104 protein-coding genes and 1 pseudogene (2 of these 105 running past the window's edge) are annotated in these 115,343 nt (G+C 55.8%); 30 read left to right on the forward strand and 75 right to left on the reverse strand.

The window, feature by feature from the left end:
* From KJZ99_05910 to KJZ99_05980, 15 genes are all read right to left on the reverse strand, one after another.
* Positions 1-94, reverse strand: the beginning of a protein-coding gene (locus tag KJZ99_05910; GenBank protein ID MCL4305428.1) for a class I SAM-dependent methyltransferase. The gene continues 731 nt to the left of window position 1, outside the view; 94 of the gene's 825 nt are visible here — the first part of the coding sequence; the start codon lies at positions 92-94; its stop codon lies beyond the left edge, outside the window.
* Positions 95-142: 48 nt separating this feature from the next.
* On the reverse strand, positions 143-1,291 hold the full coding sequence (locus KJZ99_05915) for a glycosyltransferase (protein ID MCL4305429.1): 1,149 nt from the start codon (positions 1,289-1,291) through the stop codon (positions 143-145).
* Positions 1,288-2,043, reverse strand: coding sequence for a hypothetical protein (locus tag KJZ99_05920; protein MCL4305430.1), 756 nt, complete (start codon positions 2,041-2,043; stop codon positions 1,288-1,290). Before KJZ99_05920 ends, KJZ99_05915 begins: the two co-directional genes overlap by 4 nt.
* Positions 2,044-2,045: 2 nt before the next feature.
* Positions 2,046-3,017 (reverse strand): electron transfer flavoprotein subunit alpha/FixB family protein, encoded by a 972-nt coding sequence (locus KJZ99_05925; protein MCL4305431.1) that lies wholly within the window; start codon positions 3,015-3,017, stop codon positions 2,046-2,048.
* A gap of 58 nt (positions 3,018-3,075) precedes the next feature.
* Positions 3,076-4,044 (reverse strand): GDP-mannose 4,6-dehydratase, encoded by a 969-nt coding sequence (locus tag KJZ99_05930; GenBank protein ID MCL4305432.1) that lies wholly within the window; start codon positions 4,042-4,044, stop codon positions 3,076-3,078.
* A gap of 13 nt (positions 4,045-4,057) precedes the next feature.
* On the reverse strand, positions 4,058-6,394 hold the full coding sequence (locus KJZ99_05935) for a PP2C family protein-serine/threonine phosphatase (GenBank protein MCL4305433.1): 2,337 nt from the start codon (positions 6,392-6,394) through the stop codon (positions 4,058-4,060).
* 11 nt (positions 6,395-6,405) lie between these two features.
* Positions 6,406-7,116 (reverse strand): right-handed parallel beta-helix repeat-containing protein, encoded by a 711-nt coding sequence (locus tag KJZ99_05940; protein ID MCL4305434.1) that lies wholly within the window; start codon positions 7,114-7,116, stop codon positions 6,406-6,408.
* 42 nt (positions 7,117-7,158) lie between these two features.
* Positions 7,159-7,749: a carbonic anhydrase gene (locus KJZ99_05945; GenBank protein ID MCL4305435.1), complete on the reverse strand. Its 591-nt coding sequence runs from the start codon at positions 7,747-7,749 to the stop codon at positions 7,159-7,161.
* Between the two features lie 17 nt (positions 7,750-7,766).
* On the reverse strand, positions 7,767-8,516 hold the full coding sequence (locus KJZ99_05950) for an electron transfer flavoprotein subunit beta/FixA family protein (GenBank protein ID MCL4305436.1): 750 nt from the start codon (positions 8,514-8,516) through the stop codon (positions 7,767-7,769).
* An 80-nt stretch (positions 8,517-8,596) separates the two neighbouring features.
* Positions 8,597-10,216 carry a hypothetical protein gene (locus KJZ99_05955; GenBank protein MCL4305437.1) on the reverse strand — a complete coding sequence of 540 codons (1,620 nt, stop codon included), beginning with the start codon at positions 10,214-10,216 and terminating at the stop codon, positions 8,597-8,599.
* A 58-nt stretch (positions 10,217-10,274) separates the two neighbouring features.
* Positions 10,275-10,484, reverse strand: coding sequence for a TOBE domain-containing protein (locus tag KJZ99_05960; GenBank protein MCL4305438.1), 210 nt, complete (start codon positions 10,482-10,484; stop codon positions 10,275-10,277).
* 42 nt (positions 10,485-10,526) lie between these two features.
* Positions 10,527-11,141, reverse strand: coding sequence for a threonylcarbamoyl-AMP synthase (locus tag KJZ99_05965; GenBank protein MCL4305439.1), 615 nt, complete (start codon positions 11,139-11,141; stop codon positions 10,527-10,529).
* A gap of 69 nt (positions 11,142-11,210) precedes the next feature.
* The gene (locus tag KJZ99_05970) at positions 11,211-12,008 is read right to left on the reverse strand and encodes an MvaI/BcnI restriction endonuclease family protein (GenBank protein MCL4305440.1); all 798 of its coding nucleotides are present in this window, start codon (positions 12,006-12,008) and stop codon (positions 11,211-11,213) included.
* A 4-nt stretch (positions 12,009-12,012) separates the two neighbouring features.
* A complete protein-coding gene (locus KJZ99_05975; protein MCL4305441.1) occupies positions 12,013-12,768 on the reverse strand; it encodes a site-specific DNA-methyltransferase in 756 nt (251 codons plus the stop codon).
* Positions 12,769-12,963: 195 nt separating this feature from the next.
* Positions 12,964-13,806 carry a M23 family metallopeptidase gene (locus KJZ99_05980; protein MCL4305442.1) on the reverse strand — a complete coding sequence of 281 codons (843 nt, stop codon included), beginning with the start codon at positions 13,804-13,806 and terminating at the stop codon, positions 12,964-12,966.
* Positions 13,807-14,232: 426 nt separating this feature from the next.
* Between KJZ99_05980 and KJZ99_05985 the strand changes: the two genes are divergently transcribed.
* Positions 14,233-14,502 carry an AbrB/MazE/SpoVT family DNA-binding domain-containing protein gene (locus KJZ99_05985; GenBank protein MCL4305443.1) on the forward strand — a complete coding sequence of 90 codons (270 nt, stop codon included), beginning with the start codon at positions 14,233-14,235 and terminating at the stop codon, positions 14,500-14,502.
* Here KJZ99_05985 and KJZ99_05990 read toward each other — a convergent pair.
* A complete protein-coding gene (locus tag KJZ99_05990) occupies positions 14,499-14,732 on the reverse strand; it encodes a zinc ribbon domain-containing protein (protein MCL4305444.1) in 234 nt (77 codons plus the stop codon). The genes KJZ99_05985 and KJZ99_05990 overlap by 4 nt on opposite strands.
* A gap of 33 nt (positions 14,733-14,765) precedes the next feature.
* Between KJZ99_05990 and KJZ99_05995 the strand changes: the two genes are divergently transcribed.
* The 4 genes from KJZ99_05995 (at position 14,766) to KJZ99_06010 (ending at position 16,391) form a co-directional block, all read left to right on the forward strand.
* Positions 14,766-15,038 (forward strand): HU family DNA-binding protein, encoded by a 273-nt coding sequence (locus tag KJZ99_05995; GenBank protein ID MCL4305445.1) that lies wholly within the window; start codon positions 14,766-14,768, stop codon positions 15,036-15,038.
* Positions 15,039-15,056: 18 nt separating this feature from the next.
* Positions 15,057-15,644: a YceI family protein gene (locus tag KJZ99_06000; protein ID MCL4305446.1), complete on the forward strand. Its 588-nt coding sequence runs from the start codon at positions 15,057-15,059 to the stop codon at positions 15,642-15,644.
* 14 nt (positions 15,645-15,658) lie between these two features.
* Entirely contained in the window at positions 15,659-15,991 is a 333-nt protein-coding gene (gene cutA / locus KJZ99_06005; protein MCL4305447.1) for a divalent cation tolerance protein CutA, read from the forward strand.
* Positions 15,992-16,067: 76 nt separating this feature from the next.
* Positions 16,068-16,391 (forward strand): hypothetical protein, encoded by a 324-nt coding sequence (locus tag KJZ99_06010; GenBank protein MCL4305448.1) that lies wholly within the window; start codon positions 16,068-16,070, stop codon positions 16,389-16,391.
* A 98-nt stretch (positions 16,392-16,489) separates the two neighbouring features.
* Here the strand turns inward: KJZ99_06010 and KJZ99_06015 are convergent, their stop codons facing one another.
* The 4 genes from KJZ99_06015 to KJZ99_06030 all read right to left on the reverse strand — a co-directional run bounded on the left by KJZ99_06015 (position 16,490) and on the right by KJZ99_06030 (position 21,779).
* Positions 16,490-18,100, reverse strand: coding sequence for a T9SS type A sorting domain-containing protein (locus KJZ99_06015; GenBank protein ID MCL4305449.1), 1,611 nt, complete (start codon positions 18,098-18,100; stop codon positions 16,490-16,492).
* Between the two features lie 787 nt (positions 18,101-18,887).
* Positions 18,888-20,570, reverse strand: coding sequence for a T9SS type A sorting domain-containing protein (locus KJZ99_06020; GenBank protein MCL4305450.1), 1,683 nt, complete (start codon positions 20,568-20,570; stop codon positions 18,888-18,890).
* 4 nt (positions 20,571-20,574) lie between these two features.
* Positions 20,575-21,057, reverse strand: coding sequence for a hypothetical protein (locus KJZ99_06025; protein MCL4305451.1), 483 nt, complete (start codon positions 21,055-21,057; stop codon positions 20,575-20,577).
* Between the two features lie 197 nt (positions 21,058-21,254).
* On the reverse strand, positions 21,255-21,779 hold the full coding sequence (locus KJZ99_06030) for an FKBP-type peptidyl-prolyl cis-trans isomerase (protein ID MCL4305452.1): 525 nt from the start codon (positions 21,777-21,779) through the stop codon (positions 21,255-21,257).
* A 129-nt stretch (positions 21,780-21,908) separates the two neighbouring features.
* Here KJZ99_06030 and KJZ99_06035 point away from each other — a divergent pair, with 129 nt between their 5' ends.
* Both KJZ99_06035 and rfaD read left to right on the forward strand, forming a co-directional pair.
* Positions 21,909-23,465 carry an alpha-amylase gene (locus tag KJZ99_06035; protein MCL4305453.1) on the forward strand — a complete coding sequence of 519 codons (1,557 nt, stop codon included), beginning with the start codon at positions 21,909-21,911 and terminating at the stop codon, positions 23,463-23,465.
* Between the two features lie 28 nt (positions 23,466-23,493).
* On the forward strand, positions 23,494-24,474 hold the full coding sequence (gene rfaD, locus KJZ99_06040; protein ID MCL4305454.1) for an ADP-glyceromanno-heptose 6-epimerase: 981 nt from the start codon (positions 23,494-23,496) through the stop codon (positions 24,472-24,474).
* A 136-nt stretch (positions 24,475-24,610) separates the two neighbouring features.
* Here rfaD and KJZ99_06045 read toward each other — a convergent pair whose 3' ends face one another.
* The 10 genes from KJZ99_06045 to KJZ99_06090 all read right to left on the reverse strand — a co-directional run bounded on the left by KJZ99_06045 (position 24,611) and on the right by KJZ99_06090 (position 39,874).
* Positions 24,611-29,422 carry a hypothetical protein gene (locus KJZ99_06045; GenBank protein ID MCL4305455.1) on the reverse strand — a complete coding sequence of 1,604 codons (4,812 nt, stop codon included), beginning with the start codon at positions 29,420-29,422 and terminating at the stop codon, positions 24,611-24,613.
* 68 nt (positions 29,423-29,490) lie between these two features.
* A complete protein-coding gene (locus KJZ99_06050; GenBank protein ID MCL4305456.1) occupies positions 29,491-30,564 on the reverse strand; it encodes a hypothetical protein in 1,074 nt (357 codons plus the stop codon).
* Positions 30,564-30,947, reverse strand: coding sequence for a hypothetical protein (locus KJZ99_06055; protein ID MCL4305457.1), 384 nt, complete (start codon positions 30,945-30,947; stop codon positions 30,564-30,566). The genes KJZ99_06050 and KJZ99_06055 overlap by 1 nt, the downstream gene beginning before the upstream one ends.
* Positions 30,944-32,317: a hypothetical protein gene (locus KJZ99_06060; GenBank protein ID MCL4305458.1), complete on the reverse strand. Its 1,374-nt coding sequence runs from the start codon at positions 32,315-32,317 to the stop codon at positions 30,944-30,946. Before KJZ99_06060 ends, KJZ99_06055 begins: the two co-directional genes overlap by 4 nt.
* Before the next feature lie 216 nt (positions 32,318-32,533).
* Positions 32,534-33,454: a hypothetical protein gene (locus KJZ99_06065; GenBank protein ID MCL4305459.1), complete on the reverse strand. Its 921-nt coding sequence runs from the start codon at positions 33,452-33,454 to the stop codon at positions 32,534-32,536.
* An 8-nt stretch (positions 33,455-33,462) separates the two neighbouring features.
* The gene (locus tag KJZ99_06070) at positions 33,463-34,302 is read right to left on the reverse strand and encodes a site-specific DNA-methyltransferase (protein MCL4305460.1); all 840 of its coding nucleotides are present in this window, start codon (positions 34,300-34,302) and stop codon (positions 33,463-33,465) included.
* Positions 34,303-34,761: 459 nt separating this feature from the next.
* Positions 34,762-36,507, reverse strand: coding sequence for a hypothetical protein (locus KJZ99_06075; GenBank protein MCL4305461.1), 1,746 nt, complete (start codon positions 36,505-36,507; stop codon positions 34,762-34,764).
* A 94-nt stretch (positions 36,508-36,601) separates the two neighbouring features.
* Positions 36,602-37,648 (reverse strand): PD40 domain-containing protein, encoded by a 1,047-nt coding sequence (locus KJZ99_06080; GenBank protein MCL4305462.1) that lies wholly within the window; start codon positions 37,646-37,648, stop codon positions 36,602-36,604.
* A 17-nt stretch (positions 37,649-37,665) separates the two neighbouring features.
* The gene (locus KJZ99_06085; GenBank protein ID MCL4305463.1) at positions 37,666-38,064 is read right to left on the reverse strand and encodes a hypothetical protein; all 399 of its coding nucleotides are present in this window, start codon (positions 38,062-38,064) and stop codon (positions 37,666-37,668) included.
* 34 nt (positions 38,065-38,098) lie between these two features.
* Entirely contained in the window at positions 38,099-39,874 is a 1,776-nt protein-coding gene (locus tag KJZ99_06090) for a M20/M25/M40 family metallo-hydrolase (protein MCL4305464.1), read from the reverse strand.
* A gap of 72 nt (positions 39,875-39,946) precedes the next feature.
* Here KJZ99_06090 and KJZ99_06095 point away from each other — a divergent pair, with 72 nt between their 5' ends.
* Both KJZ99_06095 and KJZ99_06100 read left to right on the forward strand, forming a co-directional pair.
* On the forward strand, positions 39,947-40,630 hold the full coding sequence (locus tag KJZ99_06095; GenBank protein ID MCL4305465.1) for a hypothetical protein: 684 nt from the start codon (positions 39,947-39,949) through the stop codon (positions 40,628-40,630).
* Positions 40,627-41,010, forward strand: coding sequence for a hypothetical protein (locus KJZ99_06100; protein ID MCL4305466.1), 384 nt, complete (start codon positions 40,627-40,629; stop codon positions 41,008-41,010). Before KJZ99_06095 ends, KJZ99_06100 begins: the two co-directional genes overlap by 4 nt.
* Positions 41,011-41,017: 7 nt before the next feature.
* On the opposite strand, the gene KJZ99_06105 is transcribed toward KJZ99_06100, so the two are convergent.
* From KJZ99_06105 to KJZ99_06130, 6 genes are all read right to left on the reverse strand, one after another.
* Positions 41,018-42,049: a glycosyltransferase family 9 protein gene (locus KJZ99_06105; protein ID MCL4305467.1), complete on the reverse strand. Its 1,032-nt coding sequence runs from the start codon at positions 42,047-42,049 to the stop codon at positions 41,018-41,020.
* Positions 42,046-44,088: a metallophosphoesterase gene (locus KJZ99_06110; GenBank protein ID MCL4305468.1), complete on the reverse strand. Its 2,043-nt coding sequence runs from the start codon at positions 44,086-44,088 to the stop codon at positions 42,046-42,048. Before KJZ99_06110 ends, KJZ99_06105 begins: the two co-directional genes overlap by 4 nt.
* Positions 44,085-45,164 (reverse strand): glycosyltransferase, encoded by a 1,080-nt coding sequence (locus tag KJZ99_06115; GenBank protein ID MCL4305469.1) that lies wholly within the window; start codon positions 45,162-45,164, stop codon positions 44,085-44,087. The genes KJZ99_06110 and KJZ99_06115 overlap by 4 nt, the downstream gene beginning before the upstream one ends.
* Entirely contained in the window at positions 45,161-46,999 is a 1,839-nt protein-coding gene (locus KJZ99_06120; GenBank protein ID MCL4305470.1) for an ABC transporter ATP-binding protein/permease, read from the reverse strand. Before KJZ99_06120 ends, KJZ99_06115 begins: the two co-directional genes overlap by 4 nt.
* Positions 47,000-47,030: 31 nt before the next feature.
* The gene (locus KJZ99_06125) at positions 47,031-49,277 is read right to left on the reverse strand and encodes a hypothetical protein (GenBank protein MCL4305471.1); all 2,247 of its coding nucleotides are present in this window, start codon (positions 49,275-49,277) and stop codon (positions 47,031-47,033) included.
* A 157-nt stretch (positions 49,278-49,434) separates the two neighbouring features.
* Positions 49,435-50,508, reverse strand: coding sequence for a glycosyltransferase (locus KJZ99_06130; GenBank protein ID MCL4305472.1), 1,074 nt, complete (start codon positions 50,506-50,508; stop codon positions 49,435-49,437).
* A gap of 265 nt (positions 50,509-50,773) precedes the next feature.
* On the opposite strand from KJZ99_06130, the gene KJZ99_06135 reads away from it, so the two are divergent.
* From KJZ99_06135 to KJZ99_06145, 3 genes are read left to right on the forward strand one after another with little or no spacing between them, the layout of a single operon-like run.
* Positions 50,774-50,992, forward strand: coding sequence for a ferrous iron transport protein A (locus tag KJZ99_06135; protein MCL4305473.1), 219 nt, complete (start codon positions 50,774-50,776; stop codon positions 50,990-50,992).
* Positions 50,989-53,223, forward strand: a complete 2,235-nt coding sequence (feoB, locus tag KJZ99_06140) for a ferrous iron transport protein B (protein ID MCL4305474.1) — start codon at positions 50,989-50,991, stop codon at positions 53,221-53,223. Before KJZ99_06135 ends, feoB begins: the two co-directional genes overlap by 4 nt.
* A 44-nt stretch (positions 53,224-53,267) precedes the next feature.
* Positions 53,268-53,465, forward strand: coding sequence for a hypothetical protein (locus tag KJZ99_06145; GenBank protein ID MCL4305475.1), 198 nt, complete (start codon positions 53,268-53,270; stop codon positions 53,463-53,465).
* A gap of 65 nt (positions 53,466-53,530) precedes the next feature.
* On the opposite strand, the gene KJZ99_06150 is transcribed toward KJZ99_06145, so the two are convergent.
* Positions 53,531-54,664, reverse strand: a complete 1,134-nt coding sequence (locus KJZ99_06150) for a glycosyltransferase family 4 protein (protein ID MCL4305476.1) — start codon at positions 54,662-54,664, stop codon at positions 53,531-53,533.
* Positions 54,661-56,349: a hypothetical protein gene (locus tag KJZ99_06155; protein ID MCL4305477.1), complete on the reverse strand. Its 1,689-nt coding sequence runs from the start codon at positions 56,347-56,349 to the stop codon at positions 54,661-54,663. Before KJZ99_06155 ends, KJZ99_06150 begins: the two co-directional genes overlap by 4 nt.
* A 26-nt stretch (positions 56,350-56,375) precedes the next feature.
* On the opposite strand from KJZ99_06155, the gene KJZ99_06160 reads away from it, so the two are divergent.
* On the forward strand, positions 56,376-57,899 hold the full coding sequence (locus KJZ99_06160; GenBank protein ID MCL4305478.1) for an oligosaccharide flippase family protein: 1,524 nt from the start codon (positions 56,376-56,378) through the stop codon (positions 57,897-57,899).
* On the opposite strand, the gene KJZ99_06165 is transcribed toward KJZ99_06160, so the two are convergent.
* A complete protein-coding gene (locus KJZ99_06165) occupies positions 57,896-58,702 on the reverse strand; it encodes a methyltransferase domain-containing protein (GenBank protein ID MCL4305479.1) in 807 nt (268 codons plus the stop codon). The two genes, KJZ99_06160 and KJZ99_06165, sit on opposite strands and share 4 nt — an antisense overlap.
* Positions 58,703-58,948: 246 nt before the next feature.
* Between KJZ99_06165 and KJZ99_06170 the strand changes: the two genes are divergently transcribed.
* Positions 58,949-60,628: a T9SS type A sorting domain-containing protein gene (locus tag KJZ99_06170; GenBank protein MCL4305480.1), complete on the forward strand. Its 1,680-nt coding sequence runs from the start codon at positions 58,949-58,951 to the stop codon at positions 60,626-60,628.
* Positions 60,629-60,675: 47 nt separating this feature from the next.
* The gene (locus KJZ99_06175) at positions 60,676-61,839 is read left to right on the forward strand and encodes a ChaN family lipoprotein (GenBank protein MCL4305481.1); all 1,164 of its coding nucleotides are present in this window, start codon (positions 60,676-60,678) and stop codon (positions 61,837-61,839) included.
* Between the two features lie 117 nt (positions 61,840-61,956).
* Here the strand turns inward: KJZ99_06175 and KJZ99_06180 are convergent, their stop codons facing one another.
* From KJZ99_06180 to KJZ99_06195, 4 genes are all read right to left on the reverse strand, one after another.
* Positions 61,957-62,535, reverse strand: a complete 579-nt coding sequence (locus KJZ99_06180) for an outer membrane beta-barrel protein (GenBank protein ID MCL4305482.1) — start codon at positions 62,533-62,535, stop codon at positions 61,957-61,959.
* 152 nt (positions 62,536-62,687) lie between these two features.
* Positions 62,688-63,797, reverse strand: coding sequence for a hypothetical protein (locus KJZ99_06185; protein MCL4305483.1), 1,110 nt, complete (start codon positions 63,795-63,797; stop codon positions 62,688-62,690).
* Between the two features lie 133 nt (positions 63,798-63,930).
* A complete protein-coding gene (locus tag KJZ99_06190) occupies positions 63,931-64,629 on the reverse strand; it encodes a pirin family protein (protein ID MCL4305484.1) in 699 nt (232 codons plus the stop codon).
* A 133-nt stretch (positions 64,630-64,762) separates the two neighbouring features.
* Positions 64,763-65,599: an RNA polymerase sigma factor RpoD/SigA gene (locus KJZ99_06195; GenBank protein MCL4305485.1), complete on the reverse strand. Its 837-nt coding sequence runs from the start codon at positions 65,597-65,599 to the stop codon at positions 64,763-64,765.
* A 228-nt stretch (positions 65,600-65,827) separates the two neighbouring features.
* Here KJZ99_06195 and KJZ99_06200 point away from each other — a divergent pair, with 228 nt between their 5' ends.
* Together KJZ99_06200 and KJZ99_06205 are read left to right on the forward strand one after the other, a co-directional pair.
* A complete protein-coding gene (locus KJZ99_06200; protein ID MCL4305486.1) occupies positions 65,828-67,057 on the forward strand; it encodes a hypothetical protein in 1,230 nt (409 codons plus the stop codon).
* A 109-nt stretch (positions 67,058-67,166) separates the two neighbouring features.
* Positions 67,167-69,386: a TonB-dependent receptor gene (locus KJZ99_06205; GenBank protein ID MCL4305487.1), complete on the forward strand. Its 2,220-nt coding sequence runs from the start codon at positions 67,167-67,169 to the stop codon at positions 69,384-69,386.
* Positions 69,387-69,451: 65 nt separating this feature from the next.
* Here the strand turns inward: KJZ99_06205 and KJZ99_06210 are convergent, their stop codons facing one another.
* The 8 genes from KJZ99_06210 to aceE form a co-directional block, all read right to left on the reverse strand.
* On the reverse strand, positions 69,452-70,765 hold the full coding sequence (locus tag KJZ99_06210) for a hypothetical protein (protein ID MCL4305488.1): 1,314 nt from the start codon (positions 70,763-70,765) through the stop codon (positions 69,452-69,454).
* The gene (gene tsaB / locus KJZ99_06215) at positions 70,740-71,369 is read right to left on the reverse strand and encodes a tRNA (adenosine(37)-N6)-threonylcarbamoyltransferase complex dimerization subunit type 1 TsaB (protein MCL4305489.1); all 630 of its coding nucleotides are present in this window, start codon (positions 71,367-71,369) and stop codon (positions 70,740-70,742) included. The genes KJZ99_06210 and tsaB overlap by 26 nt, the downstream gene beginning before the upstream one ends.
* Positions 71,366-71,782 (reverse strand): tRNA (adenosine(37)-N6)-threonylcarbamoyltransferase complex ATPase subunit type 1 TsaE, encoded by a 417-nt coding sequence (tsaE, locus tag KJZ99_06220; GenBank protein MCL4305490.1) that lies wholly within the window; start codon positions 71,780-71,782, stop codon positions 71,366-71,368. The genes tsaB and tsaE overlap by 4 nt, the downstream gene beginning before the upstream one ends.
* Positions 71,779-72,243 (reverse strand): DinB family protein, encoded by a 465-nt coding sequence (locus KJZ99_06225; protein MCL4305491.1) that lies wholly within the window; start codon positions 72,241-72,243, stop codon positions 71,779-71,781. The genes tsaE and KJZ99_06225 overlap by 4 nt, the downstream gene beginning before the upstream one ends.
* Positions 72,244-72,507: 264 nt before the next feature.
* Complete coding sequence (locus tag KJZ99_06230) at positions 72,508-72,843, reverse strand: hypothetical protein (protein ID MCL4305492.1); 336 nt, start codon at positions 72,841-72,843, stop codon at positions 72,508-72,510.
* A 58-nt stretch (positions 72,844-72,901) separates the two neighbouring features.
* Positions 72,902-74,212, reverse strand: a complete 1,311-nt coding sequence (locus tag KJZ99_06235) for a 2-oxo acid dehydrogenase subunit E2 (GenBank protein MCL4305493.1) — start codon at positions 74,210-74,212, stop codon at positions 72,902-72,904.
* A gap of 112 nt (positions 74,213-74,324) precedes the next feature.
* Positions 74,325-76,568, reverse strand: coding sequence for a type I restriction enzyme HsdR N-terminal domain-containing protein (locus KJZ99_06240; protein ID MCL4305494.1), 2,244 nt, complete (start codon positions 76,566-76,568; stop codon positions 74,325-74,327).
* Positions 76,569-76,584: 16 nt separating this feature from the next.
* The gene (aceE, locus tag KJZ99_06245; protein ID MCL4305495.1) at positions 76,585-79,290 is read right to left on the reverse strand and encodes a pyruvate dehydrogenase (acetyl-transferring), homodimeric type; all 2,706 of its coding nucleotides are present in this window, start codon (positions 79,288-79,290) and stop codon (positions 76,585-76,587) included.
* A gap of 923 nt (positions 79,291-80,213) precedes the next feature.
* Between aceE and KJZ99_06250 the strand changes: the two genes are divergently transcribed.
* Positions 80,214-80,729: an SWIB/MDM2 domain-containing protein gene (locus KJZ99_06250; GenBank protein ID MCL4305496.1), complete on the forward strand. Its 516-nt coding sequence runs from the start codon at positions 80,214-80,216 to the stop codon at positions 80,727-80,729.
* Between the two features lie 80 nt (positions 80,730-80,809).
* Here the strand turns inward: KJZ99_06250 and KJZ99_06255 are convergent, their stop codons facing one another.
* The gene (locus KJZ99_06255; protein MCL4305497.1) at positions 80,810-82,996 is read right to left on the reverse strand and encodes a M1 family metallopeptidase; all 2,187 of its coding nucleotides are present in this window, start codon (positions 82,994-82,996) and stop codon (positions 80,810-80,812) included.
* A gap of 143 nt (positions 82,997-83,139) precedes the next feature.
* On the opposite strand from KJZ99_06255, the gene KJZ99_06260 reads away from it, so the two are divergent.
* From KJZ99_06260 to KJZ99_06280, 5 genes are all read left to right on the forward strand, one after another.
* A complete protein-coding gene (locus KJZ99_06260; protein ID MCL4305498.1) occupies positions 83,140-83,529 on the forward strand; it encodes a VOC family protein in 390 nt (129 codons plus the stop codon).
* A 77-nt stretch (positions 83,530-83,606) separates the two neighbouring features.
* On the forward strand, positions 83,607-83,933 hold the full coding sequence (locus KJZ99_06265) for a winged helix-turn-helix domain-containing protein (GenBank protein MCL4305499.1): 327 nt from the start codon (positions 83,607-83,609) through the stop codon (positions 83,931-83,933).
* 97 nt (positions 83,934-84,030) lie between these two features.
* Positions 84,031-84,849 carry an arsenite methyltransferase gene (gene arsM, locus KJZ99_06270; protein ID MCL4305500.1) on the forward strand — a complete coding sequence of 273 codons (819 nt, stop codon included), beginning with the start codon at positions 84,031-84,033 and terminating at the stop codon, positions 84,847-84,849.
* A gap of 176 nt (positions 84,850-85,025) precedes the next feature.
* Positions 85,026-85,616: a superoxide dismutase gene (locus KJZ99_06275; GenBank protein MCL4305501.1), complete on the forward strand. Its 591-nt coding sequence runs from the start codon at positions 85,026-85,028 to the stop codon at positions 85,614-85,616.
* Between the two features lie 142 nt (positions 85,617-85,758).
* The gene (locus tag KJZ99_06280; GenBank protein MCL4305502.1) at positions 85,759-86,169 is read left to right on the forward strand and encodes a DUF302 domain-containing protein; all 411 of its coding nucleotides are present in this window, start codon (positions 85,759-85,761) and stop codon (positions 86,167-86,169) included.
* Positions 86,170-86,245: 76 nt separating this feature from the next.
* On the opposite strand, the gene KJZ99_06285 is transcribed toward KJZ99_06280, so the two are convergent.
* From KJZ99_06285 to KJZ99_06370, 18 genes are all read right to left on the reverse strand, one after another.
* Positions 86,246-86,617: a T9SS type A sorting domain-containing protein gene (locus tag KJZ99_06285; protein MCL4305503.1), complete on the reverse strand. Its 372-nt coding sequence runs from the start codon at positions 86,615-86,617 to the stop codon at positions 86,246-86,248.
* A gap of 12 nt (positions 86,618-86,629) precedes the next feature.
* Positions 86,630-87,859, reverse strand: a complete 1,230-nt coding sequence (locus tag KJZ99_06290) for a hypothetical protein (GenBank protein ID MCL4305504.1) — start codon at positions 87,857-87,859, stop codon at positions 86,630-86,632.
* Between the two features lie 668 nt (positions 87,860-88,527).
* Positions 88,528-88,932, reverse strand: coding sequence for a hypothetical protein (locus KJZ99_06295; GenBank protein ID MCL4305505.1), 405 nt, complete (start codon positions 88,930-88,932; stop codon positions 88,528-88,530).
* Complete coding sequence (locus KJZ99_06300; protein MCL4305506.1) at positions 88,929-90,794, reverse strand: T9SS type A sorting domain-containing protein; 1,866 nt, start codon at positions 90,792-90,794, stop codon at positions 88,929-88,931. The genes KJZ99_06295 and KJZ99_06300 overlap by 4 nt, the downstream gene beginning before the upstream one ends.
* Positions 90,795-90,916: 122 nt before the next feature.
* On the reverse strand, positions 90,917-91,708 hold the full coding sequence (locus KJZ99_06305; protein ID MCL4305507.1) for a proprotein convertase P-domain-containing protein: 792 nt from the start codon (positions 91,706-91,708) through the stop codon (positions 90,917-90,919).
* An 80-nt stretch (positions 91,709-91,788) separates the two neighbouring features.
* Positions 91,789-92,820 (reverse strand): T9SS type A sorting domain-containing protein, encoded by a 1,032-nt coding sequence (locus KJZ99_06310; protein MCL4305508.1) that lies wholly within the window; start codon positions 92,818-92,820, stop codon positions 91,789-91,791.
* Positions 92,821-92,847: 27 nt separating this feature from the next.
* A complete protein-coding gene (locus KJZ99_06315; protein MCL4305509.1) occupies positions 92,848-93,972 on the reverse strand; it encodes a hypothetical protein in 1,125 nt (374 codons plus the stop codon).
* Positions 93,973-94,025: 53 nt separating this feature from the next.
* Complete coding sequence (locus KJZ99_06320; protein MCL4305510.1) at positions 94,026-94,811, reverse strand: dienelactone hydrolase family protein; 786 nt, start codon at positions 94,809-94,811, stop codon at positions 94,026-94,028.
* The gene (locus tag KJZ99_06325; protein ID MCL4305511.1) at positions 94,808-95,392 is read right to left on the reverse strand and encodes an inorganic diphosphatase; all 585 of its coding nucleotides are present in this window, start codon (positions 95,390-95,392) and stop codon (positions 94,808-94,810) included. Before KJZ99_06325 ends, KJZ99_06320 begins: the two co-directional genes overlap by 4 nt.
* Before the next feature lie 14 nt (positions 95,393-95,406).
* A complete protein-coding gene (locus KJZ99_06330) occupies positions 95,407-96,276 on the reverse strand; it encodes an SDR family oxidoreductase (GenBank protein ID MCL4305512.1) in 870 nt (289 codons plus the stop codon).
* A gap of 1 nt (position 96,277) precedes the next feature.
* Positions 96,278-97,207, reverse strand: a complete 930-nt coding sequence (locus KJZ99_06335; GenBank protein ID MCL4305513.1) for a TerC family protein — start codon at positions 97,205-97,207, stop codon at positions 96,278-96,280.
* Positions 97,208-97,237: 30 nt separating this feature from the next.
* A complete protein-coding gene (locus tag KJZ99_06340) occupies positions 97,238-98,539 on the reverse strand; it encodes a hypothetical protein (GenBank protein MCL4305514.1) in 1,302 nt (433 codons plus the stop codon).
* 25 nt (positions 98,540-98,564) lie between these two features.
* Positions 98,565-99,341 carry a methyltransferase domain-containing protein gene (locus KJZ99_06345; GenBank protein ID MCL4305515.1) on the reverse strand — a complete coding sequence of 259 codons (777 nt, stop codon included), beginning with the start codon at positions 99,339-99,341 and terminating at the stop codon, positions 98,565-98,567.
* The gene (locus tag KJZ99_06350) at positions 99,341-100,171 is read right to left on the reverse strand and encodes an META domain-containing protein (GenBank protein ID MCL4305516.1); all 831 of its coding nucleotides are present in this window, start codon (positions 100,169-100,171) and stop codon (positions 99,341-99,343) included. Before KJZ99_06350 ends, KJZ99_06345 begins: the two co-directional genes overlap by 1 nt.
* A gap of 61 nt (positions 100,172-100,232) precedes the next feature.
* A complete protein-coding gene (locus KJZ99_06355) occupies positions 100,233-101,294 on the reverse strand; it encodes an HNH endonuclease (GenBank protein MCL4305517.1) in 1,062 nt (353 codons plus the stop codon).
* A gap of 10 nt (positions 101,295-101,304) precedes the next feature.
* Positions 101,305-103,170, reverse strand: coding sequence for a glutamate mutase L (locus KJZ99_06360; protein MCL4305518.1), 1,866 nt, complete (start codon positions 103,168-103,170; stop codon positions 101,305-101,307).
* A gap of 47 nt (positions 103,171-103,217) precedes the next feature.
* Positions 103,218-103,445, reverse strand: coding sequence for a ferredoxin (locus tag KJZ99_06365; GenBank protein MCL4305519.1), 228 nt, complete (start codon positions 103,443-103,445; stop codon positions 103,218-103,220).
* Between the two features lie 30 nt (positions 103,446-103,475).
* On the reverse strand, positions 103,476-104,723 hold the full coding sequence (locus tag KJZ99_06370; protein MCL4305520.1) for a cytochrome P450: 1,248 nt from the start codon (positions 104,721-104,723) through the stop codon (positions 103,476-103,478).
* A gap of 966 nt (positions 104,724-105,689) precedes the next feature.
* On the opposite strand from KJZ99_06370, the gene KJZ99_06375 reads away from it, so the two are divergent.
* Positions 105,690-106,478, forward strand: coding sequence for a hypothetical protein (locus KJZ99_06375; GenBank protein ID MCL4305521.1), 789 nt, complete (start codon positions 105,690-105,692; stop codon positions 106,476-106,478).
* A gap of 349 nt (positions 106,479-106,827) precedes the next feature.
* Here KJZ99_06375 and KJZ99_06380 read toward each other — a convergent pair.
* The 3 genes and pseudogenes from KJZ99_06380 to KJZ99_06390 form a co-directional block, all read right to left on the reverse strand.
* A pseudogene (locus tag KJZ99_06380) lies at positions 106,828-106,968 on the reverse strand (phosphoribosylanthranilate isomerase).
* A 4-nt stretch (positions 106,969-106,972) separates the two neighbouring features.
* Entirely contained in the window at positions 106,973-107,788 is an 816-nt protein-coding gene (locus KJZ99_06385) for a hypothetical protein (protein ID MCL4305522.1), read from the reverse strand.
* Positions 107,779-108,006 carry a hypothetical protein gene (locus KJZ99_06390; GenBank protein ID MCL4305523.1) on the reverse strand — a complete coding sequence of 76 codons (228 nt, stop codon included), beginning with the start codon at positions 108,004-108,006 and terminating at the stop codon, positions 107,779-107,781. Before KJZ99_06390 ends, KJZ99_06385 begins: the two co-directional genes overlap by 10 nt.
* A 586-nt stretch (positions 108,007-108,592) precedes the next feature.
* Between KJZ99_06390 and KJZ99_06395 the strand changes: the two genes are divergently transcribed.
* Positions 108,593-108,979, forward strand: a complete 387-nt coding sequence (locus KJZ99_06395) for a hypothetical protein (protein MCL4305524.1) — start codon at positions 108,593-108,595, stop codon at positions 108,977-108,979.
* On the opposite strand, the gene KJZ99_06400 is transcribed toward KJZ99_06395, so the two are convergent.
* Positions 108,976-109,599, reverse strand: coding sequence for a hypothetical protein (locus tag KJZ99_06400; protein ID MCL4305525.1), 624 nt, complete (start codon positions 109,597-109,599; stop codon positions 108,976-108,978). The genes KJZ99_06395 and KJZ99_06400 overlap by 4 nt on opposite strands.
* A gap of 16 nt (positions 109,600-109,615) precedes the next feature.
* On the opposite strand from KJZ99_06400, the gene KJZ99_06405 reads away from it, so the two are divergent.
* The 5 genes from KJZ99_06405 (at position 109,616) to KJZ99_06425 (ending at position 113,628) form a co-directional block, all read left to right on the forward strand.
* Positions 109,616-110,686 (forward strand): hypothetical protein, encoded by a 1,071-nt coding sequence (locus tag KJZ99_06405; protein MCL4305526.1) that lies wholly within the window; start codon positions 109,616-109,618, stop codon positions 110,684-110,686.
* Between the two features lie 170 nt (positions 110,687-110,856).
* Positions 110,857-111,222, forward strand: coding sequence for a hypothetical protein (locus KJZ99_06410; protein ID MCL4305527.1), 366 nt, complete (start codon positions 110,857-110,859; stop codon positions 111,220-111,222).
* A 9-nt stretch (positions 111,223-111,231) separates the two neighbouring features.
* A complete protein-coding gene (locus tag KJZ99_06415; protein ID MCL4305528.1) occupies positions 111,232-112,053 on the forward strand; it encodes a hypothetical protein in 822 nt (273 codons plus the stop codon).
* Between the two features lies 1 nt (position 112,054).
* Positions 112,055-112,261: a hypothetical protein gene (locus KJZ99_06420; protein MCL4305529.1), complete on the forward strand. Its 207-nt coding sequence runs from the start codon at positions 112,055-112,057 to the stop codon at positions 112,259-112,261.
* A complete protein-coding gene (locus KJZ99_06425; protein ID MCL4305530.1) occupies positions 112,258-113,628 on the forward strand; it encodes a hypothetical protein in 1,371 nt (456 codons plus the stop codon). Before KJZ99_06420 ends, KJZ99_06425 begins: the two co-directional genes overlap by 4 nt.
* Before the next feature lie 56 nt (positions 113,629-113,684).
* Here KJZ99_06425 and KJZ99_06430 read toward each other — a convergent pair whose 3' ends face one another.
* A protein-coding gene (locus KJZ99_06430; protein MCL4305531.1) for a hypothetical protein crosses the window boundary here: on the reverse strand, positions 113,685-115,343 show its 3' portion. 927 nt of this gene lie beyond the right edge of the window; only the last 1,659 of its 2,586 coding nucleotides appear in the window; its start codon lies off the right edge, out of view — the gene reads right to left on this strand; the stop codon is at positions 113,685-113,687.

Here is a 115,343-nt window from a genome sequence, read left to right on the forward strand (position 1 = left end):
TCGTGTAGAACAGGCGGCGCAGCAGCGGCTGCCGCGACACAACGCGCCCCAGCGAGGCTTTAACGGGATCGTATTCTATGGCGTGTTCAGGCAATTCGAAAACAGAGTAGAGGTGAAATGTGAGTCAAGAAATCTTCTCGCGCTATGCACGGAGAGAGTTTTGCGCGAACGCTTCGAGCAGTTCACAAGGCCTGTGCCACGAAAACTCTTCGGATTTGGTGCGGACGTGCGGCTCGAAAGCGGCGCGTCCTCCGGCGGCATAGAAGTGCGCGACTTTCTCGGCAATCGCGTGAGGATTCTCGCCCTCAACCACAAATCCGCTCTTGCCGTTATCCACAACTTCAGCCAGTCCGCCGACCCGCGTCACGAGCACCGGGCAACCGTGCGCATAAGCCGTGACAAGAATACCGGACTGCGTGGCGTGGCGATAGGGCAGAATATTCAAATCCGCGGCGGCAAGATACAGTCCGATTTCATGCGCGGGAACAAACTTGGGCCTGACGATGACGTGGGCGCGGATGCCGAGTTCGTCAATCAGCTTCTCGTATTTTTCCTGTCCGTCGTAGAATTCCCCCGCAATCACAAGCTTGATGTCGGGATCATTGCGCACGATCTCAGGCATCGCCCGCAGCAGTACATCCACGCCTTTGTATTCGCGAATCAGCCCGATGAAGAGCAGGAGCTTCTTCGCTTCGATGCCAAGCTTCGCCCGCGCGGCCTGCGGCCCTGCGGTGAATTGGTCGTAGCACTCATAGACCGGCAGCGGTGTCGGGCGAATGTTTTCCTTCGGCCAATCGGGGAAAAGTTTGCGCGCGGTGTCGGCTTCCGCCGAGCTAAGGGTCAGGATAAACGAACCGCTGCCAAGTGCCATCTTGGTGAACGGCAAATCGCCGACGCGCTTCTCGTGCGGCAGCACGTTATGGCAGACGAACGCGGTCTTTCTGCGATACGATTTTCCAAGCAACTTGGAGACTCCCCAGAACGCGGGACCGAAAAACGGAATCCACCACTTGAAAATCACCAGGTCCGGCTTGTGGTTCCGGATAGCCCGCGCGGTGCGCGGCCACGTCAAGGGATTCCACGCGACCAGCAGTCGCTCCGAAGGAATATTCTCCACTTTCGAATCATCCAGCTGCGTCTGCCCGGGAAAGAGCAGTTTTGGGAACTGCTTCTTGAAGCCGACAACGTGTGCGTCATGCCCGCGCTCGAGAAAAGTTCTGTATAGCGCGTTCGTGGTTTCCGCAATCCCGCCGCGAAACGGCCAGGCTGGTCCGACGAGGACGATTCTCAAGGCTTGCTGTGTTTCTTCACCGGCGCGTAGAGCGCGTCGTAGTAATTTGCCAGATAGACGCCGAGCGAAAGATAGCCCAGCAGATTGCGCGTCCGGTAGGCCGAGCGGTAATCGTTGTAGCGTTCTTCAATCAACGGGTTGCCGTATTCGTTGACGGCAAGGTAGTCGTCCTTGCGCGCGTCGGTCTCAATCACATAGGCCACGAACGCGGCGAGCGTCACGGCCTGCAGCACTGCGAATACTGCACCTTTGGCTTTCTGTTGTTTGTAAGCCTGCCCCCAGCCGGGCAGCACGGCTGAACGCCACGACGCGGCGAGTTTGGCATTTGCTTCAGGCAATCGATAGGCTTCGGGCTGCGAAAGCACCCTGTCCGCGTATTCCCGTTTTGCCGCTCGAAACACTTCAAGAATCTTCGGCGACGTCAACACAGGATCCATTTCGAACGCGGGGTTAATCGCAACGATTCTCCGGAATTCACTGAGCGCAAACTCCTGCTGCTCGCGTGCGACATAGATGGTCGCGAGCACGACGTGAAAGGGGATTTCCGCCAAATCGTCCACGCTCTCCGCTTCGCGCAGGCCGCGCAAGGCCGAAAGTTCCGCCTCTTCGTAGCGTCCTTCTTCCACCGCAGTCTGAGCGGCCCGCCGCAATGAATCGAGCGGTTGTGCGGACGCGTCACCCCATGCGAACAGCAAACACACGAGCACAACGCTCGCGTATCGCGACCAGCACGGGATGAGCGACAACCTCAATTCTACTCCGCCTTGACCTTCTTTACTTCTTCCGTAATTTTCGGAATGATTTCGAGCGCGTCGCCGACGATACCGTACGTGGCGACTTTGAAGATGGGCGCGTCGGCGTCCTTGTTGATAGCGACAATCGTGCGGCTGGTGGTCATGCCCGCCAGATGCTGAATCGCACCGCTGATACCGACTGCGACATAAAGACTCGGAGAAACCACTTTGCCGGTCTGACCGACCTGCTCATGATGCGGTCGCCAACCGGCATCCACGACTGCACGTGACGCGCCGACACTGCCGCCCAATGCTCCTGCAAGCTCTTCCAGAATGTGCCAATTCTCCGGCCCCTTCAATCCGCGTCCGCCGCTGACGACAATGTCCGCTTCCGTCACATCGAGCATCCCGCCTTCCTGCATTTTCTCGGCGACAACTTTCGCGCGAATCTTCGAGCCGTCGAGCGTAACGGCCTGCGCAACCACTTCGGCGCCGCCACCGGTTTCAACGGGCAGAAAGGCTTTGGGACGCAGCGTGACGATACCGAGCGGCGCGGTGATCTTCGCCCATAACAGAACTTTTCCGGCGTAGATGGGACGCAACGCGCAGACGGAGTTCCCTTCGACTTTCACATCGGTGCAGTCGGCAAGCAGCGGCGCATTAATGCGCGCGGCCAGACGCGGAGCGACTTCCTTGCCCAACGCGCTGGCACTCAGGACAACTGCGACAGGTTTTTCACTTTTGCAGAGTTCCGCCGCGGCCATTGCGCAGCCTTCGGCGGAAAACGAAGCAAGTTCGGAATTCGTCAACTGAATGACTTTCTTTGCTCCGACATTGCCGAGCGACGCAGCATCGGCGCACTCGCCGAACGTCACGGCGGTAACGGCGGCGTTCAATCCCTGCGCAAGCTTCTTCGCGCCCGTCACCGCTTCGCGCGCGGTGGGCTTCAGCTTGCCGTTCTTGGAATCACAGAAAACGAGAATAGTAGACATGAGAGAAATAGGAAAGTAAGAAAATTGAAGTTAGAAATAGTCAAAAAAAGATGTCGCCTCAACCCGACTGATCCAAGGAAGCTTGCATCTCCGCACGCACCATCAGCTTCACCATGTCGGGAAACGGCATGCGTGCCTCCCAGTCGAGCAGCCGTTTGGCTTTCGCGGGATTGCCGACCAACTGATGTTCTTCTCGCGGTCGGATGAACTCGGGGTTCACTTTCACGAACTGGCGGTAATCCAAATCCAGTTCACCGAACGCCAGTTCGCAGAAGTCGCGCACCGAGTGGGTCTGTCCTGTGGCAATCACGAAATCTTCAGGCGACTTCGTCTGTAGCATCCGCCACATCGCGTCAACATATTCCGGCGCGTAACCCCAGTCACGCCGCGCTTCAAGGTCGCCGAGTTCCAGCGAGTCGGTAAGACCGAGGCTGATGTCCACAGCACCGCAAACGATTTTACGCGTGACGAACTGCAGACTGCGGCGCGGAGATTCATGATTAAAGAGAATACCCGACACGGCGAACAATCCGTATTGCTCGCGGGCCTGCACGGTCAACGCATGACCGAGAGCTTTGGCTTCTCCGTAAGGATTGCGCGGATGCAGAGGCGTTGTTTCCGACTGAGGAGACTCCGTCGCGCTGCCGAAAATTTCCGCGGATGCTGCGTGAAAGAGCTTGATTGCAGGATTCACTCCACGAATCGCGTCAATCAAATTCGTGACCGAGCGTTCAGCAAATTCCAGCACACCTTGCGGGTCCTGAAACGACTTAGGCACGAAGGTCGGGGCCGCCAAGTGATAAATCTCATCAGGCGCCGTCTCGCGCACGACTTGCTCCACGGCCTCCGTGTCGAGCAAATCTGTATCAAGAAGCGTAAGCCGCGAGCGTATCTGCTCGATATTCGCATGGTGCGCGGAGCTTTCGCGCACCATGCCCCATACGTGATAGTCCTTCGCAAGCAGCAGTTCAGCTAAATAGCTTCCGTCCTGTCCGGAAATTCCGGTGATCAGCGCGCGCTTCAACAGCCCTTGCTCAAAATCAGACCACCGCAGTGCCTTTTTCGCGCTGTTCGGATTTCGACCCCGAACCTAACGCCACTCTGACCAGCACGATAGCCATGTCGTCACCGACGGGCATCGTGTCGGACGTGACGCGCTGAAACAGCAATTGCGCAATATCCGGCAGCGGGCGGTCGCGGTTTTCGGAAAGGAAATACTGCAGACGGTCGTAGCCGAACATGTCTTCGAAACCGATTTCCGCTTCGGGAATGCCGTCCGTGTAAAACGCGAGCAGGTCGCCGGGTTCAAGACTGTACTCCATCTGAATGAAGGGGAACATCTCCATGACGCCGAGCATGATGCCGCCCGCATCGAGTTCGATGACGGTGCCGTGCTTGCGAATCAGATAGCCCGGATTGTGTCCCGCGTTGCAGATGGTGAGCATGGAACGGTCGGCGGAGATTTCGGCCATCATCAGCGTCACGAATCTATCCGGCGACGTGCGGCGCACCATTTCGTTGTTCAGGAGCGCGACGATTTCATTGATGGGTCTGCGGTGGCTGGCAATCGCGTGCAGCGTGGCCTGTAGATTCGACATCAGCAGAGCGGCTGGCAAGCCGTGACCGGCGACGTCAGCGACGCAGATCAGCACGCGGCCGTCTTCAAGCGGGAAGAAGTCGTAGTAATCGCCGCCGACGGATTGCATACTCTGATGCAAGCCGAGCACCTGCAGTCCGCGAACTTCCATCGGACCTTTGGGCAGTAGTTTCTGCTGGACCTGCCGCGCGCTTTCCAGCTCCTGCGCGTATTCTTCGGCCTGCTTGCGGCGGCGCTTATCGCGCTGTCTCAATTCCCAGATCGCGAAGCCGCCCAGGATAGCGCTGATGAGTGCGATGCCGATCGCCCAACGTGCGGCCTTCGGCCACTTCTTGAAGGAACTCAGAGCGGTGCGTTCTATCGGTCGCGCAATGCGATAGGCAAGATAGACGGTTTCCTGCGACGGATTGTAGAAGTAGAGTCCAAGCAGGCGATGGCTTGCGTCCCGCACGGGTCTGCCTTGAAAAGTCGCCTGCGGTGGACGCAGCGTCTGTGCAGGCGGGAGCGGAATCGTGTTTGGATAATTTCGGCTGGTCGGCGTGAAGGTGCGCACGCTCTTGGAGAGCGGCAAATCGGTCCTTGCCCAGAAGCGGTCGTTGGGCGCCTGCGGGAAGACGTACACGGCTTCATCGTACTGCCAGGCATACAATGTTCCTTCGACATTCTTTCCCGATGCGCTTTCGACAAACCACGAGATGGCTTTGGTCGGAGCCTTTGCTTCGGGTAGTCCGGCAAGCGGTGTGGTCGTCGTCACATGCATCTTCGGCGCGGAGAATGCCAGCGAAAGCTCAAGGAACGATGTATCATACTGCGCGGCATTGGCCAAGTTGCTGCGGCGCCAGAGATAGAGCGAATCGCGTTGTTCATACACTTGCCGCAGAATTGCCACGATAGACGTGTCCACACCGCTGACGCGCAACGCCTGCGCGGCATACTTGGCTTTCGGCGGCAGAACCTCTTGCGAGAGTTCTTGAGAACGCGCAACGGAATAGGGCGGCACGGCGACACATTGCCACGGTGAGTGTTCAATCTGCGTGGAGATGCGCGCTTCGCGCGGCAGCCACGCGGGCGGCGCGCTGCCCGGAGCGCGATGAAAGACGATTTCTCCTGCTTCTGGAATATCACACTCAAGTCTCAGCGTGAAGCTGCCGCCGCGTTTAGCCATATCGCGCAGCGAAATCGTGCCGGCGTCACCAAGCCAGCGCTTGACAGTGACCTGTCCGGGAAGTGAATCACCCGCCGGAGTGGTCGCCCAAAAGCGCACGAGGTCTGTCGGCAGTTCGAGATCAACGATAGTCTGAAAGCGCGTGGTGTCGGGCAGCTTGAATTCATAATCCACAACGAAGCGATCACCCGCCGCAAGCGGTACCACGTTGCGCTCGACGGACTTCACGGGAAACGGTGTGCGCCCGCTCTTGCCGAACTTCGGCCACGCGGCCAACAGCACAGGTCGTGAGCGCTGTCCGGTCTTGCGCACGGTGATGCGATATTGCGCGTCGCTCTCGATCTTCAGATTTTCCTGCAGGTCGGTGCGCTCGGCTTCGATGGTGCGCGACCAGACCTCGCCCGCCAAATTGGAGCTGATGCTCACGCGCGTTTCCCCGTCGCCCTGTTGACCTGATTCAGCCAGCAGCGACCATTGCAGAACGTCGCCTTTAAGCAGCGACATCTCGATGCTGACCGAATCGTCCGGCATCAGCAATTGGCTGTGCATTCCGGAAAGCGGCGTCTGTGCAAACGCTGATATACAGCAGCAGAGAAACAGCAGGAGGGGCATCATGTGACTTCGGATTAGGCTTCGCTCTCGTCTGTGAGTTTACGTGTATACCACGAACGTTCTTCACCCTCGAACTTCACGGGTTTATAGTTATCGAGAATCTGCGCGTGCGATACATCGGTGAACTCGGTGTCCACCACTTCGAACGGTCCTTCGCCCGTGCACTCGATGGCGTGCGGCGTCGTATCGCTGATGGTGCTGTGCAGCACGCGCACTTCGTCACAGCCTTCGGCGATGACCCCGCTGCCTCCGCAGCGCTCAATCAGCGAATTGTCCACGAGCACGTTGATGCCGTGCTTTGCCAGCAGTCCCCCGCGTTCGGCTTCGCCGAGCGAACTGTTCGCAACAGTCACTCTCGTGCCGGAGTCGGCCGCGATGGAATACTTCCCGCCTTCGATGGAACAGAACCGGACATCCATACTGCCGGACTTCACGTGAATCACCGGCTGCGTGCGGACTTTCCCGACCAGCGTCATGTTCTTGATGACCAGCGTCTGCGCGGTCGAAACGACGACCGAATCGCGCTCGGTCGTGAGCTTGACGTCGTCATGCGCTCCAAAGCCGACCAGTTCGAGGTCTTTGTCTATCAGAAGCGACTCGCTGTATATGCCCGGGTGAACTTGAATCAAATCACCGGGTGCGGCGGCGGCTATGGCGGATGAAATGGTGCCGTGCGAGCCGGCACCGGCGGAACCTACATAGTGCACAGTGCGAGTGTCGGACATTGGCGAATCCTAAGTTAGAAAATTGGTAGCAGAAAGAGTGGATTATTCATCCCAGTTCACGAGGCCTGTGGCAATGTCATAGTACGCACGGACGATAGACAGTGAGCCGTGTTCGAGCGCTTCGTGTATCGCCGGAGACTGCTGCGGAAGTTGGGTGACGAGGTTGCGGGTGTTTTGTTTGGAGACTTCCGCCGCGAGTTCCGCGCCGGCGTAACCCTGTTTGCGCTTCTCGATGACCAGCGTGCCGAGTCGCGCAATCACAGCCGAGACGGCGCCGCGCAAGGGCAAATCGGAGACTGCCGCTTCGATGGCTCCGCAGTGCGAATGCGCCATGACGACCACAAGTTTGACCCCGAGCGCTTCGACGGCGAATTCGACGGAACCGACCACTTCGGGAGTGAGAATCGTTCCCGCGACCCGCACGACAAACAAATCACCCTGCGTTTGGTCAAACAATATCTCCGGCGAAACGCGCGAGTCCGAGCAGGTGATGATACAGGCGAACGGTGCCTGCTGTTGGGCGAGCTTCGCACGCAAACTCGCATCGGCCCGCCACGGTGCGGGAGTGCCGTTGACATAGCGGAGATTGCCGTCACGCAACGCCGCGAGAGCCGCAGAAGGAGAACTCAACATCGCTCGGGCGAGTTTTGTTACAGCACCTTGGCTTCTTCGCGAAGCTTCTGAATCAGAACGGGAACAGCTTCAACGCCGGTGCCGAGCATCTGACCGGGCTGACGTTCCGGCTTGGGCAGCACTTCCATGGCTTCCACCTGCACAGGACCGCTGTCGGCAGCGACTTCGTCAATCGGTTTCTTCTTGGCGGCCATAATGCCTTTGAGCGATGCGTAGCGCGGCTCGTTCAAGCCCTTCTGTGTTCCGATGACGCAGGGCATGGGTGTTTCAACGATGAGCAGCCCGCCTTCGATTTCGCGCTCGCAGACGAGCTTGCCGTCTTTCTGTTCGAGCTTGACGACCACACTGACAGACGGCAGGTCGAGCAATTCGGCGACCATCATTCCGACCGCGTGGTTGTCGTGGTCAATGGCGGATTTTCCGCAGAGGATTAAGTCATACGACAGCCCTTTGACAGCGGCAGCTAACGCTCGCGCGGTCGCCAGCGCGTCGAATCCGGTCTGGCCTTTGACATGCACACCGCGATCAACACCCATCGCGAGCGCGTTGCGCAGCACCTTGGGTACTTCGTCACCACCCACGCTGACGGCCACAACTTCGCCTGAGCCTGCGGCATCGCGCAGTTTCAGAGCTTCTTCCACAGCAAATTCATCAAACGGATTGAGCACCCACGTCACGCCGTCGAGGTTGACATTTTTCCCGTCGGTGGTGGGGCGGATGGTGGCCTCGCTGTCCGCGACGGCCTTAAGCAAGAGGACAATATTCACAGTCGGTCAACAAATACAGTAAAATGAAAGGTTTTGAATTCTTCTACAACTTAATATGTTAGCGATTTTTGCTCAGAGTTTCAAGCATTTTCAACACTTCGCATCCAAATCCAGTCCGCCCGCGTGGCCACGATGGCCAACGTGCCGACAATCACGAGGATCACAAACAGTCCGGCTGAGATTCCAAATCCGGTCCAGATCAGGGCCAACCCCAGATAGCCGCCCAGCACGAGTGCGTGAAACAGCAGAACTCCAAGTATTCCCACCCGCAGCATCAGCCACCCCGCCATCAGCGACCAGACCACCCACTGCGCGGCGCCCAGCGAGAGCCAATTGTGTGTGTCGAAGCCGACAAAGTAGGAAGCCGTGACGGCCATCAACACCAGAGCGGTGAAGGTGCCGCGCACCCAGAAAATCAGCAGGGGAAAGAGCCACAATCTGAAAATCAGCTCTTCCCAGAGCACCAGCTTCGCGACGAGCACCGGCGCGGCGGCAATCGGTGCAGGAGTTCCGAGAATCTCGGCCATCAGCGGCAACGCCTGTCCCGCAATACCGCCCGGTTCTTCGAGATTGCCGAGCGTTGCCTCGGCAGCGAGAAAGAGCGCGGCGGCGGGCAAGGCCCAGCGTGCGGATTGAATCCATGCTCCGGTCCAGCCGCGATGTGAAGGGGCGATGCGCGTAAGGGTGGTGATGTTCGGCAGGAGGTCGCGCGAAATGGATTCGCCGGATGCAACAATCAAGGTGATGAGAATGCCGCTTTGCAGCGCATCCACTGCGGCGGCGAGCACCACGCGTTTAACGAAATCCTCGGCACCGCTTCCTCCGGGCACCAGCAGCGCGGCCTGCGAAATGGTTAGCGCGCGCGCCGCCAGCACAATCAGCATGGCGATGACTCCCCACCACATGCCGCGTCGCCACGAAATCGGATGTCGGTGATGCAGAATAATCTGAAACACGCCGAAGACTATCAGCGCAAAGCCCAACAGTCTCAGACGTGCGCCGGGCGGACGTGCATCGAGCGGCACCACTTCCGGTGACGGTCGGGCCTCAAACTCTGTAATAGTGCGTCCTGCGAGCTTGACGCGCAGCAGGTTGCCGTGCGGTGAACCGTCCAACAATCGAAACGTGTAGTGCCAATCATGACGGAGCGGCAACTTCGCAAGCGAGTCTTTGAGCAGCTCCACGCGATCTGAACCGATACCCAATCCGGTGGCCAACTGTTCGTAGACAAGCAGCAGTGCGTCGCTCTTGGTCAGCTCGAAACCCGGATCAAGATCGTCGAGGTCGTGCTTGACCTTGTAGATGTTTCCCGCGGGCGAAACGTGAATCGTCCAGCTGTCGTCGCGGGTGCTCAGAAAGTAGCGGTTGACATAACCGATTGCCGGACTGAAGCTGAAGCCGGCGGGGTCGCGCTCGGCATTCCAGATACCGTCGTGACGGTATTCGGTCGCCTGAATGAGCGTGTATTCGTCAAGCTCCACACCTTGCTTGAAGAGAAACTCCTCGGCAATCGAAATCGCTTCGTCGGGTCTGAGCCATTCCCACCTCCACGGTTTGCAGGTCACGCCGACCGCCAGCACGGCGAGCACATAGAGCAACGTGCGCGTGGCCATCGAACGCACGAGCACGGGAAACCATTGGCGCGCGCGTTTCTTAAGCTCACGCCGCGTGAACTGCGTGATTTCCGAAGGAGTAGTCAAGAAGGTTGTTTCGCTTTGCGGGATTGAAGCTCGCTGCTCCCGTTCCGCGGGCGGAGTGCTATTCTCTTACCAGTAGAACGTGAATCGCTTTGACGATGACTTTCACGTGGTCACCCGGCTGGATGCCGAGGTCGTGCAGCGAATCGGTGGTCAGGACCGAACTCATCAGCACGCGGTCGTTGACTTCGAGATTCACCTGCGACATCACGTCGCCTTTTTTGATATCGGTGACGCGCGCGGGGATTTTGTTCTTGGCTCCGTATTTCATTTCTGCATCCTTCAAGCACTGCGGTTTGGAGTTATTTAGCGGTCAATAATAAATGAGCGACGCGTCTCCTTTGCCTTCGCGCAGGATGACGGGCTCGTTGGGGTCAGTGCAGTCCACAACCGTGGAAGCCACGTTGTCAATGACACCGCTGTCGAGAATCACGGCTATGGCGTCACCCCAATGTTCTTCAATTTCCTGCGGGTCGTTCATGGATTCGCCGTCGCGGTCGGTGACGGACGTTGACAGAATCGGACGGCCGAAGGCCTTCAGAAGTTCGCGGCAGACCGGATGGTCCGGCACTCGCAAGCCGACTGTTTTCTGTTTGGTCAGCAGGAGCTTCGGCACTTCTCGCGTTGCGGGGAGAATGAACGTATACGGACCGGGCAGGCAGCGCTTGAGCATTTTGTAGACGGGAGTCTCGACACGTGCGAAGGTGCTGATATCGGAGAGGTCGGCGCAGAGAAACGACAGGGCGTGATATTTGGAGTAGCCTTTCAGCGCGAGTGCGCGCTCCATCGCGTCTTTGCGGTGAATGTCGCAGCCCAGCCCGTAGACTGTATCGGTGGCATAGGCAATCAACTCGCCCTGTTCGAGCGCGTGAATCGCTTTTTGAATCGCGCGTGGATTCGGATTATCGGGGTGCGTCTCGTAAATCATTCCAACTTAAACCGACATGAACGAATGTGGTTACCTTGCAATCATCTTGACTTCTCTCAACAAACCGTATCAAAGTATTTCGGTTACATTGTCGTACAGCATTGGGAGACAATCCTGTCTCAATCGAAACTTCGTTCCGTGGTTATGCCCCGTTCGCGCGTCGAAATCTATAAGTAGTTTCCCTTCCTCAAGTGCACGCAGAAAACCTTCAAAATTCATCCGCTCCAACATCATCACCTTTTTATAGTGGTAGTACTCCTGCTTCCGTTCAATCTTTACTTCTGCTTGAACATAGAAAGTGTTCAGGAGCTTTGTGCCCGCCTTGTGACTGAGATCATCAAAACCCCAATATGGCTGCGGATCCAATTCCGCGAGACCAATTCGGTGCCTTACTTGTTCCAGCCACGCCTCATGGCGGGAGTCAACACTTCGCGAATCGAATGAGATCAATATTTTTCTCTGCCCGCGGTCGATCAGAACTCCAAAACCTCTGTCACTTCTAGACATGCCATGAATAGTTTGTCGGAAACTCATTTCATTGTCGTCATATTTTTTGCCTGCTTCTTGATGTCGCCATCCGTACTTCGGAAGCAGAACTTTCGGCACAAAACGCACCGCTCGAGGTGACGGCTCAATATGAAACAGTGTCGTGAGTGAAGAGGTTCCGAGTCGCTGTGTCTTTAGTTCCCATTCCGCAGCATTTGGGATTGGCAAGTTATTCTCTTCTATTCCAAGTAACTCTTCAAGTGTGTTGCCAATTCCGCCGTGATTCCCTTTGCGAGCATTGGGGACAAATCCTGCTGCAGAGATATCTTTAAGGCGTGCAATCAGGTCTGACTTTGTGAATACTACTTGATCCTTTTTCATTATGTCACCAGAGTTTTGCCTGTTGCATGTGCGCCTTCACCCGTCGTCTCGCCATTTCACAGTATTCAGGTGAAACATCTATTCCAATGTAATGTCTATTCAAGTTCAATGCAGATATTGCAGTTGTTCCTGAGCCCATGAAGGGGTCTAACACTATCTTTGCAGCCGTACTTGATATTATCCTGTCTATTAGAATAACAGGGAATGCTGCAGGATGCTCATTCTTCATTTCTTGAGTAAATTCCCAGACATCGCCGTAAGCGTTTGCTTTATCAACTAATCGGAACTTCTTCTTTGCAATAACGTAAATGACTTCATACGTTGGTAAGAAATAGCCGGGGTTGAAGTTTAGGCCGCCTTTACGTTTCCAGATGATAATCTGGCGCACCGGAAATCCAGAAATAATGTCTTGCCTGTCCTGCAATAAACCTGCTTGAACACGCCATTTGTGGTTGTAGAAGATCGCTCCGTCCTCTGGTATGATCCGCAGCATCTCTTCAAGGCACCGCCGCTGCCACTGGACATACTCTTCGTGGGGCATACAATCATTGTGGTGCGAATAACCATTTTGTAGCGCAGCATTGGCCCATTTGCCTCCTCGTCCATCTTTCATCCCATTCCCTGTTGAGTTCTTTAGGTTGTATGGAGGAGAGGTAACAATGAGCTCCACTGATCCATCTGGAATCTGCCTCATAACATCAACTGCGTTTCCGCAGATAATCTTATCAACGAAATCTTTTGGATAAGCAAGGTTTTTCATCTCAGAACACCAACTACAGAATCCTTGGTTTGATAGTAAACTGCTAGGCAAAGCCATTGAGGTCAGGAAAGACTTGCAGGTTAGGAAACGGACAGTTCTAAATGTAACCTTCAAATTCCGAGTTTGCAAGCCCATAAGGACGAAAAAGCCCGAAGCGCGGGGCTTCGGGCAAAGAAACTCAAGATGTTGCGGAGCTTAGTGGTCGTCGCTGTGCACTGTTGTGCTGGCAAAGCCCGGGAAGGACTCGGTCTCCTCAAAGACATAGTCCATCGGATTGACGGCCACACCATTGACGCGCACTTCGTAGTGCAGATGCGGTGCGGTCGAGCGGCCCGTCGAACCGACCTGCCCGATCACCATACCCTTTGTGACCTTCTGACCCTTGCGCACGAGAATCTTGTGCAGGTGGCCATACGCAGTCTGAATGCCTCCGCCGTGATCCACCACGATAAACTGACCGTAGTTATAATAGCGGCCGGCATAGATGACCGTTCCGGCTGCCGAAGACTTAACGGGCGTGCCGCGCGGCGCGGAAATATCAAGACCGTCGTGATGCGTGGTCTTCTTCGTGAACGGATCCAGCCTCACGCCAAAACCGGACGAGAAATACCCTGTGTCACAGGGACGCAGGGTCGGCAGATGCTCCAGCAGAGCCTGATTCTGCTCAAGCTTGCTGTGGATTTCGCGGAAGCTGGTGCGCTGCAAATCCAGCTCGCGGTCCAGCTTGTTCAGAATCTCGTTGATTTCCTGCGCTTCGGGAACCAGCGGCCCCGGGGGTAGAATCTCAACCGTTCCGCCCACCCCGACATTCCGCACGTCCTGCGGCAGGAGCGGCAGATCGGCCATCAGGCGCAGCATATTGTCCGTCTCGGCGAGCGTCGAAAGTCGCTGCTCAACCGACTTTATCTTGGTGTCAAACTTCGCAAGTTGTTCCCGCAGGGCACGATTCTCGGCTTCCAGCTGCTCACGGCCGGTCTCCTTGGCAATCCGGCTGGCGAGAAATCCAGTCACTCCATTGAAGAGGAGGAAACTCGCCACGAGGCCTGCGAGGAGAGCTTTCGCGCGAGCCCGAGTAAAAGTGAATTCGACTTTCTTACTCAGGTCGTGGGATAGTAATATTAATGAAAACTTGCGATTCGCCATCAAACTCCGAACTTATTCACCGCAATATCTGGGGCTGCATGGGGATGCAGAACTCAACAACTTGCGGTAGAATCAGAATAATCTATAGAATTCGTTGCCGCAGTTGCGACTGTTAGTTATTTGTTTTGATTCAGCTTAGGAATCGTTTTCGCAGTTCGCGAAAGATGCCTGAAAGTAACAAAAAAATAGCTACTTGTCAAGCCGATTTCTTGCAAAAGTGAGACCAAATTTGCCCACTTTTCGCTGACCCGGCTTTGCTTGCTTGGGTCAGTTCAAAAGCGTATCTTCGAAATGTCGGAAATTCTGAAAACTCAAGGTGTCATGGCGAGACGGCTGTCAGCTCAGATCCGAGCGAAAAATCAGATCACCCTTCCCAAGCGACTGGTTGACCATGTTGACCTGAAAGAGGGTGATTTTCTTGACTTTGAGCTTGTGACAACCGCGCGCTCCGTTCCGGCGGGCGTTATTATTCTGCACAAGAAGCGCTTGGCGGATGATCCGCTGCCGAACGAACCTCTGCCAGCAGAACGGGAAGAAAACGAGTTTCCGGGTGTGAAAACCGCGATAGCCGAGCTGAAGAAGCGGCTTTAGTTCAGCGAACAGCCGCAACCGCCACCGTGGCAGGTGCCACGAGGTTCGCCGCACATGCCAAGTCCATCAGAATCTTTGCTTTGCGGCGCAGCGGTTAGTGAGAAGAGTTTGGTGAATTTGCGTTCGCCTTCGCAATTGGGACAATAGCCTTCGGCGCGATTCTTGACCGTAGCCTCCAGAATCTCGACTACGTTTCCGCAGGTTTCGCACTTATACTCGTAGAGTGGCATAATCTACCTTTTTGTTTATATTGATTTTGTGAAATGACAAACAAAGAACTTGTGGCAGCCATTGCGGCCCGGACAGCCCTTTCTCAACAAACTTCTCTTGAAGTCCTGCAGGTGGTCATCGAAACGATTAAAGACACCGTTTGGGACGGAGACCGCGTGAATTTATCGGATTTCGGGTCGTTCTATCTTGCAGAACGCAAAGCCCGCACCGGTCGTAACCCACGCACCGGAGAGGAAATGCTCATCCCCGCATCGAAGTTCCCGAAGTTCGTGCCGGCCAAGAAGTTCAAGGACCTCGTTCGCTAAACCCGGAAGTCAGAGCATATGAAACTCGCACAACTCCTTGTCCCCCTGTTGCTGTATTCCGGTGCGGTCCGTGCTGAAGGTACGGAATTTTCCGTAAAGACAACAAATCCGAAGAACCTCGTGCAGTTCGTCTCCAACGCCCCATTGGAGAAGATAGTGGGCCGAACGCGCGATGTCAGTGGCAAAGTCACATTAGATTTGGGTAACCTGAAATCCGGCGCGAAAGGCACGATTCGAGTGTCGCTGAAGGAACTGGACACGGGGTTGTCGCTGCGGAACGAGCATATGCGGGTGAATCACCTCGACACGAAGAGTTATCCCGACGCCGTGTTTACGGTGAAAGACATTTTTTCGGCTGACCCGACGAACATTTCGGGCGGCGGCTCGGCGGCGATCTTAGTGCAGGGGGACTTGGACCTGCATGGCGTAAAAAAGGAGTACGAGATTCTGGGGTCACTGACCTACACACCGGCAACTTCCACGCTGAGCGTTCGCTGTCAGTGGCCGATTAGTTTGATGGATCATCAGATTCCGCGACCGGAGTTCCTGTTCATGCGTCTGTCCGACACACAGGAAATCACGGTAGAGATAGAATTATCACAATAGTATACGAGGCACACATGGAAAAAGGACACGGCGAAGTGCTGATTGTCACCACAATAGATCATGATCACAAAGCAGAGGCTTTTTCGAGAGGATTAGTGGAGAAGCGATTAGCGGCATGTGTGACAAGGTTACCCGGCGCATCCTCGATGTATCGCTGGGAGTTTACGGAAGTGACGGATAATCCGGAAATTGTTTTGTTGATCAAGACACATCACACACGGTTGGCCGAAGTCAAGCGTTATTTTGACGAAGCACACCCGTATACGGAGCCGGAGATCCTGGTGTTTCAGGTGGATGAAATCGGCGAAGCGTATCGCAACTGGCTGATGAAAGAGATCGGATTATAGTCGTCTCGGGGAACCTTTCATCGCTGAAACGCGTGCAAACTATAGGCAAGGCACAAAACCGTCAAGGAGGATAAATATGTCTACGACACCGCCGCAAGGCAAGTCATTATGGGTAGATGTCCGCGAGACGGTCGTTGCTGGGTTGCGGGATTGGCGGGACAAGGGCGAGGAGTTGGCGCGGCAGGGCAGAATCCGTATGGATGAGGTGCAGACGGAGCGTCGTCTGCGATCGGCACAAGAGGCCTTGGGCGCGAAGTGCAGCGAACTCCTATCACAGGGAGAGAGCATCTCCTCCGAGCATCCGGTGGTCAATCTACTGCTGCAGCGCGTGCGCTATTACGAAGACGATTTGACGCGGCTGCGCAGCGAACACGCACAACACGCGGAAACGATCGTCTGACACGAACATCATGCCGAAATTGACGAGGCGAGCCAAATGGCTCGCCTCGTGTGTGTATTTGCAGTGTGATCTTGTGCTGGGGGGGCACAAATGACATCTCACTTTAGGAACACTATCTTGCGTGTTTCAACTGCAGATCGATCTGAGGCCCGCAAGAAGTAGATTCCACCTGCGAGCGTTCGTGGTGCCTCAAACATTAGCTCCCCGCCGGATAGATTTCCTGTATGCACAACAGCTTGCTCTCTGCCCAGAATGTCAAACAGAGTTAGTTTGAAATCCTGACGAGTGAACCCGGCCAATTCAATCTTCAAAGTCGAGTTAAACGGATTGGGAAAAACGGACAAGAGCCTCCATGTCGAATTGACTCCTGGACTCAGGCGTCGGAAATCGCTTGACATCGACGTGTCAGGCGGCTCCATCAGCCACGGTTCAAACTCAACGATACTCAAAAGTAGAGTATCACCTTGTCCATCTGGATTCCTCGTCGGATGGAAGGGTCCGCTTTCGTGGCCCCACCAGTTGTTGCGAGCATCAATCGTCGGGGGATTCGGAATCCACGCTTCGCGATAGAAAACGGTGCCGACATTATCCTCAAAGACATTTGAATCAAGTCTTCCCGGCATAGGGCCTTGGTTGTCAAAGGAGAAAACAGAACCGCCGCTATTCCCATCCTGTTGATTGCCAGTGAAGATGTTGTGATGAAAGAACACACTTCCAGAGGGAACAATACATGCCCCGCGAGCGCCATACCCATCTCGAACAATGTTGTGTGAGAACTCACCTTGACAATCCCACAGGTAGACAGCGCCGACCCGGTCAAGCATGGTATGTGATTCTATTACATTACCTGAGAAGAATGGGACACCAAACCGTCGAAAATCAAAGATAACAACAGCCGCATCATTTGATGTGTTGCCACGAAATATGCAATTTCGAGTCTCCACATTACCCAGAGTCAGCAAGTGGCATGCACCAAAGAACTGAAATGACCACGGATTTCCGTTTGTCTCAAACAAACAGCCTTGCACAAGTGAATTGTCGCTTTCCAAGACAGCAGCACCCATTATACCCCCGCACTGGCGTAATGTACAAGCTACCATCATCGCGTATCCACCCAAGTGGGCACCACCCGCAGACTCCCGAGAGGTACACGCTTCCATCGTACAGAACTGCAAGATCGCGGCAGATTGAAAAGTGAAGAGGCCGCCGCCAAACCGATCTGCATTGCAATTCTGTAGAGAACTATATTGTATATCCAGAAGGCCTTCTGCAGAGTCGGGAGTATTAGACATAACCGCAATGCCTCCGCCTCGTTGCGCACTACAATTCATGATACGGGAGTTTCTGATCACGACACGACTGGCATTCGTATGAAGTCCGCCTCCGGCAATCCAATCATCGGACGGACCATGCCAGACCGTACCTCGTCCCTCCCAGAGAGTAAGACCAATCATCGTCAGACTATCAGTCATGGGGAGCGAAACAATGAAGCAACTCGCGCTGTCAGGATCGGCAAGCTCCGCCTCAACGATTGTGGCAATTATGTGACTGGAATCTCCCTCGAGAAGATACGCGCTGGCGATTACGATCGAGTGATCAAGCACACGTACAGACTCTCGGTACACGCCGTCGCGAAGTAGTATCGTATCACCTGCACTCGCCTCTCTAATTGTCGCGGAGATTGAATAGCTGGAGTCGATCTCAATCACCGCGCATAAACCCTCACCAACAATGCTTAGTGGCAAGATCAAAAAACAGTGCGCGATGCAATTAGCACACATCATCACTCCACTCACTGGCTAGGCTGTTGCGGACATAATGCTTGCTGATAGTACTGACTATTGTTGTCATATCCTATACAGGTAGCTTCTCCTCCTGATGCGATCGTAGCGCTCGCATCGTAAGACACTGCTCCTCCTCCAATCTGGACCCAGCCGGAAGAACACTTAGATCTGGGACCTGTTGACTGCACTGCCGCCACACAGCGAACTTGACCGTTTTGCACAATTTGCGAGATCGCAGTGGAACCAAGCGTCGCTGTTGCAAATACATAGTGCACACCAGAATATGACGGCCAAAGAACCACGCTTTCGTTATCGTGCTGCGTGAAGGTGAATTTCTGATCTCATGCATCTACTCTAAATGTGGCGGCGAGTAGAAGCAGAACCCCGGCGAAGATTGCTGGAAGTTGTGTGCTCTTCACTTCGTCTAAGTACTTCATATTTCCTCTCCCATGTCTGGTTACCTCTCGCAGGATTGCGTCGAGGGCACCAACAATATACTACCCCCCCCCCCCGTATTTGTCAAGACCACATTCAGCATTTCCAGAGATTTCTTTCTTTTCTTAAAAACAAGAGTTATCAATGAGATCGGGGCACCAGCGAAAAGTGTGGATAGTTTAGGATACTTCAAGAGAGAGGCGAGCTGAAAGGCTCGCCTCGTGTGTTACAGAAGAGTCGGCAACCGCAGTCAATCGAGGTCACGCGTTACTCATGCTCACTTTATGAACAGCAGTTTTGCCGTCGAGGGAATCCCTTCATCCGTAGACAGTCGGGCGAAGTAGAGGCCGCTGGCGGATGTTTCCGGCCGCCAGTCGCGAACATGAACGCCTGCGCGAATCTTCTCGTCAAGAAGAGTCGCAACGCGCCGGCCAGTGAGATCAAATATGTCGAGTGAAATCTTCTGGTCCTTCAGCAGCACGAACTCGATGGTCACGCTGCTGTTGAAGGGGTTTGGATAGGCATTTCCAATGAAACTCTGCGGCACTGAAACCGGAACACGCGGCTCGGGAACACTCGCAAGGAAGCTCGTGTCCTCTTCCCACGGCTGATAGTTGATTCTCCATTCCACCGTGTCTCCCAATCCGCCCGGATTTCCGACAGAATCGTACGGCCCGGATTCATGTCCCCAATAGTTCCGCCGGGCGAAGGATGTTCCATTGAGGTTTCCCTGAAAGACAGCGTATCCGATGTTTCCCTGCATGACGTTGTAGTTAAAATCCGTATCGCCGTTTCGGTAGAGCAAGACCTGACCGGAAGGCGGCCACGAGATAGACTCGTTTGAACACTCCAGAATGTAGTTGTTGGAGACAACGCGAGGCGACTCATTGATCTCGAACAAGTTTCCCAACGATGTATGACCAAGACTGAAGCCGCGCACAAGATTATGCATGATCATAACGGTCGTGCGCGTTCGGGACAACGCGAAGAGTCCATGCATGCCGTAGGGCCACACTCTTGTGAAATCTTCAAACACGTTTCCACGACAAAAGAAAGTGGTCAAACTGTCCGGACCGCCCTGACTGTAGATCGCGCCGCTGAGTCGCTCATTCGTGAACCGACAAGAGTCAATTCGCAGAAAGTCGAGATACTGACCGCCCCTGTGAATGAAATTCGCCCAATGATTGTCGTGAAAATACGTGTTTGAAATTTCCACGGTATCAGGTGGCTTTGACGCATACACGAAGTAGCAACCGTCAGGGTTGGGCCCCCTTCCACAGTTCCTGACTTCCGAGTTGATCAACGTCAGATGCGTGAGCCGTATTCCGATTTGTTCCGGTCGCTCATCCTCGTCATCATATGATGTGCTTTCTTCGATGAGACATGAGTCCATCACCACCTGAGATTCGACACTCCGGACTGCTGCGCCGAACCTGTTTGCACCACAGAATGTGAACGAACAATTAGAGATAGAAGTCACGGATTGTCGTACTCCTACTCCCCCGCCATAGCCGGCCTTGCAGGAATCGAATTTGCAATGCTCAATGCTGACAACTTGACCAAAGACCCGAATCGCGCCGCCTGATTCGTCGTGACGCGCTGAACTGGTCGCGAATCGAAGTCCGACGACTCTGCAGGACGGAAGGGGTCCGCCGTCATCTTCGATTGAGATTGCTCTGATGGTGTCGTCTCCGCTCGTGTAGCCACGAATCACGCAGGAATCGATATCGCCGAGCACTCCTGTTTCAAGAAACCTGCCTGCGATCGTCAGGCCCATGGACGGAATGCTGACCGCCTCAAGATAGGTTCCACTCGAGATCAGAACTGTGTCGCCTTGCTGTGATGCCGTAACGGCAGACTGAATACTGCCGTATACTTGAGGGACTCTTCTGACAGCGGCAAGTGAAACTTCCCCGCTCAAGACGACCATAGTTACGGCTATTAAAGCAATCAACCGCACGGCTCTACTCAGGATTGCAGTTTGGCGCACAAACCGCTGCTGTAGCGGTGGAGAAGTACACTGTGCCGGATCCGGACTCGCAACTTCCCTCGCACTCCTTGCACTTCACCTTAAACCTTAAGATATGATTCTGTCCGATTGCGTGATTCTCGACCGTCGTTTCGTTTCCGCATCCGCAAAGATCATCAAGTATCCAGAACCTAAACCATTCCGCTCCACCCACGATATCCCAGCATTCGAGCACTACTTTGTTGTCTTCGTCGCCATCATAGTGTATGTAGGTCTTTGTGACTTGTTCTCCGGAGGGAATCGTGAATTCCACCGTCGACCAATCGTTGTCGCAGCAAACGTCAGTCACGTAGACGCACATACTTGCTTCGGTTTGCGCAAGCATTGACGCGCACAATCCGAACAGCATACCCATCATCACCAGCGACTTCATAACTGTGACACCATTTGATTGTTCAGTCGTGAGAAGATGTCTCAAGAGCTTGTATAAAGTAATACCCTCCCTTCGGCAATGTCAAGCCCGCTGTCCCATGATTGCAAAATTCCCCCGGACCCGCCCTGTTGACAAGTTACGAGAGACTCAATGTGACTTAAAAATTTGTATTACTTGGAATAATAAAATGAAAGAGACGCGCTGCGGCACGTCTCGTCAATCACAAGTCGGGAATTCTCTGCTTATTGCGCGGTGCCGATGTCCAGCAATTCGACGTCAAAAATCAGCGTCGCTTTGGGTGGAATTCCGGCGGGATGTCCGCGGTCGCCATAGGCCAAGTCGCTCGGTATGATAAACTGACGCTTTTCGCCCTTCTTCATCAACGCAACGCCTTCGTCCCATCCGGCGATCACCTGCCTGCGTCCGAGCGTAAAGCTGTACGGCTCGCCGCGGTCCACTGAACTGTCAAACTTGCTTCCATCCAAAAGCCAACCGGAGTAATGCACGCTCACGCGGTCGCCCGTTTTGGGCGTGTCGCCCGTGCCTTCTTTGACCATCAGGTACTGCAGACCTGAAGCGGTCGTCACTGTATCGCCTTCAACTTTCCACATGGTTGGTCCGTTGTTCTCCGTCTTGGTCTCAGTTTGAGTGGTCTGCTTCTGTTCGTCGGCGGCACTTCCGGCCTCGACTTTCTTGCTCGCCCCGCCGCAGCCTAATGCAATGCACATAGCTGCAATAAGTCCCAATCGCATTCTTGTCCTCATCATGCTCCTTTCTTCATACAAAGAGGCTGTTTTCGGCCTTGTTTTTCAGGTCTTAAAGCCGTAATATAAGAGAAATGACTTTAGGTGCAAGCTATTGATACTATTAATTGTGAAAGGTAGGGGGCCATGAGTGTGTGCAGGACATTCCTGGAGATTAATACACGCCTTTGGCTGCGGGAGCTTGGGAACGGGCCTCCTCTGTCGCTGGCTGACGTGCCCGACGAGCACTTCGACCGCTGGAAGGAACGAGCTGTGGACGCGGTCTGGCTGATGGGCGTCTGGAAACCCAGCGCGGCGTCACGGGATATTGCGCGAGTCCATGAGGGGCTAATGAAGGACTATTCTGAGGTCTTGCCCGATTGGACTGCGGAGGATGTGACGGCCTCTCCCTATGCTCTGGTCGGATATGAGGTGAATCCGGAGTTAGGGGGCGACGCGGGTTTGGCGGAGTTTCGCAGAAAACTGAACGAGCGGGGGATGAAACTCATCCTCGATTTCGTCCCCAGTCATACGGCCCGTGATCATCCGTGGACGCGGACACATCCCGAGCGCTACGTGCAGGGCAGCGACGCCGATCTGCAGCGTGACCCTGCTTCGTGGTTTCTCTGTGAAACGGAGCATGGCCCGAAGATCATCGCGCACGGCCGCGACCCCTACTTCCCCGCGTGGTCGGATACGGCGCAGCCGGATTTCCGCAAGCTGGAAACGCAGCTTGCGATAGCCAATGAACTGCTTTCCGTGGCGGGACGCTGTGACGGCGTGCGCTGCGACATGGCGATGCTGATCCTCTCGCACGTTTTCACCAAGACGTGGGGCGGGGAGATGCGGGAATTCTGGCCGTTGGCGCTTCAGCGCGTGCGCGAGAAACATCCCGAGTTTATCTTCATTGCGGAAGTCTATTGGGGACTGGACCTTGAGCTCTGTGAAATGGGATTCAATCTCACGTATGACAAGAATCCGCTCGATTGGGCGGTCGGACCGACGGGGTTGTCGCGCGTGCAGTTTGATTATGACGAGTCGAAGCACAGGTGCCGGATTCGCTTTCTTGAGAATCATGACGAGCAGCGTATCGCATCCCGGCTGGCATTCGCACCGCACCGTGCCGCGGCAACGTGGATATTCTGTCTGCCGTCTGCGAATCTGCTCTATCAGGGGCAGCTCAAGGGCGCCAAGCTGAAGGCTCCGGTGCAGCTGCTGCGGATGCCGCCGGAGGAGCCGGACGCTGCAATCTCTGAGTTCTACGCGCAGTTGATGACGGTATTGGCACACGATGCGATGCGCAACGGTCAGTGGTCGTTCTGTCATCCGCGGCAAGCCTGGCAAGGCAACGAGTCTTTCTGGCAGGTATTGGCGCAGCGTTGGGATTCCGAGACAAATCATCTGCGGATTTTCGTGAACTGGGCGGACTATCGGAGTCAGTGCTGGGTGGATTTGGGTTTTGGCAATCTGCAGGGCAAGGAAGTAGTGTTGCGCGACTTGCTTTCGAGCAAAGTTTATATCCGCGACGGCGTGGAACTGATGATGCGCGGGCTATACCTCGATTTGGAGCCGTGGGAGGTGCACGCTTTTGAGTGCGAGGTGCGCGACGCCGCGGCGGTGACGGATGAAAGTTCGGAAACCGGCGGAGCGCTGCCGTTCGGCGATACGCTCGGCTGGACAGCACGCAAACAGGACGAAACAAATCGCTAATCACACACGGCCGGAATTACAGCAATATATGATTCTTATCACCGGAGCGGCGGGATTCATCGGCAGCGCGTGCGCGTGGGCACTGAATCAGCGCGGCGTGTCTGACCTGATTTTGGTGGATAGTTTCGGCTCACGCGAGAAGTGGAAAAACGTGCGTGGATTACGTTTCCGCGAGTTCGTGGACCGCGAGGATTTGTTTGACGCGCTTGCCAGCGCACCGTGGGCGGGTGACGTCAAGACTGTGATTCACATGGGTGCGTGCGCGGACACCACGCAAGCCGACGTGGATTATCTGATGGCGTGGAACTATGAGTATTCACGGCTGCTTTGTGAGTGGTCGCTGGAGCATCACGCGCGCTTCATTTACGCGTCGAGTGCGGCGGTGTATGGCGACGGTTCGCTGGGATTTTCCGACGACGATTCCCTGACTCCGAAGCTGCGCCCTTTGAACGCCTACGGATTTTCGAAATGGTTGTTTGACATGTGGCTGCTCGAACACAAGCTGCAGGACAAGGTCGCGGGCTTACGCTTCTTCAACGTGTTTGGCCCGAACGAATATCACAAGGGTCGCATGGCGAGTGTTGTGCTGCACGCCTATCCGCAGGCGCGCGACACGGGTAAAGTGCGACTGTTCGAGTCACACCGCAGCGACTTCCAGCACGGCGAGCAACGGCGCGACTTCATCCACATCGCGGAAGTGCTGACCGGCATCAAGTTTCTCCTCGACAAACCGAGTGTCAACGGTATTTTCAATCTCGGCACGGGCACTCCGCACACCTATAATCAGCTCGCGGAGAACGTCTTTAAGGCACTGGGCAAGCCGGTGAATATCGAATACTTTCCGATGCCCGAGGATCTGCGCGGCCGCTATCAGTATGAAACCTGCGCGGACATGAGCAAGTTTTACGCTGCGGGTCTGCCCAAGTTCGCGGACCGCTTCGGTGAGTTTGTCCAGAGCTACGTGCGGGATTACATGCATCGGGACTCAAGGTATCTTGCGGACGCGTGAGTTTCGAGTATAAGCTTAGTAACACAGCGGGCGGCCATAATGGCCGCCCGCTGTGCTTTGATGAGGAGAGATGAAACAAGTTGCTCGGCGGGTGGCGAACTCACGCGGTTCACTTTGCACCCGCCTCGCGCAAGGCTTAACGCATTAAGATAGCTTTCTGCAGGCTTGTGCGATTCAACGCGTCGAGGCGGATGAAGTACACACCGGTCGGCAGCGCGCCGCTGGAGTTTTCGGCGTTCCAGAGCATCGTGTGTTCACCGGCTTCCATGCGGCCATGCAGAATCGTTGCCACTTCCTGACCGATGACGTTGAACGCGCGTAGAGTGACATCGGCGGCTTCCGGCAGTACGAACGTGAGGTTCGTGCTCGGGTTGAAGGGATTCGGATACGCTGGTTTCAATCCGAACTCAACGGGCAGCACGGCTTGATTAACCGATTGCGTAACTCCGAAACCGGTCAGCGTGTTTTCGCTGTCCCGCAGTTCATAGCGCACGCGCACATACGGCGTTTCGCCGGCGGGCAGCATCAGTTCGACGGTCGCGAGCGTTCCGCTTCCCGAAATTCCGGGCGCGGTGCGGCTCAGACGTCCGATGTTGATGTCCGCGAGATTGCCGTCGTGATGCGCGAGGAAAACGGTCTGTGCACCGCGCCGCAGGAAATCGCCTTCGCTCACGTCCGTTACGATGGCTCGCGAGTTTAACACTTCAACCACGAGATGCGCACTGGTCAAACGAACCGCCTCGGGAACAGCAATCGTCAACGTCGTCGTTTCGCCATCCGGCTGATAGGACACACGGATGCTGCCGTCGTCGTCAAGTTGATCGCCGCTCCAGTCACGCGCGGCAATCGAAGAACCGCTCTGAGTGTTGAACCATGCATACATGGTCGCAAGCGACAACAAGTCGTAAGCGTCGAGCTGTCCGTCGGGATTGGCCACGAGATTCGGCACGGTGGAACCCAGATACGGCCCGATATCCGAAATCGGATCAAAAGTCAGTCCGTTGCCGTTCCAGCCTTGCGTGAACACGTTCACGTCGGCGAAATTTATCTGTCCGTCTGGTTCGGGCACCATGCGCGGCGCATTGCCCGGAGTTCCTCCGGTTCTGGCGATGTCCGCAAGGTAACCCGCACGCAGCGACATTCCGGAACGCACGCCGTTGGTCACGGGCACATTGCTGACGTCGCGCAGGTCGGTCGCCGCCGCAAAGCTGATGGCGCCGGTGGAGGGAATCGTGAGTGTCGTCAACGCTTGTACGGTAATGGTTGCAACGGTGCGTGTGCCGACGATGGAGAGCCCGTCATTGTCGCCGACCATCGCGGCATTGATGTCCAAAGTTCCCGCCGTGTTGTTTACATTGGTCAGAAACACCGTGTTCGTGTAGCGTTCGCCGCTCCACAGATTGCCTTCGCTGATATTCAGCACGGAAATCATCGTGGCAGGGAACGTGCAGGACGCGCGCACCGATACCAATGAGTCGGGGTTATTGAGCACGAGCCGCAGCGTGCGCACGGCGCCGCGCTGTAATAACAGGTATCCGTCACCGTCCAGCGCATCTATGAACGCAAGCTCGGGGATGACGTTTGTGCTGTCTGTTCCGTCCGTGCTGTCCGAACCGAGTTCCGTCAGCCAGTCGCGGCGCACGATTTTGACAACCTTGTCACGGTCGGCGTCCGCCGCCAGAATCACCAGCCCGCTGTCTTCGGCCATGACACCCAAGCCCATCGGATTTGCGAAGCGGTTTAAGCTATTCCCCGCCGAGCCGGCCTGCGACACAAATGCAGGCGCGGTATTGCCGCCGGAACCGGTGGCTTCACTGTCGCGATAGATGACGACACGGTCATTGCCGTTGTCGCTGACGACCAGATAAACCTGACCGCTCATCTTGACCGTTTCGATGTCTTGCGGCGCGTTCAGGAAATCCGAGCCGCTGCTTGCCGTGGACCATGCCACCTTGGGGCTTGTCCACGAATTCGGGTTGACGTTCGAATTCGGATTATACGAGAATTTCTGCAGACGATTGTTGCCGGTATCACAGACGTAGACGTCATACAGGCCGAGGTTGTCATTGTAGGCTGCGGCAATTCCGCGCGGGTAAGCCAATTGACCGCTCGCGCTGCCCAGTCGGCCGAATTCAGCTTCGTCCACGGACTCTTCATAGCGAACGCGAATGAACACGCCCGCAGAGGGAATCATACCGTGCGCGCCGTCACCGAAGCGCAGCTCGCGTGTGTAGCGGTCGACTTCGCAGTAACGATCCGCAGGTCCCGCAATCAGCAGGTCTTCGACAATCGTCCACGGAGTGTTGTCATTGCTTGCCCAGACGGTGAAGCTGTTTTCGCCGCCGACTGTCGCCAGTTTGAAAGTTTGACCCGGTGAACCGTTTGATTGACCCGGCACATCCCATCGCACGTCGCCCGCAAAGCAGTTGTCAATGTTTTCGTAGGCGCGGATGACCTTGATCCGATGATTGTCCGTGTCGGAGATAAACAGTAGATCGTTCTTGACGGCAGGCGAGCCGTCCAGTTCGTAATAGTCTCCCAGATTGAAATTCGTTCCGTCCACGTCATCCGTTGACGATGCGAAGTCCGTTGTATTGGTGATTGTGAACGACAAACCCGGAATTCCGGAGATGTCCGCGACGCCGTGCGTCCAGACGCGCCACTTTTGGATTTCAGCGAGATTTGTCTGATCAGTAATCGTGATGATACCGTCAATGACTTTGAACAGCGCACGCGGCGATCCGCCGCCCAGCGATGTGTAGGCCTTTGCGCACGCCATAAAGGGAGCAGTCTGTCCCGCGATGGACGGGCAGATCAATCGAGGCTCGATCGCAAAGACCGTTGCCGCCGCTCCTTCTTCAAGAATCTCGCGCCCCGGATTTCCGGTCGCGGGAGACCATGTGCCGCTGTTGATGTCGAAAGTCTTGTAGCGCAGGCCTTCGCGATTCACGGTTGAACCGTAAGGATACAGAATGTGCAGCATGTTGTTGGGATCAACCGACACACTAAACGCCAGCGGTGCGACGTCATCTCCTGTCGTCGCGGCAGTGCCTGCTCCGGACGTGAAGTTTCCGTCGAGTGAACCGATCATATTGTAGCGAAGTTGAGCCTGATCCACACCGTAAGTTTCGGTGCCCGTTCCGGCCCAGAAGACATAGAGACTCGAATTGACAAGCGCGATTTGCGGCTGCGGGAAGGATTCACCGCGACCGCCGCCGTCGGAAGCAAAGCCCGCCGCCGTCGTCACGGGATCAGGCGTACCGGCAGTAAATCCGCCGGTCTGATAGCTTCCCCACGCCGCGCCGTTAAACAGCATGTAGCTGATGTCCGCAGGCGGTGTCGCGTCGGACACGTAGGCCATGTAGATGCGGCCGATGTTATCCACCACACAATGCGGCGCGGAAAAACCCGTGCCCGCACCCGAAGCGATGAGCGTCGGTGCGCCCCACGAACCATTATAGACTCGATAGTAGACGTCGTCGTCGCCCGCCCAGATTAAATGCACGTTGCCGGATGGATCGACCAGCAGATTACAGTAACGATTTTCAGTGACCGTCGCGGGCGTAAGGGATGTCGTCAATTCGATACCCGCCGACCAGCTTGAGCCGTCGGAAGAAACCGAGTGATACAAATGGCGTTCGCCGCCGCCGTTTTCGGCTTCATAGACGATGTGCAGGTTGCCGTTGCTCTCTTTGGCGATGCGCGGACGGTCATGCACTCCTGTCAGCGTCGGAGGTGAAATCGTTACCGGCGTAGACCATGTCTGGCCGAAGTCGTCGCTGTAGCTGTATGCCGTGCCGGGCACCGCGTTGTCCGACGTCATGACCATATGCAGCCGGCCGCGCGGCTGATCCCACATCAGATCTACTTCCGTCACGTCTGGAGTCGCGTTGGCGTTCATACCCGTCGTTGTGTCGAAACTGAACGTGATGCGATAGTCGTTGCCGAGGAATGTGTTCTGATTGGTGATGCTCTCGACAAGCGTCGAGTTGGCTACGCCGGACGGCGTGCCTTCCGCGATCATTCCGTCCACGTTTGTGCCGCGATCGACGACTTCCACGTCATACGGACGACCGATGAGTCCGGGATAGGTGTCCACGTGCGTGAATGCACCACCCGGGCCGATGTTGGTGAGATCATAGCTTGCGAGCGAACCGCTCCCGCCCGTCACGCCGTTGACCAAATACAAGTCAACCACCGCACCCAGCCGCACCGACGCGTTAATCGCCAATGATGTCAAATCTGTCATCGCGGGATCGGTAGAGGAAGTCGCCTCATTCAATTGCAGGGGAATGTCGGTCGGCATGGACTGATAAAGCATGTAATCCAAATCTCCCACGCCGGGCGTTCCCGGCGGAGTGGCATAAGCATACTCCACGCGCACGCTGTCTGTCGGCTGCAAGTCCCAACCGAGCGGCAGAGTCGCCACGCCGCCCGTGTTCGGCACACCGGAGTAGACCATCGTATACACGGAGTCCGCCGCACCGTAGCCCGTGAGCGAACCGACACGCTTGAAGAATTTGCCGTTTACCCAGATGCGCTCGCTGCCCGGAACCGTCTCGCCGAGCGAGAATCGGATCGAACGTCCGCCGTAGTTGCCCTGCACCGGCGTGACGCTGTAGAATAGCGCTTCGACATTCCACTTGACCGGAGTGCCGAAGACCTGCACGCGGCGATGGTCGTGATCCACGACAAACGTGCGCATCGCGTCCACCGAACCGAACAGTTCGACGGCGGTCGGCGAGGAAAACGGCGTGCTGTAAAGCGGCAGCGGAGTATTGACCAGATAGTCAAGATAGCCGCTCGAGTCCGCAGTCAGGCCGTGCCGCACATTATAGTATGGCCCGTTCCATTCAATGAATGAACGGTAGGTCGGCGCGCCGATTACCGTTGTGACACTCACAAACAACGTGAGCGTAGAAAGCAACATGATTTGCCAATTTCGCATGGTCATGCTCCCGATCTTCCGGCCGCTGAAGCCGGATATGGTGAAATGTAAAAGTTTGTGTGAATGTGTCACGGGATCACCGTCAGTGTTCCGGCGCGCAGCGAGCACGAACGCATCTGCGCAAACATATCCAGTCCGAACGTCGAATCCGCATCAAACACAGCCCCCGCCGAGCCCGGTGCAAGTCCTCTGAGGTCCAGATACGCCACCACTCCGGCTCCGTCCGCGCGCGTCCCCACGCGCGTGTCGCCGTTATACTGGATCACCCACGTCATCGTGTTCGTCACACGATTGTGGCTGTTTTGAATATTCCTGAAAAAGTTGAAGCCGTCGTTGTTGTCGTAGAACGGCCCCGAACGCACCGCGACCACTTCGATGTTCCCTTCCGGCAATTCGAGCGAGTATTGCAGCGCGGCCAAATCACTCGCGGCTTCGAGATGCACCGGAACGGTCACCGTATCGCCGAGCGGCAATTGCGTCGCCGGCATCCACAGCGTCAGTCGCGCCGCCGTCGCAAACACACTGTCCCGCCCTACTCCGCGCAGTCCATCGGCATCAATCGCCTCAGGCCGCAACGCATAGATTGTGGACGGCACAAGTCCGGAAAGCGACACTTCGTGATCCATCGTCATCTCACTCTGCGTCACTGAATCGCTCGCAATACCGACACCGTAATACAATATCGTGCGGGCCGGTTCGTCCGTCTCCCACGTGATGCGCGCGGCGAACTCCGTGATATCCTGAATTCGCAGATTCGAGAGAATCGGTTCCGGCGTGGCCTTGTCGGGTGTTTCAAATTCTCCGCCGCAGTCGAGCCGGTTGCCATCCTGGTCGATGACCGTCAGCCGATAGATGTACAGCGTGTTGAACGTGTAGCCCGTCAAACCGACACTGTGCGTATCCGCCGGCACACCGATATTGATGAGCTGCGTGAAGACCGTCTGTCCGAAGCGGAACTCGCCAGTCGTCGGACGGTTCGCGGCCCACTCGACGCGCATGCGTCCGTCGCTTTCCACCACGCGGCAGTAATACAGGCTGAACGGTTCCGGTCCGACCGGAGTCGTCGGTCCCGAAGAACCGCCGCTGCCGCACGCCGCAAACAGCATCGCAAACAATAGGAGCAGGAAGAGTCGTCGTGTCATCAAGGTGTATTTTCCGTAAACATGATTTCAACTGAATCGCGCAGCCCGTCCGCGTAGGCAACTAACCAGCCCAATCCCGCCACGGAGTCCGCACGCAGCGTATCCAGCGCCACGCCGCCGGTCGTATAAATCGTTCCCGCACTCAAACGGCCCATCGTATTGAGCAGGATAACTCGCGTCGAATCGGCGACCGGAATACCTTCATTGCGGTACTCGACAAAAACTGTCATCCGCGATACGCCGTCCGCCGGAATCGCGCTCGGCAGCGCGCTGACCGATAACACGCGGGAGCCTTGAGTGTTGATCGTCTCGTCGTTCGAATCCGTCGGTGACGTGCACGAGATCGTCCACAGCGCCAGCGTCAGCAGCAGCAGGAGTCTCATTCACCCTCCTCGCGCGGCGGCAGTGACAGCGCCACTTCCCGTCCTGCGTTTTGATAAGCCTTCAGCGTGATTTCGCGCGCGCGTTCCACGCTCAGCTTTTCTTTCTCAATCGTCGATACCAGCGGACTGCGCAGCCCGTCGTTCATCATAGCGGTTGCCATCACGATGCGTTCGGGATACGCCGTCTGTTCGTAGAGGTCAATCAGCTGCACCCGCAGCTTGCACGCCGCTTCCCATTGCGGTTGCGAAACGATTAGCGGAATCGAAATTCCCTGTGCACGCGAGACGCTTTCGTCATCCACGTGCGTAATTAGCAGCCAGCGCACGTTCGGATAGGCCGCGCCGATCGCCGCCATCGTATTCCAGAAACTCGTGCGGTTCATTTCGTCGAACAACAGCCCGGGCCGGTCGAGCGACGCCAGCGGCTGCACAATGTCAAAAGAAGTCGTCAGCGATTCACGTAGCTGACTCCACAGAGCGTCGTTGTCAGAGAGCGCGAGCTTCGACAGCGGCGGAGGAACCAACACCGCACCCTGACGAACTTCCGGCAGTCGCGGATACGGCTTCGGTGGAAACACCGACAGCGGCAGACGATTGGTGAAACTCAAGGCTAACGCGCCGCCCACCATCGGGTCGTCTTCAAGCTCCGCATACATGCCCGGATGCAGTCCGAATCCCCACGGCAGTTGAATATCCACTCCGCCGCGCAGCACTTCCGTATCAGGAAATCTGCCCGTGCGCGTGATGGATTGCGCGAAGGCCAGACTTGCTCCGATGCGTTCGCCGAACGGGGTCAGTGCGAGCGTCATCCCCCAGCGCATCGCCTGTTCGCGGTTATCGGATGTGCCGAAATAACCTGCGAATGCGCCCAACTCGGCGGCTCGGCTCGGCGTCCACGCGGTGCCCACCGAAAGCTGTCCACTCGTCTGTTCGAGCGAAAAGGCCGGCAGTGAAATCACCTGATTCGTCGTCGAATCGTAGAAACTCTGCTCGTCGCGGAAGCCCGTCGGCAAGATAAGATTGCCGTTGAAGCCGAACGCGAGCTTATCCTTATAAGAAAGCGGCCAGACGGCCAATCCCAGCCTGGCGTCTTCGGCTCCGTTCTGGAAAGCTCCGCGGCCTGCGAGGTCGCGGTTCGAGGTCGCGGCCGAGAGGGCCAGACCGCGCGCGACTCCCAGCTCGAAGGAGGCTCCGAACCGGTTGTCTTCCCAAATCTCGTTGGACAGGGACGCGCCGAATCCGGCCAGTTTGAACCAGCCGGCAGGGACAGGTTTTGCCCCCGAGCCGGGGTCGGAGACCGCCCCGGACGGCCAGGTTTGCGCCTGAACCATCCCGGCCAAGAGAAGAATAATTAAAGTTTTAGCTTTCATATGACTCGGTATAACAGATGCCACAGCACCTTCATCCGGACTGGAACTACGCAACCCATGTGCCACCCCGCTTGGTCGCCCACTTACCTGCCTCCCCTTGTCATCCTGAACGAAGTGAAGGACCTTGTCCAGCCGCCCGCATCGGCCTTGCCCATCCCACAAAACACAAGCGGCCCCGCTTGGAGCCGCTTGAAGATTCAATGATAATCAGCAATTCTACTGCAAAACTTGATCGAGCACTCCGTGCTCAAGCATATCAAGAGAAAAGAGATAGTCAATGGCGTCAAAGGTCTCCCTTAAGGGTCGCTCAGATGCTGCAAGCCCTTGACCGTCTGTAATCCAGATAAACTTATGACGACCACTCAGAAACTTAAACAATGTATTGTACTCTCCTGCTGTTGCTTTCTGCTTTGTTCCTTCAGAACCATAGAAGTTCGTTTCAATGATAAACAGATTTGACTTCGTATTGATGACAAAGTCATACTTTCGTGACGACTTATCGTATGGCACAGCGATTCCCCATGCCCGCTGTATTTTTGACGCATTCGCCTGTGCAAGATATGGAAAGTTACGCCGTTGGCATGCGTCAGCAATGAAGACTTCAACAATGTCCTCCATTACAAAACCGATGCGATTCTTCCGTGCGTTACTGTTCAAACCTGCTTCGACGCCAAACATGTAATCAACAAGATTCTTGACGCGTTGTGAGGCTATTATGTCCCGAAGGCCTGTTCCCTTAACAAAGTTCAGATAACTTTCAATATCTGAATCGTTGGGTCTTGACTTCGAAAAATCTACCTCCTCATACTCAAGTCTCTTTTGTTTGTAGTTCACAAGAATGTTGAACTTCATCGAGCCCTTTCCATCTCGAACTACCAACGCGGGTAAAGCTCGAGCCAAACCTGGGTTCGATTGGAGTAGTCTTCTAAACTCATTGTCGAAATCTTTCTTACCTATCAAGTAATTGAGACTATTTAGTGCAATCTCAAGATCTTGAGAATTCGTCTTGACCTTTTCCCAGTCAACAAAATACGACCAAAGCATTATACTAGGCTTAAGATGGGACAAGAAGTATTCGAACACTTGGTCTTCGTTTTTGCAATTCAATGCGTTCTTGTAGAATGGTATGAACTTCATCGCTGTTTCTATAGGCTTAGCTGACCGCTTTTTTCGTAAACCAGCTTCTTCACCCTCTTCACCGAAACATCCAAATACTTTTTCTCCAGATCAATCCCGATGAACTTCCGCCCGTTCGCCACCGCCGCCAACCCCGTCGAAGAGCTCCCGGCAAAGGGATCCAGAATCAACGCCCCCGGCACTGTTGAAGCGAGCACGATTCTCCTGAGCAATTCAACCGGTTTCTGTGTCGGATGTTTGCCGAACGTCTTCTCTTCCGGCGGCGGCGTGTTGATTGCCCAGATCGAGCGCATCTGCTTGTCCGGCTTCTTGATAAAGTCTCCCGGCCACGTGCCGTGCCGCATCTCCTTGTAGTTGAAAACGTGTTTTGCTTTCGCGGACTTTCTCGCCCACAGAATCGTCTCGTGGCTCGCCGTGAAATACCGGCAGGAGAGATTCGGCGATGCGTTCGGTTTGTACCAGGCGATATCGTTCAGGATCTTGAAGCCCTGCAGTTGCAGCGCGTAGCCGCAGGCGTAGATGGAGTGATAGGTTCCGCTGATCCACAGTGTGCCTTCGGGCTTCAGTACTCTGCGGCACGCCGCTATCCACTCCATGTGAAACCTGAAGTCCTCTTCCAGTCCGCGGCTCTTGTCCCACTTTCCTTTGTTCACACTCGCGCGTTTACCCGCATGCACCGTGAACCCGTCGTTGGAAAGCATGTACGGCGGATCGGCGAACACCATATCGAAATGATCTTCGGGAAACTGTGTTAGAATTTCGCGGCAATCCCCGTGCAGTAAACAGAAGCCGTTCTCGTTGAAGTATGGATCAATCCCCTTCGGCAACTCGACCCGCACAGTAGCCATAACAACAGCGTGCGGCTTGTGACCGTTCTTTGACGGAGCCTTCGCCTTCTTTTCTTTTCCCGCTTTTCTGCGGAGGATGGTATCAGCCAATTCGATATTGCTCAAGGGTAAGCGCGATCTAACTTATTGATTTTTGATCACATTGATCGTAGTGATAATTGAGCAAATGATCAAGGTTCCCCCCCCGCACGCCTCCTTTTCTCCTCCCCTTTCCCCACCTCCGACCCCTAAACCCCTGTTTTTCGACCTGCCTTCGGGTCCTAACCCCAACCCTCATCATCATTTAGAACATTTGTTCAAAAAACACTTGACAAACCCCATTTTCAGTATTATATTAGACTCGTTCACTTCAGATAACTAAACCATTGTTTTATGTAACACGCAATCCCAACCCAAACAAAAACAGGGGCCACCCCTCGCGGGACAGCCCCTGCCAGCCAAACTATCCTTAAATAGCCGCTACTTCAGAACCACTGCTCCCGGCTCATCCGTAATTCCCACCTGCGTAATCCTGAACTGGAACGGACCGCTTCCGTCCCAAATCGCCACCGCGATGAACAGCTCACCCGAACCGTTGAAACTGCACACGAAATCCTCGCTCGGCCCCGTCGCTTCGCTCATACAGCCAAGCTGACTGGCACACGGCGAGAAGGTATACACGTCGTAGTCGTTCCCGCCCGACGTCGCCATCTCAAAGCGATACTGCCCGGTGGAGATATTCACCCGCAGCCAATTCGCATCGCCCCGCGACCCCGTCAAATTGCATTCCACAACCTGACCGAGCGAAATCGGAGTGGCCGACGCGCAGTTTGTCGCGCAATTCGTGCCGCCGCCGCCGCAACCCTGAGCGCACGTCGCGCCCTGCGTCCACGTGCCGCCTAATTGATTGCACTGCGCCTGCGTCACGTCCTGACACGACTGATTATTATTGTAGCAGCAGCGGCCCGTCGGTGATTGCTGACCCAAACTGCGCACGAAGGTCGAAATAAACGAGTGCCAGTTCGTCGCCCGCCATTGCAGACTCGAGTAACTCACCGAATCCGGAACAAACTGATCCACCTGCCACGGAATATACACGTTCACACCGCCGCGCGGCACCGGCTGTGTCGGAGAATGAAAGTACGTGTCCGTAAACGGTATTGCCGAGTTCAGCGCGTTGCGCACGTTCACCGCATTCGAGTTAATCAGGTTGATCGTCGCCAGCGTCGGCTGCGCCTGAATCTGATTCGTGAATTCGCGAACGTCCACATACTTCGGATTGTCAAGATTCGTCGCGTGCGTGCTGTTCCACGCATTCAGCACTTCGTTCCAATGCTGTCCGCCCTCCTGCACCAATATATTGCCGAAATTGCCCAGCGCCGCGCCGAGATTCTGCATCTCCGACATCTTCATCATCGCGTAATGCGTCGTCTTCTGCTTGAATTGCGCGCGCTCGATCACCGACTGCACAATCTTCCGCGAATACTGATCGTTCGAAGCGCTCTGATTGTCCTTCAACCAGCCGAGCCAAAGGTCCGCGCCGAGAATGTTCTCCATCGGCATCACGAACTGACAAGCGGTCATGTATTCACACACGCTGCGCAGTTCATAGGCTACCTCGACCATCCCCATCAGACACGCGTGCCACGTCAGAATGTCCACCCGGCCCAAGTCCGACGACGCGATCGCTTCCCGCGTCTCCGGCAGCGTCAACAGTCCGCCCGCTCCGGCCAAATCGTCCGAGCAGCTTCCCGGCCAGCCCGCGCCGTGATCGTCAATAATCAGATGATAACGCTCCGCCGGAAAATTCGCCTTGCAGTAGTTGATGAAATTTCTGAGCGTCTGCGGATCCGACATGTCCCGCGTTCCCAGATTCTCAAGCTCCGGGGAACTAATCTGATTCGGATTCTCGCTCGGATGATACTCCACCTTGTAGTAGCGCGCATTTCCGCCGCCGCCATAACGCGAGACCATCGCAATCATGTTTAATCCCTGCTGACTCCCGACCTTCTGCATGTCCTGCACGTCCTGAACTATATACGACGTGCCGTTGTTCGCCAGGTCGAGGTCGTTATTCCCCGCTCCATAGAGCATAATCGTCCACTTAGCCTGACCCCCGCCGTTGTCGTCGCCGCCGTCGTCACTGCTGCAGCTGACAATCAGGGCCAACGCAATCAGCACGGTCAGTGCCGGAACCGTCCACCAAACCGTTTTACTGAACTTCATGTTTACCTGCCTTTGGTAAGTCTATTGTACTCCTGCACACTCGTCAAATGTAGCAAACGGCTAACAAATTATCAACGGCTCGACACAAACTATATCATTCCACCCAATCCGCAATAAAAATGTTCGTTTCCCCCCTCATCTGGCTCGCCCCGCGATTGCTCGCCCAGACCAGCTTCTTCCCGTCATAACTCCACATCGGAAACCCGTCGAACGTCGGCCCATAGGTCAACCGCTCGAGGTCCGAGCCGTCCGGCCGCACACGAAACAAATCAAAGTTCGGCATCCGCTTGTCACCCATGCTGTCCGCCCACGTCGTCGTGAAAATAATCCACTCGCCGCTCGGATGCACGTAGGGACAGAAACTCGCGCTGTTCAGATTGGTAATCTGCCGCTGATTCCCGCCGTTCGTGTCCATCATCCAGATCTCCAGCCGCACGGGCGACACCGCCTGCTTTTCCCACAGATGATTCCACTTCGCAAATTCCTCGGGTGTCTTCGGATGAAACGCGCGATAGATAATGTGCTTGCCGTCCGGAGAAAAGAACGGCCCGCCGTCGTAGCCCACCGTATAGGTCAGCCGCCGCACGTTCGAGCCGTCAATGTTCATCTTATAAAGTTCGAGATCGCCGTCACGGCCCGACGTAAACACAATCTCCTTGCCGTCCGGCGACACCGCGGCCTCCGCGTCGTAGCCCTTTTCGTTCGTGAGCTTCTTCAAGCCGCTGCCGTCCAATTTGCAGGAATACACGTCGAACTCGAACAATCCCCACACATACCCCAGACTGCGGTCGGGTTTCATCGGACACTCCGCGCCGTGTTCGTGCGTCGAGCAGAACACCAGCTCGTCTCGACCCGGCACGAAAAATGAACACGTCGTCGCACCCGTGCCCGTGCTCACCAGTTTGCTTTCCATCGTCTCCAGATTCATCGTGAAAATCTGATCGCACTCAAAACTGTCGCGCGTTGACTGATACACCAGCCACTTCCCGTCCGCCGAAAAATAGGCTTCGGCATTCTCACCACCGAACGTCAATTGCTTCACATTCTGTAAATGAGTCTCTCCCTCAAACCACACCGGACCGTTCGCCTGCGCGAACGACAGCGACGCGCACAACAGCAGACAGATAATACTCTCTTTCATATCCCGTTTTCCATTTCTTAATTCAGCATTCGCTTCGCAAGCCAGGGCAGAAAAATAATCCCGGCAACCATCAGCGGCCACAGCTCACCCTTCCACAGGTGATACATGGCGAACAACTCCTCCCAACTCATGCCGCGCGCGCGGCCAAACCCGAACTCGAACACAATCGTCATCACACACCACAGCACTCCCGCTTTCCACAAGTCGGCGTCCACATACGGCGCGCGCTGTAGTTTCAAGAACAGCATCGTCACCAGCAGCATCAGCGCGTATCCCGTAAACACCGAAAGCTGGTGCGCACCCTTGCCGAGATACTCTTCCAGCCACGGCTTGAGCAGCATCTCGCGCAGTGCCGCGTTGGCAATCGCCATCGCCAGCAGCACAAACCAGAATAGAACACTATAGACGTAAAACATCAGCCTGCTCCATCGCCGCACACGGGCCCGAATCTTAGTGCTTTTGCGGCGGAGCCTTCAGCACAACCTGCGTCAATTCGCGCTTGTCGTCGCGCACGTATTCCACTTCCACCGTGTCGCCCGGCGCGTACGTGCGCAGTGCGAACACAAAATCGTAGATGTTATTGAGCGTCACCTTGCCCATGCGTATGAGCAAATCACCGCCCTTGATGCCCGCTTCCGCCGCGGGGCCGCCTTCGCGCGCACCGGAGAGCAGCACGCCGAGCAGCGTGTCCGGCTGCGAGTAATCCGGTATCGAACCAAACCACACGCGGAAGCTTCCGCCACCCTGATCCGGCGGCTCACTCGTCTTGACATAAGTCAGCGGTGACTTTTCGGCGTCAATTTCGCGCAACACATTGTAGGCAAGTTCCGTGATTTTCGCCGCGCCGTCGTAGTTTATCAGGTGCGCGTCGTCTGTGGACTTGTGATAATCCGCATGCGCGCCGCTGAAGAAGAACAGCACCGGCTTGCCCGCCAGATAGAAATTCATATGGTCCGATGGGCCGTATCCGTCGCCCTTGCAGCTAATCGTCAGACCAGTGCCTTCCTTCGCGCGCTCCACAATGCCGCTGAACTCTTCGGCGGATTTGCAGGCCAATACGGTAAATTCGTCTTTTTCATTCAATCTTCCCACCATGTCGAGATTGAGCATCATCCGCACGCGTTCGAGGTCCATCGGAAAGTGCTTCACCAGATGTCCCGAACCGCCCAAGCCTGTCTCCTCGGCGGTAAACGCAACTGCCAGAACGGTTGAATTGACCGACGTCGCCTTCAACATGCGCATCGTTTCCAGCATGCCCGCCACGCCGCTCGCATTGTCGTCCGCGCCGTTGTGAATCACGTTGGTCTTCTCATCGAGGCTTCCGCTTTGTCCGTAACCGAGATGGTCGTAGTGCGCACCGATAACGAGCACGTCATTCCCTCCGCGCAGCACGGCTCCAACGTTCTTCACGGCCACTGCTTCGCGCGACAGGTCCGTGACCATCGTCACACTGTCCTTGGTGATTTCCAGACTGCGCGGCTGAGTGTTGGAGTCAATTGAACGCTGTAGCTTGGCCAGTTCGAATTCGGGGAACAGTTCGCTCACGGCTTTGCGCGTGATGCGAAGCACGGGGATACCGCAGTCGATGTAGGCTTCGTTCGAAGCCGGCGCGACCAACTCTTCCTCTTCAGTTGTATCGGCGTAGAGCGGCCCTTCGACCAGCAGCATCGCCAGCGCACCGTGCTGTTTCGCGTTGCTGGCTTTTGTGCGCAGCGTCGCGTGCAGCGTGGAATTCACTCCCTCAAATTTGGAAGTCGAATCGAACTCGCCCGGCTCCTTGCGCAGACACAGCACGATGGCCCCCTTGACGTCGAAATTCTCGTAGTCGTCGTATTCGTATTCCGGCGCGGTAATCCCGTAGCCCGCGAAGAGCACGGGTGCGGTAACTTCTCCCGCCGCCGAGAATCCGAGCGGCATGACTCCGCTTTTCGTGTCAATTGTTTTGTCTTTGTAGGTCAGGCGGTTGTGTTCGCCGAGCGCGAATCCCCAGCCCATTTCGAACTCCTGAAAGTAGGAGCCGTCAAAGGCGGGTTCCAGACCGATGGCTTTGAACTGTTGGGCGATATATTCGGCGGCGTCATCAAGCCCTTTGGTTCCGATACCGCGGCCTTCGCGTGCGTCGTCGGCCAAATACTCGATATGCGTGCGTAGGCGGTCCGCAAGTTCATTGGCAAACACGCTGGTTGCGAGTGCCGCAAGCAAGAGAAGCAAAGTCAGTCGTTTCATGGTAGTTCCGTGCGGGAGTGGAAAGTGTGAACGGGAAAGTGTATCTTAGCGGAAATTAGGGACAGTTGCAAGATGGATAGACGAGTTAAATCAGTTCTGCAAAGTGCCGCCGATTGGGCAGCGGGCGGCGAGGCGCCGTCGCGCGAAATGCTCTCGGAAGTGCTTGCTCTCGAACCGCCGCACATCGAAAAGCCTTCTGAAGCGCGCGACTATCTCTGGAGTATGCTGTCATATCCCGAGCGGGGCCGAGCACTGGCCGTCCTGCACGCGGTCAAACTGCTTGAAGAGCTGTTCCCGTCTTGGACGACCGACATTCCAGAGCAGGATGCGCGGCTGCGCACCGTCGAGGAAGTGCATCTTGAACGCTGGGCCTGCGGACTTTCCGAAACCGCATTCAACAGGATTTGCAGTTTTCACGACGAAGCCGTGCGCGGCGGCTTGAACGGTTGGGCGCTGACCGGCTTGGCCGCGCTGCTCGTGCGCGTCAGCGACCAATTGCCCGCCTATCTGAGCGGCTTGCGGCTGGACCTGACATCGCTCGGCGCAACGGATGAAGAAATCGAGCGCATCAGCGCCATTGTCAGTGAGTTTCCGCTCGTCTTTGAGGCGTTGGCCCGTGCCGAGCACAAGTCGTTTCGCGTCTTGCCCGCGACCGTAGTCATCGCTCTCTCGGCGATGTTTGCGGACGGCAGATTTGACGATGAACATATCACCGCGTCAATTCACGCGGCGGACAAGTGGGTGACCCACTCATGAAACTGCGCGTGGACATCTGGCTGCATCGCGCGCGTCTGTATAAATCGCGCACGCAGGCGACCGAAGCCTGCAAAGACGGGAAGATCATGATTGGCGAAACGTTCGCCGACCCGCACGATACCGTAGCCGAAGGCTCCGTTCTCAAGATTCGCATGAAGGGACTCTATCGCACCTTCCGGATTCTCGAAGCGGCGGACATCAATCTCTCGAAGAAAGACGCGCCGCGCATGTATGAGGAAATCACCGACGACGCGACCGCTGAGAAGTTCCGGCAGATTCTCGAAGCGGACAAAGTCTGGCGCGAATCCGGCAAAAAAGAGCAGGGCCGCAGACCGACAAAGAAAGACCGCCGCGACATCGAGAAGCTGCGCGGGCGATAAGTTCCGCTTAGTCCAGCAGCAGTTTCAACGCGGCTCCCATAATTTCGCGCGGAGAAATCATCGGCAGGTGTCCGAGCCGCACGCATTCCAATTCGTCACACTTCGGGCGAAGTTTGCACGGCGCAGCGAGCACGATGTTCCTGCGGTCGAGCGGATCGTTCCAATTCGCAGGATTGCCCGGCCCGAACAGAGTGACGGTGGGAATCCCGCAGGCCGTCGCAACATGTTTCGTGCCGGAATCCGGCCCGACATACAGCGCGCAATGCCGATAGAGCGCGGCGAGGTCCGGCACGTGTGCGTTGTCGAGGTGCGGCACTTTGTGCGCGAGTTTGTTCAGAATGCGCTGCGCGTATTCCTGTTCACCCGGTCCGCTCGTCAACACCACCTGCAGATGCGACGCGAGCATCAGTTCGATGACTTGCGCGGTCAGATCCGCCGGATAGCGTTTCGCGGGATTTGAACTTCCCGCAGCCACCGCCACCACGACTCCCGTCAACTTGTCTACAATCTGTTCGGCGCGTTTGCGCGCGTCTTCGTTGTGCGTGTCGCTGTAAATTTCCAGCGTGCGGGACGAAGCCGGAACGCCGAGCAGTTTCAGAATTTCCAGCCGGAAATCCACCGCATAAAGATTATCTTCCTGCGGTTCCTCGATCACACCGTGCGTATATGCCCACGCGCGGCCTCTTCTCGCCAACCCCACCCTCACCTTCGCTCCGGTCGCAAACACGATCTGTGCGCTGCGCGGATTGCTGAAAAAGTCTATCACAAGGTCGTAGCGTTCGCGGCGAAGTTTGTGCACCGTGCTCGCAATCTTTCCTAACCCCTTATACGGCACCACCCACAGCTTCCGCAGTCGCGGATGATCGCGTAAGGTTTCTTCAGCCGGATACTCCGCCAGAAAGTCAATCCACGCGCCGGGATAATGTTCGGCCAGCGCACGAATGGCAGGCGTGCAGAGCAGCGCGTCGCCGATACGGCGCAGCTGCACAATCAAGATGCGATTCGGAGCGAGAGTCGGTGCGGGCTTGGTCAGCTTCACGAGCGGCGCGCAAGTTCGAGTTTCAAAAGTGGGTCCCGGTTTCCGGGTTCAAACGCCAAAATGGTCAACAATTCCCGAGTCGCTTCGCACCACAGATAGTGATGTGCGTCAGCCTCAGTCTTCAGTTTGGAACCGCCGCCGCCGGAGATGATGTAATGAACTCCGCCGTATTCGGCATGCAGCAGCGAATGAATGTGACCGGAAAACACGGCCGTCACGCGATGCACCGCGAACAGTTCCATCAGCCGTTCCGCATGCGGCCGCCACTCCATACCGTAGTATTGGTCACCGCGCGGGTCGAGCACCGGTTTGTGGCAGAACACAAGCGTGTGTGCTGCGGAAGAGGGCTGTGCGAAAGTCTTTTCAATCCATGTCCACTGCTCGTCGGCCAGACTTCCCCACGCGTTGTTGAGGAGAATCAGTCGCACAGGGCCGAGCGTCACGTCGGCGTGGTCTGCCCCGAACAGCGCGTGAAAGAACTGCGGCTGCACAACACCGCGTTCAACGATGTCGTGATTGCCCGGCGTCGCCAGCAGCGGAAACTTCGCCCGTCTGAGCAGCACACGCAGACGGCGAAAGGCAAGATGCGTCGCGCGTGCGGCCAAGTCGCCCGTTGACACGACGGCATCTGGATTTCGTTGGTTAATCTCTTCAACGATGGTGCGAAACGCGTAATAGCCGCTCTCGCGTGAAGAGAACGGAAACTCCGAACCGGCCACGTCCCCGAAAATCGCCAGACGCAGCGCATCGGTGTTCGCCGGCGTCACATCCACGGCTTCAGCTTCCCACTCTCTGCCTTGCGCCTTATCAAATCTGCGAAAGCGCGCGGAGTCAAAGCGGAACTTTTCTCCCGCCTGACGCAATCGCTGCGGAATGCGCCGGCCGTACAGTCTGCGGATGACCGCTTGGAAGAGGCCTGCAGTGACGGCAATCCAAACTGCAAGATCGAATTCCTTTGGCAGGTCGTCGAACGACTCGACATTTGCGTAGCGCCACCAGAGCGCGGCGATGATCCACGCCGCAACTACGCTGACACCGAAGAGCACCCGCCGGGCGTCGCGCACGATAGATACCACGAGCAACACCGCGGCAATCATCGCAAGCAAAGCGTGATTGCGCAACAGAATCAGCTCAGGCCATCTGACGATGCGGGCGTAGAGCAGCACCAGCAGTCCCGCCGCAGTAAAGAGCGCAATCCAGCGCAACGCCTTCAACTTGTTTTCGGAGTGCGCCTCGAACCAGCGCGCGACCAACGCCGTGACACACAGCACACAGAGCGGCGCGGCGGCTCCCAGTATCACGGGCCACGTGCTGTTAAGCAGGAGTGTAAGTGCGAACAGCAGCGCGACGGCGAACAGCACGAAACGCGGCCAGCGTTCCTCCGTCAATCGTTTTGGCCAGAGCAATAAGAGCAGCAGCCACGGCAGCCACGGCAATGGAAGCAACAGCGTCTCTAAGGTCGACGTTGCAATTTTCGGCAGCGACCCTGCAAACTCCGGCAGCGGCAGAATGCCCGCACTCTTGAATATGAGTCCGCCGGCGGGCAGCAGCAGCGCAGCGAACAGCGCGATGACGGGAGCTTTCGCGCGCTCAAAAAGTATTATCAACGTAACGAGCGGCAGCAGCGCGGGCGGCCAAGCGCCGAATACGGCAAGCGATATTCCGCCAAGTGCGGAGATGAAGAACAGATGCTCGCGATAGCTTTCGAACGTGGCCCGCGCGGAAAACCACAGCGCAGCCGCGGTGACGAACATCAGACAAGTGGATGTGAGCAGCGGAGGTTCGCTAAGCACGATGGCCGCCGGAGTGAAGCTCGCGAAGATGGCCGCCGCGTAAACTCCCTTGCCTTTGCCAAGCAGACGTTCCGCCGCGTCATACGTCATGCCTGCCGCAAGAATGGCAAAGATGCCGCCCGCGAGGATGACGGGTGCGTCATACATGCCCGACTTCGCGGTCACCAGCAGAAACGGCGTCCAACCACAGCAGAGCAGCACTGCAAACAGCAGCGAACCGAGCACCTGTTCACGCTCCGCTTTCATGCGCGTCGGGCAACCTCAGTTAAGACCTGTTCATATTGCAACATCGACGTTGCAAATCCAAACTCCGACAGCGCGCGACGCTTGTATGAATCGCGCTTTGCACGCAATTCGTCCGGATGTGCCGTCAGGTGTTTCAGTTTTTCAATGAACAGCTTGTCGTTTCCGCGCGGGACCAAACTATCGGACAACTCTCCATCCAGCAAACTCCGCATCGCTCCCACCTCAAAACCCAGCACGGGAACTCCTGCCGCCATTGCTTCCAGCACCGCGTTCGGCGTGCCTTCTTCATCAGACGTCAACAGAAACAAGTCGGCGTCTCCAACCAGTGCGGCGAATTCCGGACTGAATCCCATGAAGCGAACACATTCGTGCAGACCTTGCTCCCGTGCCTGCTGTGTCAGTTCATTTTCGAGCGGACCTTTACCGAATATCGCCAGCGTCACCTTGCGCATCTCCTTCAGTTCACGGACAAACGTCAGAAGCTTGTCGAAACGCTTCTGCGATTCGAGCCGTCCCGCCGCGACAAGCAGCAGCTCATCGTGAGCAAGATTCAATCTCCGTCGCAGTTCTCCCGCGTGCTGTTCCGTTTCGGTAACGCCGTTGGGAATCACGCTGACACCGCGTGGCGAGATTCCCAACTCGGCGTAGTGAGTGCGAATACTCTCAGCATTGACAATGACGTGCCGCACAATACGTTCGGCCAGAAACCGGTGATGCCGCTTGTGCGACCACACGGTGAAGCCGTGCCGCGCAACGACAGGAACACTCAGGAGTGCTCCGGCGAGTCCGAACTGCCAGCTCTCTTTATTAAAGTTGGTCAACACAATATCAGGACGCGCACGCCGCAGCACGCCGACGGCATGCGCGAGGGCGAACGGATCGAAGTCGCCGCCGAACGTGCAGCTTTCACAGTGCACGCCGCGCTCCGTCGCACGCAGGAGTAACTTGGAGTGCGGCCGGCAAATCAGCGTGACGTCGTGTCCGCGTGCAGCGAACCACAGCGAGCCTTCCACAAACCACTTTTCGCCGCCCCCCCACAACTCCGGCGCGGCGGAATTGACCAACAGGAGATTCACTCGCCGCTGCTTTCGCGTTCGTAGAGTTGCGTGAGCGTGCGATAGAGGTCGCTGGTCGCAAGCAGGGCGTCGTGTTTACCTTCAGCCTCAATCCGGCCTTCGTCGAGCACAATCACGCGGTCGGCGAAGCGAATCGAACTCAGGCGGTGCGCGATGATGATGACGGTGCGTGCCTGGAACAGCTCTTCGAGCGCTTGCTGAATCAGTCGTTCGGATTCATTGTCGAGCGCGGAGGTGGCTTCGTCGAAAATCAACAGCGGCGCGTCCTTCAGCAAGGCGCGGGCAATCGCGATGCGTTGTTTTTGTCCGCCGGAGAGTTGCGCTCCGCGTTCGCCGACGATGGTGTTGAGTCCCTGCGGCAGACGGTTGACAAATTCCGTGCATTGCGCGCGGCGCATAACCTCCTGCAGCCGTGCGTCCGGCACATCGTTCATTCCGTAGGTCAGATTGTAGCGCACGCTCTCATTGAAGAGAAAGACATCCTGACTGACGAGACTGATGTTGCGGCGCAGCGTGGACAGTGAGGCGTTCTGAATATCCTGACCGTCCCAAAGCACGCGGCCGCGTTCGGGCGAGTAAAAGCGCGGCAGCAGATTGGCCATCGTGGTTTTGCCGCTGCCGGACCTGCCGACCAGCGCGATGCGTTCACCGCGGCGAATGTCCAGATGGACGTCGTGCAGCACCCAGCGTTCGGAAGTCGGATAGCGGAACCAAACATGGTCGAACGTCACGCCGCGCGACAAGCCGTCAATCTGCAGACCGCTCGTAACATCGCGTTCAATCGGTTCGGCGAGCAGCTTCTCGATTCGCGCGCCGGCTGCGGAACCGATTTGCAGATAGTTGTGCAGGCCGCCGACCGCACGGGCCGGAGCGAGCATGGAGAACAGCACGACGATAAAGCGGATAAAATCTTCCGCGTCGAGCAGCGAACCGGAGAGCACCTGTTGTCCGCCAAGCAGAAGCACGGAAGCCAGAATAATGACGCCGATTGTTTCGGAAAGCGGTGACGCCAGCCGTTCGAGCCGCGCCAGCCTAAGAGAATTTTTGAAGAGCCGGAACGAGCGCGCTTCGAAGCGTTCCGTCTCGTGCGGTTCGGTGACCGATGACTTGATCAGCCGCGAGCCGCTGATGGTTTCCTGCAACGCGGCGGTGATTTCGGCCAAGCCTTCCTGAATGCGTCCCGACTTGCGTTTGAGACTTCCGCCGGTTTTGCGGTAAAGCACGCCGAACACGGGCACGATGACCAGCGCGGCGAGCGTCAACTGCCACGAAATACTGAACAACAGAATCAGCAGCGTGACGACGGTAATCGGGTCGCGCACGGCCTGTGTGAACACTCTTTGAAACGTCACCGAGACGGTGTTGACGTCGTTCATCACCGCGCTCATCAGTTCACCTGTAGAGCTTCGGTCATAGAATTCGTAGGGCTGGCGGATAACGTGCGTGTAGACGCGGTCGCGCAGGTCTTTAATCATGCGCTGTTCAACGAACGACACGAAGTGCAGTTGCAGATAGGCAAACAGGTTCTTCAACATGAAGACGATGACCAGCGCGACACAGAGACGCGGCAGCACGACTTGCGGGTCGCCGCTGCCGAGCAGTTCCCACGACCACTGCTTCAAGCCGTCGTAGAGGCCGCGCAAACCGCCGGTGAGCACTTCGGTGTGCTGCGACGCGTCGGCTTTGTCGGGCAGAAAGATGAGATTCAGCACCGGAGCGATCAGCCAGATCGAGAGCGTGTTGAACACGACATAGCAGAGCGTCGCCAGCCCGGTCAGCACGAGGTGCCGCGGGTAGCGCTTGAAAGGATTTATGAAACGTAGGTAGGTGGTCAAGATGAATCTGTCAATTATATCGAATTCGACGCTACTGCTCTAACTTTTCTAACGAGTTCACCCAATCAAGAACATAGTTGTAGCTCTCATCAAACTTTTCAAATCCTGACTCAATCGGCGCATGGTGTGCCCACGCATTTCTAAAGGCACGCACACGACTTATGGCCGCGTTGAGCTCATCGTATTTGTGTTCAGTACTCTTGAAACACGGTAACACTTTAGGCTCACGGTTAGGACTAGCAACTCGATTCCGTATAGCGAATGCTAAGTCACTAAAGTTCGCAAAGTCCGCGAAGCTCTGCGCACAGATCTTCACACCAATGGCGCGCATGTTAGTCTTAAACATTTTTTCCCTCTCTTGAATTTCACCCCAATTCCGCTCCGACCAGAGTTCAGAAGATTCAAGAACCTTTGGATTATCAGAGAAGAGGTCCCGAAGTTTGGCTCTCATAGCTCGCTCGAGGGTTGCGAGTCTCTCGCCAATGTCTACCATTCTCACGTTGTGATCGCTAAAGACTTTAGTCGGGAGTAGACCAGAAAAGCTTCCGATTTCCACAAACTTCTCTTCCATATAATGCTGCGATTCAATCAGGCGCTGAAAGACTGTTAAGCTGAAGTCATGTCCAAGCCCCTTGAGGCCCTCAAGTGTTTTGACGATATGGGGCACAGATAACTCGGGCCAATGATCATAGATTCGCCGTCGCAGTTCCTTACTAACTCCGTGTTCCAACGCGCGCGCTCCAGCCTTCCTTCCCAATTCTCTGTAGCGCGGGTGCATACTCAAAATACTGCGAGGAGTAGTTGAAAGCGACTGCGCCGTGCATGCATTTAGAATCTGGGTCAACGGGTAGAACTTGTCTAGAAAAGCTCCCAACTCATATGAAAGAGCACTACTCTCTTCCTTCTGGTCAGGCAAATATCTCAAGACTGCTTCAATGGGATCTTCGGGTACTTGCAAAACCGCTGTTTCAAAGTCGGCCAGTATTGCATCCTCTTCGCCTTGACTCTTTGCTTCAGATAATTCTTGAACATTTCTAAATATATCTATCAGCGCGCCAAAAGTGTCGACATGTCTAGCAAGCTCTGGCTTTGAGCGTACTGCCACTAATAGACTCTCCAACGACTCACGAATCACGGCGAGATCCGATTTGTATGAAACTTTGGTCTCATTTGATAGGACACTTCTTGCAATACTTTGTACTTGTCCCAAGAGAAAATCTTCAACTGTTATCTCAAGTACGAATCCGTATTCTGCAAGATAACTCAGCGGATCACTGATTAGAGAACTCGAATGTACAGGATAGAGAATATACGCAGCTACGCTTCTTGCTGCAGCACAGAGAATAGTCTCTGTAAAGCGTTCTGGATGTAAAAGGTAGCAAAGGCGCGCAATAAGAACGGCTTCAGCAACATTCAGGGAAGTGGTCAAAAGAGTGTCATCTATTTCAAATTCGTTTATTCGATCAAGAGTTGCTAACCAATCCCAAGTATGATAAGAGTCAAGCTCATCAAAAGGTGCTTCTTCGATCATATGAAAAGAATAGAGAAGCAAATGAACAAATTGGTCGTGAGCATTCCATAGGCCATACATTGATATTTCGCAATCGAGGCTTAGCAGATCTACTGGTGCTTTTTCTTGTTCATCGCCAATCATATCATGCGAGACAAGCGTGTGAAGATTTGGGAAATTATGAAGGAGTTTCCATTCCATGATTAATACTTCGACTACGCGCTGTCGGAATGTGCCAAGGAAATCCCATTCTTCGCGTAATCTATAGATTGGGTAATAAGTTTCCGGCGTTTCTATTTCAAGGAGTTCGCAGACCGCTTCATTAACCTTCGCCTTTGCCACATGCTGTACTTCTTCGTCAGACAACTCTGGCCATTTCTGTTTGATGTCCGGAAGTAATTTCTGTCTTTCCCGCTCAATGAACTCTACGGGATTGCCCTCGAGTTTCTCGAGCTTCTTCAGACTAATTCTTGCCTTGGCAAGAATCCACTCAAACAGATACTTGTCGGCTGTATCGAGTTCCTTCAACACAAATGCACAGAGCCTTGCCCTATCCATGTCCTTATATGAAAGCGCGCTCTTGTCTTGCTTCATGTACCAACGCAGATACTGCCGGACGGATTGTTCGTGTCGCAGATTGAGAGCGGGCGGGATCATGCTTGGGGCTCGATGGCGACATACCTCACAAAGTCCGCCTTTCTGCATGGGGTTCAGGACGGGAGTGCCTTTCTGTTGAATGATCAAGATATCATCCAACGAAATTCTCATGGTTTCCCGTCCGCATGCAGGACATCTTAAGAAAGTGTAGTTATTCTTGTCTATCATGCTATCAGGTGTCAAGTTTGGAGGGTGACGTTTTGAAACTGAAGGAGTCTTGACTCACAGTCTAAATTGGTTCGATCTATGGAGGGATCCTTCACTTCGTTCAGGATGACAGAAGTTCCGTGAAGAACTCTTCCATCTTCTTCGCCATGGTTGTCCAGTTATGTGTGGTTTCGATAGCCGACTTGCCGCCGGCAATGCAGGTGTCGCGCAGGGTTACGTCGCGCGCCATTTCGAGAATCGCTTCGCTCATCTTCTGCGCGTCGCCCGGTGGAACGAGCAGGCCGCGCTTCCGGTCGTGCACAATTTCCGCCGAGCCTTCGATGGCCGTAGCGACAATCGGCACACCGGCGGCCCAGGATTCGAGAATAAAATTTGAAACGCCTTCTCGATAGGACGAGGAAACGGAAAGCTGCGCGCGGGCGAGTTCACGTGAGAGATGCTGTGTGAAGCCGCGCAAGCGTACATATTCGGAGAGGTCGAGCCGCTCAATTTGCGCGTCCAGAATGTCCGCCTGATCACCGCTGCCCCAGATTTCGCAGATCAGGCGCGGTTCCTTTCGGACAGCCAGAGCCATCGCATCAATCAGAACATCAAAGCCCTTGTCGGTTTCCACGCGTCCGGCGGCTAAAACGAGAATCGGTTCGGCCGGTCCGGGGCGTTTGGCAGAAGATTGCGGATGCGCGTCGCTGTCCACTCCGTTATAAATGACGCGAATGCGTTCGCCTTTCACCCACGAATGCTTGACCAGCGACTCTTTGACAGCTTCGGCATTGACGATGATTCCATCCGGCCAGACCCCATAGCGCAGTCGCTCTTTGATGGTGTCGGGCAGCGTGCGGGTGATTCCCATGCGCATGACATATTTGGCGCGCGTGCCAAGCGCGGCAAAGCCGCCCAGCCAGTAGTCGCGGCTGCGGGTTGGCAGAAAAATGTCGATCTTCTCACGCTTGAGAAAGCGGTGAAGGCTCCAGATGGTGCTTAGGTCGGCATCGTTCGTGAATGGTAGTTCGAGCCAACGCACATTCGGGGAGCTTTGGCGGCTTTCCCAGAGTTTAAGAGTGCGGACTGCAACGGTGACCTCATGACCTCGCGAGGCCAGCGTGTCAGCGGCTTTCAGGGTCCATTTCTCGTTACCGCCCCACATCAGCGAGGCATTGGAAAACAAAATTCGCAAGGGAAGATTCGGGGGTCAATGACAATCTATAAATATCGACAAAATAGCAGGGAGAGTCAAAAGCCCGCATGTATCTAATACTACAGATTCTTGACTCATCGCGCTTTTTTTCGCATATTGGGAGTCGTTAGGTTAGAAGCCTCGAAGATTACACAAAGAAAGTTAGATAAATCTAACTTTGAAAACGCAATCCAAACATTATAAATGTCTTACCTGCGAGCTTTCCGGCTCGTCGGACACTCTTTGCCATTTGGACTGCCTACCTGTGGGCAGTCGATGTCAGTTAATTGAGATTGAAGATCCCTCGGACAACCTGCTCCGGCTGATGGAAATGGGGCTGGTGCCGGGGACGAATGTTGTGATTGAGCGGACGGCGCCCTTAAATAGTCCGTATAGCCTCCGTCTGCCGGGCTGCACATTGGCCGTCCGCCGCGAGGACGCCAAGCATCTTGTGGTTTCGCCGCTTCCCGACACTTCCGAATGACCGTAAGTCCACGCCCTGAAGTTCAGACGCCGACGCAAACACGTCGGCTTATTGCTATTGCGGGTAACCCGAACTCGGGGAAGACGACGCTGTTCAACCGGTTGACGGGAGCACGGCAGAAGGTTGGCAACTATCCCGGAGTGACGGTCGAGCGCAAAACGGGCAGCATCACGTTAGCCTCCGGTGAAGTGATAGACCTTGTGGATTTGCCGGGCAGCTACAGTGTTGCGGCGCGCTCGCCGGAGGAGCAGATTTCGCACGACGTATTGTCGGGAGTGAGTCAGGGACTGCGGCGACCGGACGCGGTGGTGGTGGTATTGGATGCGACAAACTTGCGGCGCAATCTGTATTTGGCGACTCAGTTGCGCGACATGGGCATGCCGCTGGTGGTTGCGTTAAATATGATGGATTTGGCGCGCGAGCGCGGGTTTCAAATTGACCCCGCGAAACTTGCGACTGCCATTGGCTGTCCGGTGATACCGATTGTGGCGCGGTCGGGTGAAGGAGTGGAGCAGCTATTAGCCAGTCTGGAACTTTCTCAGCGCGTCAGCGAGCCAAGCGGCACAATTCCTCGGTTCATTGATAAGCTGCCCGACACGTTGGAGGCGCCGGTTCAGGAACTTAGCGAGGGGTTGATTCAAAGCAAACTAACGGACGCAGAGCACGCACGTGCGGAAGCTCTGTGGCTGCTGATTTCCACTTTGGACGGTGACGAAGCGGTGAAGATTCCACCGACCAAGGCCGCGCTGACGAAGCGGGTGCTCAACCGGTATGAATTGACCACGCGGGAAGTGCGGGCGATTGAAACGAGCGGCCGCTACCAATATTTGAAAGATTTGATGGTGCTGTCGGCAGCCGTAGAGTTGGACCGCCCGCACCGGATTACGGAACTGCTCGACCGAGTTTTGCTGCACCGGCTGTTCGGCCCGCTGGTGTTTCTGGGGACGATGGCCTTTGTGTTTCAGTCGATATTTTCGTGGGCCGAACCGGCGATGGGGCTGACCGAAGAGCTGATTGGCGGGTTGTCGAACGGCATTGGAAGTCTGCTGCCGGAGGGTTTGTTCAGGAGTATGGTGGTGGACGGCGCGGTGGCTGGATTCGGGAATGTGGTGGTGTTTCTGCCGCAGATACTGCTGCTGTTTTTCTTTATCGGAATACTGGAAGACTCCGGCTATATGGCGCGCGCGGCGTTTCTGATGGACCGTATCATGTCGAAAGTCGGTTTGGACGGACGCGCCTTCGTGCCGTTGCTGTCGAGTTTCGCGTGCGCAATACCGGGGATTATGGCAACGCGAACGATTGCCTCGCGCAAGGACCGGCTGGTGACCATTCTGGTCGCACCGTTGATGTCATGCAGTGCGCGCCTGCCGGTCTATACTTTGATTATCGGGACGGTGTTCGCGGCGAATCACCGGGTGCTGGGCGTGTTCACGGTGGGTGGACTTGTGCTGATGAGCATGTATTTGCTCTCGGTGTTTGCCGGCATCGGGATTGCGGCGCTGTTTAAGCAGACGATTCTCAGGAGTCCGCCGCCGCCGTTGTATTTGGAATTGCCGACCTATAAGTGGCCGTCTTTGCGTTCAGTAGTGATCAATCTGCTGGATCGCGCAAAGCTGTTTGTGGTGCGGGCGGGGACTGTGATTCTGGCGGCGACTGTGGTGCTGTGGGCACTGATGAATGTGCAGGTGAAGGAGACGGATGCGGCTCCTTTTGAGCGGGCGCGAGCACAGGTTGAGGCGAACACCCGCTTGGACCGCTCGGCGCAGGATGCGGCCATTGCCGAGATTGACGCGCGGGAGTCTTCGCTGCGGCTTGAGCATTCGCTGGGCGGACAGATCGGCAAATTCATCGAACCGGTGCTGAAGCCGCTCGGCTTTGACTGGAGGATGGGTGTGGGAATTCTGGCGAGTTTTGCGGCACGGGAGGTCTTTGTAAGCTCGCTGGCGGTGGTACATGGAGTTACCTATTCGGAAGAGAACGACGTGACGCTGTGCGAGACACTGCGGACGGCACGGAGCGACAGCGGCACGCTGATATACACGCCGTTAGTCGGCTTGGCGCTGATGGTGTTTTTCGTGCTGGCCTGCCAGTGCATGTCGACGGTGGCAATCGTGAGGCGTGAGACCAATTCATGGCGGTGGCCGGCCTTTATGGTGACTTATATGAGCATCTTGGCCTGGTTAGGAGCGTTCGCGACCTATCAGGGCGGGCGCCTGTTGGGATATCACTAAGGGAAGTTGGGAGCGAAGAGGAGCAAATCGCAGGGTAACGCGCAATGTCCGATACGGCAAACCTGATACTCGTGGCGCTCGGCGTCGGAGCCTCCTTGGCCTTCCTGGTGCTGCGGAAGCTGCGCCATTTGCGGCAGGGTCGACGGGACTGGTCGAGCGGGCATGCAGAAGCGTGCGACAGCTGTCCGATAATCGAGATACGCAAGGCTCAGGAGCGGCTGCGCATCACAATACAGAAATAGCGAACGGGCGCCGCACAGGCGCCCGCATTGTTTGATGGTCCCCCGAGAGGTCGGCTGCGGGAAACTCAGCGGGAGTGCCGTTCCCGAATCAATTCTTCGAGACGGTCCACATTCTTGTGCAAGTTAAATTCTTTAAGCGTAAATTCTCTGGCGCGCGCACCGATTTCACGGCGCAGCTGCGGGTTGGCCAGCAGTTCACGGACTTTTGCCTCCAGCTCGTCCATCGAACGCACGACAGCACCCAAGCGCTCGCGGCTGAGTAGGCCGTCGGGATCGACATTGAGAGAGACGACGGGAACGCCGTATTGCCAGGCCTGCACAAAGGTGTTGGGGAAGCCTTCGAGGGGTTGACTGGTTTTAACGTGCACATGCGACGCGGCGAAATAGCGGTCGATTTCCTGAAGTGGAACATGTCCGGCGTAACGAAAATTTTTCAGCTCCGCCGCGGCTTGCTCGAGCAGGACAGGATACTCTTTCTTGAAGACTTCGCCCGCGATGACAAACTCGCAGTCCACGTCCTGACAACGTCGCGCGAGTTCGATAAATAGTTCCGGCTGTTTCCACCGTTTGACCGATCCCGCCCAGAATACAGAGGGTCGGCCTTCATGTTTTTGAAGTGCGTCCGCATCGGTTGGCGGAAAGCTGTTGCGCAGGACAATCGTTTCGATGCCAACCTTTTTCAGGTGCTGCTGTTGTTCGAAGTGCTGCGCGAGTCTGATTTGTGCGGCCAATGCTCCTTTACGTGCGAAGTAGCGGGCGTGAATCAGGCGCGGTGCCAAGACCAGCAGCTGCGGGATGGTTTTTGACCTGAACATTTCTTTGACAAAGCCGAGCACAGCCGCATCAGCATCGGAGGCTGCGGCCCAAATGGTGACGGCGTGTTTCGGCGCCAGCGACATGGCTTGCCACGTGTAGAGATTGAACACGCGGTTGTATACGACGTCGGGATTGACTTGGGAGATGACGGCGGCGATTCCCTCGCGATTGCCTTCCTTCCAGTAACCCACTTCCGGCAGATAGTGCAGCGTTACGCCGTCAAGCTGTTCGGGCATTCCGGGTTTGCTGTTCTCGCTGACGTAGTGAACATCCCAGCCGCGGCGGGCGAACTCGGTGGCCAGCATCCAGCACTGCAGCTCCGCGCCACCGGTGAACCGCAGGAAGTGATAGCGCGTGACGAAGAGAATTCTGCCTTTGCTCACTGCGCCGCTCCGTACTGATCATCCCACTGTGCAAGCGTAACGAGTCCTTTGAGAACAGAAGAATCCAACGGCTTGCCGGCCGCGACATCGTCACGGAGAGTGCGCAGAGTGCGGGTCTCGAACGGCGGCAATTTCGACAATCGTTCAAGCGAGTGAATGACGAAGTCGCGGTGTGGATACGCAAGCCACTCGCGGGGGTGCGCGTAGTTGAGGCGCGGATGACGATAGAGGATTTTGCCGAAGCGCGCACCGAGAGTTTCGTCAATCGTGGAGAGCAGTTTGCGCCAACTGCGAATCAGCATGGTGCGCCGTGTATTGCGGAGTTCAGGCGGATAGCCGAAGCTTGACTTAAGGGGAAGATTCCAAAGCTCGGGGAAATGTTCGCGCACCATTGCGAAAAAGGCGGATTCATTGCGCCGTTCCTGAGCGGAAAGCGAATAGGCAAGCTGCAGCACATGGGCGTGCACAAAGGGCGTCGCGTAGCAGACATTACGTCGGTTTACGAAGAGTGCGAAATTAGTACGGTTCATCTGATGCGAGTCGTAGATAAACTGCTCGTACTGGCGAAGGAATGGCTCGCCCTCGTGAAAGGATGTGGCTTGAAGGACGTCGGCTGACACGTCGGAAAAGAGCCGCTGTACCACACTTTCCGGCACGGCGCCAACCGTCTCATGCAGGTATTTGCGGGCGGAGTGCGAAGTTGCGAGTTCTTCGTCGGGTTCAAAGGAACCGAATACAACGTCGCCGATATAGCCGCTGAGAATAAGTGAACTCTCGGGCACAGCCTCGCGCAGCGATTGAACCGGATACTCGGGGATGACACAATACATTCCTTCCCCGACTGTGAAGTTTTCAGCGACCTGCTCGGCGAGCGGGCGAGTGTCCATCGGCAGCGCGGTATTTCTGACACCGAGCGCCTGCGCGACCTGTCTACCAATACGGAAATCGAGAGACGTGGGATGACCGAACGTCACAGTATGGATGGCTTCGCGTGGCAGCACGTCCAGCGCCAGACGCAATATGATGCGGGAATCCATTCCGCCGGAGATGGGGACGACAACCGACTCAGAGTCACCGATGTCGTCACGGACGGCAGTGGCCAGAACATCTCGGATGTCCTGTGTAGAGACTTCCCGTGGCACACGGGCGGGGGGGACCAGGGCCGCGCGTTCGACGGATGTATCTCCGTTACGCACACACAGCGTTTCACCACTGCGCAGACTGAAGATTTTTTCGAAGGGAGTATGCGCGCCTGTCAGATAGCCGAAGCGCAACACTTGCGGCGCCGAGTGCCAATTCAATGACAACTGATTTTTCTGATGACGCGCAAGGCAACGCAGAGAATTTGAGAGGATGATTGCTTCGCCGATTTGTCCGAAATACCAGCGGAATTGCAGAAACGGGTCGCTGCGCGCAAGCAACTCATCGGTTTGCCTGTCGAACTGCAGAGCAAGCCAATTTCCGTCCGGAAAGTGTAGAGGACGCTTGAGGTCAGGCTCCTCGCGCCAGCGACCGGCGCAAAGCGAGAAGGCATGCGGTGTTTCCGCCTCGAGCCGCTGCGGAAACCACGGGCCGTCTTCTTCGTCGCGGAACTCGGCGAGCGAAAGGTTTCGTCCGCGGATGAGCCGAGGCGCGTTTTGCAGAATCGGGGACGAGTTGTGGGCTAAGATGTATAGGATATGCACAGTAGAATCGTAACAACCATTTCACATTGACGAGCACTGCCGACCATAGCGCCAAACCGCGCCGCCGCACGCTGCGCAATACGCTGTTCTCGCTGTTGGGGAAGGCACAAGCGGCGGTGTTCTCCTACATCATCATCCGTCTGCTGCTGGACGTGTTGACCGTAGAGGAGTACGGGCTGTATTCGCTGCTCTTCATCGGTGTGATGATCAACTTCTCGATGGTCTCGCAGTTCGGGATTCCGCATCTGCTCACGCGCTTCGTGCCGGAGCTGTTTTCCTCAGGCAACTGGCGCGGCATTCGCGAGATATTCGAAAAAGTCTTTCGGGTTCAGCTGCTGGCGGGCAGCGGACTCCTGTTGCTGGTGTATCTGTTCGCTCCGCAGATTTGCGCGTGGATCAATTTCCCGCACGATGTTGCGATTCTACGGCTGTTCAGTCTGTGCGCGCTGTTCTATCTGCTGAGCGAGGTCTATCACCTGCTGTTCAGCGCGGTCTTCCGGCAGTCCACAGTCTTCACGGTTACGATTGTCTACAACAGCGTCCGGCTGCTCCTGCTCGGCGGCATCTATTTCTACTTCCGCAGCTTCAGCGCGGTGGTGATTGCCGAGGGGATTTCGCTGGTCTGCTGTGTGCTGCTGTATGCCTTGAGCTATCACCGGACGGTGCGCAGAAACGTGACTGCGGACGGGCCTGCTTCCACTGGCCTCGAATGGCCGCGCATGCGCAAGTATGCGTCGCTTGCCTACGCGAATGAAATCGGCGTTTCGCTGCTGTCGGTCGCCACGGACTTCTTCTTGGTGTCGAGCATGCTGGGCGGCGTGGCCACGGGTTTCTACGGATTGGCAAACCGGATTAACGATTTCGCGCTGAAGCTGCTGCCGATGAAGATGCTCGGGCCGGTGATTCAGCCGCTGTTTTTCAGCGAGTACGGGGCCAACAAGGAGAAGGCCGAGTTTGGTTTTCGGATGCTGATGAAGGCAACACTTTTTCCCACCGTGGCCGTCGCAATATGGCTGGTCGTGATGTCGAAAGAGGTCATCATCTATCTATTCGATGCGCGCTACGCCGAGGCGTGGCCGGTCGTGGCGGTGATGGCATTGTTCCTGCCGTCGGTTTCGCTGCGCATGCCGCTCGGTCTGATGATGCAGAATCACGAGCGCGTGGACATACTAATCTACGCCAAGACTGCTGGGCTGCTGAAGATTGTTGCCGGTGTGCTGCTGCTGCCCAAATACGGTTATGCGGTGATGCCGTGGATTACGGGATTTGCGGTGCTGGCACAGAACAATTTTGTATACTTCTTCGTCAAGCGCATCGCGAAAGCCCGAGTGGACTTCTGGGGCAATCTGCGTATCTGGCTGAACGCGGGCGCGGCAGGAGTCATTCTCTATTTTCTGAAGCCCTATCTGAGCAGTCTGGCCGGCGTGATTGCCAGCACACTGATTTTTGGCGGGCTGTTCATCGGATTCTCGATGCTCAATCGCGGATTCTCAAAAGAGGAGCGCGACTTTATCAACAGCAAGCTACCGAAACCACTCTGGAAATTCTAATCGGGTTTGCGTGCTGTTGCCATTAGGCGGTGCTTGAGACCGGCGAACGGCGGGAGTTCAGCAAGCAACTCCATACACAGAAGCAGGAATAGAACCCACTTGGGCCGATACATGGCCGGCACACCCCAGCGATAGATTTTGATATCCGTAAAGCCTGCCTCGCGCAGGTATTTCTTTAAGCGGCGCGCGGTATTAATGCGATACGGCGCGGGATAGGTGCCCTGACTGATGATTTTCGCTTTGCGCTTGATCCATTCACGAGCGCGGATCGAGAGAAACTTGTTGGGGAACATGAACGGGTTAAAGACGGAATTCGTGTTAATGATAATCCGTCCGCCCGGTTTCAGCACGCGGAATGCCTCATTGCAGCACTTGGCCGGATCGGTGATATGCTCGTAGACCGAATCGCTGTAGTAGCCTGCGAACTGTTCATCACGAAAGGGCAGGTCTTCGAGAACACCGACGCACTTGAATTTTAGACCCTGATTTTTCTTGATGTCGTCGGGCAACGGATCGATGCCCACCAGAAAGTGCATCTTCTTTTCGCGGCGCGTCAGGTCACTCGCATCCCCGCAACCCGCCTCGAGCACCGGTTCGTTCTCCAGTCCATTCCCCCATTCCTGCATGAACGTGCGGTTATAGTATCCGTTCCGCTCCGCCAGCGTCCTGTAATACCTCTTGAACGGCCACGGCACAAGCGCAAGCTGTTCGTCGTAGCTGAGCTTGAAGGCTCCTTTGGGCAGCGGTTTGTGTTCGGAATCCCGACTTGTTACGGGTGAATTCTGGGGAGCGGAAGACGTCAAATTAGGAAAAGTGGTGTGGTGTTATTGCTGTCGGTAGTCCGGCTGGACAATCTCAAACAGGTAGTGGCAATAATTGCTGCGACGTGGTACGAACTAACCTTAACGATAACAATAGATTGCAAATATCGCGCAGTCCGAATCCAACTGTAAGATAAAACAATAACTTCCTTGTGCAACAAAAGTACCATTGCCTCTGGGAAAGAGGAAGGGTATATTGGAAGGAAGCTACCAACGCAGGTTCCGCTCATGTCACGCCTCTTCCTACTCCTCATATTCGCCGCCGCCGCATTCGCACGGGTAACCCCGCTGGAAGAATTTCAAAAGCCGCATTCGGTGTGGCGGCACGTTCCGCTGCAGCAGCGCGGCTTCATGCCTTCGTTCGACGAGCATCTCAATCAACGCGTGAATACAGACGACTCGGGCGAGATTCAGAATGAAGAGATGATTTGTATCAATCCGCTCGATCCGGAAAATATGGTGGCAGTCTGGCGCGATTTCCGCGAGGGCTATCGCCGGATTGGAGTCGGGTATACTCTTGACGGCGGGCAAACGTGGCATGACGAGCTATTCCCCGCGATGTATTACGCGTGGCAGAGTGATCCCGTGCTGGTCGTGGATCACAACGGTGTGTTCACCGCCAACATGATCTCCTATGAAGCGGGCGGGAACGGAGATAACGGAATGCTCTCGGTATCGTCTTATGACGGCGGCGTGACGTGGCAGGACTCGGTGTGGGCGGTGTTGACAACGGACGAATCGGCATTCGAAGACAAGCAGATGCTGGCCGTGGATAATTCGCCGGACTCTCCCTATCAGGGGACGCACTATGTTGCATGGACGCGCTTTCACCGGAATCCGAATAACGGAAATTTCGATTCGACGCACGTGCACTTGGTCTATAAACGGCCCGGTCAGAATTACAGCACACCACGACGCATCTCGTCGCGCCGTTCGGTGCAATGGACCAATGTGGCTACGGGACCGAACGGGGAAGTTTACGTGAGTTGGGTGACATATCGCGACGACGGCGTCGCGTTCTCGCGCTCGCTGGACGGCGGAGTCACGTGGTCAAATGAGACGCGCATTTTCGAGGCGCGCATGATTCAGGCCAATGTGGACCCGGACTTGCTCGTGTTTTCCTACATGGTGATGGCAGTGGATAATACGGACGGACCATATCGCGGCAGGATTTACGGACTATTTACCGATACCGACGCCGGATTCAATCAGACGGATGTCTATTTCGCTGCCAGCTCTAATCAGGGTGCGAGCTGGAGCGCGCCCGTGCTCATTCACGACGACGACACGTTCTACGACGTGGATCAGTTTCATCCGTGGATAACCGTTGACGAGGCGGGCCGCGTGTGGTGCGCGTGGTATGATCGCCGCAACGATCCGAACAATCTGCTGATGGATGTCTATTTCACGGTTTCGGAAGACGGCGGCGCGACGTGGTGGCCCAACGAACGGATCAGTGACGTCTCGAGTCATCCCGGCGCGGGCACGCTGGACGCAGGAGTGATCGGCGAATACATCGGTTGGCACGCGGTGCACGGCAAGGCAGTTTGCGCGTGGACGGACACACGCTTGGGAAATCAGGATGTTTTTGTCGCTGTAATTGATTCGTTGTTTCAGTCCGGTGCCGCCAATCCAGTCACGCTCTTACCTTCCTCGCTTCTTCTGAGCGCATATCCGAATCCGTTCAACGGGACCACGACGCTCAGCTATTCACTGGCGCACGCCGCCGATGTTTCGCTGACCGTCTTTAACACCCTCGGCCAAGCGGTAGTGGAGCAATCACTCGGGCGTCATACGTCGGGCGAGCACAGACACGCGATTGAATTGACTCAACCCAGCGGCGTCTACTTTGCGAAGATTACCGCAGGCAGGCAGAGTGCAGTAGCTAAGTTGCTGTTGATGAAGTAGCGGTCTTCCGGTGCGGACGAATCTGCATCGGTTACACTTTCACGAACATGCGTTTCATCCTTCTCTGCACGCTTTCGCTCCTCCTTTTCGTCTCCTGCGCCGAGCTAAAACACACGCCGCCGCAGATTAATCCGGCATTGCGCGATGAACTGCAGAGCTATCTGGACACGCACAAGCTCGCACCTGTTGACTACGTGATCAACAAGTTCATGGAACGCGACGTGGTGATTCTGGGCGAGTTTCATCGGGTGAAACAGAACGTGGAACTGGTTCAGGAATTGATACCGCGACTCTACGGTCGCGGAATTCGTGTGTTGGCGACTGAGTTTGCGCGTCGGGAGGATCAGCCCTTGATTGACAGCCTGCTCACTGCCCGCGAGTATAGCGAATCTTTGGCGCGGCAGATAACTTTTAATCAGTTCGCCTTCTGGGGTTTTCAGGAGTATGTGGATATTTTCAGAGCGGCGTGGGAGTTGAATCACTCGTTACCCGAATCGCTGCCGAAGTTCCGGATTCTCGGAATGAACGATTCACCGGATTGGAGCTATATTCAGACGGAGGCGGATCGCGACGACGCCGAGAAGAAACGAAAAGTCTGGCAGGGTGGCGGTGAGCATCTGTGGGCGAAAGTCGTCACCGAGGCGGTTGCGGGGGGCGAGAAGGTGCTGGTCTACTGCGGCATTCATCACGGCTTCACAAGCTACCAGCAGCCGATTGTTGAGGACGGAGAATTCATACGTTTTGAAACCGAACGGATGGGCAACTTTGTCAAGCGCGAGCTCGGTGAGCGCGTGATGACCGTCTATCTGCATGCGATCTGGCCACCGCGCACGGGCTACGGCGGCATCTACGTCTATGCGGCGGACGGAGTCATCGATGCGCTGTTCCGGGAACTTGGGCAGTCCTACTATCCCGTCGCGTTCGATTTGCAGGATACTCCTTTCGGCAGACTCGGCGGCGAGACGTCGGTCTATAGTCAAGGCTACGAGCGATTTACAATCTCGCAGTTTGCCGACGGCTGGATTTTTCAATGTCCGATTGCGCAGTATCACGGCGTGACACCGATTGAGAATTTCATCAACGGAACAAACTACGAACGCGCCAAAGCGCAGTCGCCCAACCCGAGCCTGCGCAAACTTACGATCTCTGAACTCAACAAAGCCATCGCGCAGGACGCTAAGATGGCCTGGTGGCTGGGACGATACGAGTAAGGCTTGAGGGGCTGCGCCCATTTTCGAAATGAAAGAGAAGCCGAGGTAATTGCCTCGGCTTTCTGTTCGTATAATGATCACCAGAGTCTGTCGGCCGACTCTGGAAACTATGATCGACTAATCCTGCGGAAGAAATCCGGCCAAGCCGATTCCCAGCATGATGGTGGTTCCGGACTCTCCTTCCATGCTTTCCAAATTGAATGAGAGTTCCGGTGTGATGGCAAAGGTGTTGCTCAAATAGAACGCCAGTCCTCCCGCCAACTGAATGGCCGAGCCGCTCTGGGACTCTTCGTTCGTGGCCGGGTTTCCATCGTCAAACGACATCGAGCGCAACAGAACAGCGGCTCCGAGATACGGATTGAAGCTTCCTGTATGCGGGTCCTTGTCCTTGCCGAAGAAGTAGCGCGCGGACGGCCCGATCATCATTGAAGTGTTGCTGACATCGCCGTGACTTCTCGACGTGAGATCCAGTTTGCCGCCAAGAGCAAGTTTGTCCATGAAGGTGTAGTGAGCGGTCGGCGCCAAGGAGATGACTGTTAGAGCATCATCGCCGTAGAGGTCGCCACTCGAACTTGAAAATGCGGCATTCCCTTGCAATATCCACGTCTTCTTCATCACGTGCGCGTCTGCCGATGTAGCGCTTAATACCAGCACCGCGAGCGCCATTACTCCCAGAAAGAATCTTTGGATTCCCATTTTCTGCTCCTCGATCTATTTGTGTAGTTTCGTTCATGACCTTATGGGGTCATGATGTTCGTGCGTCTTTTGTGTTAACTGATATTCCGTCGATAAAGTTTCGATGCTTCAGAAAGTGCAGTCTTTTCAGGACAATACGACTCCTGATGTGGTCACTCACAGAGTTGCGGAGCGTAGAGATCTCCGTTGTACATCAGCTCGGTAATCCGTCCGCCTTGTCCGCGATTGTAGACCGTGGCCACTCCCGTGGAGCCGTCAGTAAACATCAAATGCACTTCGTTGCCGACAACCCGGTAAGTGCCTCCCCCATCATTCCCGCCGCCGTATGCCAGCCCTTCGGGGCTGTTGAACGACGCTTCGGATCCCGTCGTAAAGCGGCCCTGTCCGTCGAAATACACACGCTCGGAATGCGAATAGCTGCTGCCCGTATACGAAGAGGACGAACCACCCCAGTGACAGAACTGCCCGCTCAGCAGGGATTCATTACCAGAGCTTTGCGGCGCGGACGGCTGCGGGGCATATTCATTCCGATCATAGTCACCGTAGTCCTGCGGCGCGCTGCGTGGTGCTCCGCTGCATCCGGTCCGCGTGCAGCGAAGCTGATACCCTCCCGGAAACTCCAGCGTCAACAGATTACCGGACAGCGAGTACGGATAGTCAATCGGCCCGAACTCGGTTTCCATCTGAATTGCAGTATTTGTCTTGCTGTAGCGTGCCGCGTCGCCGTCATACAACATCACGTTGTCTTCGCGAAATTCAATAAGAGACGATTCCCCCGCGTCTTCGCATCTCCAGCAGCCGATCAGGGTCGGGGACGCCGACTCCGCTCTGACTGGCTCCGATTTCGACGCCACTTTGAAGGGCACACTCGTAACGAATGTGTCGTCCACATACAGTAAGACCTGATAATCGCCCGCCGGCCAGCCGTTATTGGGCCGAGAGAGTTGAAAGTGCAGCCGCGACTCAGGTTCATTGGCGACAACTTCAGTCGAGTCGATCGCGAAATTCGGGACTTCTATTGCATTCACGGACATCCAGACAGCTTTCACCCGCGCCGCTTTCGCGACATCGCTCATCACCGCCACAAGATGAATTGCCGGTGCGGTCGTGGCAAACTCGTCCTGCACCGCGATGGGTATCATGCCTTGCGGATTGACATCGCCGCACGTCATCGCGGAAACCAGTCGTGCCGCATAGCTCGTCGCGGCGCAGAAAATGCAAAATAGAATTGCAAGTAGGACACATATCTTCAGCGATCGCATGTTTAGAACTCCTTGACTTTTGTCCTGACGCAAGAACCCGGAGTGTGCGGTTTCGGAGAAGCGGATTGGTTCCCAAAGCAAAGAAAAGGTCGGGAGAAATCCCGACCTTTTCAAACCAGCACAGGAGACAAAGTCACGCTAAGTCAAACAACAGCCACTCGCCTCCCCCTTGTCCGCCGACGAACGCGAGTGCCGTTTCGTCTGAAACCGCCGCGCCGTCTCCGGCGGAAAGCTCGATGCCATTGACGGAGAGCTGTCCCTTCGTCACTTGCACCCATGCGTGGCGCGTATCCGCAATCGCATAGTCGAGGGTCTTGCCCTGATCAAGTTTGCCTAAGAACAGACTCGCATCCTGGTAGATCTGCATCGTCCCGTTGCGGCCGTCCGGCGAGACAATCAGATTGAGCTTATTTGCCGAGTCGCCGTTCAGCGCGGGCCGCTGGTCGTAACCGGGCGTACGCCCCTTCTGGTCCGGGAAGATCCAGATTTGATAGAGGTGGGTGCGCTCCGAGGACTTGTTCTGCTCGCTATGCAGAATCCCGGTCCCTGCGTGCATCATCTGAAATTCACCTGCACGAATCGCACCCTCATTGCCCATGCTGTCCTTGTGAGTCAACTCGCCTTCCATGACATAGGTGATAATCTCCATATTGTCATGCGGATGGGTCCCGAAACCCGTGTGCGAGGCCACTTTGTCATCATTGATGACCCGCAGGCTACGGAAATGGACGTGTTCGCGGTCCACGTAGCTCGCAAAGCTGAAGGTGTGGTAAGTTTCGAGCCAGCCGTGATTTGCATAGCCTCTGTCGGTTGCTTTTCGAACCCGAATCATGAGTTGCTCCTGTCTTTGAAAAGTAGTTTGATGTAGATTAGTTCTACATTAAACTAACTCGCGAATCCACGAAATGTTCCCGAAAACAGAACGCCGACCTTCAGGCCGGCGTTTAGACTCATTTAGGCTAAACCTACCCGAGATAGGTTCTGAGTGAATTTGAGCGGGAGGCGTGGCGCAGGCGGCGCAGGGCCTTTTCCTTGATTTGGCGGACGCGCTCGCGGGTCAGCTTGAAGAGTTCGCCGATTTCCTCAAGCGTGAGCGGATGCTCGCGGTCGAGGCCGAAATAGAGGCGAATGACTTCGGCTTCGCGGGGAGTGAGCGACGAGAGCGAACGCTCGATGTCCTGCCGCAGTGACTCCTTCATCAGATTGGAATCAGGCGGCGGCTGGGAGTCGTTATGCACGATGTCCAGCAGGCGGTTATCTTCGCCTTGCGCGAATGGTGCGTCAATCGAGAGATGCCGCCCCGACATACGCAGCGTATCGGTCACTTCGTAGGCCGAAATATCCAGTGCATCGGCGATTTCGTTGGGCGTCGGTTCACGCTCGTATTCCTGCTCAAGCGAGGAGAAGGTCTTGCCGATCTTGTTCAGCGCGCCGACGCGGTTGAGCGGCAGGCGCACGACGCGGGACTGCTCGGCCAGAGCCTGCAAAATGCTCTGGCGAATCCACCACACGGCGTAGGAGATGAACTTGTAGCCGCGCGTTTCGTCGAAGCGCTTGGCAGCCTTAATCAATCCCAGATTGCCTTCGTTGATGAGGTCACCGAGCGACAGCCCCTGATTCTGATACTGCTTGGCCACCGACACCACGAACCGCAGATTGGCCTTGGTCAGCTTCTCCAGAGCGATCTGGTCACCCTTGCGAATCCGCTTGGCAAGCTTGATTTCCTCATCTGGAGTCAGAAGAGGAACCTCGCCGATTTCCTGAAGGTATCGTTCCAGACTTTGGTTGGCTCGAATATTCATGTAAATAATTATTAAGGAGTGGTTTAGGGGCTGACTGTGTGGGCAAAACGAACTAACCCATTACTCACAGAACGCTCCTTGTCAAGCGAAGGTTCCCGAGGGGGACCGGAGTTTAGTGATTTCCTCTCAAAGGTGCAAGGGCGAATGTTAGATACTTGAATTAGAGAACCCGAACTTTTATCTTACTCCGTATCGCTCTTCTTTTCACAAATCTGTTAGAGTTTAGTTATGATTAACTTCAATAAGCTCCGATTCTTGCTTATTACGGCAGGGTTGGCAATTGCCGCAGTATTGGTCTTGCCGGGCTGCGAGGACGACGATGAGAAGCAGCCTCCCTCGACCGGCACGCTCAACGGCAACGTGATTTTCCACGGTGACTGGCCGGATTCGGGAACGGTTCAACTTTCGATTTTTGAGAACTGGAACAACGAAGGCACAGGCTGCTGGTGGTGCGCGATGTCTGCAGGTGGGCCGCCGTCATATTACACGCATTCGGCTCATTTTCAGGACCCGGACCCGACCAACACTTCACCGGCGGACACGCTGTCCTTTGACATTTCGGGGATTACGCTGGGGAGCTACGACGTCGTTGTGATCGGCTGGCGCACACCCACGCAAACGGGCAACGTCGAGTGTGACGAACCGGTCATCGGGATGTACGGTGCCGTGGCGGGTACAAGCGATAGCATCCCTGAGTCTATCACATTTGCGCAGAACAGCGCCACGCAGACGATTGAGATTCACGTCTGGTTTGACCGCCGCCTGCCGGTTGCGGGGTGCAACAATCTTGGCAGAATCGAAGGGACAGTCAACTTCAGCGGCACTTGGCCGGCAGCGGGTGTCGCGGCGATTATCACGACGATGCCTTACACGATTTGGGAGCCGGGCGGCATCGCAGGCTATCGCGGCCGCTCCGCAATGACGAATCAGAACAATCTTTACTACTCGTTCTCGCAGCCCTACGGGACCTACTTCGTGTCCTTCTGGACGAACGAGCAGCCGCCGAATAACAAGTTTCTCGGTGCCTACGGCGTGGTGACGAGCGTCGCTTCACCTCCGGGAACGCATAACGCGGCGAGCACTCCGATTGTGATTTCATCGGGTGATCCCGAAGCCGCTCTTGGCGCAACGGCACTTTCCGGTCCGGCACCGCACTACATCGCGGGTGTCATTACATTTACCGGCGATCGTCCGGCAGCGGGAATTGCCGTCGCACTTAGCTTGACGCCGACGTTGATGGGTCCGCCCGCCGGTTGGTATGCACTTGACCCGACCGAAACGGTCTACGCGCTGACGGGTATGGCCGAAGGGACCTATTACGCATTGCTCTATGAGAACTCGACCAGTCCCTCGGCGATTCTGTACGGCAGCTACGACGCGAACGAAGACGGCCAGGCCGATCCGATTGTGATTGATGCCAGCAACTACGGTTACACGGGCATCAACATTTCCAACTGAGTTTCAGATTTCGTTCAGAATTGCTATCTTCAGGGGCCGTCTTGTGACGGCCCTTGTTGTCATGTCAAGCCTTATCGGGGACGGCAGATCTGTTGCCCCAAAATCCCTTATGCACAGATTCATATTCTCTTTCTTCATCGCGATAGTTATTTCATCCGCCGCGTTCGCCGCGCCCGTTCTGCGCGGGACGATTACTCATCAACACACAGGCGAAGGCCTGCTCGGTGTGAATATTCAGTTGGTCGGGACGCTGCGCGGAACGTCCACGAATGAGCAGGGTAGTTTTCTTCTGCATTTGCCGAAGTCGGGCAATTGGACTTTGCGCATCACGAGCATCGGTTTTCGCACATTGGAACACTCGTTTGAAATAGGCGAGGGCGACACGCTCGACGTTTCATTGAAACTGGACCCTGATTATTTGCAGGCCGACGAAGTGGTGATTACAGCTCAGGCGCGTGAGACCACAGCGCGACTTTCGACGACACGTGTGGAAGTGGTTCGCGCACCGGAGATTCAGGCGCGCGCTCCGAGTTCGCTGGACCGCGTGCTGGAAGCGGTGCCGGGTGTGGACGTCCATCGCACGGGTGGCGCGGTGGTGTCGAATGTTTCGATTCGCGGTTCATCGGACAAGTTGGGCGGCGGTGTGGGCAACCGCACGCTGCTGCTGGTGGACGGTCGTCCGGCGGTGATTTCCGACACGGACGGCGCGAGCTGGCAGCTTTATCCGGAGGATGTGATTGCGCGCATCGAAGTGGTGAAGGGTGCCTACAGCGCGCTCTACGGTTCCAACGCGATGGGCGGCGTGGTGAACGTCCTGACGCATTCTCCGACGCACCGCGAATACACGCGCATTCGCGCGGGCTACGGAATGTATGAACGTCCGGCGGGGTGGGCACGCTATACCGAACGGTTGACCACGCGCAGCGATTTGTCATTCAGCCACTCAAATTCGATTGGACGACTGGGTTACTTTTCGAACTTCACGCGGCGCAACTCGGGCGGCTGGCGGCAGACGTCCGCGCTGGAGAATGTCACCGCGTTCACGAAGCTTGTGTATGACTACACTCCCGAGCGCAATCTGACGCTCTCGACGATTTATCTGAGTGGAGAGAACGACTATCCGCACCCGTGGCAAAGCTCGGCGCAGCCATTGCGCGTGCGCGATATATATACGAACGACGTGCAGCGCAAGCAGACTTTTTCAACGGATTTGGTCTATCGGAGAGTGGAGTCGCCGCGCTCGAACTACACGCTACGATTTTTCTACAATCGTGACTTGACGCGTTCGCTGTTCAATCCGTCGAGCGACCCGCGCCCGGGAGACGTGGCACTCAATTTGGAAACGCGTTCGACGTCGCAGAAATTCGGGATACTTGAACAATCCACGAAGATTCTGCCGGGCGGTCACACGTTGGTGTTCGGGTTTGACGCGGTGATGGATTTGGTGGACGGTGTGCCGGAGTCGTATCTCTACGGCAGACAGCAGGCGAATTCGCTGGCGGGATTCGCGCAGGACGATTGGAGTATACACGAACGGGTCAACTTCACGGTCGGTGCGCGCTACGATTTTCGGCACCTCGTGAGTGGAAAGACGGCACAGCAGCTTTCGCCGAAAGCGGGACTGTCGTATGAAGCGGCACGGAATGTCGTGCTGCGCGGGTCGGTCGGTCATGCGTTTCGCAATCCATCGATTGCGGAGATGTTCCTGAAGCGCGTGGGCACGCAGGATTATGAATTCGAGCCGAATCCCGAGTTGGATCCGGAGACGGTGGACTTCGGTGAAATCGGCGTGAACTATCGCATCAACGACCACGTCGTGGCGGACGCCGCAGCGTTTCACTACGATTACAATGACATTATCCGATGGCAGGTGCTGGCGGGAGGAAGATTCAAGACGGAGAATTTAGCAGAGGCGCAGATTCAGGGTGCGGAGTTCGGTTTGAAGTCGGTCTGGCCGCGCAATCTGAACACGGCGTTTTCGACGACGTATCTGCACACGGATATCAACGACATGGGGCCGCTGACATACGTTCCCGAATGGCGGTTTTTCGCCGGTGCGGAATACACTCATCGGCGCACAACCTACAGTCTGGAGATGCGGCACGTGAGCAAGACGGACACGGTGGTGTTCTATCAGAACGATGCGCCGGACGCATACACGCTGTGGACCGGACGGGTGGCGTTTCAATTCCGCCAGAGCACGCGTCTGAGCTTGATTCTGGAGAACATCACGAACGAACAATACGAAGAGATGGAGCGCTACCGCATGCCGCCGCGCACGTATCGCATCGAGCTGCTTTATGACTTCGATATCGGGAAACGGAATTAGGACAGTTTGGGAACGGGCAGCCATTGGCTGCCCGTTTCAATTTCGAGAGGGAGTGAAACGGGCTACTACTTGGGTTTTCCGACTTTAATCAGATACATGTCGGTATCGCCGTTGCCATAGGAGGTGGTGGTTCCGGAGAGCACGTATCCGTCGAGCGCAGTCTGCACATCATAACAGATTTCGCTGCCGGGACCGCCGTAGGCGGTGCTCCAGAGGAGCGAGCCTTTGCCATCGATTTTGAAGAGCAGCGCGTCACTTTCTCCGGCGCCCCACGAGCGCGTGCTTCCGGCGATGAGGAAGCCGCCGTCGGATTCCGCAATGACGGAGTAGGCATGGTCTTCATAGTTGCCGCCGAAGGTGCGTGTCCAAAGTGTATCGCCGGAGCTGATGGTGCGCACAATCCAGCAGTCATAGCCGCGCGGGTCGGCGGGACAGCCTCCGGCGGAGCCTACGAGCAGAAATCCGCCGTCGGGAGTCTGCAGGAGCGCGTTGCCGATGTCGTATTTGCTCTTCCAGTAAACGCGTTCACTGAGCACGACGCCTTTCCAATCCACTTCAGTGAAGAGCCACGCGGCTTCTTCCTTGCAGAGTTCTTTGGGTTCGCGCTTGGGTGAACCGACCCACGGGAAGTGCAGGTCTTTTGCGGGTTCGGCAGGTCGAGCGTATGCGGGAATATCTTTGGTGACACCGAGCGCGGCAATTTTGCCGTCACTGATTTCGATGATGGCGTTGGCCTGTTCGCCCGGGAAGTTGCGGGTCCAGACGACGACGCCGGGCTTATTCATTTTGACCAGATTGTATGCGCCCTTTTGGTCGAGGGCGTTGCGTCCGGCGCTGATGAAACCGCCGCCGCGAGCGTGCAGAATATCTTCGGTGAAGTCGCCGCCGCGGTCTTCGGATATGCGCGACCACTCAACATCGCCTTCGTAATCGGTTTTGACCACGTAGAGGTCGGTGCCGGAGCCGCCGGGTCCTCGGGTGGAGCCGCCGAGCACAAAGCCGCCGTCGTTGGTCGTGCGCAGTGAGCGGGCAGAAGAGACGCCGGCGCCCGGATAGCTTTTCTGGAAGATCAGGTCGCCGTAGAGTCCGAGCTTGAGAAGGCACATTTGGCGAGTGCCGGATTGCGAAATGCAATCACCGGCGAGCACAAAACCACCGTCTTCGAGGGCAAGCACCGCGTAGGCACCGTCATCCTCCGGGCCACCGAAATGGCGTGCCCAGCGTGGTTCCGGCGCGCGGTCATAGCCCTGCATTGTGGAGGCGGGTGCCTGCGCAAACGCCTGCAACGTTACGCAACCGAGCAGCGCGAACGACAGCAATAAATTTTGCAAATGCTTTTTCAAGTCGTGATACTTAAAGTACTCCGAAGTCCAAGCCATAGTCGGGCAGCACATCGCTGATTCTCAGCCGCTCCCGATCCTGCCATTGCTTCTGTGCCAGACGAATCAGAACTTCCGCGTGTGGACGATGCGCGTGCGGGTCATCCGGAATGCGCGTGTTCCACAGTGATTTCAATTCCTGCGGCAAGGTCGTGCAACCGGGACCGCAGAGGATGCAATCGTCGGGCATCCAAGCCGCAAGACCTGCGGCATCGAGCACGGCGCGGGGTTTGGGGTTTGACCCCAGAACCTCGGCAAACCAGCGCTCTTTGCGAGCCTGCACGAGCACGGCGACGCGGTTGTGATTCGGCAACAGAAATTGTGCCAGCACCTCGAACGAGGGGACCGGCCACAGCGGTACATCCAAACCACGTGCCAAGCCGTGCGCGAAGGCAAAACCCACACGTAAACCCGTAAAAGAGCCGGGTCCGGCACCGATGGCAATTGCGGCAAACTGTGCCGGACGAGCGTCATTCTGCACGAGCAGCTCTTCAAAGGCACTTTTTAGTTGGTCGCGGTCCGGCAACAGGAGTTCACGAGTGCCGTTAGGCGTAGCGAGACCGAGGAGCGTTTCGCGGCCTGAGGAATCTATAGCAAATATCATGAATGAGGTTCACTCAGGAGGATGGAGCGATGCAGCGGGTCGTCGAGGAATTGCAGGTGGATTTGGTAGCAGGAGTCGGGGAGGAGTTCGGCGATGCGTTCTGGCCATTCAATCAACAGGATGCCGTCGCGTTCGAAATATTCTTCGAGGCCCATTGCCATGAACTGATGCGCATTTTCGATACGGTAGAGGTCGGCGTGATAGAGCGGCACACGGCCGACATATTCGAGCACATAGTTGAAGGTCGGAGAGAGAATTTCTTCGCGCACGCCGAGACCGCTGCCGATGCCGCGGGCGACTACGGATTTTCCCGCACCGAGTTCACCGGAGAGACAGACGACATCGCCCGGGCGGAGCCGCTGTGCGAATTCCTCCGCCCAGACGAGAGTTTCTTCCGGTGAACGGGAGATCATTGATAGTCGTAGATCATGATCGGCGCGATGCCGTTCATGCGCAGATAGACGGTGAGCGCGCCGCGATGATGCCAGTGTTCATCGACGGCGAAGAGGGGCAATTGCCACGCGTCGAAGGAGGTTCCCCACGCATCGACTTTTTGATTCAGGTCGGCGTCGGTGATCGAGTCCCAAGTCTGCATGGCGCTGGCGAACATTTTATCGACAAAGGCATTGAGGTCGGCCTTCGACTTGAAGTTGCCGCTGGTGTCCTCGTAGAACTTACCGTCTTTCGCCATTTTCATCAAGGCATCGAGCGCGCCGTACATGTGTTGAACGAGTTCGGTATATGAGCGGACTTCAGGGGTGGGCTTGTAGTTCAGCTTGTCCTCAGGCATTTGGTCAATGATTCTGCGGGTGACACCGTGAACCATTTTGAAGTAGTCAATGCGGGGCTGAAGCATAGCCTTCTGCATGTGCATGAGTGGGTCCTGTCAGATTTTGGTTTTATGGGATTTAGGGGGAAATGGGTAGATTGGGACCCACAATATATGAACATTTGGGCAAAGAGTCAAGGGGGGAGGCGAAAAATCTTCTAAGCGCAGTCTTTTCTTGAATTTACCGGATGGATTCTGTGCCTGAGATGACGACCTGCTCAGGCGGTCGGCTGTGCATTCGAGTGGCAAACCACTTTGACAAGATTCTTCAGCCGCAGACGGCTTCAGAATGACAAGGTGTTTGAAAGGTCAACCAACATCGACGGGCGTTTCCATGAGATAATGCACGCCGGAGAGAACTGCACCGATGATGACGAAATACAAGAGGACGCGGAAGACCGTTGAACGGTTGTAGCCCAGAAAAGCGAGATAGAGATAGAGCGGGATAAGCCCTGCGGCGAGACTGGCCGTCAACATGAACCAGAGCGGCTGGCGCGCATTTTCCAGCAGCAGGTAAACGACGAATCGAACGGCACCGCTGATGACGACGACAAAGAGCGCCTGCCGGAAGCTGAAGAGGTCATCTTTTTCGAGAATGACAATCAACAGCCACAGCAGCGCGGCGCCGCCAAGTATGCCCCACATGGGAGCTCCTGAAGTTGAGTTGCGCGATGGGCAGCACGATGGCCGCCCCTACAATTTTCTATCCCTCGACGGACAACACGAACGGCTCTTCGAGCGCCAGACAAACCCAGCGGAGGAAGCGCGCGGCATCGGCTCCGTCAATCAGCCGATGGTCATAGGAGAGCGCGAGCGGGAGAATGCGGCGCGGTTCGAACTCCTTGCCGTTCCAGACGGGCTTGGTCTGCGTGCGCGAGACACCGAGAATTGCGGCGTCGGGCTGATTGACAATCGGAGTGAAATTGGTGCCGCCGATACCGCCGAGATTCGAGATGGTGAAGACGCTGCCCTGCATTTCGTCGAGTGCGAGTTTTCGGTCACGGGCGCGCGCGGCGAGCGTCGTAAGTTCTATGGAGAGCTCAGTGAGATTTTTCTTGTCCACGTCGCGCACAACGGGCACGAGCAGACCGCGTTCGGTGTCGACGGCAACGCCGATGTGAAAGTAGTCCTTGAAGACGACTTCTTCAGAGGCGAAATCGAGACTGCCGCGGAAGTTCGGAAAGACTTTCAACGCGGCGGCGGAAATTTTCAAGAGAATCGCAGTCATGGTCAGCGCGCCGCCGGCTTTTTCGACACGCGGAGCGAACTGTTTGCGCAGCGCTTCAAGCTGCGTGACGTCGGCTTCATCGAACTGCGTGACCTGCGGGCCGGTACTCCAGTCGCGCGAGAGTTTTGTGGCGGTGGCGCGGCGCACATTGGACATCGGTTCGCGGTGTGTGTCGCCCCACTTCGTGAAGTCGGGCAGCGGCTGCGGTGCGAGCGAGCCGACTGCGGCTCCGCCTGTCTGCGGAATTTTGGCAGACGAGCGCACGTAGAGCTTGACGTCGTCAATCAGAATTCTTCCGCCCGGACCGGTGCCGGAGACTTGCCCGAGGTCGACGCCGAGTTCGCGCGCGAATTTGCGCACGGCGGGACCGGCGGGCAGCACGCGGTCGTCCTTGACGTGTCCGTTGGTTTCGGGTTTAGCCGTGAACGGCTGCGCGGCAGGTGCGGGTTCCGTCTTGACCGCAATCGGTTCAGGTTTTTGCACGGGCGCGGGCGTCGCTGCCGGTTGAGGCGGAGCAGGTACGGCAACCGGAGCGGAAGTCTGCGCCTGCACGGCTCCTTCGATCTGCATCACGACCTGATCGATCGCGACCTTGTCGCCCTGCTTAATCAGAATCTTCGTGACTTTACCTTCGACATCCGACGGCACTTCCATCACGGCCTTGTCGGTTTCGAGTTCGAAGAGCGGCTGCTCTTTTTTGACGGCGTCGCCTTCCTTGACGAGCAGCTTGACGACGTCGCCTTTGGTGATGCCGTCTCCGAGGAATGGTATTTTGAAATCAGGCATGGTTTAGTTCGCCTTGATGTTATTCTTGTTATGTCGTCATTCTGAACGAAGGCTTGGCGTAGTGAAGAATCCCTCAGGAATTCTGCGCGTGCGTGACATAGAATAGCTTGATTCAACGAAGGTCCAGCTCAAGATTTCCATCCTGGCGGAGTCTCCACTGGTTTTCTCCAACATGTTCACCAACCGCTGCGAGCTCGTTAAGTATCGTTTGATTCTCGGGGGTGATTCCGTTCTTCAACAGAGGCATGATGTAGAGAATTACCTCATCAGTTGTGGGACTCTTTCGTTCAGCACCACACCTTCTTAAGTAGGAAATCAAGAAGTATCTTATTCGGAGCTCAACGGGTAACTGCGCTCTAAACTTCTTTTCCTTCCTCATGTGAAACTTATCTTCGTCTTCATGATACTCGAAGTTATCCATAAGGAGAGGTGTCAAGTCTTTATACTCTTTGCTAAGAATATCAAGAAAACCCATTTCAAGTCCCTTCATGATCAACTCATCATTTATGTCTTCAAGTCGAGCCCCATTCTTGCTCGCTATGACAGACTCAATGGTCTCGATGATTAGGTCATAAACGCTCGTACCTTGTACAATTCTAGCAATACGTCGTGGATTCCTGACTTTCCTAAAATTGATGATTAGCTGCCCTTGTAACACCGAGAACGGGTTTTGCCGTTTCTTGAAACTCGCAGCCCCATTGCCTTGCGCAACAGTGCCAACGTACTCAAATCCACAAGCTTCAGCAGTTTCGAGAATAAAATGCCAATATTTGGGATCCTTGTGGGCAAATACGAAACTCATCCACCTGTCGTACTTCATGACGCGATACATTTCACGTATGGCGGCACCAAGAGAATCCTTGTATGATTCAACCGTGTGGTTTCTCGACCCATCTTCAATCGTTTCGCGCTTGTAGTCGCTTTCGCTTACCGGAAGTCCAAGCCATTCATTCCACATGACGGACAAATCAAGGTAATTGATTTTTGACCCATACGGTGGGTCAGTGTAAACATAATCTATCGATTCCGAATTCACGGAATCAAGTAATGCGGCGTCCCCTTTCAATACTACCGACTCCCTTAGGCTCTTCTCGTCTATTGCCGCATTTAACTCTTTTTGCGCTGCAATGATCTTCTTAATTTTGGTCCGAAAAACACCAGCAACGTTGAGATGAACCTCAGCGGGTGCGAGTCTGTATCGAAAATAGCGGAATGGGCCGTTATCGCCGCCGCCTTCGGCTCTCGCTTTTGAGGGATGATAAGTTCTGTTAACCTTGCTAATCGTACCTGAGAAGGCCAACAACAAGACTTTGCGAATATCCTTATCTCTGGTCTTTAGAATCTCTTTCCGCAATATGGCAAGTTCGCACAATTGTTGGGTTGTAAATAGCTCCTCGATATGTTCAACATCAGAGGTAGGAGGTAGCAACGTTCCTTTGGGGTACTTAAGTGTCTTGAGCAACGCTTGAGCGTGACGCTTCGATTTGGGGCGTTGGGATTCAAATCGTTCGAGTAGTCTTTCCACGGACGACGTCAACTCGTGAGGCACAACAATTGTCAGGAGCGACTGCACGAGGAATTGTGACATTGGATTTAAGTCAATGTGAATTGCCTTTCGTCCGGTCACAATTGCTTCAATCGCAGTAACACCGCTTCCACCAAAAGGATCAAGCACAGTGTCGCCTGGTTGACTATAGTACTTAATGTACTCTTGAACGACGTTCCACGCTTGTTTTGTAAAATAGCCGTGTACCCCGAAATGTCTTCTTGCTTGTTGCTTCTTCACCACGATTTCCGGTAAGAGCGAGCGTGTTGAGTAAAACTGAGAGTCTTTTTCTGATCGCTTGGTTGCTTGCGAATGTTTCACTGCCCGAGCACCAAAGGCACTTGGCGACAACAGTTCGATCACATCATTCCAGTGCTTATCTAGATCTTTGATTCTCCAAGAATTAAGGGGTTTTACTCCTTCGCGATTCCAAACAACAAAGTCTATTCCATTTGAGATCGCATATAGATTCACATTTATTTCGGGGTGCAATGCGTAGAAGTAAGCCTGCTCTCTGTGCTTTGCTTTTGACGCCAGTTCTTTTGGCCCCTTGGCATCAAGTACCCAGGCTGGTTTCCCGTCTACCTCCATCAAGTAGTCAGGAATCGATGTCACCTTTCGACTCTTTGAACCAATCTGCACAATAGGGTGCGTGATTCGTGGATTGCGACGTACACGGGTTTTGCCCCTGTGTCCATATCCAAGCGCCTGCAATATTGGACTCAGAATAAGTTCACGAACGGACTCTTCGGTGAAGTCGTCTGCGTTAACTGAATCAAAATCAAAGTCATTCAGAGGATACGTGTTCATGTTGCTGCCTGTTCCCCTATGACACCCAGGGGTCGCGTTTGTCGCCGGTGATGTTGAACTCTTTCATGTGCGCGGCGACGACTTCGGGTTTGACTTTTCCTTGCAGCGCGAGTTTACTGAGCGCGGCCTGCACGATGTAGGGTGCGCTGACTTCGAAGAAATCGCGGAGTGCGGTGCGGCTTTCGCTCCGGCCGTAGCCGTCGGTGCCGAGAGAGTGGAATTCGCCGGGGACGTAGCTGCGCACAAGGTCGGGCAGCGTTTTCATGTAGTCGGAAGCCGCGACGGTCACATCCGCGCCGTCCTTTAGGGCTTGCGTGATGAACGGCACGCGCGGCGGCTCGGTCGGATTCAGCATGTTGTGCCGCTCGCAGGCCAGCGCATCGGTGTAGAGGGTCTTGTAGCTGGTGACGCTGTAGACATCCGCAGCGACTCCGTATTTCTCGGACAGCAGCTTCTGCGCTTCGAGCACGGAGAGCATGATGGAACCGGAGCCGAACAGATTGACGCGCGGCCGCGCCTTCTTGTCCTCGGCTTTCTTATAGAGGTAGATTCCCTTCAGCACGCCTGCTTCAACGCCTTTCGGCATTTCGGGATGCGTGTAGTTCTCATTCTGGATGGTCAGGTAGTAGAAGATGTCCTCCTGCTCCTGATACATGCGGCGCAGACCGTCGCGGATGATGAGCGCGAGTTCGTAGCCGAAGGCGATATCATAGACCATGAGATTGGGCACAGGCAGCGTCAAAACGGGACTGTGGCCGTCTTCGTGCTGCAGCCCTTCGCCGTTCAGAGTCGTGCGTCCGGCGGTCGCTCCCATCATGAAGCCTTTGCAACGGATGTCGCCGGCAGCCCAGACGAGGTCGCCGATACGCTGCGGGCCGAACATCGAGTAGAAGGTGAAGAAGGGGACGGTGTTCAGTCCGTGCGTGGCGTAAGCGGTTCCCGCGGCGACAAAGCTCGACATGGAACCTGCTTCGGTGATGCCTTCTTCGAGAATCTGTCCGTCGGTGGCTTCTTTATAATAGAGAAGGGACGCGCGGTCCACAGGTTCGTAGAGCTGTCCGATGCTGGAATAGATGCCGACCTGCCGGAACAGCGCTTCCATGCCGAAGGTGCGCGCTTCATCGGGAACGATGGGGACGACGAGTTTGCCCCAAATGTCGTCTTTCAGGAGTTTGGCCAAAATGCGTACAAAGACCATCGTGGTGGAGACTTCGCGGTCGCCGCTGCTCTCGAAGAACTCCTGCCAGAACTCTTTTTTCGGCGGTTCCAGCGGCTGGACTTCCACTCTGCGCTGGGGCATTGGTCCGCCGAGTTTTTCGCGGCGCTCTTTGATGTAGACCATCTCGGGGCTGTCCTGCGGCGGCTTGTAGAACGGCGTGGCGGCAATGGCTTCATCGGAAATGGGAATGCCGAAGCGCGTGCGGAAGTGCATCAACTCGCTGTCATTGAGCTTTTTCTGTTGATGCGTGATATTGCGGCCCTCTCCGGCTTCACCAAGACCGTAGCCTTTGATAGTCTTGGCCAGAATCACGGTGGGCTGTCCCTTGTGTTCGACGGCGGCTTTGAATGCGGCATAGACTTTTTCGGGGTCGTGTCCGCCGCGCCGCATCTTGGAGAGCTGTTCGTCCGAGAGATGGTCGACCAGTTTGAGCAGTTCGGGGTCCGCTCCGAAGAAGTGCTGGCGGATATAGGCACCGGACTCGACGGTGTATTTCTGGTAGTCGCCGTCGACGGCCTCGCCCATCCGTCTGACAAGTTTGCCGTGCGTGTCTTCGGAGAGCAGGAAATCCCAGTCATTGCCCCAGATCACTTTGATGACGTTCCAGCCGGCACCTCGGAAGATGGTTTCGAGTTCCTGAATGATTTTGCCGTTGCCGCGAACCGGGCCGTCAAGCCGCTGCAGATTGCAGTTGACGACGAAGATGAGGTTGTCGAGTTTTTCGCGTCCGGCCAGACCGATTGCGCCGAGCGCTTCGGGTTCATCGGTTTCGCCGTCACCGAGGAAGGCCCAGACGTGCGAATCGGTATGCGGTTTGAGTTGACGGTTTTCGAGATAGCGATTAAAGCGGGCCTGATAGATGGCCATAATCGGGCCGAGTCCCATCGACACGGTGGGGAACTGCCAGAAGTTGGGCATCAGCCATGGATGCGGATAGGAGCTGAGTCCGCCTTCGGGTCGAAGTTCATGTCGGAAATTGCGCAGTTGCTCAATTGAGAGTCGTCCTTCGAGGAAGGCGCGCGCGTAGATGCCGGGGGACGCATGCCCTTGGAAGAAGATCTGGTCCGCTCCGTCGGGGTGCTCCGGTCCTTTAAAGAAATGGTTGAAACCGATTTCGAAAAGGGTGGCGGACGACGCATAGGTGGAGATATGTCCGCCGATTCCGTCTTCGGCGCGATTGGCCCGCACGACCATTGCCATAGCGTTCCAGCGAATGATGCTCTTGATGCGGCGCTCGATTTCGCGGTTTCCGGGAAATGCGGGCTGTCGGTCGGCGGGAATCGTATTGACGTAGGGAGTGGTCAGGGGGAACGGCGCAGAGACGCCGCGCTTTTGGGCATGAATCTGCAGCCAATGCATTAGCTCTCGCACACGCTCGGGGCCGCCATGCCGATATTCGTATTCAAGCGAGTCAATCCACTCTTGAATTTCGATGTCTTCAGGCTGGGCCAGTCCGCGGTATGGATTGTAGGCGGAACCGTCGTGGATATTCTCCAGAGTCATGGCCGGTTCAGCCGGAGTGGGAACACTCATGTTGGGTCCTTTCATAACTTTAATGCCACCGTAGCGGTTAGCCATCTGGGGCGTAATCTCGCTTGGGACAGCCCCTAATATACCCATTTTCAGCTCGAGATTCAAACCACGGGAGTCAGGGCATGGTTCCACGGGTGCTACGGAATCGATTTTGGTCGGGCTTTTGTCGACGCCTACTCCACATATCGGCTGGTGAATTGAACTCGATTTTAGCAGGACGTATTCGCGGGAAGAGGCATTCCCCACTGAAAATTTTTGAATTGCTCGCGCGCGCAACGGAGAATTTTCGCATTGCGCAGCAAGCATTTCACTTGTATGCGCGTGCCGAAGCAGGGGAGCTTCGCAGTCCGTTCGCCCGAATATCCGGTGCGGCTTCATGCCGATTGCAGAGCAGCGCGAGTCCCGCAGAAGTTGCGGAATCCGCCCTGCGAACCGACACTCAACTTACTCTGTTTTAATAACTTCTCTGCCTGCGTGCGTACGACGGCTCGGTCGCAGTGACTCACGCGCGGAGCACTTTGCAAGCGGGGGGCTTGCACTCGGCGAAAGCTCCGCGGGTGTCTTCAGCAGTCTGCAAAACGAGCGTTGAGGCGGGAGAGCATGGACGAAATCGGGAATGAATTTCAGTCTTATGCGGAGCGCTCGACCCTCTTGACAAGAATTACAAAGTGCATATATTTGCGAGTGTGTATTGTCGCGTGTGCCATGCGCGTGACATTCTCCTTTGGATTCGTGCCCGCGTCACCTGTCGGAGCGGGCCTTGATGATAGATCACTTGGACCGCCGCACGGTCCGAAACATCACACGGGGCGCAGTCCGTCCCCCTGTCGGGCCATTTACTGACTGCAAGATAATCCCTGACGAAAACAACCCTCGCACAAAGGAGACAATCCATGGCGACGAAGAAGAAGGCAAAGGCCGCCAAGAAGGCCCCCAAGAAGAAAGCCACGGCCAAGAAGGCCGCGCCGAAGAAGGCTACGAAGAAGAAAGCTACGGCTAAGAAGGCCGCCAAGAAGGCCACGAAGAAGAAAGCTACGGCCAAGAAGGCCGCCAAGAAGGCCACGAAGAAGAAAGCCGCCCCGAAGAAGGCCGCCAAGAAGGCGACAAAGAAGAAAGCCGCCCCGAAGAAGGCCGCCAAGCCCAAGGTGAAGCGTAAACCCAATGCCGCGTTCATGGCTCCCATGATGCCGTCGGCCACGCTGGGCGACGTAATTGGCGCAAAGCCGATGCCGCGCACGGATGTGACCAAGAAGATTTGGGACTACATCAAGAAGAACGGCCTGCAGGACAAGACGAACAAGCGGATGATCAATGCCGACGACAAGCTGATGAAGCTGTTCGGCAAGAAGCAGGTCTCCATGTTCGAGATGACCAAGCTCGTCAGCAAGCACCTCTCCCCCGCCAAGTAAGTGCTCTAAGCACCCCCGCCTGATAGAAAGCCCCGCAACGCACGTTGCGGGGCTGCTTTTTTCCGCTGGAAGGAAACCAGCTACGGATTCGCCAAGACCTGATAGAATCTCTGTTCAGTCGCCGTGCTGTCCACGAAAACGGTGTTTAGGACGGTGGCAATCACTTCCGAGTTCAAGAAGTCGGGGTCGGTCGCGGCCACGATATCATAGCTGGCCGCTCCGGCCACGGCCTGCCAGCGCAACGTGACGGTGCTGTCGTCGTTAGCATGAATCGTCAGCGCTTGCGGCGGCTCAAGAATAGAACTCACGTTCAGAACAAGCAGAGTGGTGTCGGCCTGATTGTTCGTGTCGCGCACACGCAAGGTCAACGGAAAACTGCCTCCCGTGCCCGGCGTTCCCGTCAAGTGTCCGTTAGCAGCCAGCGCAATGCCATCTGGCAGCGTGCCGCCAATCAGGGAGAAGGTATAGTTGCCGTTGCCGCCGATGGCCACCAGCGTGTCCGCATACGGGGAAAGCTGCGTCCCTTGTGTGAGGGAGCTGTTCAGAAAGACGGGCTGCAACGCTTCGTTGGAGACAGTCTTCAGAAACCACGAGTTCGGGTCGAAGCTCAGCGAAGAGGGAGAATAGCCGAGGTCAAACAAGTATTCCGTCCGGTAGGCGCTGCAGACTACAGTGTGCGTGACCGTTTGTGCTCCGCCGAAACGCAGCTCGACTCTGTTGGTAAACGGAAGCGGCGGGACGTTGTGAATCTGGCGCAGCCGCACGGCGGTTTTGAGCGCGCCGTCCACCGTTCCGGTTCCGTATGACACGCGGTAGCTCGGGCGATTGGTTGCGTAGAGGTAGGCGTAGACAAACGGTGTGACGTCATAGCCCACCACATCTGACATGGCCAGCAGGAACTCTTCCGTGTCGGCGTTTCCGTACTCAAACCGTGCGCGGTACTCGCGCAGACCGGCAAAGAACAGCGAGTCGTTTTGAATTGCGCCGCGCAGCGTATGCAGCACCCATGCGCCTTTGTTATAGACGGTATTGCCGCTGAACAGGTCGGAGGGGTTCACAATCGGCCCCGAGGGATCGGTGACGGGCTGTGAACTGACCATGTAGCTTTGCAGCGCCGAAGCTCCGCCAAGGTGCTCGAACCACAGTGCCTCGCTGTAGCTGGCAAAGCCCTCGTTCAACCAGATGTGCGGCCAATCGGCGAGCGTGACCATGTCGCCCCACCACTGATGCGCGAGTTCGTGGACGAGAATCCAGTCGTAGGTGCCCGCGCCGTTCACAAGGCCTCTGCCGTACGACGTGTTGCACTGATGCTCCATGGCACCGCTCCAGCGGAACATGGAATGGCCGTATTTTTCGCCCATGAACGGATACTCGCCGAAGAGTTCCGCGAAGAGCGCGATGGCATCGGGCATAATGTCAAAGTCCGCGATGGACTGCGTCAGCTTTTCGGGATAGACATAATATTCGAGCGGCAGACTGTCGCCGGAAGTCGAGACATACCAGTCGTCAAATTGAACGTAGTTGGTGGCGTTCGCGACAATCAGGTAACTCGAAATCGGATACTTTTCGAACCAGCTGAAGCGTTTCGCGCTGGCAGGGAGCACGGTGACAGATTCCAGCACGCCGTTGGATGTGGCGGTCAGAGTATCTGCAACGGTCAGATGAATGCGCGCGCTGTCGGCTTTGTCGTCCGGCAGGTCCTTACACGGCCACCAGTCGCGCGCGCCCAGCGGTTCGGAGAGTGTGGAGATGGAAGGCACGTAGTAGCCGGGAGACACCAAGCGGTCGAACCAGTCAAATGTGGAAATCCCTCCGCCGAGACAGGGTCTTCCGTGATAGTAAACGGAGAGCAGAAACTCTTCGTCAAGCGCGTAGTCACGTTCCAGCGAAGCCACGATCTGATAGTTGGAGTGCACGAAACTCAGCACTTCCCCGCCGGCCCCGCGCACGGAGTCAACAGTCAGCGTGTCACAGAAGTCGAGCACCACATCACGGAAATTAGTCAGCAGAGCGCGTCCGTGAACATCCGTGCGTCCTGTGATCTGTTGCCCCGTGAAATCACGCAAATCAATCCAAAGTTCGTAATACAGGACATCAAAGTCGTTTTGCGTTTCATCCAGCGTAGCATGTTCGCGGTTTTCCAGCACGCGCTGCCAGCGGCGTGCTTCCCGGTTATGAAAATCCGTCGGGTTAGCAGGCGGAGTTTCATCCAACTGAGCACGAAGTGTCAGCGGAGCGAGCAGAATCAGTAGTAGGGTCCAGATCATCGAGAGGCATTTCCAGTTACATCGTCGTCATTGCAATAATTTAGTCTGTTCTGAGTGCGTGCGCAAGTCAAAACTCGTTGCTCAAAATTCGGTTCTGTAGTATATTAATCTATCTGACCATCACACTTGCCGGAGGATTACCCATGGGTTGCTTGAAAGGTCTCCTCGAAGTTATTCTGTATGTTGAGAATATGCAGGAAATGGTGGAGTTTTACCGCGATGCCATGGGGCTTCGGGTCAGCTATCCTCCGAATGCCTCTGACTATCGCAAAGAGGAGTGGGTTGTCTTCAGCACAGGTCCGTGCAGCCTGTGCCTCCATTCCGGCGGCAAGCGGCGGATTGGTAAGGATGCTCCCTCTTTAGTATTTAGAGTCAATGACATAGAGGTCGCGCGGGATGAGCTGACGGAGCGGGGTGTCCCGATGGGCGAGCCTCGTGTGGTTGCGCCGGAAATCTGGATTTGCGAGGGTGAGGACCCTGAGGGGAATCGATTTTCGATTGAATATACATCTAAAAAACAATCTGTTATGTAGATAGTTTTTTAAGCGGTTCGCAAACCGCTTGACTTTTTGAAAATCATTTCGTAGTTTTACGAAAGACGAAACAAGCTATGCAAAACGCACCAACATTTACGGTCCATCCACCGGATTCCTCTCGCGAGGATCAGGAACTTGCCAAGCTGGCACGGGCTTTAGGTCACCCGCATCGTGTGGCCATCATCCGCTTTCTGCTGCAGAGTCCCGGATGTATCGTGGGCGATATTGTGGAGCACTTGCCTGTGGCTCCTTCCACTGTGTCGCAACACCTGCGCAAGTTGAAAGAAGCGGGGTGGATTCACGGGGAGATTGACGGGCCGAAGATCTGCTACTGCATAGAGACGCGCGCGCTGCAGCGCTTCAAAAAGGTCTTTGACCTGTTGACGGAGTCGTGTTGTTAGAGGATTCCTGACGTCAGACAAACGCGCTAATAGCGCATGGAAGACCTTGCCGGAGAGTCTTCCGGTAAGACATACGAGCAGAAACAGAAGGAAGGCTATGGAAACTGAACTGAACATTCGCGAGGTTGTGCGCGAAAAGTACGGGCAGGCGGCACGAGGCGAGAGCTGTTGCGGAACCTCGGGCTGCTGCGGCGCAACCAATGTTGAAGATATTGCAGCTGCCATCGGCTACTCGGAGGAAGATCTGAAAGCGGTGCCGGACGGTGCGAATCTCGGGCTTGGCTGCGGTAACCCGTTGGAGTTTGCCGATGTGAAGCCGGGTGAGACAGTCTTGGACTTGGGCAGCGGAGCGGGCTTCGACGCCTTCCTTGCGGCACGTAAGGTGGGACCACTGGGCCGCGTCATCGGTGTGGATATGACTCCGGACATGCTGGCCAAAGCGCGTGCAAATGCAGAAAGCATTCAAGCCCGCAACGTCGAGTTTCGTGAAGGAATCATTGAGGATTTGCCGCTCAAGGATAACGCGGTGGATTTGGTGATTTCGAACTGCGTCATCAATCTTTCAACCGACAAGCCGAGAGTCTTCAACGAGATTGCACGAGTGCTGCGGCCCGGCGGACGCATGCTCGTCTCCGATCTTGTGCTCAATCGCCCGCTGTCGGAAGCGTTGAAGAACAACGTCGAAGCGTACGTGGGTTGTGTGGCGGGCGCGTCCCTGAAGGAAGACTATTTACGCTATGCACGCGAAGCCGGCTTGACGGACGTCGAAATTGTCAACGAAATTCAATATGACGTGGGACTGTCCGAAATCGGCGAGGCGCTTCGCAGCGAAGCACTGGATGCCGTCGCTTCGGTGAAAGTGCGTGCCTTTAAGCCGAAGAGCGGAGCCTGCTGCGGGAGCGATTGCTGTCAATAAACTGCAATATCTCACTTCGTTTCAGACTGAAATGAAGGAAGATATCGAGAAAGACCCGGCACTTGTCGGGTCTTTCTGTGCTTGAAAATGTCCTTTGAATTGCGTATCTTAAGAAATTGAATATTGCCGACGCACGTGCTCAATTCAATGAAAATAAACCAATAGAGGTCCATCCCATGGCTTTCACCGCCAAAGATTTCGGCACCAAGATTCTTGAACTCGACGGCATTTCCAAAAAGACCTGCGAAGAGCATCTAAAGCTCTACAACGGATATGTAAATAAGACGAACGAAGTGCTTGAAAAGCTTGCCGCGCATGATGGCGCGGGAGCGAATCAGGTGTATTCCGAGATTCGCGGACTGAAGGTGGACTTGAGTTTTGCGATAGCCGGAATGCAGAATCACGAAGTCTATTTCGCGCACTTGACGCCGGGCGGCAGCGCGCTTTCGGGCGACCTCAAGAAGCAGATAGAGAAGGATTTCGGAAACTACGACAAATACATCGCGGATTTGAAAGCTTCCGGCATGGCCGCGCGCGGCTGGGTTTGGCTGGTGTGGTGGGAGGACGGCAAGCGTCTGCTCAACTGGGTAGGCGACGCGCAGAATTCATATCTTGCGTGGAACATGAAGCCGATTATGGCGATGGACGTTTATGAGCACGCCTACTTTATCGATTACGGCGCGGCACGTCCCGCCTACATTGAGGCGTTCATCAAGAATCTGTGCTGGGAAACCGTCGCAAAGAATTTTGATGGCGCGCGCCGCTGAGCACCACGGCTGACCTGCGGATCACGCGTTTCACTTTTGCAGGTATAGGGGCGTGCCGTGAGGTGCGCCCTTTTGGTGTCACCAGAGAAGAGGATACTATTTCATGAAGTTTTTGTTCATTACGATTATTGGAGCTATGCTCATGTCCACGGCGTCTGCACAAATCAACTATGGCTGGGTGAAGGAACTGCCCGACACCGGCTATGATGACGCCATCGCGCGCGTCACCGAACTGTTGAAGGAAGAAGGATTCGGAGTGCTTACGGAGATTGATGTTCAAAGCACGTTGAAGAAGAAGATCGACATGGATTTCCGTAAGTACGTCATCCTCGGCGCGTGCAATCCGCATCTTGCCTCGCAGGCTCTGCTCGCGGAACCGCAAATAGGGTTGATGCTGCCCTGTAATGTCGTCGTGCAGGAGCGGGAAGGCGGCGGATCGATCGTGTCCATCATTGATCCCAAGGCGATGTTCCTTTTCATTGAGAACGAGAACCTGAAACCCGTCGCCGCGTCGGCCGAGGAAAAACTGCAGAACGTGCTGAAGAAGCTGTAGAAATTACTTTTGATTACCAAAACAACAAGCGGGGCGCATTAAAGCGTCTCGCTTTCTGTTTGTCTAAATAACGCTATTAGCGCAGTAAGAGCAGTTTTGTCGTAGCGAGAGTTTTGCCGTGTGCGTGCAGCGCCGCGAAGTAGACGCCGCTGGCGAGCCGGTTCATGTCCAAACGGACGGAGCTTTTCGATCTTATATGTTCAGCGTGTATTCGCACAGCCTCGCGGCCCGTCACGTCATAGAGAACCACGTCATAAGTCCCCGGCGTGCGAACGAATATTGACAGTTGCGCAACCGCATTGAACAGATTCGGAAACACTTCGAGTCGAAATTCGCTTGGCAAAATCGGCAGTATGTCGTTCACTAAAACTTCACTCGTATCCGCACTATCCGGCGAAGAAGTCAGCCAGGGGATGAACTCGACGCCGTTGCCGACCTCCGAACCCATGCCATTGGGATTCTACGCACTGTTGAATGGTCCCGTCGAATCTCCCCACCAATTCTCCCGCGCATCGAAATTGTTTCCCGAACCTCGAGCGGCCAGCCCTTGCGGCAGAAAGGAGTTGTTGCGCGCGATAACCGGATTCTGCGACCCGCCGCTTGCCAGAACATCCGGCAAATCTTGAGGCTGAAGGTTCAAAAACGTATTGCCGGTCAGCGTGCCCGCGCCATTCAGATAGATCCCCGTAGCCAGCGCATGATTCAACCCCAAGCAGTCTACGAACTCGTTGTCTTCGATGACTGCGAGATTGCCTGACGTCTGGTTCATGCAATTGGCGTTGATCTGGATCATGCCGCTCTGATTCGCGGTCATTCGATTGTTTCTGAATACATTATTGCGAATCACAATTGGCGGATCTTCGACTATCGAACAATTGACCCCGACTTCGATAACCCACATCGCGTTCTCAATTCCCTCGAAGACGTTGTTCCCAATTCTCATTCCACCCGTAGGAAAGGCAACCAAAACGGAAAATGCCGTCACGCTTGGGCCGAACCGGCAGTTGCGAATCGTGATGTCTTCACCAATCGCGTTCAAGAAATGACCGTACTGGGCGTTACGTTTGAATTCGCAATCTTCAATTAGCGATCTGCTGTAGCCTGTGACCATTGCGTACGCGCTTGCTTCAAACATGCAACGATTCACTTGAATTCGACCGTTGCTTGAGGGCCGAATGGCATCTCGAACACAACCAAGAAAGCGGGAGTCGGTGACCTTGATGTCCATTCCACCTCGAATGGCTGCCGACACTGAATCAAATCGGCAATTTTCAATAAACAACGCGAATGCCGAGTTTTGAACTCCGCCCGATCTTGTTGCGAAACTTTGTCGAAGCTCAGGGCGGTTGAGGAAAGCAATGTTCTTGACAGTGGTCGTGTCCCCGCGCGCCTCAAACGTCGAGGGCGTATCCAGTCCTGCGGCGATCGGATCAAGCACGGTTCTTAACTCTTCGGTTGTGTCGGCCTGAAACTCTCCAAGCAGCGTGACCGAGTGCAGTGGACCAATTAAGAACTCATGGTAAGTTCCCGGTGATACAAGCACCGTGTCTCCGGCCGCCGTTGCGTCCAAGGCAGATTGAATGGTTGCGTACTCCGAAGGAACCGGCAGCACTGCGGCGCGCACGGCGACCGCAAGGCCACTCAATATCAACCAAAGGAGTGTGGATTTGAGATTCCTTATGGAGTGCATGAGCTGACTCCATAAGAAAGACACGCCCAGGCCTTGCAATCTGACGCGCATTCGTTCTCGTCGTCGCCGCATCCGGACGCGTTTGGGCACGGGATCAAGCAAACGTAAGGGACATAGGTCCTGTTTGAGTCCAGCAGGTACATCGATGGTCCCGAAGTGTCGCAGCCGCCACTCTCGCAATTGTTAGAGTGGTTGTTCGTGAGATAGTTCTCCGTTGCGCCGCTGAGAATAAGGAGGTTTGCGCAGGATTGACAGTCGGAGCACTCGCCGCCGCTGTAACAGATAGCCTCTGTCGAAAGTGTATATGTTCCATCGCACGCAACCGTGAATTCATGGCGGGTGCAATTTGTTGTCTAGCCCGGTGTGCACTCCGCCTCAGAACAACCAGTGTCACAAAAACACTGACAGTCTGTGCAGGCCACACTCGAGGTGTGCAAAAAACGATGCACAAAAAAACCGCAAGAATCGTCTTTGCGGTGAAGGTGAATGTTGCTTTGTTCAGGACGGCCTCCCTTCTTATTGGGAGAACCCCTCGGCAGAAGCGCGGAGTTGCCGATACACCATCAGAATATACGCCGTCAATCCGGTCAAGTCAAGCGATTATTGCAGGACTCTCAAATTTGTGACATAAAACAGTATTACAATCACTTGGAGAACCTCTTTGCCGATCACTCCTTCCGAAAATACACCTCGAAAACTGTGCCTTGTTTCGCATACGTCACACGCAACGGCCACTCGGCGGTGTCCGGCAGCATGCGGAATTTGCGAGAGTAACTATTCTGTTTCAATTCGCCGTTCACCAACTCTGTTGCAAACAGAAGCGAGTCCCCTCTCACGCTATAGTATCCCCCTTCCGTGTAGTCATCCCCCGTTTCCTGATCCGCGCGCGGCGCAAGCCGATAGAAGTAACGGTAGCTTGAGTCCGCGCGCAGATCGAGAGCCATGTGCTGCAGGTTGAGGAAGTTGATGGAGTTCGCGTTGGCATACCACGTGGCTGCAAGCGAAGGCGGCTGCTGAGTCGTCGCTCTTTGACACGCAAAGAAAAGCAGCGATATCAGAAGCACTCGCATCATTTGAGCAGAATCACCCTCTGCGAGTGCTTTGTATCTCCGGCGCGAGCCTGCAGCATGTAAACCCCACTGGGTAATCCCGAACCGTCAATTTCGAATTCAGTTCTTCCTGCGGAGAAATATTGGCCGTAAAGCATGACTCTTCGCCCGCGAATGTCATACAAACTCAGTTCCACTTGCATGCCGCGCGCAAGTTCAAGGGGAAGGCGCGCTGTATTATTAAAGGGATTGGGATACAGGGGTCGAAGGGAAAAATCCTGCGGCAACGGGAGCGGCGCGACTTCTCCACTTGCAAGTATCACGGTCTCTGATGTCACGAAGATCGGTTCGTGGGACTGAGTACTGTACATGGCCATAAAGGCGTTCGTCTCCGGCAAGTTGTGTGCTGCGAGGTAATTCACCAAACCCGGCTGCACAGTCTGAAACAGCACAGAAACGGTAACCGTCGCGGAGCGCGGCAAACGATAAGTCACGATGTCGCTTCCGCTGCCTTCCGCGCCGCCCACTCGGTTGAAATTGGTGTCCGAGGGCGGCACGCCGTAGACGGCGACACTGTCATACGAGAGATGTTCGCTCGTAAACATCAATGGCGGCAGACGATTGTCCTTGGGATGCGACACAGCGCGCAGCAGCGTCCATGTCCGCCGGCCTTGGTCATCTCCCATCACCGCTTCGTAAACCTGCACCTGACTCTCTTCGGAAATCACGTCATGATGAGGTTCAAACGGATCGTCGTAGCCGATGATTTCGCCCTGATCGTTCCACGCCCCTGATTCGAAAATCACATTTCCCGTGTCGTCTTGTGATCTCACATGCAGCCACATCCGGCGGAGCGGGATTCCCGTTGGCAGCTTGTGTCCCGCCAAATTTGTAACTGTGACCTGCAGAATCGTCGAATCGCCGTCATGCTCTGCGTGCAAATCGAGCGCACATGTCTGAGTTTGCAGGTTTCTTTGCGTCTCGGCGATGGTCGTGTCAAACTGCGCCGCCAGCGCGGTCACACCCAACGTTTGTGCATGATCACGCAGTAGCCGCAGCATCGTCACATTGGCGCCGACAAACAAATGCTGAAAGTAGGGAGAGCGCAATTCCTGATGCCACGGCGGCACGAGTGCGATGTCCTGTGGGGAAGTGGAGACGCGCATATGACAAGCCTGACAGCTCACGTTTCCTGCTTGCCCGTAGAAACTGTTCTTCCACTCGATGTAAGGCGTCTGCTCAGGGAACTCGCCGATGATGTTGCCTTCCACGTCGAGGGAAGGAGTGAAAAGCGTATGACACGTCGCACACAGCTCGGCGTCGTTCGTGTGTGCACCGAGCACCGGAGTGTATCCCACATTGTTAATCATCGGGGCCTGCAAGGGATTTGCATACGGCCCGAAAATGAGCCGCTCATCTGTAATCTCGTAGCCCCCGCTGTAGCTCGCCGGCTCGCCAAGATTGTCCGGTTGGACCTGGTGACACACGGTACAGCTCACACCGTCGCGCGCCAGCGGATCGCTCGGCAGGGCGGAAAGGTCATAATGCTCAAAACCGTCATACCGAACTTGAGTGTGACCGATCGGCACATGACAGACGGTACAGCGCTGTTGAATCAGCGCAGAATGCTGCGGGAAAGCTGCAAGCTCGGTGGCCACTTTCGCCCGCCAGAACGGGTCTTTGGAGCTGTTCGCCATCATCGTTGAGCGCCACTGCGTGATTGGAGATATGTCCGTTCCGTTCTCGGTCATAATATTGCCGTTCGAAACATGGCACATCTGGCAATTCCCCGAACCGGAAAACAGCGTGGTCGTGTGTGTCGGCAGATTTTGGGCAAAGAGCTGGCCGGACAGCAACCAAACAACAAATAGAATTAATAATCTCATAACTATATACCTGAGTTTCCTCCATTATAAGAGAAATTCCCAAACAAGCAATTTGCTGCGAATTCGCTGGAGACAAAAGAGGCAGCCTACGCGGCTGCCTCTTGAGCAATAGTGATTTTTCGTTACTTCTGAAGCACCATCCGGGCCGTCTGTGATTTGCCGTTGCTCTCCACTTTCGCAAAGTAGCTTCCTGAACTCCAGCCGCTACCATCGATAGGCAGCGCGTGCTCGCCTGCACTGAGCGAATGCCGGGAATTCAAAACCGTTTGACCCATCCCATTGAATACGCGCAGAGAAACCGTCGCAGGTCGCGACAGCGCAATCGGCAGAATGGTCGTCGGGTTGAAGGGGTTCGGGTAATTCTGGCCGACGGAGAACTCGGTCACGAGCGGCGCCGGTTCGCGCGCCGAAACAGCGGCATACGTCAACTCCAATGCCCACGACTGGATCGAACCGACATCCTGCGGCGCATTGTCCGTCACGCGCAGAATCCATGTGCCTGCCGACGAGATTTGATCAAACAGCGTCAGAGCCTGATCCGGTTGATAGCGGCCGGTGAACGGTGGACTGCCGTCACAGATGAACTCCGAGGCCTCGTCGTCAAACACGGTCGAAATGTAGTTATTGCCCGACAGTCCGCATTGATTGGCCAGTCGCACGACGTCTTCGTTAGGCGCTTCGAGATAGATTCTCAGGTCCTGGTCAAACGTATGATGAATTGTGACGATGACATTGACATCTATGATATCGTAGGCGTCAAAGATCTCCATGGCCGACTCGGCGATGCCGCTCGGACCGTCCGGGATGGAAACCGGAACATTGGTCGCGGAATACGTGATGGTCGTGTCGGCTAAAGCGGACGCGTTCCATGTCACGAACACGAAGAAGACTAAGTAAACCGATTTCGATGCCATATTGCCCTCCAGGAAACAATATGAAATCAGTTGCGAAACTGAAAGGGGCGGCACGCTTTGCGCATGCCGCCCCTCAATCGTTACTTGACCAGCACCATGCGTGCGGTCTGCACTTCGTTTCCGGCCATTACCTTCGCAAAATAGCTGCCGCTGCTCCATGCGCTACCGTCAATCGGAAGCTCATGCTGTCCCGCGCCAAGCTCCACACTATACTCATACACCACCTGGCCCGTTTCATTGTATACCGTCAGCTGAATCGACGTCTGCTTGTCAAGCTGAATCGGCAAATTCGTCGTCGGGTTGAACGGATTCGGATAGTTCTGAGACAGCTTGAAGCTCTCCGCCACCGGACCGCGCACGGGGCCGGCGTCAACGGTTCCTGTATTCGTGTAGCTGACCACTCCCGTCGTGTAGTTCGGACCCGTCGCATCATAATTGGAGAAACTTGCACCGCGTCCGGTAGCTTGCGTCAGCCACTGATATTGCCAATCTTCTGTGGTATCCCCAATGGGCGTGCCGTTGAAGTAGACCGTGAAGTAGCCGTGACGCGTCACTCGCAGCGCGGCTTCGGACCACGCCGGTGTCGTCAATGTTCCCCAGCCGTCTACGGTGTAAATCGCGCTATCCACATTTGTGGTTGTAAAACCAGGCATCAGTTCTACGGTCATGCGCAGCACACCGGTCCATGTCGTGCCGTTGGTGCACGGGAACCGCACCACCAGAACATCCTGATCGGGATCTTGAACGTACGGCACGGAGTCCGTCGTCACCGCGAATCCGAGAAAATACAGGCCGTCGGACGCCACTCTGTAGTACGAAAACTCAAGTCCGTTGTCGTAGGTTTGGCAGAGCGTCGCATTCGGGAATAGATCATAGTAAGGGGTTCCGACAGGCGAGATGTACATCTGAACATCCCAGGGGATATAGTTGAATCCTGAGATGTTCCAAGTCTGGTTTCCGCCCGAACCGGGGCTGAAACTTACGTCGGCATCGGTCTCGAAACTCACGACGGTCGTGCCTGCGGACGGCATGTGGTTCTGATTGACCGTGATTTGAGCGATTGCACCGCTGACAAGCAGTGCGGACAACACAATTCCTAACAAGGCTTTCATGGTTTTCTCCCTCTTTGGGTTATCTGACTAAGCTTCAATCTTCTCGATATTCGCACGTGGCAGCAGGACGATTTCGTTGCTATTTTCGAGTTTTACCTTTAAGACTCGGACTTTCGCCTCGGTATCCAACGCGGTAAGTTCGGGCGGCAGGTCTTCCACTGTGCCGATCTGACCGAACCACGGCTCGCGAATGATGCGCACGACATCCCCCTTTTCCAACCCCGACGGTTCATGCGCATCCGGTTCGTGATGCGTCACGTCCTTCTTCGCAATGATAATCTCAGGCCGCATGACGCCCGCGCGAATCTGCGTCGCGCCCGACACAGAGGCATTGTGCCCTTCATTACGCTTCAGGAGCTCAAATGTCCGCCGCGCCATCGTGATTCTTCCGAAACCCTCCGTCAGCACGAGCGTGACACCAATCTGCTCCCCGCCCGTGATCGCAACACCCTGCTCATAACCCAACAGCTTCTTCAAATCCAGGCTGTCGAAGCCTCCCACCACCAGCGCGGCGGCACCTCCCGCAATCGCTTTCTTTACAGCTTCCAGCGTCCCCAGCGCACCTCCGACCAGCACTTTGTGCTTGCAATCTGAAGGTATCTTGCTCTCATCCGTCACTTCATCCGGCGATTGCGCAATCATTTGAATCGTTCCGTAAGTCTCTCCGCCGATACCGAAAATCCCTTGAATGAACGTTCCGACGGCCTGCACTTCCACGCCTTCCTGCGGAAAGATTTTCGTGACTCTGCCCTCAATATACGATTCGATCTCGACCGGAATGGGCGGGTCACGCAAGATCAACTGCCCCGTTATCTCTGAAACCGCTTCGAGCGAACCTGTTATCGGTGACTTCAATTTATTCTTGAACAGGCCGAAAAAAGACTTTGCTTCGGCAATGACTTGATCCTTCTCGATCTTGTCGCCCTCTTTGACAATCAGTGCCCCGCGCACATCGCCCGGCAGGACGCCAAGCAGGTTTGCCGCGTTCAGCGGAGTCACGTTGCCCGGCAGATCCGTGCGTGCCACGACTTGCTCTGCGGCCATATGCTCGCCGACGTGAACCGTCACGTTGCCGCGCAGCGGCAGGATTCTGTCCTTCGTAATCAGCGTTGTTTCCGACACCCGAAGTCCGGGCGTAAATGATGTTGCCATTGCTCTCGCTGTTGTTTATCTTCAATTACTCAAATTCAAAGTCGTGTCGTCTGTTACTTTGGCTCGGTGAATAACTCACGGAAGAAGGCGCGCATCTCTTCCATCGAAGCCTTGTCCGCCTCTTCATTATAGGCGACGCCGTTCAGTCCGGCCTTGTCCGCATTGGGATTCGTGAAGGCATGCACCGCGAACGGATACGCGACAAACTTGTAATTCACCTTGGCCTCGTCCATCTCCTTCTTAAAGGCATCAACCTGCTCGGCAGGCACAAACGGATCGTCCGCGCCGTGCAGGACCAGCACTCTGCCTTTAATGTTCTTCGCGGTCTCCGGAGTCGGGTTGCTCAAATTCCCGTGAAAGCTCACGATGCCGTTCAGATCCGCTCCGCTGCGCGCAAGTTCGAGCGCACACGTCCCGCCGAAACAGAATCCGATTGCCGCCGTCCGCGACGCATCCACATTCGGCTGCTTCAGCATCTCATCGTATGCGGCTTTGGCAAGCTTGGCAAATAGGCTGCGGTCCTGATAAAATGGTCCGGCCAGCGCTCCGGCCTCGTCTGCCTTGGTGGTCGAAACGCCTTTGCCAAACATATCGGCGGCAAACGCCACAAAACCGAGATTGGCCAATTCACGCGCCCGCTGTTTGGCGTAGTCGTTCAAACCCCACCATTCATGAAACACAAGCACTCCGGGGCGGATCCCCTGCTGCTGCGTATTCCAGGCCACATACGCCTCGTAAGTCTTGCCGTCGACTTGATATTCAACATACGTTGACGAGACCGACGCGGCCGCCATGGAAACTCCCAGCATGAACAGGATGGAAAAAGCAAGTGATTTCACTTCGATACCTTTCTTGACTTCGACTTGACGGCTTTTGTTGCACTCTTGCGCTTTGCCGATGCGGATTTCCCTTTCGCGCGCTTAATGCAATCCTTGATAATCTGTTCGGCCTGCCAGCGATCCTGCCAGCCAATAGATGAAACGTGCTTGCCTTCGAGCTCCTTGTACACACGAAAGAAGTGGTCCATCTCACGCAGAAAGTGCGGCGGAACATCCGACAGACTGTGATATGTCTCAAAAGTCGGATCCGTCACGGGCACGGCAAGCAGCTTTTCGTCGCTGCCTTTCTCGTCTTCCATCATCAGCACGCCCAGCGGTCGCGCGGCGACGACACAGCCCGGAAACGTCGGAGTTTTCACCAACACGAGCACGTCGAGCGGATCACCGTCTTCCGCCAGAGTGCCCGGCACAAAACCGTAGTCTCCCGGATAGTGCACCGGTGAAAAGAGTGGCCGGTCGAGTACGATCGCTCCGAGGTCACTGTCGTACTCATACTTATTGCGATGGCCGTATGGAACTTCCACCACAACGTAAATTTCATTGGGAACGCGCCGCCCGGACGGCAATTCATGGAGCTTCAAGGATGGTCCTGGTTTTATAGTTGCGGCCGCTTCGGCACACGATGAGGTAATCCCATGCCGCGCAGGAGTGCGCCTTGCACTTCACCGCAGATTTGATTAATCATTTTCAGTCCGCCGGAGTCTTTGCGCAATGCCACGCGCAGCGGACGTTCGCCTGCCGGCATCTCCACGACACGCAGCATCATTCCCGTCACCTCGTGCGGATCCGGCGCCATTTCGCTCCGCAGCATCTCCACCACATTGTTATGCACACGCTGCGCTTCGTCCGTTTCAATCGGATACTCCGCGACCCGCTCTGCATCGTCCGGAGTCAGAATACTCGCGCGAAACTTGGTCGGAAACGCTCCCGGCTGCAGGATAGTCGAATCAATCCCGTGAGTCGTCAATTCATAAGACAGCGATTCGGCGTAGGCTTCGAGCGCGTATTTGCTTGCGCAGTAAGCCGACATGTACGGCAGCACCGTCCGCCCCAGTCCGCTCGAAACATAAATGAGTAACCCGCGTCTCCGCGCCCGCATCTTGGGCAGCACCGCGCGGTTCAGACGATGCACGCCGATCAGATTGACATTCATGATGTGCTCAAGCTGCTCCGCTGTGCTGCCTTCCGCCACGCCATTCACGCCGAGTCCCGCGTTATGCACGACCACGTCCAATTCGGAGTGAGCGTGGATGTTGTCTACCGCGCGTTCGACGGACAGCTCATCCGTGACATCCAACTCGATCACATGCACGTTCGGCAAAGCGGAAAGTTCGGCGGCGATGCTCTGATTTCGCTCGCCCGGATCGCGCATGCTTGCGAATACGGTATGACCCGCCTGCGCAAAGTCCTGCGCGGCCAGCTTGCCGAAGCCGGACGAACAGCCCGTAATCAACACAACCGCCATGCTACTTCGCCTTTCGTTCGGGGATCACCAGCGAGAGAATCACCGAGGTGGTCAGCACTCCCGCCACCACGCCGAGCGACCAGCCGATCGGAATCGCATACGCCGTGTGTCCCAACAGCATTTTCACACCAACAAAGGTCAGCACGATCGACAGCCCGTACTTCAGGTAACGGAACTTGTGCATCACCCCCGACAGTGCGAAGTAGAGTGAGCGCAGTCCGAGAATCGCGAACACGTTGGACGTAAACACCACGAACGGGTCACGCGTGACGGCGAACACCGCCGGAATCGAATCCACTGCAAAAATGACATCCGAGAGTTCCACGACCAGCAAGGCGACCATCAGCGGCGTCGCGTGGCGGACGCCGTTTTCCATGACAAAGAACTTTTTCCCGTGATACTTCGTCGTCACCGGCATGAACTTGCGAAGCATCCTGACCGCCGGATTCTTCTCGGGGTCCACGCCGTGCTCGTCCGTCACCGCCATCCGGATTCCCGTGAAGATCAGAAACGCACCGAAGACGTAAATGATCCATTCGAAATTCTGGATCAGCGCGGTCCCGACTCCGATCATGATCCCGCGCATGACCAGCGCGCCGATGATTCCCCAGAACAGCACGCGGTGCTGATATTCCGCGGGAACCTTGAAGTAGGAAAAGATCAGAATGAAGACGAATATATTATCGACCGAAAGCGATGCCTCGATAATGTACCCGGTCAGAAACTCAATGGCGGTGCGTTCTCCTTTCCACCACCAGACAAACCCGCAATAGCTCATGGCCAGCAGAAACCAGAACACCACCCAGCCCATGGCTTCCTTGTGGTTTACTGCGTGCGGCCGTTTGTGGAAAACTCCGAGGTCGAGCAGCAATAACGCCAGAATCCCGACCGTGAAGATTACCCACTTAATGGTTTCGAATTCAAAGCTCATGTAGTGAGCGGGACAACCTCACAATATTTGTTAATCTGTGCTGCACATGCTCGTTTGTCCCGGACACATGTAGCGCGTTGGATTATAGGATGAGTTTTCGTCTTCAAGATTCAGCCAGCGATCTCCGAGGTCACCGATGCGGCCGTCGCCATCGTAGTCCTCGTCGTGCGCTTCGGCCCAGTCTTCCGTGCCGGAGTCCGTCGGCCCCAGACCGGACGGCGTTGAGTTGCTCGCATCACACGTTGTGATCAAGGTGAAGCCACAGTCTCCGCGCGAGTTGCATTGGCCGGCCAGCGCAGTTTGTGCGCTTCCCGCTTTACAAATGTCGAGGAACACGATCACTTTCACGCAGGGCGGAAAACGCGACAGCCACGTATTCAATTCGGAATACTTGAACCAGCCCCAGCCCGTCTTGCCCGGTTCATAAATGGTAACCGTCCCGCTGTCGCCGTGTGCGCAGATATATAAGAAGAACTCGTGGCAACCTGGATCGCCATCGCACGGACATTCAAACTGAGTGGCGAAGTTCTCTATCGTTCTCCGTAACTGACCTGCCAGATCCCCGTTGGTCGCGAAGTATCCCGGAAGCGTGTTCTTGGCGTATTGGCTGATGCGCGTGACCGCAAAGCCGTTGTCCGTCAGGAAAGTGTTTACCAGATTGGCGTTGTCCGCCATCGCACCAGCGGAGAAGCCCTCCTTGCCCCACATGTCGCTCCATTCGCCGCCGTCAAACACAAACCCGATCTTCTTGCACGGCGCGTCCAGTCGTCCCGAAGGTTCGACGCGCTCTTGCCGGATCGGCCCGCCTAACGTATCCGCAGGCTTCCCGGGTGTCTCCATGTCATGCAGACTGCCGCCGCCTGTTCCGAAGCGAAAACTCACGCCCTCCAGCGTCTCTTCAGCAGTCTGCGCAAACGGACTCTCTGCCCCCGAAGGCAAATCCACAAACATCGGCCAGCGCGCGTCAACATGTCCCACGCTGCCTGACTCCGTCGCCACCCACGCGTAACGCACCGGATGCGACCAACTCATCAGTCGCTGATCATTGATAAAGAATCCGTACATCGCGCCGCTGTGATTCGGCAGCGTCAGCACCGCCGCCGTGTCATTCAACGTGTCCGGCACGAACTCCCGCAATACCGTCCCGCTCGGCAGCGGCCCGACCACAAACACCTCGGCACTTGCATCAATCTGCAGACTGTCCAACAGAATCTCTGCGGCCCTCCGCACTTCGGTGGGCAGGCCACCTGATCCGCTGCTCTTGTCATCTTCGCACGACAGCACCAGCAATATGCCTGCTAATCCCAGGACTCCCCACAGAATCTTTCCCATGATTCCTCCCCTGATTTGCGTAGAACTATTGAACAATCACAACATGAAATCTGTTCCGGAAGCGCACGGCCCCGTCCGCTCCGATGAACGGCGCACTGGCCTGCCGCATCGTTTCGCGCACCAGCTCTTCGCCCAGCACGCTGACGGAATAGCGCGTCGCACCCGTTCCCGCCTGCGTCCCCCAGAATACATCGAAACTCTCAAACTCCCGTGTCAAGTCAATATCGTCCGACTCGACCACCCGCAATCCTGCACGTGCAATCACTTCGTAGAGTTTTTCCGGAGGCGACAGCGAAAACGGCCCTTCGACTTGCGGCGGGTCCTTGAACAGCTTACGCACTGCCGCGCCCACTGTTGCGAATTCGGAATGTTCCGCCGCTCCAAAACAAACAACACCTGTCTTCGCGCCCGGCTTTGCCACCCGCGCAAATTCGCGCAGAGCGTTTTCCGGCGTCTCGGTGAATTGCAGCGAGTTAACTGCAATGACTGCGTCAAAGGTGTTGTCCCCAAACGGCAGATTCTCAGAGTCGGCCACAACAAACTCGCCCTGTGGCACTCGCTCTTTGCACAGCTCCAGCATTTCACGGGCGACATCTGTTCCCGTCACACGCGCACCGCGTTGTGCGGCAAGTTCAAGCGCTCCCCCCGAACCGCAGCCCGCATCGAGCAAATGCACCGCGTGTCCGTTCAGCACTCGCTCAAGCACCCACTCCGCCAGCGGCAGGCTGTACGCTTCGTGCTTCTCCCGCCACAGCCGCGCACTCGGCCCCCAGAAACTCGCCTGTCGTTCGCCTGAACCCATTATTTCGGATTCACCGCTTCAAACTTCATCACACGCTTGCCGTCCCGTGTCAGCCACATCCCGTTGTCACCTTCGAATTTGTAGCCGTTCACCACCGCAAGCTCCCGCAAAAACGGTTCTTCTATCTTCATCGCTTCCGGGCACATCATCTTGGTCGAAGCGAATCCACTAAAGGACACTTTCTCGCCCTCAATTGTATACTTGCAGCCAAAACGGTTGCAGCCTCCGCTGCCCGTCATCTTGTCCGAACGCGCCGCCAATGTGATATACGGTTCAGTCCTGAATTCGTCCGTCACCGTAATACTCTCGCCGTTCATCTGCACGAGCTTCCAACGCTTATTGATGAGCGTCGGTTCCGCGCGCTTCTGCGGTTTCACTTGCGCCGCAGTATCCGTCGGCAACGTTGGCCGTTCGGCCACCGGTGCGGGAACCGCCGTCGTGGTATCCGGCACAGCCTCCTCGGGCTTCTTCAAACAGCTTGTGTCCGGACGCATGTTCAGAATCTCTTCTATCACCACACCCGCGTGCACGCGTCCGTCCGTCGTGTCGTTTTCCATCCGGCCGCGAAATTCCACATAGGTCGGCGCGCCGTTCAGCCGCATACTGACGTAAGCCCGCTCCACCTCCAGCCAATCCCCCTTGAACTTCACGACATACTGCTCGTTCGTCGCGCAGTCCACCAGCGACGCCGCATCCGCCATGTAACGAAGCATCCCGCTCATCGGCACCGCTTCCGCCTGATGCTGCTTCTTCAGCTCCCGCGCTTCGCGCGCCTTCTGACAACCGAAGAACAGAACCGCAAGTGAAAGGAATATGAGAATTGTCTTCATAGTATGGAGCGAAAGGCCTTCCGCCCGAGCTGTGTTTTGGTGCTGCGGTTCCCCGCTGGCTTCAGGAATTCCTGCGGCGCGCATCTTCAACAATCTTGCGCAACTCCTCAACGGTCAGCATTTCACGTCCTCGATGTATCATACGGTGGCAGTTGGAACATAATAGAGCAATATAGTCCTTTACTGAGGCCTCGTCACTCAGATCTATTTCCCTTGCGCCGTTTGAGAGCGGGTCGATATGGTGTGCTTCGATGAAGTCTCTGCCTAGTTCACCGTAGGCTTCTTCAAAGGACATTTTGCAAGCTTGACATCGAAGTTTGCCAGCACTATCTCGTAGTGCGATCTCAATCGCTAAACGCCGTATTCTTGAATCTCGTTCGCGCCGATCTACCTCTATTCTTTGTATAGCACCCTCGCAACATGCTCCAAATGATCCTTCTGCATGTAATTCTTGCTCTGCTATTTGTTCAATTGGAGCTTGCGTCACAACCGCTGTCGAGTCGGGAGCCTCGTCTGCGATCTTCTTAACGCGTGTGCGCGCCACTGAAATTGACCAGAAATGTTCAGCCAAGGCCTCGGGCGACGCAAACTCCTTGAACCTGGACGAATGCTTCCAGTTCTTTGACTTATCGTACTTCCGAAGCTTCTTCGCTGGATCATATCGCTTATCTTGATAGCCTAACATCTCCCTCAATTCACTCCACTTGAGGTCGACGAAACTTGACTCAACAAGAACAATGTTGGGGTATTCATCTGTTTTCCATAGCTTCATCGAAAGACTTTTCGACTCTAAGCACGGACTTAATATCCTGCAGCACCATGGTACTTCAGCTACTGCCTCAATACCATTCTCTATCTTCATGTTTCGTATCAAGAACAGGTAATCGCCTGGGTCTGCCTTCGCGATTTCTCCCCCTTGGTCCATCGTTGATCCCCAGATCTGAAAGGAGTCAACAGAAAAGTCTTTCAATGCAGACTCAATACGGATCAGCATACCAGCCGACACTTGGTCCGCTATGTCCGCCATTGTAAACTGACGGAAACTATCGTTCCTGCCATTTGTAATCGAGCAAGCGACATTCCATTGCCCCTTTTTGCCGATGGACTGATAAAATATGGACATTTGATCCCCCCTACTTCCTCACCGTCGCCACACCGTGGTCGTCCGCACCTTCCAGAATGAAGTCCTGAATCTTCGTCCACTTCTGAATCTTCGCCACGCGATTCTCCGTCTGCGGCGACAATTCAAGCGGACGCCCGCGCGTGTCGATAATCAATCCGACAACCCCGCCCTGCAGCGTCGCTTCGATTTCCTTGCCCGCGCCCGCGCCGACGTCAAAACCTTTTTCAGGTTTGATTTTCGCCTTGATTTCCTGTCCCGGTCCAAGCGGATAGAGATTCAATTCACCGAACGGCACGCTTTCATTAAACGTCTGTCCGTTCGGCAGCGTCCCCGTCACCGTCACACACGGCCGGCCTTCCTTGCCCTTGCCCACCGGACACACGCACGTCCCCAGCCGCACCAGACAGTCCTTCTCGAACACCTGAATCGCGGCCTCTTCGTGCACGCTCGCCAGCACACCCAGATGCGGCATCATGAAAATCGAGTCCACCGCAAGCTCCGTCACACCCTCCGGCTGAAATGCGTCAATCATCATATGCGCGGCCTGACTGCGGCGCGGCGCGTGCGACAGCACTCCGCCCGACCCCACGATGATATTCAAATCCATCATGTTCACTACCGTCTCGCCCGAACCGGTCTGGTCGAAGGTGTCGGAAATCGTCCGCTCCTGCTGAATACCCTTGAGTGATGTCGCGAAATTCTTATGCTGAACAAACGCCAGCCGCAATGCTTCTCTGGCGATGGCCTGCTCGATCTGCAGCTCCTGCTTCGTCTGCGGAATTGTCGTCGGTCGAATCATCTTGTTCGCGATACGGTTGCGCAGCTCCCGCTCGTCAATCTCAAACGGCACCCAGCGTAGGATATTCTCGATTCCCGCTTCGGCCAGCACGTTCATCACCGAATAGCTCATACCCAGATTCGCCGACACCGTGCGGTTGAACACCGTCTCGCGCGTCTCCGTTCCCGGCACTCGGAAAATCGAAAACACGTCCGTCGTCGCGCCGCCGATGTCCACACCGACCAGCGTGATGTCCCGCGCCTTCGCCACCCGCTGCATAATATCTCCCACCGCGCCCGGCGTCGGCATGATCGGAGCATCCGTCCACGCCATCAGCTTGCGATAGCCCGGCGCCTGCGCCATCACGTGCTCCATGAACAGGTCGTGAATCGCATCACGTGCCGGACCGAGATTCTCACGCTCGAGCACCGGACGCAGATTGTCCACGATCAGCAAATCCACCTCTTCGCCGAGCACGCGCTTGATTTCGTCGCGCGCCTCTTTGTTGCCCGCATAAATCACCGGCAGCTTATACGACGAACCCAAACGCGGACGCGGTCGCGCGGCTTTCAGGAGTTCCGCAAGTTCAATCACGTGCTTCGTCGTCCCGCCGTCAATTCCACCCGAGAGCAGAATCATGTCCGGACGCAGTTTGCGAATCCGCTCAATCTTCTGATGCGGCAGCCGTCCGTCGTTCGAGGCCATCGTGTCCATCACAATCGCTCCCGCGCCAAGCGCCGCGCGCTCCGCCGATTCGGCGGTCATCGCCTTCACCACACCCGACACCATCATCTGCAATCCGCCGCCTGCCGACGACGTCGAGATATACGTGTCGCAGCCGCGGTCGCCCGTTTTGGTTTTGATGATGCCGTCTTTCTCGGTGAATTCGCGCCCCATGATTTCACCGATTTCCGATATTGCGTTGAGCACGCCCTTCGTCACGTCCTCAAACGGCGCTTCTACGGTCGTCGGCGCCTCGCCGCGACACACCAGCCGGTACTCATCTCCCTGCTTCTCAATCAAAATGGCTTTCGTCGTCGTCGAACCGCAGTCCGTCGCCAGAATCGTCGTAATCTCGGAAGGTTTCTTTGTGCTCATTACTCAATCAGTTTATGGTGAAAATGAAAAATCCAAACAGTAAGTCCCTAACTCCTCGGCCACACCCGTTGTCCCGTCTCCTTCTCCTCGACCAGAATCGCCAGCATCGGGCAGGCGTGCGCCGCAGCCAGCACCCCCTCGTCGTCGAGCGTCTCCGGATCAATCACCTGTGCTTGACGCTCTGGATCCAGCCCGAAAATATCCGGCGCTTCCATCATGCACAGTGTCGAACCCACACAGCGGTTCTTGTCTATCGTAATCTTGTATTTGGACATAGTCGGCAGAGATTGAAAAAAAAACTTGGATTATGCGTGGTGCGCCACCGGACACGTTGCCCAGCTGACCGGAAACTCGTTTAACGCGCGCGACACAATCGCCGGCTGATATTCCAGCATGTTCGCTTCCAGCGTCGGCAGATCCATTCTTTCCGCCATGATGCGGAACGTCTCCGCGGCTTCCATGCGCGCCAGCGGCCCGCCGATGCACACGTGAATGCCGTGCGCGAACGCCACATGCGGATTCGGATTGCGCGTGATGTCCAGCTTGTCGGGATTCGCAAAAATCTCCGGATCGCGGTTCGCTGCCGTTAACGCCAGCAGCAGCCGTTGATCCTTCTTGACCAGCTTGTCGCCCACCATAATATCTTCCTTCGCCCAGCGCACCGTCGCCTTCACCGACGTGTCGTAGCGCAACAGTTCTTCCACCGCGCTTTCCGCTAAACTCGGGTTCTTCTTCAACAGTTCCCACTGATCCGGATTCTGAATAAAGGCCAGCGAACCGTTGTTGATCAGATTCGTCGTCGTCTCGTGTCCGCCGAACACCAGCAGAATCGTCGTGGAAATCACTTCGTCGCTGCTCAAAATCCCCTGCTTCTCCGCTTCGGTGAGAATGCTGATCATATCCTCTTTGGGATTCTTTCTGCGCTCCTCGACCAGCGGCGACAGGTAGTTCACGAACGACGTGATCCCCTCGCACGCGATCTCGCGCCGCTTCGGTTCGTCCGCGCGAATGAAGAACAGCAGTCCGATCTGCTCCGACCAATACTTGATGTCGTCGCGATCCTTGTCCGCTTCGGGAATCCCCAGCATATTCAAAATCACCGTCAGCGGAATCAGATACGAGAACTCCTTCACCATATCGTACTTCTTGCCCGCTTCGATCCGGTCGATCACCGAGTGCACGATCTGCTGAATGCGCGGCTTATATTTCTCCAGCGCGAACGGCGTCATGTGCGGATTCAGCAAACGTCTGATCCGCGTGTGATCCGGCTGATCCTTGAAGATAAACCAGTTGGCCAGCACGTCGAAGATCGGCTTGAAGCGCACTTCGTCGCCCGGCCGCATCTCTTCGCTCAAGTATTTGATTCGCTGCGATGACCACCCCGCCGGATCGCGCAGCACTTTCACGATATCGTTATACCGCGTGAGCACCCAACCGCCCCACTTCTCGTTCCAATAGACCGGATCGTGCGCGCGCAGGTGATGGTAATACGTATGCGGATCGTTCATCACGTCCCGCGTCATCATGTCGTTGAAATACTCAGTCGTGTGCATGCTTAATTATCCAAAATGAAGTAAGAATCAAGAAACTGCGAACGCCGACACCTTGTAACCTGAACTGCTTCTCTGTCATCCTGAGCGAAGTGAAGGATCGCGCCAACGCAGGCAACCACTTCACGCGCATCCCAACCAACCAATCCAGTCGTCATCCTGAGCGCAGCGAAGGATCTCTCTGCTTCCGTTCTCCCCCTAAATCTGTCTTCAGATTTGGGGGACCAGGGTGTTTCTGAAATTCTGTCATCCTATGTTGGGATGTATTCAAGGGACGCAACCATCAGAAGCTCACACCACCCAACTCAAACAGTCGTCATGTTGAACGTAGTGAAACATCTCTCTGGAGAACCCCAGAGAGATTCCTCACCACGCCAAGCCTTCATTCAGAATGACGACAAGATGATTGTTCGCCGAGCCGAGTTAGGTCTGCGCAACTTGGCCGAAATCTAGTTCCGAATCTAGCGCCCGCTTTCGCGGGCAAAGTCCCCCAGGCAAATCTCAAGCGCATGCGCGGCGGCAGGTGTCTTCACCTGCCTCGCACTCGTTATGCGCACTCTTGACGGCCCGCTAAGTCTTCGGTGGGCGAGTTTCTTTTCTTTCTGTTTGGTAATTATCCAAAAAACTCTTACATTGGCGAATCGAGAGTCTATCGTGGCAAAAAGGAGTCGGATAGATTTTATTTCGGTAATATTGGAAATGCGCGCTGAATTATAAGTTTATAAATCATAAATATTTAAAACTATCTTGCCGATGTCTTACAGAGATTACTGATTTAATATCTGACTGATCAGAAATAATTCGCAGGCCTCCTCGGTTCTTGCAATTCGACATAGATGTTCATAGTAACAACAGTATTTACAAATATTTGCATTTAGATAGATTTTGAGTTACGTCACTTGACAAAGCGTACGTTTGAACCTATATTCAGAGAATTTCGGTTGGTCAGATAAAATAAAGGAGAAGGCAATGTCGAACGATTCGCTTCCACTCGAGCTTGGTGGTGTTAAAAAGCAACGGGAAAGGTCACGTAACCATCCAGGCATCAACCTTGAGCGCGCTCTTGAGTTCTTGGCGGAGTTCAAGGTAAAAGTTGGATCCAAAGCAACTTCGCGAAACTCGATTGCACACGTTTTTGGAGTTTCGCCATCGTCGGGGGCATTTTCTACAAAAATAGCAGCTTGCTATCAATACAATCTACTCGATGGGCGTGGAGAAGGTATTGCTATAACAGCGCTCGGCAAGCGTATGCTACATCCACTGTCGCCAGAAGATAAACAAGCCGCAATCATGGAGGCATTTCGTTCACCTGACTTGTACAGCCAGCTCATTGCTGACTATGCAGGTGATAAGTTGCCAACCGAACTCGCAAATCTATTGTTTCACAACTACGATATTTCAGAATCTGCGAAGGAAAATGCGGCGAGGTGCTTTGTTGAGTCTGCAAGGTTCGCTGGTTACTTGGATGCCAACGACAGACTAATTGCCCAAGACACGAAGGCCGTAAGCATTGTCTCTAAGGACTCTGAGCAATATCAAGATGCCGTTATTGTTGACGAGCGAAATGAACCAACTGAATCGAGTCGGGTTTCTCATAGTGGTCAGAATATTACCCTCGCTGTGACAGCGGGTAGAAAAGTAACATTACTTCTGCCAGACGAATTAACGGAGGCGGACATTAAGATTCTGAAAGCCCAACTCGATGTAATTGGTCTACAGATCCAGCTTAACAAGGACTTGTCATCGTTGACTGAGTAGTTTTCCAAGGTGGGCGCCGACCCAGCAAACTCCCTTCATTTCCATTCACAGGCTGGCCAGCCGATGACAAAGGGAGGTTCCAAATGGAACAGCCGCCGAAAGCCGGATATGTACTGATCTACTGTCGCTACATTGTCCGGAAGGGTAGAAGAATCTACCCGAAGAATGCGCGTTTTTTCCGTTTCTGGGTCAAGCCCAAGAAGCAGAAGTAGCGTAGTGGTCGTGCGCCCACCTTGGTTTTTTCAATGAACTCAGAGCAACTTCATTCTAAGTGCTTAGAACAAGTATCTGCATTAGATACGAGACAAAATCATGTTGCGGCCCAACTGCTGCAGTCTCCCAGAATAACAATCTCCGCAATCAACTCGTCCGCAATCGGCCCCGGTCCAGAGGGCATCTTCGCCACCAGCCCAATCGCCCACGCGCCATGCGCAATCGCAAGCTCCGCTTCCTCAACCGATGCAATGCAGCAAATCTTGACGCGCGTCACGCGGCTACTTTCCAAACATCGTCCCCGGATTCAATTCCGCCAGCGCATCCCAATACGGACTCTTGCGCAATTGCGCGTGCAGATCCGCCAGATACTGCTCTTTCCCCAGAATAAACGGCGGCCAGCCCGTGTCCAGCAGTTCCAATCCGAGCCTTGCGTTCCCCGTGTAAATCATCTCCACAAAGTAACGATGAATCACCGCCATCGACGCGGGCATGAACTCCTGATCGATATGCGGCCCGTAATCTTTCCACGCCTTGCCATCCCGCGTCTCCCGCAGCATCCGTAGCACTTCGGATGCGTCAGGCTCCGGCGCGCGCATCAATTCCGGTGCGGCCTTGAATCCCGTGCGCGACGCTTCCAGCACCACCGCCGGAATCGGCGACTCACTGTGCGGCAGCTTCCAATAGTCGAGCGTCAAATCCCCTGCCGTCACGTCCCACTGCCGGTCTCCGTCGCGGTCGCCCCACGCGCCCGGATGATCGATCGTGTCAATCACCTCAAAATTGAATCCAAGCGACAGCACGTAGTGCGCCAGACAGCAATGCGCACCGCCCGAATACGTCTCGACGATCACATCCTGAATCTTATCTCCCGTCAGGTCTTTCGGCATCTTCAGCGAGTCCTGATCGAGCACGCGCACGATGTAGTCGCTGATACTCCACACGCTCTTCTCCCGCTTCGTCACGGTAAGCTCTTTCATCACTCCGTCGGCAGCCGGCGCAATCGTGAAGGTGTGGTCGCCAATCGTCCTCACCATCAGCGGCTCGGCGGCGAGTACGTGCGCGCTGATCAGGCAACACACTAAAACTATGAGCATGGTTCAGATCCTTTCGGTCCAAAACTCGCATACACGAGGCCGTCCTTGCCCGTCACGTCCGTCGTTTCCCACTTCGCTCGTGCCGCCCACTCGCGCACCACGATATTGCGCTCCGTCTGCGAAAGCGCATAGAGCTCTTCCAATGCGGCGCGCGTCGGCTTTGCGCCGAACGCAGCCTCATACAAATCCGCAAAGCTATACTGACAATGTGAAGACATAAGGGGTGAGGGCAACTACTGGAGACCGGAACCGCACGCTGGACAATCCCTTAAATACCTTATCTCCATAGCCTAAAAAAATACAAATTTGTCCGCCTATAGTCAATCAAATCGCTATGCTAAATTACAGCGCAAAGAGAAGTTTACGTCTCCCCGGAACACCCTTCGCACATGCAGCCTGACTCAAATCCGCCCCCGATTCGCTATCCTCAAATCCTTGCTTGAGCAGTTTCAGGATTCTCTCTTTTTCAAGTATATCCTAAATACAACAAACTAACTATCTCCAGCAATTTCAACCGCAACCAGCTTAATAACAAAAATATAAGTAGTTATCTCTAAACACCTGTTTTCCTATAAGCCTCAAGAAGAGGCATACCGCCTCTCTTTCGCCTCCAAATTCGTAAATTCAATATAATATAAATGAAATATTTTCAAAAAATAAAATATCAATCTGGTACTTGATAATTGAACAAACGGGCAAATAAGCCCCGTTGAAACAATGACTTGTGCTTTTTATGCGGAATCCTCTTGACAACAGGCACTTTTTATCATACATTATTGCCGTCCTCAACAACGGAGCCTCTCCATGACCCCTCTTTCCGATTCCCCCCTTTCCCAAGCCCTCGAACTCCTCTCCAACCCCACCACTCTCGATCTCGATGAAGTCGCCCGTCAACTTGAACTCGCTACTCTCGAAAACGCCGCCCTGCGCGGACTCCTCAGCCTCTATGAAGATGAACTCCGCCGCGAACTAAGCGGCAAACTCGAACTCGCCGGCTTCCTGCCTGCCTGTCCCGACCCGCAAACCGCCCTCACCTTGAGCGGCGAGCAGCTTCTGTCCGCCCGCCGCCACGCTTCCCTCCTCTTTAACCAAGTCTTTCAACTTGCCCCCATCGCCCGGAGCGCTACTCCTTCCAAAACTCCCCGCGTGCCCACCGACCTGCTGCTCCGGTCAGGCCTCGGCACAACCTAACACTCCCTACTCTCTCGCTTGCAGTCTTGCCTCAACTGACTTGCGTCGTCATCCTGAAGGCCGTCGCGGCCTGAAGGATCTCTCTGGCATCCATCCTCACACCTCACTCCTCCAACCCCACTCTCATTATGCCCACTTCTTTCCGCATCGACAATGACGGTGCAGGATCCAATCTCCTGCTCACCTTCGAAGTAGACACCACCTCCAACAAAGACTTCACGTGGAGCGATTTGGACTCCAATCTCACCGCCGCCGCGATGGCCGACCATAACAAAGTTGGAATGGGCGCCGCCGGATCTCGCTTGATTGGCAAAGTCATTTCCGTCTCTGAAGCCCTCGTCAGCGGCACCGCCGTTCCGCAACTCTGCACCGTGCAGGTCACCGGCGTCGCGCGCTTCCTCTATTCCGGCACAGCACCCGCCGTCGGACAAAAAGTCGAATGCGACGGCACCGGCAAAGTCCGCCGCGCCACCACCTCCGCCGATGTTCCGACGGGCGGCACCACTCATCGCGGCCTCGTCATCGCTGTCGACACCACCGCCACCACCTGCGACGTCCTGCTCGACGCATAACAACCCTTCCCCGCCGTTGTGCGTCTCCTGACCCGCAAAGGCAACCACTCCACAACAAGAAATTATGACCCTCGACTTTTCCCAAGCCTACTCTCTCCGCGACAAAGTGCAGGAACACTCCCGCAGCGGAAACCTCGCCCTCTATTCCGAAGCACAGGAACGCGGCATGACCTTCTCCGAACTCCTTGAAGAGTTCGACCCCTCGCCGCGCAAACCCGACGGACAACTCGATACTCCGCTCGACGCCTTCGAACGTCAACTCTTTCTCGCCGACATCACCTTCACCGGCCGCAACGCCGCCACGCTCGAACAGTTTCTCTCCGGCCCCGGCATGATTCTCGCCCCCGAATACGTCTCGCGCGAAATCCGTCGCGGCTACAAAATGGTGCAGGACCCCGAAGAACTCGTCGCCGCAGTTGTTCCCGAGCGCGGCCCCACCGTCACACCTATCTACATCAAAACCGATTTTGCTAAAAAGCCGCAGCGGCGTCACGATCACGCCGCCTACCCTGTGGTCAAACTCGCCTACCGACAGAAAGAAACCGCGATGATTGACCGCGGGCGTCAGTTTGATTTCAGCTACCGCATTCTCAAAAACCAGAAGCTCGCCGAGTTCCGCGTCTTCCTCTGGTGGATCGGCGCGCAGCTTGCGGCGGATGAAGTCTCCGAAATCTACAACATCGTCGTCAACGGTGACGGCACCTCGCCCGCTCCCTCAAACTCCTTCAACGGCTCCGGCGGCACCTTCGCCTACACCGACCTCGTGCATCTCGCAATGGCCTTCGATGGTCCCGCGCGCATGACGCACCTGCTCGGCGCGAAGTCCGACATCGAAGTCGTGTTGAAAATCAACGAGCTGCAGGACGCGCAGGCCTTTCAAGGCGGAGCCTTCGCCAACACCGGAGACTACCGCACCTTCCTTCCGCTCAACACACGCCTCGTCGCTGTCGAAGGAGCAACCGCCACGAAATTCGCCGCGCTCGACCATCGCTTCGCCGTCCGCGAGTCCGTCGCGCAACCGCTCCTGATTGAAGCCGAAAAAATCATCTCCCACAAACTCGAATCCGCCGTCGTCTCCAAAGAGTCCGTCTACACCATCATGGTGGACGAAGCCGTCGCCATGAGCGATTACTAAACTCTCCTCTGCGCGTCGTCATTCCATTCGAATGTCGTCCCCCGCTTCCCTCTGCGGAGGCGGGGGACCCCACCCCGCATCAACGCGGCGACCAAAACCCTTTTTCTGTGTCGTCATCCTGAAGGCCGTTGCGGCCTGAAGGATCCCTCCGGTCTTTCCAAACTCCCGCCATGAAATCTAATCTCGCCATCGCCCTCGCCAGTCAACCGCTCCTCTGCTTCACCTTCAGCGGCACGACCGGCTCCTCTTCTCAATATCTCCCCTCCGCAGGCGGCATCGCCGGCGACGGCCTGCCGCTTCCCTTGGACGGCACGCTGGTCAGCATCACCGTCTTTGACGGCTCCGACATCTACTCCGACATCGGTGACGTCACCTTTGCCGCGCACGACAGGCTCTCCGTCTACTGTCAGAATGACGGCGGTGTCTTCACCGTTCGTGTTCGCTTGAATGGCGTCTCCACCTCGCTTCGCGCCGAATCGGTCCCGCTAAGTTCCACACTGCAAGTCACCGTCGTCGTTGCCGTCAATCGCTTCTAAGGAGAACCCATGCCCTTCACCGACCTTCTCACTGTTCGCAAACACCTCGTCGCTTCCAACACTCCCGCGCTTCCCTTTGAAAACATCCCCCTGACACTCTCAGGCACAACACCCGTCCCCCTGCCGCAGGGAAATGTCCTCGCTTCGGTCAGCGTCAAGTGGCTCGCCTCCGAACTTCCCACGCTCGAACCCTCCGTCGTGCTCGTCAATGAAAACTGGGCCTCGCTTTCTTATGCGAACCTCGCGCGCGGCAGCGTCGTTGTCGCGAGCACCTTAAGTCTCGCGCAGGTCTTCACCGAAGAACACGACTACCGCGTCAATCATGAAGAAGGCAAGCTCAAACGCCTCGCTTCCGGTGCCATTCCCAATTCCTTCCCCGCCGTCGTCTGGTATGGCCGCTATCACCTCTTTGCGGAATCTTCAGACTTCGTTGTGGACTACGCCGCAGGCACCGTGCGCCGCGCCTCCGGCAGCACTATTCCCGACGGGGCGACCGTGCTCGTGGACTACATCGTCGCGCACGGCTCCGCCGAAGACGTGCTGATTGAACAGGCCATCGTCGAAGCCGAAGACGTCATCCTCCGCAGTTTGCGCGAAGGCTACTCCGCATCCTCCACCGACCAGGGCCTGCAATCAGGAGCCACCTACCTCGCGCTGCACATCGTCGCGCGCGGCATGGCCGCGCTGATGCTCACGCGCAATCTCGGCAGCGATGCCTACTCCCGCGCCCGCGAATGGCTTCAGCTTTCCGATAAATGGCACACCGCCGCGTGGAACGTGCTCGCACCCTTTGTCACTCCTCACTCTCTCCGTTCAACCCTTGTCGAATAACATGAATATCTTCACCGAAAAAGCCAAGCAGAAAGTGCTCGACACGCTTTACGATCTCGCCACCGAAGCCAAGAGCACCAACGTCTCCGCCATCAAACTCTATCTCGAACTCGCCGGCGACCAGTCTCCCGCCGAATCGCTCACCACCGAACAGGCTTTGGAAATCCTCCGTCAGGCCACGACACGCTTGGAGCCGGAACAGCAATGAACAAACATGACTTCAATGAATTGCTCCTCTGCTCGCGTTCGCCGTGGCGCTTCCTGACCTCACACGTCCAGACGCAGGACCCTGCGCACGGCACCCGCGCCTTTCCCGACTTCGACTACCTGCGTGAGCTGATTCACGCCGCGCAGACGCATCGCTATCTGCTGGTTCCCAAATCACGGCAGATGATGGTCACATGGAGCATGGTCGCGCTCTTTCTCTGGCGCGCGCTCTTCAAACAGCCCGGCGTCTATCTCTTCCTCTCGCGCAATGAACGCTGTGCCGAAGAGCTGCTCGAACGCGCGCGCTTCATCCTCAGTCATCTGCCCGCCGTGATGCGGCCCAAACTCGCCACCAACAACAAGTCCGAACTCGAATTCGCGGGACTGCATTCGCGTCTGCTCTCGCTGCCCGCCACTCCCGACGGCCCGCGCATGTATTCGCCCACCGCCGTCTTCTGGGATGAAATGGCCTTCACGCCCTTCGATTCGCACATCTGGACAGCCCTGCAGCCTGCTCTGCAGAGCGGCGGCTCTTTCGTCGGAGTCTCTTCATCCGGCGGCGCGCACAATCTCTTCGCTCGCATGATTTCCGATTGCGCGGCGGTGCCCGAAGCGAAGACTTCGCAGAACTTTCACATTCACCGCATCCACTACTCCCTGCACCCGCAGCGCGATGCCCGATGGAAACGCGACGCCGCGCGCGGACTCTCGCAGGCCGCGTGGGAACGCGAACAGGAAATCTCCTTCGACTCATCGGAAGACCTTGTCTATTCCGAGTTCGACCCCGTCGTGCACATTCTCAAAGATGAGTTCCATCCGCGCAAGGATTGGCCGCTCTACCGCTCGATTGATTTCGGCTATCGCAAACCATTCGTCCTCTGGCTGCAGCGCATCCCTTCCGGTGAATACATTGTCTTTTCCGAATGGGAAGGCCGCGACGCCACCACCGAAGCCATGCACGCCGCGCTGCTCCGCACAGACTTGCTCTTCGGTCTGCACGAATATGATTTCACGTGGACTTCCTGCGATCCTTCCGGTGCCGCCGCGCAGGACAGCGGCATCTCGCCTGTGGATTTTCTCGTTCGCAACGGCCTGAAGCTGCGTTTTCGCTCTTCCAAAATTCTCCCCGGTGTCGAACGCGTCAAATCCGCCCTGCGCGACGCCTCCGGCAAAGTGTCGCTACTGATTTCGCCGCGCTGCGAAAAACTGATCCGCGACCTCGCCCGCTATCGCTGGGCCGCCAACAAAGAGGAGCCCCTGAAAGACGGCGACTCCGACCATTCTCTCGATGCGCTCCGCTACTTCTTTGTCAACCTCGATGCTGCCGAAGAGCACTACCCCGCAACTCCGCGCGTCGCCAGACTCTAAAACAAAAGCGGCGCAGTTGCCCGCGCCGCTTCGTCAGCGTTCGTGTTTGCTTTGCTTTATCTCTTCGGCACGGCCTTCGGCATCGGCTGTCCCGTCAGCGCACCCGAACAGTCGCGCACCACAACGAAGAACCGTTGATCCGTCATGATCGGAGCTTCGTAGAAATGCCGCCCGGGAGTCGGAAAACCGATCCCCGTCAGATAACTATAACCGTCCGGATACACGGCGGATGCGTCGTCTGATGAAAAGATATACACGATTCCCGCTTCCGCCTGCCACCATTCGAGCCGGTAGCGCGGATACACGGCAAGCGTCCGCTGAATCGTCAGACTGTCCACACCCACACAGTAGCTGCCTAAACAGAACGCGCGTTCCTCCGCCGGATAGGTTCCGTATTCCTCTTCCCACGTCACACCCGGTATCCCGTCGCCCCACGGCGTCGAAATCCACGCGAAGTCGCACTCATTGCTTCCCGCTGTGGCAATCCGCAGCCAGCCTGTCGTCAGCGTGCAGATTGGTGAGAACTGCACGTCAAACTGCAGCAGCGGAAAAGTTCCGTTATATCGCAGACCGAGATCCGTTCCCAGCGCGCTCACGGTGTAAATCTGTTCCGCGCCCTGCGCACTGTCAATAAATGCAAGTTCGAACTCGATGGGGTCGTCTGCGCACTCTGTCAGCATCGGCGCTCCCCAATCCACCATCATGCCCCAGAAACGTATCTGGCCGATGGCTCCGCCCACCGAATAGTTGTCATACTGCTGGAATGGAGTCTCGTAATCCGAGACGCCGATCACCCATTGCTCGTCCGGCAGGTGCGGAGCCTGAGCCGATAGTCCTCCCATCTCTCCGCACTCCGGCCTCGTGTAGCACGACACGACTCCGCACTGTGTCTGTTCGTAGAACGTGCCGCTGAGCGCCGTGCATTCCGAACGCGTCAGGACCTCGCACGTCCGCGCTTGTATCTCGCCATAACAGCACGCGCCGATGCAATCCGAGACATACAGATACACCGGACCGATGTCATTCTGAGTCGCACCTTCGATCGTCAGATAATATGTTCCGGGCGTCAGCGGCACGCAATTCAACTCCGACAAGCCCGGAGAGCCGCAGCCTCCGCCGCCTTCCGCAATCACCTCGCCGCAGCAGTCGTCCGTCAAATACAGGTAGCTGTCCCAATCCTCTCCCGACCCGCACAGCGAAAACGTCCAATCCGAGGCGTAGGGAATCGTAATGGAATAAGTTAGGTCGAGGCTGCTGCGCAAATTGCAATCATTGCCCGCATTGACGGTGCTACCGGAGATAGACTGCGGCGCGACCAGCCCGCCGTCCACCAGACAGCCGTTGCAGGGAATCGTCTCCAGCAGCACACGATACTCGCGCTTCTCGTTGACGCCTGGCGCAAATGCCGACCCCACAAACAGCTCCATCTCGCCCGCCGGCATGCAGGGTGTGACGTAAGATATCGAGGTGCAAACGCTGTACGGGTACATGATATAGTAATCGTCAACCACACACGGCGGGTAGAGCACACCTACCATGACTTGCAGCGGCGTCTCCGTTTCAATCGTCACGCGCAATGAGCACGGTTCATTCAATGTGAAGCGGTAAAAATCCGTATCTCTGAAGGGAGCACCGGTCGCATCCAGATAGGTGAATGCCACGCCGCACACCGTTTGAAACGGCTGAACCGTCCCCCACAGGATGTTTCCGCTCTC

This window comes from bacterium, from assembly GCA_023382385.1.
In the GTDB taxonomy this organism is placed as follows: domain Bacteria; phylum Electryoneota; class RPQS01; order RPQS01; family RPQS01; genus JABWCQ01.

What these genes read in the sequence shown, in the direction of transcription:
- KJZ99_05925 (MCL4305431.1), bottom strand. Translation starts at nt 3,017, where the DNA reads ATGTCTACTATTCTCGTTTTCTGTGATTCCAAGAACGGCAAGCTGAAG.
- KJZ99_05935 (MCL4305433.1), bottom strand. Translation starts at nt 6,394, where the DNA reads ATGATGCCCCTCCTGCTGTTTCTCTGCTGCTGTATATCAGCGTTTGCA.
- KJZ99_05940 (MCL4305434.1), bottom strand. Translation starts at nt 7,116, where the DNA reads ATGTCCGACACTCGCACTGTGCACTATGTAGGTTCCGCCGGTGCCGGC.
- KJZ99_05945 (MCL4305435.1), bottom strand. Translation starts at nt 7,749, where the DNA reads ATGTTGAGTTCTCCTTCTGCGGCTCTCGCGGCGTTGCGTGACGGCAAT.
- KJZ99_05960 (MCL4305438.1), bottom strand. Translation starts at nt 10,484, where the DNA reads ATGAAATACGGAGCCAAGAACAAAATCCCCGCGCGCGTCACCGATATC.
- KJZ99_05965 (MCL4305439.1), bottom strand. Translation starts at nt 11,141, where the DNA reads ATGATTTACGAGACGCACCCCGATAATCCGAATCCACGCGCGATTCAA.
- KJZ99_05970 (MCL4305440.1), bottom strand. Translation starts at nt 12,008, where the DNA reads ATGAAAAAGGATCAAGTAGTATTCACAAAGTCAGACCTGATTGCACGC.
- KJZ99_05975 (MCL4305441.1), bottom strand. Translation starts at nt 12,768, where the DNA reads ATGAAAAACCTTGCTTATCCAAAAGATTTCGTTGATAAGATTATCTGC.
- KJZ99_05985 (MCL4305443.1), top strand. Translation starts at nt 14,233, where the DNA reads ATGGCGAGACGGCTGTCAGCTCAGATCCGAGCGAAAAATCAGATCACC.
- KJZ99_05990 (MCL4305444.1), bottom strand. Translation starts at nt 14,732, where the DNA reads ATGCCACTCTACGAGTATAAGTGCGAAACCTGCGGAAACGTAGTCGAG.
- KJZ99_05995 (MCL4305445.1), top strand. Translation starts at nt 14,766, where the DNA reads ATGACAAACAAAGAACTTGTGGCAGCCATTGCGGCCCGGACAGCCCTT.
- KJZ99_06000 (MCL4305446.1), top strand. Translation starts at nt 15,057, where the DNA reads ATGAAACTCGCACAACTCCTTGTCCCCCTGTTGCTGTATTCCGGTGCG.
- cutA (MCL4305447.1), top strand. Translation starts at nt 15,659, where the DNA reads ATGGAAAAAGGACACGGCGAAGTGCTGATTGTCACCACAATAGATCAT.
- KJZ99_06010 (MCL4305448.1), top strand. Translation starts at nt 16,068, where the DNA reads ATGTCTACGACACCGCCGCAAGGCAAGTCATTATGGGTAGATGTCCGC.
- KJZ99_06030 (MCL4305452.1), bottom strand. Translation starts at nt 21,779, where the DNA reads ATGATGAGGACAAGAATGCGATTGGGACTTATTGCAGCTATGTGCATT.
- rfaD (MCL4305454.1), top strand. Translation starts at nt 23,494, where the DNA reads ATGATTCTTATCACCGGAGCGGCGGGATTCATCGGCAGCGCGTGCGCG.
- KJZ99_06045 (MCL4305455.1), bottom strand. Translation starts at nt 29,422, where the DNA reads ATGCGAAATTGGCAAATCATGTTGCTTTCTACGCTCACGTTGTTTGTG.
- KJZ99_06050 (MCL4305456.1), bottom strand. Translation starts at nt 30,564, where the DNA reads ATGACACGACGACTCTTCCTGCTCCTATTGTTTGCGATGCTGTTTGCG.
- KJZ99_06055 (MCL4305457.1), bottom strand. Translation starts at nt 30,947, where the DNA reads ATGAGACTCCTGCTGCTGCTGACGCTGGCGCTGTGGACGATCTCGTGC.
- KJZ99_06060 (MCL4305458.1), bottom strand. Translation starts at nt 32,317, where the DNA reads ATGAAAGCTAAAACTTTAATTATTCTTCTCTTGGCCGGGATGGTTCAG.
- KJZ99_06065 (MCL4305459.1), bottom strand. Translation starts at nt 33,454, where the DNA reads ATGAAGTTCATACCATTCTACAAGAACGCATTGAATTGCAAAAACGAA.
- KJZ99_06070 (MCL4305460.1), bottom strand. Translation starts at nt 34,302, where the DNA reads ATGGCTACTGTGCGGGTCGAGTTGCCGAAGGGGATTGATCCATACTTC.
- KJZ99_06075 (MCL4305461.1), bottom strand. Translation starts at nt 36,507, where the DNA reads ATGAAGTTCAGTAAAACGGTTTGGTGGACGGTTCCGGCACTGACCGTG.
- KJZ99_06080 (MCL4305462.1), bottom strand. Translation starts at nt 37,648, where the DNA reads ATGAAAGAGAGTATTATCTGTCTGCTGTTGTGCGCGTCGCTGTCGTTC.
- KJZ99_06085 (MCL4305463.1), bottom strand. Translation starts at nt 38,064, where the DNA reads ATGTTTTACGTCTATAGTGTTCTATTCTGGTTTGTGCTGCTGGCGATG.
- KJZ99_06090 (MCL4305464.1), bottom strand. Translation starts at nt 39,874, where the DNA reads ATGAAACGACTGACTTTGCTTCTCTTGCTTGCGGCACTCGCAACCAGC.
- KJZ99_06095 (MCL4305465.1), top strand. Translation starts at nt 39,947, where the DNA reads ATGGATAGACGAGTTAAATCAGTTCTGCAAAGTGCCGCCGATTGGGCA.
- KJZ99_06100 (MCL4305466.1), top strand. Translation starts at nt 40,627, where the DNA reads ATGAAACTGCGCGTGGACATCTGGCTGCATCGCGCGCGTCTGTATAAA.
- KJZ99_06110 (MCL4305468.1), bottom strand. Translation starts at nt 44,088, where the DNA reads ATGAAAGCGGAGCGTGAACAGGTGCTCGGTTCGCTGCTGTTTGCAGTG.
- KJZ99_06125 (MCL4305471.1), bottom strand. Translation starts at nt 49,277, where the DNA reads ATGAGAATTTCGTTGGATGATATCTTGATCATTCAACAGAAAGGCACT.
- feoB (MCL4305474.1), top strand. Translation starts at nt 50,989, where the DNA reads ATGACCGTAAGTCCACGCCCTGAAGTTCAGACGCCGACGCAAACACGT.
- KJZ99_06145 (MCL4305475.1), top strand. Translation starts at nt 53,268, where the DNA reads ATGTCCGATACGGCAAACCTGATACTCGTGGCGCTCGGCGTCGGAGCC.
- KJZ99_06170 (MCL4305480.1), top strand. Translation starts at nt 58,949, where the DNA reads ATGTCACGCCTCTTCCTACTCCTCATATTCGCCGCCGCCGCATTCGCA.
- KJZ99_06175 (MCL4305481.1), top strand. Translation starts at nt 60,676, where the DNA reads ATGCGTTTCATCCTTCTCTGCACGCTTTCGCTCCTCCTTTTCGTCTCC.
- KJZ99_06180 (MCL4305482.1), bottom strand. Translation starts at nt 62,535, where the DNA reads ATGGGAATCCAAAGATTCTTTCTGGGAGTAATGGCGCTCGCGGTGCTG.
- KJZ99_06185 (MCL4305483.1), bottom strand. Translation starts at nt 63,797, where the DNA reads ATGCGATCGCTGAAGATATGTGTCCTACTTGCAATTCTATTTTGCATT.
- KJZ99_06190 (MCL4305484.1), bottom strand. Translation starts at nt 64,629, where the DNA reads ATGATTCGGGTTCGAAAAGCAACCGACAGAGGCTATGCAAATCACGGC.
- KJZ99_06195 (MCL4305485.1), bottom strand. Translation starts at nt 65,599, where the DNA reads ATGAATATTCGAGCCAACCAAAGTCTGGAACGATACCTTCAGGAAATC.
- KJZ99_06200 (MCL4305486.1), top strand. Translation starts at nt 65,828, where the DNA reads ATGATTAACTTCAATAAGCTCCGATTCTTGCTTATTACGGCAGGGTTG.
- KJZ99_06205 (MCL4305487.1), top strand. Translation starts at nt 67,167, where the DNA reads ATGCACAGATTCATATTCTCTTTCTTCATCGCGATAGTTATTTCATCC.
- KJZ99_06210 (MCL4305488.1), bottom strand. Translation starts at nt 70,765, where the DNA reads ATGGCTTGGACTTCGGAGTACTTTAAGTATCACGACTTGAAAAAGCAT.
- tsaB (MCL4305489.1), bottom strand. Translation starts at nt 71,369, where the DNA reads ATGATATTTGCTATAGATTCCTCAGGCCGCGAAACGCTCCTCGGTCTC.
- tsaE (MCL4305490.1), bottom strand. Translation starts at nt 71,782, where the DNA reads ATGATCTCCCGTTCACCGGAAGAAACTCTCGTCTGGGCGGAGGAATTC.
- KJZ99_06225 (MCL4305491.1), bottom strand. Translation starts at nt 72,243, where the DNA reads ATGCACATGCAGAAGGCTATGCTTCAGCCCCGCATTGACTACTTCAAA.
- KJZ99_06230 (MCL4305492.1), bottom strand. Translation starts at nt 72,843, where the DNA reads ATGTGGGGCATACTTGGCGGCGCCGCGCTGCTGTGGCTGTTGATTGTC.
- KJZ99_06235 (MCL4305493.1), bottom strand. Translation starts at nt 74,212, where the DNA reads ATGCCTGATTTCAAAATACCATTCCTCGGAGACGGCATCACCAAAGGC.
- KJZ99_06240 (MCL4305494.1), bottom strand. Translation starts at nt 76,568, where the DNA reads ATGAACACGTATCCTCTGAATGACTTTGATTTTGATTCAGTTAACGCA.
- aceE (MCL4305495.1), bottom strand. Translation starts at nt 79,290, where the DNA reads ATGACTCTGGAGAATATCCACGACGGTTCCGCCTACAATCCATACCGC.
- KJZ99_06250 (MCL4305496.1), top strand. Translation starts at nt 80,214, where the DNA reads ATGGCGACGAAGAAGAAGGCAAAGGCCGCCAAGAAGGCCCCCAAGAAG.
- KJZ99_06255 (MCL4305497.1), bottom strand. Translation starts at nt 82,996, where the DNA reads ATGATCTGGACCCTACTACTGATTCTGCTCGCTCCGCTGACACTTCGT.
- KJZ99_06260 (MCL4305498.1), top strand. Translation starts at nt 83,140, where the DNA reads ATGGGTTGCTTGAAAGGTCTCCTCGAAGTTATTCTGTATGTTGAGAAT.
- KJZ99_06265 (MCL4305499.1), top strand. Translation starts at nt 83,607, where the DNA reads ATGCAAAACGCACCAACATTTACGGTCCATCCACCGGATTCCTCTCGC.
- arsM (MCL4305500.1), top strand. Translation starts at nt 84,031, where the DNA reads ATGGAAACTGAACTGAACATTCGCGAGGTTGTGCGCGAAAAGTACGGG.
- KJZ99_06275 (MCL4305501.1), top strand. Translation starts at nt 85,026, where the DNA reads ATGGCTTTCACCGCCAAAGATTTCGGCACCAAGATTCTTGAACTCGAC.
- KJZ99_06280 (MCL4305502.1), top strand. Translation starts at nt 85,759, where the DNA reads ATGTCCACGGCGTCTGCACAAATCAACTATGGCTGGGTGAAGGAACTG.
- KJZ99_06285 (MCL4305503.1), bottom strand. Translation starts at nt 86,617, where the DNA reads ATGGGTTCGGAGGTCGGCAACGGCGTCGAGTTCATCCCCTGGCTGACT.
- KJZ99_06290 (MCL4305504.1), bottom strand. Translation starts at nt 87,859, where the DNA reads ATGCACTCCATAAGGAATCTCAAATCCACACTCCTTTGGTTGATATTG.
- KJZ99_06295 (MCL4305505.1), bottom strand. Translation starts at nt 88,932, where the DNA reads ATGATGCGAGTGCTTCTGATATCGCTGCTTTTCTTTGCGTGTCAAAGA.
- KJZ99_06300 (MCL4305506.1), bottom strand. Translation starts at nt 90,794, where the DNA reads ATGAGATTATTAATTCTATTTGTTGTTTGGTTGCTGTCCGGCCAGCTC.
- KJZ99_06305 (MCL4305507.1), bottom strand. Translation starts at nt 91,708, where the DNA reads ATGGCATCGAAATCGGTTTACTTAGTCTTCTTCGTGTTCGTGACATGG.
- KJZ99_06310 (MCL4305508.1), bottom strand. Translation starts at nt 92,820, where the DNA reads ATGAAAGCCTTGTTAGGAATTGTGTTGTCCGCACTGCTTGTCAGCGGT.
- KJZ99_06315 (MCL4305509.1), bottom strand. Translation starts at nt 93,972, where the DNA reads ATGGCAACATCATTTACGCCCGGACTTCGGGTGTCGGAAACAACGCTG.
- KJZ99_06330 (MCL4305512.1), bottom strand. Translation starts at nt 96,276, where the DNA reads ATGGCGGTTGTGTTGATTACGGGCTGTTCGTCCGGCTTCGGCAAGCTG.
- KJZ99_06335 (MCL4305513.1), bottom strand. Translation starts at nt 97,207, where the DNA reads ATGAGCTTTGAATTCGAAACCATTAAGTGGGTAATCTTCACGGTCGGG.
- KJZ99_06340 (MCL4305514.1), bottom strand. Translation starts at nt 98,539, where the DNA reads ATGGGAAAGATTCTGTGGGGAGTCCTGGGATTAGCAGGCATATTGCTG.
- KJZ99_06345 (MCL4305515.1), bottom strand. Translation starts at nt 99,341, where the DNA reads ATGGGTTCAGGCGAACGACAGGCGAGTTTCTGGGGGCCGAGTGCGCGG.
- KJZ99_06350 (MCL4305516.1), bottom strand. Translation starts at nt 100,171, where the DNA reads ATGAAGACAATTCTCATATTCCTTTCACTTGCGGTTCTGTTCTTCGGT.
- KJZ99_06355 (MCL4305517.1), bottom strand. Translation starts at nt 101,294, where the DNA reads ATGTCCATATTTTATCAGTCCATCGGCAAAAAGGGGCAATGGAATGTC.
- KJZ99_06360 (MCL4305518.1), bottom strand. Translation starts at nt 103,170, where the DNA reads ATGAGCACAAAGAAACCTTCCGAGATTACGACGATTCTGGCGACGGAC.
- KJZ99_06365 (MCL4305519.1), bottom strand. Translation starts at nt 103,445, where the DNA reads ATGTCCAAATACAAGATTACGATAGACAAGAACCGCTGTGTGGGTTCG.
- KJZ99_06370 (MCL4305520.1), bottom strand. Translation starts at nt 104,723, where the DNA reads ATGCACACGACTGAGTATTTCAACGACATGATGACGCGGGACGTGATG.
- KJZ99_06375 (MCL4305521.1), top strand. Translation starts at nt 105,690, where the DNA reads ATGTCGAACGATTCGCTTCCACTCGAGCTTGGTGGTGTTAAAAAGCAA.
- KJZ99_06385 (MCL4305522.1), bottom strand. Translation starts at nt 107,788, where the DNA reads ATGCTCATAGTTTTAGTGTGTTGCCTGATCAGCGCGCACGTACTCGCC.
- KJZ99_06390 (MCL4305523.1), bottom strand. Translation starts at nt 108,006, where the DNA reads ATGTCTTCACATTGTCAGTATAGCTTTGCGGATTTGTATGAGGCTGCG.
- KJZ99_06395 (MCL4305524.1), top strand. Translation starts at nt 108,593, where the DNA reads ATGACCCCTCTTTCCGATTCCCCCCTTTCCCAAGCCCTCGAACTCCTC.
- KJZ99_06405 (MCL4305526.1), top strand. Translation starts at nt 109,616, where the DNA reads ATGACCCTCGACTTTTCCCAAGCCTACTCTCTCCGCGACAAAGTGCAG.
- KJZ99_06410 (MCL4305527.1), top strand. Translation starts at nt 110,857, where the DNA reads ATGAAATCTAATCTCGCCATCGCCCTCGCCAGTCAACCGCTCCTCTGC.
- KJZ99_06415 (MCL4305528.1), top strand. Translation starts at nt 111,232, where the DNA reads ATGCCCTTCACCGACCTTCTCACTGTTCGCAAACACCTCGTCGCTTCC.
- KJZ99_06420 (MCL4305529.1), top strand. Translation starts at nt 112,055, where the DNA reads ATGAATATCTTCACCGAAAAAGCCAAGCAGAAAGTGCTCGACACGCTT.
- KJZ99_06425 (MCL4305530.1), top strand. Translation starts at nt 112,258, where the DNA reads ATGAACAAACATGACTTCAATGAATTGCTCCTCTGCTCGCGTTCGCCG.